Source organism: Sphingosinicella xenopeptidilytica (assembly GCF_042676985.1).
Taxonomy (GTDB): domain Bacteria; phylum Pseudomonadota; class Alphaproteobacteria; order Sphingomonadales; family Sphingomonadaceae; genus Sphingosinicella; species Sphingosinicella xenopeptidilytica.
The window spans coordinates 386,721-497,500 of record NZ_JBHTIK010000001.1 but is presented as its reverse complement, the minus strand read 5'-3'; the positions used below and the strand labels follow the sequence as shown (position 1 = coordinate 497,500).

Below are 110,780 nucleotides of genomic sequence, written 5' to 3'. Positions count from 1 at the left end.
GGGTGCCGGCCCAGAATCGGGAACATCGGCTGCGGAGAATCACGCGCTCAGGCGTGCGTGATGTAGTCCTTCAGTGATTCTGCCTCGCGGACGGCTTCATCGATGCGCGCCTTCACGAGATCGCCGATCGATACGACGCCGCGAACCTCGCCGCCGTCGAGCACGGGGAGATGACGGATACGGCGGCGGGTCATCCGCGACAGCGCGGCCGTGACACTCTCCGACGGGGCGACGGTGATCACTTCGGTCGTCATGATCTCCCGCGCGGTGCGTTGCAGGATCGCCGCGCCCTGCTCGTTGAGCCCGCGCACGACATCGCGCTCGGAAAGCACGCCGGCCACTTTGCCGTCCTCCATCACGATCACAGCGCCGATTCGGTGCGTGCATAGAAGTGCAACCACCTCCGCAACGGTTTGCGACGGTGACGCCGCGATGATCGCGCCGCCCTTGTCCTTCAGTATCGATGCAATGGCCATGGCCGCCCCTCCCCAGCAGAGGCCGGCCCGGCACGCCTGACGCGCGCGTCCGCCGGCGGGTTGAAGATTACGCGAACCGCGGCCAAATGAAAGCCATGCAAACAAGAGTCATGCAAACACCGGCCCGCCGTTTCCGCGTTCTACTGCTCTCTGCTTTGGGGACCGGGGTCGTGGCCGTGCCGCTCGCGCTCTGGTATCTATCGTCCGAAGGCGTTTCGCTGACGCTGCACCTCGTGCTCGCGATCACGCTGGCGATCGTGCTGTCGCTGCTGCTCGCCGCCGGGCTGATGGGCCTCGTGTTCTTCAGCGCCGAGTCGGGACACGACCAGCGCGTGGCCGACGAGAACGCCGCGCACGAACCCGAGGTGTGGCGCGATTCGCCGATCGACTAGAAGTCGATCTGGCTGCGGAGGCCGACGATGGTCGCGCCGTAATTCCTGTCGCCGCCCGTTCCCGCGATCGCGGCATCGTCGTAGATAAGCCGCCCGCCGTTCAGCGCGAACAGTACATAGTCGGTGGGCTTCCAGATCAACGAGGCGAGATAGCCCTGCTGGCGCCCACCGACGATGCCGGCATCGCTGAGATCGAGATGATCGTAGCGCACGCTGAGCGCAAAGGCGCCACTGCCGCCGTCCGAGACCGGATTCGCGACCTTGATGCGATCGAAGGCGCCGTCCTTGTAGCCGCGCGATTCGCCGGTGATCAGCCAGCCGCCTTCTATATAGCCGCCGAAGAACGTCGGATCGGCGGCACCCGCGAGCGACACATTCATCCAGTGCGTTTCGGCGGCAGCATAGAACGGCCCGGAGATCGCGGCGAGTTCGAGCCCGTAGTTCGTCTCCGCCGTTACCGGCAGCGCGGGCGTCGCGAGGAAGCGCACGTCGGTGGTGTGCACCTGCGGCCGCTGGCGATAGCGCGTGCCCGCGCCGATGGAGCCGCTATCGCGATAGTGTGCGGAGGCGCCGACGTGGAGCTGCGTGCCGCCCATCTTCGGCGCGAACACGATTCGCCCGTCGAAGCCGTAGCTGCTGTTCGCATCGTCGGAGAGATCGGCGATGTTGTCCGTGAACACGCCGCCCTGCAGCAGCAGCGCCTTGCCGCGATACTGCGCCGAAATTCCGAGCCGCCGCTCGAAGCCGAACGCATCGGTGAACGCCGCGCGCTCCATGAAGCTCGTGTTGACGTCGCTCGTGAGTTCCTCGAGTCCCTGGAAACCGTTGTGCTGCCCGACTGTGATCGTCGTCCGGTCGCGCGTGTAGTCGATATAGGCTTCCTGGAATTCGGGCGAACCGGGGGCGAAATCGATATCCACCCGGTAGCCGAAGCCACCCGGCACGGTGCCCTGCACACCGAGATAGGCGCGCCGCACTTCGTTCGTGAAGCCGAGGCCGCTGTCTGCAATGCCCGCCGGGTGCGACACGTTCGCGGCATCGAGCTGCAGCCGCCCGCGCGGCTTGAAGCTCCAGCCTTTCGAGGAGATCTCGGGCGCGCCCTTCCAGCTGACCTTGATCGGATCGGCAGGCGCGGGGGGAGGCGTTGCGGCCACCTGCTGCTGGGGCTGCTGTTCCTTCGCTGCCGCCTGCGCACGCAGTGCCGCGACTTCCGCCTGTACCGCTTCGAGCTGCGCCTGCAGCGCGGCGAGTTTCGCAACCGCCTGTTCGAGCGTGACCGATTCCGTCTGCGCCATCGCCGTTGTCGGCAGGCTTGCAGACAGACCCATCATAACGAATGCCGGAACCAATGCCGCTTGGCGCGAGGTCATGATCGTCCCCTTCAACACGACCGCTCGTGCGGTACGCGCAGGGGCGCTAGCATGAAGTTCCCGTGACGGAAACAGAACCTTGCGTTGCAGGCCGAAGACCCGGCCTAGCCCGCGGAACTCAGGCGTCGACAGTCTCGACAGGCTGAACCTTGCGCGGACGCCCGCGCGGACGGCGCGGCTTCTCATCTTCGGCTTCCACGGCAACGGGAGCCGCGACCGGTGCTTCGGCCGCTGCAGGGGCCGCCTGCTTGGCCTGCGCAGGGGGACGGCCGCGCCGCTTGGGCGCCTCCACGACCTCGGGCTCATCCGCATCGGCGCGGCGGGCGCTGCGGGCGAGCGTGCGAAGCGCGCCTTCATCCTCGCGCTCGTCATCGGCCGGCTGCGGCGCTGTGCGGGGCTGCGGCGCGCGGGGTTGTTCATACCGCTCCTGACGCTCGGACCGTTCGGGGCGGTCGCGCTCCTGACGCTCGCGATCCTGGCGCTCAGGGCGTTCCTGGCGTTCCGCTCGCTCTGGGCGTTCCTGACGGTCGCGGTCCTGACGTTCCGGGCGGTCCTGGCGATCCTGCCGCGGACGCGGCTCGAACCGCTGACGCTCCTGGCGATTGTTGTGGACGGGCGCGCGGTTATCCCCCTCGCCCTCTTCGTCCTCATCGCCCTCGTCGTCGCCGTCATCATCCTCGTCGCGGATATCGCGATCGTCATGCTCGCGGCCACGACGATCGGGACGATCGTTGTGCTGCTGGTACTGCGACTGACGCTCTTCCTGCCGGGCGCGCATCTCGGCGACGACGCGGTGGTAGTGGTCTGCGTACTGCAGATAATATTCGGCCTGGACGCGTTCGCCCTGCTGGTGCGCTTCGCGTGCGAGGTTGGTGTATTTCTCGAGCAGCTGAAGCGCATTGCCGCGCTGACGCGGCTCCATGTTGCGGTTGCCCATCTCACGACCGCCGCCCTGCTGGGGACGCGGATTGCCGCGCCCACGACGCCGACCGGACTGCTGCTGCCCATTTCTCATGAAATACTCTTTTCCCCGATACTGCCGGCCGAGCCGACTGTCGTTGTTCAGGACATGCGCGGCCATCCACGCAAGGGTCCGGAAGCGACCGCCAAACGATTCTGCCTATCGTAAGTGCCCGGCGAGGGGATCATCGTCCTCGCCCATGCACAGCCGCTCTAGCGGCATTGCCATCGCATTCCAAGTCAAAAAACAGAGGCGATGCGACGGAAAACGACCGCCCGATCTCGCCCGGCCAGGTCGCGTTCCACCGTGCCGCCGAGGCCCGCTTCGCGCCCCAGCGCCAGAACCGCTTCCGCCTGCCGCCAGCCGATCTCGAGGATCGCGGCGCCATCCGCCTCCAGCAATGCCGGGAGCGCGGGAACGATGCGCCGATAAGCCGAGAGGCCATCTCTGCCGGCGAACAGCGCGCCGTGCGGCTCGTATTCGCGCACGCCCGGGCCGGTCGCCTCGTCCTCACCAATATAGGGCGGATTGGAGAGGATTAAAGAGAAGCGCCCTTCGATACCTTCTGCCCAGTCTGCCTTCAGGAAGCCGCACCGGGCCGAAAAGCCGAGCCGGGCAGCGTTCCGCGCGGCAACGGCGAGTGCGGCATCGGACACATCTGTCGCGAGCGCGGTCGCCTGTGGCCATTCTGCGAGCGCGGCGAGCGCCAGCGCGCCCGAGCCTGTGCCGAGATCGAGCACGCGAAGCGCCGCATCCGCCGGAAACAGCCCCTGCGCCGCCGCGATCAGCGTTTCGGTGTCGCCGCGCGGCACGAGGATGCCGGGCCCCACTTCCAGATCGAGCGACCAGAATTCCTGCCGCCCGAGAATATAGGCGACGGGCTCGCCCGCCGCGCGCCGGGCGATGAACGGCTCAGCCGCCTCCGCCGTGGCCTCCGGATTGCCGAGCAGCACTGCCTCGCGGCTGACCCCGAGCGCGTGGGCGACGATCAGTTCCGCATCGAGGCGCGGCGTTTCTCCGCCGATGCGCGCCGCCGCGTCCCTTACGAGATCAAGCGCCTTCATTCAGGTTCGCGAGCCGTGCCGCCTGATCCTCGGCGATGAGCGCCGCGACGAGTTCGCCGAGGCCCCCGCCCTCCATGATCTCGGGCAGACGATGCAGCGTCAGGTTGATGCGGTGATCGGTCACGCGCCCCTGCGGATAATTGTACGTGCGGATACGTTCCGAACGGTCACCCGAGCCGACCATCGACTTGCGCGCGCCCGCGCGCTCGTTCGCCAGCTTCTCGCGCTCCAGCTCAAAGAGGCGCGCGCGCAGCACCTTCAATGCCTTCGCCTTGTTCTTGTGCTGGCTCTTTTCGTCCTGCTGGCTGACGACGAGGCCGGTGGGAAGGTGCGTGATGCGCACGGCGCTGTCGGTGGTGTTCACCGACTGGCCGCCGGGGCCGGACGAGCGGAACACGTCGATGCGGAGGTCTTTTTCCTCGATCTGGACATCGACATCCTCGGCTTCGGGCAGCACCGCCACCGTCGCGGCGGACGTGTGGATGCGCCCGGAGGCCTCGGTCGCGGGCACGCGCTGCACGCGGTGCACGCCGCTTTCAAACTTCAGCTGGGCGAACACGCCCTGGCCGGTGACGTTCGCAATGACTTCCTTGAAGCCGCCCGCGTCCGCCGAAGACATTTCCATCGTTTCGACACGCCAGCCCTGCGTTTCGGCATAGCGCTGGTACATGCGGTAGAGATCGGCGGCGAAGAGCGCCGCTTCCTCGCCGCCGGTCCCTGCGCGGATTTCGAGGATCGCCGAGCGTTCGTCCGCCATGTCCTTAGGCAGCAGCAGCACGGCGAGCGCCTTCTCGGCCTCGGGGAGCTGCTCCTTCAGAGACTGCAGCTCTTCCTCGGCAAGCGCCACCATCTCGCGGTCGGTCTCGCCGCCGTTCACCATTGCGGTGAGGCTCTCCGCCTCGTCGCGCATCGCACGCACGGTTCCTGCCGCCTCGGCGACGGGCTTCAGCTCGGCGTATTCCTTGGAAAGCGCGACGAACTTCTCGGCCGGAAGATCGCCCGCCGACATCTGCTCGGTCAGCTCCGCATAGCGCGCTTCGATCTGCCGGATGCGCGCGGTGGGAACGCCGCTCATCGCAACGCCTCCGGTAACGCATCGAGTGCGACGCGCCACTGCTCCCCAGTCGCGAGCCGCTTCACGGTCGCCTCACCGGCTGCCAGTTCGTCGTCACCGAGGATGACCGCGTAGCGCGCACCTGCCGCGTCGGCCTTCTGCATCCGCTTCTTCATATTGCCGCGCCATGCCTGCTCGGCGGCGATCCCCGCGCGGCGCAGCGCCTGCAACACCTCGAACGCCTTCGCTTCGGCGGCTTCGCCCATCGGCACCACCGCCGCGTCGATCGCCTCTGCCTCGGGCGCTTCAAGCAGCATCGCCAGCCGCTCGATCCCCGCCGCCCAGCCAACGCACGGCGTTGCCGGCCCGCCGAGCGCTTCCATCAGCCCGTCGTAGCGCCCGCCGCCGAGCACCGTACCCTGCGCGCCGAGGTGATCGGTGATGAACTCGAACGTGGTGTGGCGATAATAATCGAGACCGCGCACCAGCGCTTCGTTCCGCTGCCAGGCGACGCCCGCCGCATCGAGACCCTTGCGCACGGCATCGAACCACGCGCCCGCCTCGGCGGACATATAAGCGTCGATCCGCGGCGCATCGGCGACGAGCGCCTTGTCGGCGGCGTCCTTGCTGTCGAGGATGCGCAGCGGGTTCTTCTCCAGCCGGTCGCGGCTCTCGGTGGAAAGCGCGTCGCGGTGTGCCGAGAAGTGCGCGATCAGCGCCGCCTGCCACGCAGCGCGCGTTTCCGGGTCGCCGAGCGTGTTGAGGTTCAGCACCGTCTTGCCCTGAAGCCCGAGTTCATCGAGCAGGTGCTGCGCGAAGGCGATGATTTCCACGTCCGCCGCCGGTTCGCCTGACCCCAGGATTTCCGCGTCGAGCTGGTGGAACTGCCGAAACCGGCCTTTCTGCGGCCGTTCGTAGCGGAACGCGGGCCCCCAGGCCGAAAGCTTCATCGGCGCGTGCTGCTGCCAGCCGTTCGAAATGTAGGCGCGCGCGATACCCGCCGTGAACTCGGGGCGCAGTGTCAGCGATTCGCCGCCGCGGTCCTCGAACGTGTACATTTCCTTCGAAACCACATCGGTGGTCTCGCCGAGCGAGCGCGCGAACACGCCGGTGAATTCGAACACCGGCACCTGCACCGGGCGGAAGCCATAGAGCCTGCGCACGCGCGTGAACGTTTCCACCACCACGTCGAAGCGCGCGGCGTCTTCGCCCACCATGTCCTGCGTGCCGCGCACGGCCTGAATCTTGCTGCTCATAAGCGCCGCGCTTTAGACGGGTTCGGGGGCCGTGGGAACCGTTCATACGATTTCTGCTGCGACGCAACATTCGGCGGTTCCCTTCGGCGCGAAGAACCGCTAAACGCCGCGCGCCATGGATATATCGAAGATTCCCGTCGGACCGAACCCGCCCCACGAACTCAATGTGATCATCGAGGTGCCCATCGGCGGCGAACCGGTGAAATACGAGTTCGACAAGGACTCGGGCGCCATCTTCGTGGACCGCATCCTGCACACGCCGATGCGCTATCCGGCGAACTACGGCTTCATCCCGCACACGCTCGGCGAGGACGGCGATCCGCTCGACGCGCTCGTCATCACGCGCTCGCCGATCATCCCGGGCGCGGTGATCCGCGTGCGCCCGGTCGGCGTGCTGCTGATGGAAGACGACAAGGGCGGCGACGAGAAGCTGCTCACCGTGCCGGTCGATTCGACCTTCCCCTACTACGGCAACGTCACCAACCACAGCGACCTGCCGCCGATCGTGCTCCGCCAGATCGAGCACTTCTTCGAGCACTACAAGGACCTCGAACCCGGCAAGTGGGCGAAGCTGAACGGCTGGGGCGATGCCGAAAAGGCACGCCAGCTCATTCTGGACGGCGTCGAGCGCGCGAAGGCCAAGGGCTGATCTTTACCGGCTGAAACAATTCCGTCATTCCTCGGGGAAAGCCATTTCCTGGGGAGACTGTCTTGCGTGCGTTCTGTTCGTTCCTGATCCTTCTGGCGGCGCCCGCCGCCGCTGAAAACAGCCTTCCCCGAACACCGGCCTATGTTCACGCGGAACAGCCCGCGCAGGATCTCCGCTATCCCGGCGTGATGACGCTCGATGTCGACGCCACCGATACGGCGCGGCGCATTCTCGGCGTCCGCCAGCAGATCCCGGTCGCCGCGCCGGGGCCGCTGACGCTGCGCTACCCCGAATGGCTCCCCGGCAAGCACGCGCCGCGCGGGCCGATCGCCGCACTTGCGGGGCTCACGATCAGCGCGGGCGGGAAGCCCGTGCCGTGGAAGCGCGATCCGCGCGACGTCTACGCCTTCACCGTCGATGTGCCGAAGGGCGCGAAGGCGCTCGATATCCGCTTCCAGTATCTCTCGCCTACAGAGGGCAATCAGGGTCGCGTCAGCGTGACGGCGGAGATGCTGAACCTGCAGTGGGAGACGGTCGCGCTCTATCCGGCGGGTCACTACACGCGGCAGATCCGCGTGCGCCCCTCGGTGACGTTGCCCGAAGGCTGGCAGGGCGTCGCCGCACTCGACGGTGTCGTGCGCACCGGCAACACGCTCCGCTACGCCGAGACCGATTTCGAAACACTCGTCGACAGCCCGATGTTCGCCGGGAGCAACTACAAGGCGTGGGATCTTGGCCACGATGTCCGCCTCAACGTCTTCGCCGATCGCCCCGGCGATCTTGCGGCCACGAACGACCAGATCGAGGCGCATCGGCGCATGGTCGATCAGGCGGTGAAGCTGTTCGGATCGCGCCACTACGACCGCTACGAATTCCTGTTCGCGCTCTCCACGGAGCTTGGCGGCATCGGCCTTGAACATCATCGCAGCTCGGAGAACGCGCTGCCGCGCACCTATTTCACCGACTGGGCCAACACGGCGGCGATGCGTGGGCTGCTCCCGCATGAATTCACCCACAGCTGGAACGGCAAGTTCCGCCGCGGCGCCGACCTCTGGACGCCCGATTATCGCACGCCGATGCAGAACAGCCTGCTCTGGGTCTACGAAGGGCAGACGAGCTACTGGGATTCGGTGCTCGCCGCGCGTTCGGGCCTCATTCCCAAGGATGTCGTGCTCGGCGAGTTCGCGAGCCAGGCCGCCTTCTATCAGCAGCAACCGGGCCGTGCATGGAAGCCACTGATCGACACCACAAACGACCCCATCACCAACGCCCGCCGTCCGCAGGCCTTCCGCACGTGGCAGCGCTCGGAGGACTATTACAACGAAGGCGCGCTGATCTGGATGGAAGCGGACATGCTGATCCGCGAGACGACCGGCGGCAAGAAGTCGCTCGACGATTTCGCGCGCGGCTTCTTCGGCGTGCGGAACGGGGATTGGGGCACGGTCACCTACACGTTCGAGGACGTCGTCGCCGCGCTCGATGCCGTCGCGCCGCATGACTGGGCGACCTTCCTGAAAACCCGCGTCGACGAGATCGCGAAGCCTCCGCTCGGCGGCATCGAGAAGAGCGGTTACCGACTCGTCTTCAAGGAAACGCCGAGCGCCTACCAGGTCTCGAACGACGCGCGCAGCCGCGCCGCCGATCTCAGCCATTCGGTCGGCGTCACGGTCAGCGCCTCGGGCGTGATCTCCAACGTTGTGTGGGACGGGCCATTGTTCCGCGAGGGCGTGACGACCGCGACGCGAATCATGGCGGTGAACGGCCGCGAGTTCAACGAGGCCGATTTCAAATCGACGATCACCGCCGCGAAGGACGGCAAGAGCCCCATCGAACTGCTGCTGAAGGAAGGCCCGCGCTACCGCACCATCCGCCTCGGCTACACGGGCGGGCTCCGGTATCCGCACCTCGAACGCGTCGGCACCGGCCCGGCGCTGCTCGACCGCGTGCTCGATCCGCTACCCTGAGGCGGCGAGCGCCTTCAGCGCCTCGCCATCGACGCGGTTGACGGTCCATTCGTCCATGGGCCGCGCACCGAGCGAACGGTAGAAATCGATCGCGGGGGTGTTCCAGTTGAGCACCCACCATTCGAGGCGGGCGCAATCCCGCTCGATCGCAAGCGCCGCGAGCCGCACAAGCAGCGCCTTGCCGACGCCCTTGCCGCGCGCCTCAGGCACGACGAACAGGTCTTCGAGATAGACGCCCGGCCGTCCTTCGAAGGTCGAGAAGTTGTGGAAGAACAGCGCGAAGCCGACAGGCGTGCCGTCGTCCTCGGCGATCAGCACCTCGGCGTAGGGGCGCGGGCCGAACAGCCTCTCGCCGAGCTTCGCCTCGTCGAAGCGGACCTCGTGGGCGAGCTTCTCATACTCGGCGAGATCGCGGATGAACTGCGCGATCAGCGGCAGATCGGCGGGCACGGCGGCACGAATCGAAAGGCTCACGCGCGATCCTCGCCGATCCTGACGATCGTTCCGACCTCCAGTTCGTCGATCCGCAATTTGCGGATGCGCGCCTTGCCGACACGAAGCCGGCCGATCGCAAGCGCGCCGACGGCGACAGCCCCAAGCGCAAAGGCCCCAAGCGTCAGCGCCGCGACGGCGCCATAGCCAAGCGTCGTGGCCCCGGTCGCCGACGCACCTGTCGCGACGGCTTTGCGCGCGACCGGGGGTTCGAGCCTGATGTCGGACCCGGTCTTCATGCGGCCTTGCCGTGCAATGTGTCCATACTCACCGCGCTCCCCGCCTCGATCTCTGCGGCTTTGGCTTCAACCAGCCCCACGATATGGGCGATCATGCCGGCATCCGCGATCGTGTGGTCGGTGATACCCGACAGGTAGACCATGTGCTTGCCATTGCCGCCGCCGGTGATGCCGATGTCGGTCTCGCGCGCCTCGCCGGGGCCATTGACGACGCAGCCCAGAACCGAGAGCGACATCGGGGTCTTGATATGCTGGAGCGCGTCTTCGAGCGCCTGCACAGTGCGGATGACGTCGAAGCCCTGGCGCGCGCAGCTGGGGCAGGACACGACGCGGACACCGCGGGTGCGCAGACCCAGCGTCTTCAGGATTTCATAGCCGACGCGCACCTCTTCCTCGGGCTCGGCCGAAAGCGACACGCGGATCGTGTCGCCGACGCCGAACCAGAGCAGCGAACCGATGCCGATCGCCGACTTCACCGTGCCGCCGATGAGCCCGCCCGCCTCGGTGATGCCAAGGTGCAGCGGGCAGTCCACCGCCTCGGCAAGCTGCTGGTAGGCCGCGACGGCAAGGAACGCATCGGATGCCTTCACGGCCACCTTGTATTCGCGGAAGTCATGCTCCTCGAGCAGGCGGATATGATCGAGCGCGCTTTCGACGAGCGCCTCGGGGCAAGGCTCACCGTACTTTTCGAGCAGGTCCTTCTCGAGGCTGCCCGCGTTGACGCCAATGCGGATCGCGCAGCCGTTCGCCTTCGCCGCGCGCACCACTTCGGCGACGCGCTCCGATGAACCGATGTTGCCGGGGTTGATGCGCAGACACGCGGCGCCCGCGTCCGCCGCTTCGAGCGCACGCTTGTAGTGGAAGTGGATGTCGGCGACGAGCGGCACGCGCGCCGCCTTCGCGATCTGGCGAAACGCCGCGGTCGATTCGACGTCGGGGCACGACACGCGGATGATGTCCGCCCCCGCTTCCTCGCAGCGACGGATCTGATCGATCGTCGCTTTCGCGTCCGACGTGAGCGTGTTGGTCATCGTCTGCACGGTGATCGGCGCATCGCCGCCTACCGGGACGCTGCCGACCATGATCTGCCGCGATTTGCGCCGCGCGATATCGCGCCATGGACGAAGGGACATGCTCGGGACTCTCACCTTTCGCGGGCGATATACGCGAGCTTCGCGGCGAACCCAAGACCTGCCGGTATCGGGGGCTGGTGCGGGAGTGCGGATCGGCTAGCCTTCATGCATGGGGGAGGCGCGATCGTCAGGACTGCCCACGGGGCGCCACTATGGGATGGACTGGCTGCGCGTCGGCGCCTTCGCCCTGCTCATCTTCTATCACGTCGGCATGGTTTTCGTGCCGTGGGACTGGCACGTGAAGGCGGCGCATCCCGATCCGCACGTCGCGATCCTGATGCTGGCGACGAACAGCTGGCGGCTCGCGTTGCTCTTCGTCGTTTCGGGCTATGCGAGCGCCGCAGTCTTCGCGCGCCAGCCCAGCTCCGCCGGGTTCGCGCGCTCGCGCTCGGCGCGGCTGCTGATCCCGCTCGTGTTCGCCGTGATCGTCGTGATCCCGCCGCAACCGTGGATCGAACTGATGTTCAAGCACGGCTACACGGCCGGATTCGGTCATTTCTGGCTGCACGACTATTTCCGCTTCGGCGCGCTCGACGGCATCATCCTGCCGACGTGGCAGCACCTGTGGTTCGTCGTCTACCTGTGGGTCTACAGCATGATGCTTGCGCTGCTTCTGCTGCTGCCCGCAGGCGTCCGCAGCCGGAGTGCGCGCGCCTTCGAACGCGCGCTCGCCGGCCCCGCGATCCTCGCCGTACCGATCCTGCTGCTCGCGCTGAAAACGTTCTTGCTGTTCCCCGGCGCGGACGAAACGCACGCTCTTGTCGACGATTGGGCGGCGCACGCCGTGTACTTCCCAGCCTTCCTCTTCGGGGTGCTGCTGCGCGGGTCGCCCCCGCTCTGGGCCGCGATCCGTCGCTGGTGGTGCCTCGCCGCCGTGCTTGCCGTGGCCGCCTACGCCGTCGTCGCGATGATCGAATATCGCTATCCCGGCGAGGCCCCGCTTGATGACACGCTGACCGCACTTTTCCGCGGCGCACGCGCGGTTCAGGGTTGGGCGGCGATCATTGCGCTGATCGGCATCGCCGATCGCTGGCTGAACCGCGACGCGCCGATCCGCCCGATACTCACCGAAGCCGTATTCCCGCTCTACATCGCGCACCAGACAATCATCGTCGCCGTCGGCTGGTGGCTGCTTCCGTTCGACCTGCCGAACCTCGCCGCGTTCGCGATCCTCGTCGCGGCAACCGCGGCGGGCAGCTGGCTCTTTTATATCGTCGGCCGCAGCGTGCCGTGGCTCCGCCCGCTCATAGGCCTTGTGGCAAAGGAAAAGGGCCGCCCCGAAGGACGGCCCTTTCCAACTGCGCAATGAATGCGGGTCTTAGCTGGCGGCGGCGCCGACCAGCACCGTGACGGCGCGGCGGTTCTGCGCCCAGGCGCTCTCGTCCGAACCTTCAACGGCCGGACGTTCCTTGCCGTAGCTGATCACGCTGATGCGATCGGCGGCAACGCCCTGCCCGGCGAGGAAGTTCTTCACCGAGTTGGCGCGACGCTCGCCGAGTGCGAGGTTGTATTCACGCGTGCCGCGCTCGTCGGCGTGGCCTTCGATCGTGACCTTCACGTTCGAATACTGAGCAAGCCAGCCGGCCTGCTTCGTCAGCGTCGCCTGCGACGCGCTGTCGAGCTGGTACGAATCGAACTCGAAGAACACGCGGTCGCTGCCCGCCTGCTGGATGAAGTCCTCGACGCTGCCCGGCACGACAGTGCTGGTGACGGGCGCGGCCGGAGGCGTGTACGGCGTTTCGACCGGAGCCGCGGGCGGCGGCGGCGGGGGCAGCTCTTCCTTCTTCTTCGAGCACGCGGCGGTGGCAACCAGCGCCGCGACCATCGCAGCCTTCAAAGCAGTGTTCATCATCAGTCGTCTCCCTGTCTCAAACGAAAGCAATTCGGATGCGCGACAACGACATTGCCACGCGAACACTCAAGAATCATTACGCTTTCCTATCCGAAGTCTGAGGACAAGCCTTAATCTCGGATGAACGTGACATAAATTATGGCAGGAGCGGCGACCACGCCGGGTCCGATCCATCGAGCGGCGTGGGGATGCGGCGCTCATTGACACCGGTGAGATCCACCGACCACAGATCGGCGCGCCCGCCCCGCTGGCTGCGGAAAAACATCACAACGCGGCCGTTCGGCGACCACGTCGGGCCCTCGTCGCCCCAGCTGTCGGTGAGCAGTCGCTCGCCCGAACCATCGGTACGCATCACGCCGATGCGGAAACCACCGCCGCCCATGCGCGTGAAGGCGATGAGATCGCCGCGCGGCGACCAGACCGGCGTCGCATAGCGTCCGCCACCGAAACTGATTCGGCGCTGATCGGAGCCGTCTGCGTTCATCACGTAAAGCTGCTGCGTGCCGCCGCGATCCGATTCGAACACGATCTTGCTGCCGTCGGGCGAATAGCTGGGGCCCGTGTCGATGCCCGGCGCGCTCGTCAGCCGCTGCGGCGTGCCGCCGTTCACGCTCATGCGATAGATATCGGTGTTGCCGCCCTGCGCCATCGAGAAGACGAGGCTCTGCCCATCGGGCGAGAAGCGCGGTGCGAAGCTCATGTTCGGCAGGTTGCCGACCAGTGTCTGGCGACCGGTGCCGATATTGTAGATGTACACGCGCGGCCGGTTCTGCGCGAACGACATGTAGGCGATCGTCTGCTGGCTCGGCGAGAAGCGCGGCGTCAGCACGAGATTCTGGCCGTTCGTGAGGAAGCGGTGGTTGGCGCCGTCCTGATCCATGATCGCGAGCCGCTTGATGCGCTTCGTCTGGCTGCCGGTTTCGGAGACGTAGACGATGCGGCTGTCGAAGTAGCCGCTTTCGCCTGTCAGCCGCGAATAGACCGCATCCGCGCACTTGTGCGCGGCGCGGCGCCAGAATGCGGGCTGCGTCGAGAAGCCCTCGCGCGCGAGAATTTCTTCGGAGAAGACATCGTAGAGGTAGCAGCCGACCGTGATCGAGCCGTCGCCGTTCACCTGCACGAAACCGGTGACGAGCGCCTGCGCCGCCACTGTGCGCCAGTTCGGGAAGCGCGGTGCCAGCACGTCGGCATAGGCGACGGTGGTGGTGAACGCCGAGGGGTTGATCGGCTTGAACAGCCCCGAGCTCGCAAGATCGTTCGAGACGACCTCCGCGACCTGCCGCCCGAGCGCGGCGGTGTCGCCCGCAACCGTGCTCGCGAGCGCCGGCGTCGTGAACGCCGGCACGGCGATCGGCATCGGCTTCGAGATGCCCGCGTTGATGTCGACGCGAAGCTGGGCGGCGGCAGGTGTCGCGACGATTGCGATCAGCAGTGCCGACAGTGCGGAGATGAGGCGTTTCACAGGCATTTCCTTACAGCGTCTCGCTTGGGTCGAAATTGAGTTCGAAATCTTTCCACCCGTCATAAAGTTCCGGGGGCAGTCCTTCCAGTGAGCAGGCGGGGTTCATCACGGCGCGGATCGCGGCGTCGCGCGCCACACGGCCGTAAGCGGCGTTGCCTGCGCCGATCCCGCTCTGCGACAACACTTCCGGCCGGCCGATGATCGTACCGTCGCGCTGCACGCGCACGCGCAGCAGCGTCTTGATGTTGCGCGCGTCTGGCCCGCCCGCACCCGGGTCCCAGCAGCGGTAGATACGGTCGCGGATCGCCTGCGCCAGCGTCGCCATCGTGCGCGCGTCGAGCTTGGCGCCTTCGGGGATCGCCTGCTCGATCGACTTCGCGAAGTCGGTCGGCTTCGTCTTCCGCGGCGCATCCTTCAGCGACTTGTCAATCAGGTTCGAAAGATCGCGTTTCGGCTTCGGCTTTTCGACCGGCTTGGGCGTGGGCTTCTTCGGCTCCGCCTTGGGCTTCGGCGCTTCCTTGGGCGCGATCTCGACCGGCGGCGGGGTCGGTTCCGGCGTCGGCTCCGGCTCGACGACCTCGGGCTCGGCCTCCTCCACCGTCTCGCGCGGTGCCGCCTCGATCGAGGGCTTGGGCTTTTCCTGCACCGTCGGCACGTCGGAAATGTCCACGAACTCGACCGGGATCGGCTCCACGATCGGCGCGATGTCCTTGGACATCAGGCTCCAGCTCAGCGACAGCCCGGCGAACAGCGCAAGGTGCGCCACGCCCGCGATCAGGATCGCGCGGTTCTCGGTCACCGGTCGTCGGCGCCGGCCTCGCTCACGAGCGCGACCTTTTTGAAACCCGCAGCGTTCACCTCGCCCATCACGCGCATCACGTTTCCGAAGTCGAGCCGACGGTCGGCGCGCACATAGATGCGCGGTCCTTCCGCCTCGCCCGCGCGCGCCTCGCTGATCGCGGCGAGCTTCGCGGCGAGTTCGTCAGCGGGTACAAGCTGCTCGTCGATGTAGATCTCGCCCTCAGCGTTCAGCGAGACCTGGATCGGCGTGTTGTCCTGCTTGAGCGCGCCCGCCTTGCTGTCGGGAAGGTCGATCGGAACGCCCGAGACGAGCAGCGGCGCCGTGACCATGAAAATGATGAGCAGCACGAGCATGACGTCGACAAGCGGCGTCACGTTGATCTCGCTCATCGGCGGCGCCTTGCCGCCCCTGCGTCCGCCAGGTGCGATGCCCATCGCCATGCGTCAGGCCTTCGGTGCCATGGTTTCAAGCTCACGCGACAGCTCGCCCTGGAACTCCTCGGCGAAGTTGTGCAGGCGCCCCTCGACGCGGCCGATGCCATAGAGCAGCCGGTTGTAGCCGATCACCGCCGGAATCGCAGCAAAGAGCCCCATCGCGGTCGCGAACAGCGCCTCGGCGATGCCGGGCGCCACGACGGCGAGCGTCGTGTTCTGCGTCGCCGCGATCGAGGTGAAGCTGCGCATGATGCCCCACACGGTGCCGAACAGGCCGACGAACGGCGAGACGGAGCCGATGGTGGCAAGGATGTTGAGCCGGTCCGAAAGCGTGTCGATCTCGCGCGCGATGGCGACGCCCATTACACCGCCGAGGCGCGTGCGGAGGCCGACGCGATCGTATTTGCCGCCCGCGGTCGAACGCCGCCACTCGCTCATCGCGGCGGCAAACACCTTGGTTGCCGGATGCTCGGCCTTGCCCGGCGCCTCGCGGATATCCTCGAAGCTGTTCGCCTTCCAGAAGCGGTTCTCGAACGCCTCGGTCTGCTTGCCGATCACTTTCAGCCGCCGCGCGCGCTCGATGATGATCGCCCAAGACCAGATCGACGCGAACAGGAGCCCGATCATCACCGCCTTGACGACAATATCCGCCTGCATGAACAGCGCCCAAGGCGACATGTCCGCGGCCCCCGCCAATGCGACGTTTGCAACCTCAGTTTCCATCCGGCTCCCCGTTTCCCGCCTTTACGGCCAATTCCTCGAATACCCTGCGCCATTCCTGCGGCTGGCGCTTCGGCCTGCCGTCTCGCCCGACGAGTGCAGCTGTAACAAGCGCATCCGTGACGAGTTCCCCTGAACGTACGATGACTTGCGCGATCCGGCACGACGCCGCGCCGATGCTTTTTACGCGGCTTTCGACATGAAGAACGTCGTCAAGCCGCGCCGGGCGCACGTAGCGGATCTGGAGGTCCGTCACCGCATAGGCGCCCTCGCCCGCCTCGAAGAAGGCGCGCTGGTCGATACCCGCCGCGCGCAGCATGTCCGAGCGCGCGCGCTCCATGAAGCGCAGGTAGTTGGCGTGATAGACGACGCCCGAGAGGTCGGTATCCTCGAAATAGACGCGCACGGGAAAGCGGTGAACACCGTCCACAAAGGCGCCTGAGGGCGGGCCGCTTGTTGTTTCACCCGTCATTCCGTCCGGTGTCTAACCGGGCGCGACTCGGCGGGGAAGCCCGAAAATGCGCCGATTCGTGAGCGCGGCTCAGTCCTCGAAGGGCAGCACGTCACCCGCGCCCGCCGGCGGAGCAAGACCAAGATGCGTCCACGCCCTCCCGTTCAGCATCCGCCCGCGCGCGGTCCGCGCGACGAGGCCGAGCTGGATCAGATAGGGTTCGATCACCTCTTCGAGCGTGTCGCGTGGCTCCGAAAGCCCCGCCGCCAGCGTCTCGATACCCACCGGGCCGCCCTTGTAGATGTCCGCGATCATGCCGAGGTAGCGCCGGTCCATCGCATCGAGCCCGAGCGCGTCGACCTCCAGCCGCAGGAGGGCCGTATCCGCCATCGTGCGGTCGACAATGTCCGCGCCCGCCACATGCGCGAAGTCGCGCACGCGCCTCAGCAGCCGCCCCGCAATGCGCGGGGTGCCGCGTGCACGCCCGGCGATTTCGCGCGCACCTTCGGGTGACAGCGCCATGCCGAGCAGCCCGGCGGCGCGCGTCACCACGTGTTCGAGTTCGTCGACCGTGTAGAAATTCAGCCGCACCGGAATACCGAAGCGGTCGCGCAGCGGCGTCGTGATCAGCCCGGATCGCGTCGTCGCGCCAACGAGCGTGAACGGCGGCAGGTCGATGCGCACCGATCGGGCCGACGGCCCCTCGCCGATCATGATGTCGAGCGCGCGGTCCTCCATCGCCGGGTAGAGGATTTCCTCCACCGCCGGGTTCATCCGGTGAATCTCGTCGATGAACAGCACGTCGTTGGGTTCAAGGTTGGTGAGCAGCGCCGCGAGGTCGCCCGCCTTCGCGATCACCGGTCCCGAGGTGGACCGAAACCCCACGCCAAGCTCACGCGCGATGATCTGTGCGAGCGTCGTCTTGCCGAGACCCGGCGGCCCGAAGAACAGCACATGGTCCATTGCCTCGCCGCGCTGCTTCGCAGCCGCGATGAACACACGCAGATTCTCCCGCGCCGCCGCCTGCCCGACGAACTCCTCCAGCCGCTTCGGCCTGAGCGCGGCATCCACGTCCTCGGTCCGGCGTTCGCCGGTCACAAAGCGCTGATCATCGGGTTGCGTGGCCATGCGCGGACCCTACCGCGCCGCTTTCTTGAGCGCCAGCCGCACCACCGTACCGACATCCGCGCCCTCGCCGGCTTCCTCGATGGCGGCAGTCACCACCCGGTTCGCTTCGGCGGGCTTGTAGCCGAGGTTGGCGAGTGCGGAGAGTGCGTCCGCCGCGAGGCCGCCCTTGGGGACGGCGGGTGCGAAGCCGCCGACCGGGATCGCACCCCCGGCGATGCCGCCCGCCTTGTCCTTCAGTTCGTTGACGATGCGCTCGGCGAGCTTCGGCCCGACACCGCTCGCGCGGCCCACCATCGTCTTGTCGCGGTTGGCGATCGCGGCGTGGATTTCATCCGGCGTCAGCACCGACAGGATCGCCAGCGCCACCTTCGCACCGACCCCCTGCACCGTCTGCAACAGTCGGAACCAGTCGCGCTCGCGTTCCGTCACGAAACCGAAAAGCTGGATCGCGTCTTCACGTACGTGCGTCTCAATATGCAGCGTCACCGGTGTGCCCGCGCCGCCGAGCGACGCAAGTGTCTTGGTCGACGCCGAGACGAGATACCCGACTCCGTTCACATCAATGACCGCAGCGTCTGCGTTGACTGTGTCGAGCAGGCCCTTCAGCTTGGCGATCATCGGTATCCCCCCAACGCCTTTACGCTCGCCTGATGATGCGCATGGCAGATCGCCACCGCAAGCGCGTCCGCCGCGTCGGTGCTCTTGATCTTCACGCCGGGCATCAGCCGCTCGACCATCGCGCGCACCTGATCCTTTTCCGCCGCGCCCGTTCCGACCAGCGCCTTCTTCACGAGCCGCGTCGCATACTCCGCGACCTCCAGCCCCGATCCCGCGAGCGCCGCGAGCACCACGCCGCGCGCCTGCCCCAGCTTCAGTGTCGATTGCGGGTTCTTGTTGACGAACACCTCTTCGGCGGCCGCCGTCCCGGCGCCGCTTTCAGCGACGACGCCCGCAAGGCCCGTGTAAAGCGCCGAGAGCCGCGCGGCCATCGGCATGTCCGCCGGGATGCGCAGCGTGCCGTGCGCGATGTGCGAGATGCGGTTGCCCTCGGCCCGGATCACGCCCCAGCCGGTGGCGTTCAGCCCCGGATCGACGCCGAGAATGATCAGCCGAGCTTCTCCATGACCTCGTCGGAGACTTCGTAATTGCCCGACACGGTCTGGACATCGTCGTCATCGTCGAGCGAATCGATCAGCTTTAGGAGCGACCCCGCGTCGCCCTCGGCCACCGACACCATCGTCTGCGGCCGCCACGCGAGCTTTGCGCCCTCCGGCTCGCCGAGCACGGCTTCGAGCGCCTTCGCCACCTCGTGGAGCGTATCCTGCGCGGTCCACACCTCGTGGCCGTCCTCGTCGGACTGCACGTCCTCAGCGCCGGCTTCGAGCGCCGCCTCGAACACCTTTTCAGCATCGCCCGCCTTGGCCGCATATTCGATGAGGCCCATGCGGTCGAAGCCGTGGCTCACCGAACCCGACGCGCCGAGGTTGCCGCCGTTCTTGGAGAAGATCGTGCGGACGTTCGTCGCGGTGCGGTTGCGGTTGTCGGTGAGCGCCTCGACGATCAGCGACACGCCGCCGGGGCCGAAGCCTTCGTAGCGGATCTCTTCGTAGTTCTCGACGTCGCCGCCGCTCGCCTTGTCGATCGCGCGCTGGATATTGTCCTTGGGCATGGACTGCGCCTTCGCCGCGATCACGGCGGCGCGCAGGCGCGGGTTCATGTCGGGATCGGGCGTGCCCATCTTGGCCGCGACGGTGATTTCGCGGGAGAGCTTGGAAAACATCGCCGAGCGCTTTTTGTCCTGCGCGCCCTTGCGGTGCATGATGTTCTTGAATTTGGAATGGCCTGCCATGGGACTCGTTCGTGCCGGTTTCTGGAATTGTGGCCGGGTCTTTACGCGAGCGAGGCGCCTACTGGCAATGTTCAGGAAACGGTGACCGCCGTCCCCGAGGCCGAGACCATCAGCATCGATCCGCCCTGCCCCAGCACCTCGTAGTCCAGATCGATGCCGACGACGGCGTTCGCCCCCATCTTGCGTGCTTCTTCAGCGAGCTCCGAAAGCGCCTGCTGGCGCGCATCGCGCAGCACGGTTTCGTAGGAACCCGCGCGCCCACCGACGATATCGCGGATGCCCGCGAAGAGATCGCGAAAGATGTTCGCGCCAAGGATCGCCTCGCCGGTGACGACGCCGTGATACTTGGTCGCCGGGCGGCCTTCGATGGTGGGGGTGGTCGAGAGGATCATGCCATGTCTCCGAGCGCGCGGCGCAGCATCACGCCAGCGAGATGCGCGCGGTATTCGGCGCCAGCATGGATGTCGGTATTGAGATCGTCCGGCGCAAGCTCCGGAAGCGCGTCGCCCGCGTCGATCGCCGCTTCCGCATCGCTCCAGCGGAACACGCCCGGCCCCGCGCCGGTCACGGCAACGCGCGCGCCCTCCGCAAACCGGGCGACGAACACGCCGACGAGCGCATAGCGCGAGGCCGGGTGCGCAAACTTCGCATAGGCTGCCGCCTGCGGCACGCGGAAGCCGATACGCGTGATGATTTCGGCGTCTTCAAGCGCAGTCGCGAACATGCCGAGGAAGAAATCGTCCGCCGCATGGACGCCGCGGTTCGTTTCGATCACGGCATCGAGCCCCAGCACTGCAGCCGGATAGTCCGCCGCCGGATCGTTGTTGGCGACACTGCCGCCGAGCGTGCCGCGCTCCCGCACCTGCGGATCGCCGATGCCGCCCGCGAGACCTCCCAGCGCCGCGATCGGCGCGGTCTTAGCGACCTCGGCGTGGCGCGTCATCGCCCCGATCCATACACGATCGCCTTCACGCGATATGCCCGACAGGTCGGTCACGTGCGCGAGGTCGACGAGCGCATCGGGCGCCCGCAGCCGCGATTTCATCGCCGGAATGAGCGTGTGCCCGCCCGCGAGGCAGGCGACATCGCCGCCCGCGCCGAGGAGCGTGGCGGCTTCGGCAAGGTCCGCAGGCCGGTGGTACGCCGTCACAGCGCAGACGCTCCCGCGCGGATCGCTTTCACGATGTTGGTGTAGCCCGTGCAGCGGCAGAGATTGCCTTCAAGGTCATGGCGGATGGTTTCCTCGTCCACGTCCGGTCCGTGCCGCCCGGCGATCGCGATCCCGGCGATCACCATGCCCGGCGTGCAGAAGCCGCACTGCAAGCCGTGCGCCTCGCGGAACGCCACCTGCATCGGGTGCAGCGCGCCGTCAGCGCCGATCCCCTCGATCGTCGTCACGGCGGCGCCGTCCGCCTGCCCGGCGATCACCGTGCAGCTCTTCACCGCCCTGCCGTCCATCAGAACGTTGCAGGCGCCGCACTGGCTGGTGTCGCAGCCGATGTGCGTGCCGGTGAGGCGCAGGTGATCGCGAAGGATTTCAACGAGCAGTATCGTCGGTTCCACGTCGAGTGCGCGGCGGGAGCCGTTGACGGTCAGGCTGATTTGCATGGACGGGATAGTATCGGCGCGCGCGCCGGGCGCCAAGCCGCCCAGAACGAGAAAAGCGGCGATACCGGGGCCGTGGTATCGCCGCTCAACTCAGGGTTTTCGCCTGGAGGCGGTCGGGGTCATTGACCACCGCCAGGTTGGGTCGCCGCCTTTGCCGGGGCCGTGGCGCCGGCGGCTGTCCAGAGAACAGCAAGCGCCGTGCCAAAATCTCAAGTCATTGATTTTATTGAAGTCGATAACTTTTCGGCACCGGCATTCCGGCTCGAATCGGGACAGTCGGCGCTCCACGCGTCCCGCGATGGGACGCGCGGGCCACGCGCGGCGTCAGACCTCGAGGCCGAGCGCCGCCTTGTACGTATCGAGCAGCGCTTCCATTTCCTGGCGCGCGTTCTTGTCCATCTTGCGCAGGCGCACGATGGTTTTCATCGTCTTGGGATCGAAGCCCTGGCTCTTGGCTTCGAGGTAGACGTCCTTGATGTCGTCGGCGATGCCCTTCTTTTCCTCTTCAAGACGCTCGATGCGCTCGATGAAAAGACGGAGTTGTTCGACGGATACGTTGTCGGTCATGCCTGCCTCGAATCATGGATGAAGAAATCGGTCGGGGTTCGTAAGTCGCCCGCTCCAACTCCGCAAGGCAGGTCAGTGCGCGTTCTTCGCGACGCTTTCGTCCATGCGGCGCATCTGCTCCGCGCTCGCCTCCGTCTGGTGCTTCGCCTTCCACTCCGCCGGATCCATGCCGTAGACAAGTGCGCGCGCTTCGTCCTTGCCGAGCGTGACGCCGCGCGCTTCGCCCGCCTCGCGCAGCCAGTCGCCGAGGCAGTTGCGGCAGAAGCCGCCGACGCCCATCAGATCGATGTTCTGCACATCGGTGCGGTGCCGGAGGTGTTCGACCAACCGCCGGAACGCTGCCGCTTCCATTTCGGTCCGAACGCTGTCGTCGATGGCCATCTTCTTCTCCTGTCTTTGCACCCGAAACCGTAACGCTCTAGGGATATCCGCGCGCAAGCACTACGAAGGGGTCACATGAAGATAGAGCCGCGCCGCCGCAAGGTCCGCATCCTCGCAACACTCGGACCTGCATCGAGCAGCTACGAACAGATTCGGGCGCTTTATCTCGCCGGAGCGGATGCCTTCCGGCTCAACATGAGCCACGGTGGGCACGAGGGCCACACCGAGGTCGTCGGCCACATCCGCGCGCTCGAACGCGAAACGTCGCGCCCGATGACGATCCTTGCCGACCTGCAGGGACCGAAAATCCGCATCGGCCGCTTCGACGCGCCCGTGGAACTGAAGAATGGACAGCGTTTCACGCTCGACCGGCACGACACACCGGGCAGCACGACGCGCGCCTTCCTGCCGCACCCGGAAATCTTCGGCGTCACCGAGCCAGGCCAACGCCTGCTCATCGACGACGGCAAGGTGGCGCTGCGCGTTCTCGCGGTGACGCCCGACGCAATCGAGACGGAGGTTGCCGTGGGTGGGCGCCTCTCCTCAAACAAGGGCCTCAATGTCCCCGACGCCGTCGTGCCCCTCGCCGCGCTCACCGAGAAGGACCGCCGCGATCTCGATTTCGCGCTCGACGCGGGCGTGGACTGGGTGGCGCTGAGCTTCGTGCAGCGCCCGGAGGACGTTGCGGAAGCACGGCGGCTGATCGGTGGCCGGGCGCAGCTTCTCGCGAAGATTGAGAAGCCGCAGGCGCTCGACCGCCTGAGCGAGATTCTGGAAATCGCCGACGCGGTGATGGTCGCGCGCGGCGATCTTGGCGTCGAGATGCCGCCCGAGGCCGTGCCGATGGCGCAGAAGCGCATCGTGCAGGCCGCGCGCAAAGCGGGGCGTCCGGTCGTGGTCGCGACCCAGATGCTCGAATCGATGATCACCTCGCCGACGCCGACGCGTGCCGAAGTGAGCGACGTCGCCAACGCCGTTTACGACGGTGCCGACGCCGTGATGCTCTCCGCCGAATCGGCGGCAGGCGCATGGCCCGTGGAAGCCGTGCGGATGATGGATGCGATTGCGAGCGCGGTCGAAACCGATCCCGAGCACGCACGGCGCGTGCATTTCACCGAAACACTGCTCGAACCAACGACGGCCGACGCGCTTTCGGGCGCGGCGGGGCAGATCGCCGGGACCATATCGGCACGCGCGGTGTGCTGCTTCACCACCTCCGGCTCCACGGCGCGGCGCGCCAGCCGCGAACGCATCAACGTGCCGCTGCTGGTGCTGACACCGAAGCTCGCGACGGCGCGCCAGCTCGGCCTGCTGTGGGGCGTCCATGCCGTGCACACGCGCGATGTGAACGATTTCGAGGAAATGGTGAGCAAGGCGAAACGCATGGCACTGCGCGCGAGTGTGGCGGGCAGCGGCGACCGCATCATCATCATGGCCGGCGTGCCCTTCGGCACACCGGGGTCCACAAACGTACTCCACATCGCGAGACTTACAGGCGACGAACTCAAGAGCCGGAAATAGGCCGCGGAAAGTCAATCGCCGCGCGTGGAAACACACACGCAGGAAATTGTTTCGCCCCCGTCGTTTTCATTTTGACGCTTATATGACGGCCGCCCTGTAGCCGTGCACCATAAGGCACGATTTCGGGACGTTTCATCATGCGAAAACTTCACGGCGACCTGCTGTTGCTTGGTGTGGGATCAGCAGGACTTGCGCTGTTCGCGACACCGATTCTGATCGCAGCACCCGCGGTCGCGGGGCCGCCCTGCCAACCTCAGAGCGAGATCCCGAGCGCCGTCAGCGCGGCCCTCGCCCGGTCCGCACTGGTGAACACGTGACCGCGATAGCCTGCCGCTTCCGCGGCGGCGATATTGTCGTCGCGGTCGTCGATGAACAACGCGCGCGCCGGGTCCACCGGAAAGCGGCGCTTCGCCAGCGCGAAAATGGCGGCATCAGGCTTCACCAGCCGTTCCTCGCCCGACACGATGATGTCGCGGAAGCGTGCGAACGCCGGCTCGGTTGAGGCGAATCGGGGCCAGAACTCATGCGAGAAGTTGGTGATGCCGTAGAGCGGCACGCCCCGGTCGGCGAGCGCGTGCACCAGTTCGATCATGCCATCCACCGGCCCCGGCAGCGTTTCCAGCCAGCGCGGCACATAGGCTTCGATGAGCGCGCGTTCCTCGGGGAAGGCCGCGACGAGTTCAGCGGTGGTTTCGGCGGCGGGCCGCCCGGCGTCGTGCTGGAAATGCCATTCCGGGGTCACGACATTGGCGCAGAACCATTCGAGCCGCTCCCGGTCCGGGATCAGCTTTTCGTAGAGGTAGCGCGGATGCCAGTGATAAAGAACGCCGCCGACATCGAAGATGACGGCGTCGATCGAAGCTTCGGCTTTCAGCGGAAGATCAGCCGCGAAGACTAACCCTGGCGCGCCTTGAAGCGGCGATTCGTCTTGTTGATCACATAGGTGCGGCCGCGGCGGCGGATGACGCGGCAATCGCGATGACGTCCCTTCAGGGACTTGAGGCTGTTCCGGATCTTCATGTTTTCCGCCTGCGAAACTGATTCTGGTGCTGTTCAAGAGCGCGCGTCCCTACGGGGCAAACCTTTCGAAGTCAAGGCTTCCGGCTTGCGCCCCGGTCATCGCCGAACCCCAGACGCTCGGCGACCTTGTCGATGTCAGCGCCCTTCGGCACGATCAGCCACGTGCCCGGGTTTGCGGCGTTCATGGCGACCACGCCGTTCTTCGGGCAGATATCGAGACAGCCGACTTCGGCGATGCCGACGCCAGCCTTGCGGCCCTTGCCGCCGATTCCCTTGGCCCGAAGCGCTTTTGCCAGCGATTTCCGGCCGTTTTTCCCGAAGCCTCCGCCAAGCTTTCTGGAGCACTTCCTGCAGATCAGGATGGTGGCTTCCCACTGGGCCGAGACCGTTTTCATAGAAGTCTGATGTGTGGTGCCGCGGCCGGGCGGACAAGAGGCCGCACGCCGCACCGGCTTGCCCGCAGCGGCGCGTGCATTACATGGGCGCAATGCTGTCCCGCTTCCGATCCCGGCCGAAACGCACCGACCGCCTGCCAGAGGGCCTGCGCCTCTATGCGATCGGCGACATTCACGGCCGCCGCGACCTGATGGACACGCTGCTCGGCCAGATCGATGCCGATCTCGCGGGCTGGAGCGGCGATTCGGAGATCGTTTTCCTCGGCGACTACGTGGATCGCGGCAACGCGTCCGCCGCGGTGCTCGACCGGCTTGCGGAGGGTCCGCCCACTGGCCAGCGCTGGACGCTGCTCAAGGGCAATCACGAATCGATTCTCGCGCACCTCGTCAGTGGCCGTCCGCGCGAGGACGAATCGCTTTATCCCAGCTGGCTGAAGCATGGCGGGCGCGAGACGCTGGCGAGCTACGGCCTCCCTGCTGCACTCGCCTTCGGCGACGACGAGGCGGCCGCGCTCGGCGCGCTGCGCGAGATGATGCCGCGTACCCACATCGAGCTTCTTGAATCGTTCGAACTCATGCGCCGCGCTGGCGACTATCTGTTCGTCCATGCCGGCATCCGGCCCGGCGTGCCGGTGGAGGAGCAGCGCCAACGCGACCTCATCTGGATTCGCGAAGCCTTCCTCGAACACAAGGGTGACCACGGCTTCCACGTCGTCCACGGCCATTCGATCACGCGCGATGTCGACGCGCAGGCGAACCGCACCGGCATCGACACAGGCGCCTACGCTACCGGCCGCCTGACCGCGATGGTACTCGAAGGCGACTCGCGCCGTTTTCTTTCGACCTGACCGGTCAGCCGCGCGCGGCGAGCTTCTCCTCCCACGCGAGCGCATGGGTGACGATCGTATCGAGGTTGCCGTTGCGCGGCTGCCAGCGGAAAGTGTCCAGAATCTTCGCGTTCTCGGCCACAAGTGCGTCGGGATCACCCGCGCGGCGCGGTTCCATGTGTCGTTCGATCTTGCGGCCGGAGACACGCTCCACCGCGTCCAGCACTTCCAGCACCGAGAAGCCGCGATTGTAACCGCAGTTGAGCGTCACCGATTCCTCCGGCCGTTCTTCGAGCCAGCCGAGCGCCAGCACATGCGCGGCGGCGAGATCGCTGACATGAATATAGTCGCGCACGCCGGTGCCGTCGGGCGTCGCATAGTCCGTACCGAACACCGAGACGTGCGAGCGTTTGCCGGTCGCCGCTTCGACCGCGACCTTGATGAGATGCGTCGCACCCGCCGTCGACTGGCCGGTGCGACCCGCCGGGTCCGCGCCCGCGACGTTGAAGTAGCGCAATGCCGCGTAGTTGATCGGGTGCGCGGCCGCGACGTCCGCCAGCATGAACTCCGTCATCAGCTTGGAGGTGCCGTAAGGGTTGATCGGAACGCGCGGCGTTTCCTCGTCCACCGGCGTGTGGTCGGGAATGCCGTACACCGCCGCGGTCGACGAGAAGATGAAGTGCTTCACGCCGTTCCTGACCGCCGATTCGATCAATGTGCGGCTCGCGGCCGTGTTGTTGCGATAGTATTTGAGCGGATCGCTCACTGATTCGGGCACGACGACCGAGCCCGCGAAGTGCATGATCGCCGTGATGCCCTGCTCGGCGACGATCCGGTCCAGCAGCGCCTCGTCGGCGACATTGCCTTCGTAGAAAGGCACGTCCTCCGGCACCGCCCAGCGGAAACCCGTGACGAGATTGTCGATCACCGAGACCTGGTGGCCTGCGTCTTTCAGCGCCAGCACCGCATGGCTGCCGATATACCCCGCGCCGCCCGTCACCAGAACCGATACCATCCTTGCCACTCCTGTCTGCGCTCTTGCCCGATATGCGGACACAGGCGGCCCGGCAAGCCGTTCAGGCATAAGAAAGCTGTGAAGCTACAGGATGATGCGATAGGATTGCACAATCGTTTCAGGGGAACCGCAATGCAGAAACAGGCCCTTGCGCTCACCGCGCTCGCACTTCTCGCCGCCTGCACCACCAACCGTTTCGAGGCCGACGTCACGCGCTTCCACATGACGCAGCCCGGGCTGCGCGGCAGCATCTACCTCGAACCACTCGAGAAGACCGCAGCCGGGACGCTCGAATTCCAGAACTACGCATCCGCCGTCAACGCGGAGCTTGCCGAGCACGGCTTCTCGCTCGCATCGGGACGTGAAGGCGCGGAATATATCGGCGTGCTCGCCTATGGGCAGACGACGCGTGAAGGCGTCGGCGGCGGCTCTCCCGTCACCATCGGCATCGGCGGCGGCACGTTCGGCAAGAACGTCGGCGTCGGGCTCGGCACCAGCTTCGGCATCGGCGAGAAGAAGACGAAGGAAACCGCGATCAACATGCTCGCGCTCAAGATCGAGCGGACCTCCGACAAGAGCGTGCTCTGGGAAGGCCGTGCGGTTGCCGAGGCGGGCAGCACGACGCGCTACGGGCCGCTCGCGGCGGCCATGCCCGCGCTCGCCGATGCACTTTTGCGTGACTTTCCGGGCACGTCGGGCCAAACGGTGACATACAAATCCCAGTAAGCTCTGCTCTACAGGAGTTTCATGGCCGTCACCGTTTCCGCCGCCTTCGACGGCGGCAATATCGCCGTCACACGTGCCGAGCGCGCGGACGACATCGTGCTCACCATCCCGCGCGATCACATGTCGGAGTTCGCGCAGTGGTTCTATTTCCGCCTCTCGGGCGTGCGCGGCGCGGCCTGCATCATCCGCCTCGTGGGCCTCGAAGCCTCCGCCTATCCGGGCGGCTGGCCGGATTACCGCGCGGTCGTCTCCTACGACCGCAGCGACTGGTGCCGTGCTGACACCGCCTATGACAAAGCCGCGGACGGCGGCACGCTCACCATCCGGCTGACGCCGGAGGAAGACAGCGTCTGGATCGCCTATTTCGCGCCCTACAGCATGGAGCGGCACAACGACCTCGTCGCCCGTATCGGCAGCGCCCCGGGCGTGACGAGCGAGGTGATCGGCAAGACGCTCGACGGGCAGGACATGGACCTGCTGACAATCGGCGACGGTCCCGTGAACCTGTGGTTCATCGCCCGCCAGCACCCCGGCGAGACGATGGCCGAATGGTGGATGGAAGGCGCGCTCGAACGCCTGATCGACCCGGCGGACCCGGTGGCACGCGCACTCCGTGCGAAAGCGACACTCCGCATCGTTCCCAACATGAACCCGGACGGCTCCCGCAGAGGCCACCTGCGCACGAACGCCGTCGGCGTGAACCTCAACCGCGAATGGGCGACGCCCTCGCTCGAACGCAGCCCCGAGGTGTTTTCGGTGCTCGCACGCATGGACCGCGACAAGCCCGACTTCGTGCTCGACGTCCACGGCGATGAGGCGATCCCCAACAACTTCATCGCGGGGTTCGAGGGCATTCCCTCGATCACACCGGCGATGACCGACCGGCTGGCGGCGTTCATCGCCATTCTCGATCGCATCTCGCCGGACTTCCAGACCGTCGACGGCTACGAAATCCCGGCGCCCGGCAAGGCCAACCTCACTGTCGCCACCAACGCGCTCGCCGAGCGTTTCGGCTGCCTGTCGATGACGCTCGAAATGCCGTTCAAGGACGCGAACGTCGCGCCGGACGCCGTTTATGGCTGGTCGCCCGCGCGTTCGAAGGCGCTGGGGCGCGACTGCCTCGCCGCCGCGCTCGAAGTGCTTCCCCAACTCCGCTGACCCTCATCAGGATTTGAACAATGCCCCGTCTCGTACTGCTGCGCCACGGCCAGTCGGCCTGGAACCTTGAAAACCGCTTCACCGGCTGGTGGGATGTCGACGTCACCGAACAGGGCGCCGCCGAAGCCCGCGCCGCCGGACAGCTTCTCGCCGGCGCCGGTTTCGATTTCGACACCTGTTTCACGAGCCTGCAGACCCGCGCGATCAAGACGCTCAATCTCGTGCTGGAGGAGATGGGCCGTCTCTGGCTGCCCGTCACCAAGGACTGGCGGCTCAACGAGCGCCACTACGGCGGCCTCACCGGGCTCAACAAGCAGGAGATGATCGACAAGGTGGGCGCCGAGCAGGTGCACATCTGGCGCCGCAGCTTCGACATTCCGCCGCCGGAGCTTGAAGCGGACAGTCCGTTCGACGTTTCGAAAGACCGTCGCTACGCAGGCATCGCCGTGCCACGCACCGAGAGCCTGAAAGACACGATCGCCCGCGTGCTGCCCTATTGGGAAGCCGCTATCGCCCCGCGCCTGAAGGCGGGCGAGCGCGTGGTGATCTCCGCGCACGGCAACAGCCTGCGTGCGCTCGTAAAGCACCTCTCGGGCATCTCGGACGATGAAATCCCCACGCTCGAAATCCCGACCGGCCAGCCGCTCGTCTACGAACTCGACGCCGACCTCAAGGAGATCGAGCGCTACTACCTGAAAGATCGCGCCTAGCGCTTGCCGAGCACCGTCCGCGCCGCCGTCACCATCGCCTCGACGCCGGTGCGGATCGTCGGCTCGGGATCGGGCGCGAATTTAGACGAGTGGAGCGACGGCAGCTTCGTCGGATCGCCGCCCGCCGCATCATAGGTCGACTGCTTGACCGCACCGACGCGGAACAGCGTGCTCTCGATACTTTTGTCCTCGCGGTAATAGCGGCTGAAATCCTCACCGCCCATTTCGGGTTTATAGGGCTTCACTTTGTCCGCGCCGAAGCGCGCGATAAAGGCGGTCTTGAGCGCCTCCGTCTGCGTCGGCGTGTTGTAAGTGGCGGGTGTGAACTCGTCGGCAACGATGACGACAGGCATCAGTTCGTCCGGCATTCCGGCCGCGATCGCGTCGCCCCGCACGATACGCTTGATGCCATCGATCAGGTACTGCCGCGTCTCGTCCGAATAGCTGCGCACCGTGAGTTGCAGGTGTGCGCCATCCGAAATGATGTTGTGCTTGGTGCCCGCGTTGAACGCGCCGACCGTCACCACGGCGGGCGTCTGCGGATCGAGCTCGCGGCTGACGAGCGTCTGCAATGCACCGACGATCCGGCTTGCGAGCACGATCGGGTCTTTCGTCGTGTGCGGATAGGCGCCGTGTCCGCCCTTGCCCTTCACCTCGATATCCACCGAATCGACGTTCGCCATCACGTAGCCGTCCGAAATGCCGAGCGTGCCTGCGGGCAGTGTGGCGCTATCATGAAGACCGATGACGTGCGCCGGCTTCGGAAAGCGCGCGTAGAGTCCGTCCGCCAGCATGTCGCGTGCGCCACCGCCGCGCTCCTCGGCGGGCTGCATGATGACGACGAGCGTGCCCGACCATTCGGCCTTCGTCGCCGCGAGCCGCCGCGCCGTACCGATCATGCTCGTCATGTGGATATCGTGGCCGCAGGCGTGCATCACGCCGGAGGTGCCGACACCTGGAACCTGAATGGTCTTCTTGCTGGCATAGGGCAGGCCGGTTTCCTCGGTGACGGGAAGCCCGTCCATGTCCGCGCGAAGCATCACCACCGGCCCGTCGCCGTTCTTCAGCACCGCGACCACGCCGGTCTTGCCGACTCCGGTCGTGACCGTGAATCCAGCCTTCTTCAGCTCCGCCGCCATGCGCGCCGAGGTTTCCACCTCCTGGAACGACACTTCGGGATTGGCGTGCAGATGCGTGTAGAGCGCCACCAGATACGGGGTATCGGCCGCGACAGCATCGGTGAGCGTATCGGCGGCGGCAGGCCCGGCGAGGCCCATGAAAACGGCGGCGGCAACGAAACGGCGCATCGGCTTCTCCCTGTTCGAAGGGGAACCCTAGCGACCGCTTCGGCAAAAGTCCTTTTGAAAGGCCCGCGCCTTATATGGAAAGGGCCGCGCCGGCATGAAGCCGACGCGGCCCACTCCTTCGGGCAGGGTGACCCGCGTGCGTTGGGGGCAGAAATCACGCGAGTCAGATGACACAACACCGCAGGCGACAAGCGGTTCCCGTCGCGCTAGGATTTCCAGCGTGAAAATTGCATTCGAGCCTGCGAGATGACGGTAACCGCCGAGAGTTTGAGCCCCGTTTCGATGGCGGGCCGCCCGGCTGATTTTTCGCAGCGGTTGATGCACGATTTCAGGACGTACGGTTTCGGCGTCGTGACCGATCACGGCATTCCGGCTGAAACCATACGCGCGGCCGACGCCGCGGCGCGGCGCCTGTTCGCACTGCCCGACGCCGTGAAGCGGCAATGGCATATTCCCGGCACGGGCGGCGCGCGCGGCTATACGCCGTTCGGCATCGAGGCTGCCAAGGACGCCGCGGAGGTCGATCAGAAGGAGTTCTGGCACGTCGGCCGTGAGCTTCCCGCCGGTCACCCTTATGCCACCGACATGCCGCCGAACGTGTGGCCCGAGGTTGCGGGCTTCCGCGAGGCAGCGATGGGCATCTTCGCGGCGTTCGAGGCGGCCGGTGCGCGGCTGCTCGAAGCCATCGCCATCGGGCTCAACCTGCCGGACGCCTTTTTTGCGGACCCGACGCGCGATGGCAACAGCGTGCTGCGCTTCTTGCACTACCCGCCGCAACCCGCCGCACCGAGCGGCATCCGTGCCGCCGCGCACGAAGACATCAACGTCATCACGCTGCTGCTCGGCGCCGAGGAAGCCGGGCTCGAACTGCTGAACCGCGACGGTTCCTGGCTGCCGGTGAGCCCGCCCGAAGGGGCGCTCGTCGTGAACATCGGCGACATGCTCCAGCGGCTGACCAATCATGTGTTGCCCTCGACCACGCACCGCGTGGCGAACCCCGTGGGGCCCGCCGCGGGGCGCGCGCGCTATTCGATGCCCTTCTTCCTCCACTTCGCGCCCGACTACCGGATCGAGACGCTGCCGGGTTGTGTCACCGCGGCCAATCCGGATCGTTACCCCGAAGGCATCACCGCCAACGCCTACTTGCTGCAGCGGCTTCGGGAGATACGGCTTCTCTGAATTCGCCGGATTTTACTTGCGGGGGCGGAACAATACGTGCTCGTAATCAGTTGCCCTGAGTATAAGAATTGAGCCGGAAGAGCCATTCATGCTGCAGTCGCGCAACTATGCTCCCTCGTCGCACCTCGCGCCCTATATCGCGCGCCACTATGTATTCCGGGCACCGCTCCCTGACGATTTCGTCATGGTGGACCGGCTGCTCGCCGAAACCGCGTTCGTCCGCATCCTCATCACCGGCGACTGGGCGGCGGAGATCGCGCCGGGACGCTGGGAGCGGCCGGGCGACGTGCTGTTCTTCGGCGCCAACGCGCGGCCGTTCAAGGTGCGCGTACGCGGGCCGTTCTTCATCGTCGGCATCGCGCTCCGCCCCTCGGCCTGGCGCGCGCTTTCGGAGCATCCTGCTTCCAACTTCGCGGACCGCATGGTCCGGCTCGCCGACGTGTGGGGCGAGGAGGCCGAGATGCGGCTCGCGGCGGTTGCGAAGCTGACCGACGACGACAGCATCATCGCGATCTGCGAGGATGCGATCACCGCGCAACTGAAAGCGCCCGAGCGCGTCAACAGCGCCATGCAGCACCTCGAAAGCGTCGCCCGCCTCGACAGCGCGACGCGTGTGGAAGACCTTGCCGACCAGCTCGGCATCTCGTCGCGCCAGCTCGAACGCCTCTCCACGACGCATTTCGGTCACACGCCCAAAACCGTGATGCGCCGCAGCCGCTTTCTCGACATGGCCGCCGCCATGCGCGGCCTTGGCGATCCCGATGACGAGTATCTCGCTGCGCTGCGCTACTTCGACCAGTCGCACCGCACGCGCGAGTTCAAACACTTCATCGGCATGACGCCCGCCGAGTTCGAACGTACGCCGACACCGCTGCTCGACGCCGGCATCCAGCTTCGACAGGAGCGCAAGCACCACCGCTTCTGACAAGCGATAAGTGGGCGAAGTGGAGGCCAATGCGCCGCCAGCAGCTTGGCTGGCAGCATAAATCCTATTTTACAAGGACTTATTCGCTGAAAACGCGCCGGAAGACCGTGTCGACGTGCTTGAAGTGGTAGCCAAGATCGAACAGACCTTCGAGCTCCGCATTCGAAAGCCGCGCGGTCACGTCCGGGTCAGCCTTGAGCAGGTCGAGGAGCTGGAGCTGCCCGTCCGAATCCCACACTTTCATCGCGTTGCGCTGCACGAGCCGGTAGGAATCCTCGCGGCTCACGCCTGCCTGCGTCAGCGCCAGCAGCACGCGCTGCGAGTGGATGAGCCCGCCCATCTTGTCGAGGTTCTTCTGCATCCGCTCGGGGTAGATGAGCAGCTTGTCGACGACGCCGGTGAGCCGGACGAGCGCGAAATCGAGCGTGACCGTTGCGTCCGGCCCGATCATGCGCTCGACGGACGAGTGCGAGATGTCGCGTTCGTGCCAGAGTGCGACGTTTTCCATCGCCGGGATCGAATAGCCGCGCACAAGGCGGGCAAGGCCGGTGAGGTTCTCGGTGAGCACGGGGTTGCGCTTGTGCGGCATCGCCGACGAGCCCTTCTGGCCGGGCGAGAAATATTCCTCCGCCTCCAGCACCTCAGTGCGCTGCAGGTGGCGGATCTCCACCGCCAGCCGCTCGACCGACGAAGCGACGACGCCGAGCGTCGCGAAATACATGGCGTGACGATCGCGCGGGATCACCTGCGTCGAGACCGGTTCCGCCGTCAGCCCCATCGCCTTCGCGACATGCTCCTCGACGCGCGGATCGATGTTCGCGAACGTGCCGACCGCGCCCGAGATGGCGCAGGTGGCGACTTCCTCGCGCGCCGCGACCATGCGCGCGCGGCAGCGTTCGAACTCGGCATAGGCCTGCGCGAGCTTGAGGCCGAAGGTGGTCGGCTCGGCATGGATGCCGTGGCTGCGGCCCATCGTGGGGGTCATCTTGTGTTCGAGCGCGCGGCGCTTGATCGCGGCGAGCAGCGCATCGAGATCGGCGATGATGAGGTCTGCGGCGCGCACGAGCTGAACGTTGAGGCAGGTATCGAGCACGTCCGAACTCGTCATGCCCTGGTGGACGAAGCGCGCCTCCTCGCCGACATGCTCGGCAAGGCTGGTAAGGAAGGCGATCACATCGTGCTTCACCTCGCGCTCGATCTCGTCGATGCGCGCCACATCGAAGCCGCCGCGTTCCCACACCGCCTTCGCCGCATCCTTCGGCACCACGCCAAGCTCGGCGAGCGCGTCCATGGCGTGCGCCTCGATCTCGAACCAGATCTGGAAACGGGTTTCCGGTTCCCAGATCGTCGTCATCTCGGGGCGGCTGTAGCGTGGAATCATGCGTGGGCTCCTGTCAGGGCCGCGCGGGTAGCAGACGGGGCGCGCGGTTTCCAGCCTTAGAGAAGGCCGAGCGCTTTGAAGCTGGCGTGGCCTTCACGCCCGATGACGATATGATCGTGGAGCTGGATGCCGAGCACGCGTGCCGCGTCGCGGACGTGGTTGGTGAGCTGGATGTCATCCCGGCTCGGTTTCGGGTCGCCCGAGGGGTGATTGTGGACAAGGATCAGCGCAGTGGCGCCCAGATCGAGCGCGCGATGGATCACTTCGCGCACGTAAACCGAGGTCTGATTCACGGTGCCGTCCGACATCGCTTCGTCTGCGATGAGCACGTTTCGCGAATCGAGGAACAGCACGCGGAAGCGTTCACGCCCCAGGTGCGCCATGTCGGCATGGAGATAATCGAGCAGCGCCTGCCAGCCGGCAAGCACAGGCTTTCCGTAGACGTTCGCGCGCTGCAGCCGAAGCGCGGCGGCGCGCACGAAACCGAGCGTCGCGATCACGGCATCGCCGACACCCGCCACGCGCTTCAGATCGCGCGGCTCTGCCGAAATCACCGCGGCGAACGACTGGAAGCGCGCGATCAGGGCTTTCGCAAGCGGCTTGGTGTCGCGCCGCGGGATCGCAAGACCGAGAAGATATTCGAGCAGCTCGTAATCATGGAAGGCGTCACCCCCGCCCTGCAGGATGCGTGCGCGCATCCGGGCGCGGTGACCGGTATCAGCGCCCGAATCGGAGTCCGTATCGGCCATGAAACGAGGCTAGCCGCAAGCCGGGCGCGAAGGCCAGTCCCTTGCGGGCGCCAAGGCGTTCTGGCTTAAAAGAAACATGAGCCTGATCCCCTGCCAGCGCGACCGTTTCGATATTCCGCGCGAGGTCGCCTATCTGAACTGCGCCTACATGTCGCCGCTTGCGCGCGAGGTCAGCGCCGCCGCCGGCAAGGGCATGGCGCTGAAGGCCGCGCCGTGGACGTACCGCCCCGCCGATTTCTTCACGCACACCGAGGCGGCGCGCAGCCGGTTCGCCGCGCTCGCTGGCGGTAGTCCCGACGATTTCGCCGTCGTTCCCTCGGTCAGCTACGGGCTTGCGGTCGCGGCGCGGAACCTTCCGCTCCGGCGCGGGCAGGAGATCGTGGTGCTCGCCGACCAGTTCCCCTCCAACCTCTACATATGGCGCGAACACGCCATCGCGTGCGGCGCGCGCATCGTGACCGTGAAGCGCGAAGCCGGAGAGGCGTGGACACCCGCAGTGCTCGCCGCGATTGGCCCGGACACGGGGCTCGTCGCCGTGCCGAACTGCCACTGGGCGGACGGCGGCCTTGTCGATCTTGATGCCGTGGGCGCGGCGTGCCGCAAGGCGGGGGCCGCGCTCGTGCTCGATCTCACGCAGTCGCTCGGAGCGCTGCCGTTCGATGCGGACAGCGTGCAGCCCGATTTCATGGTCGCCGCGTGCTACAAGTGGGCGATGGGGCCCTATGGCATCGGTATGCTGTATGTCGCGCCGAAGCATCAGGGCGGCACGCCGATCGAGCACAACTGGATGAACCGCGGCGGTAGCGAGGATTTTTCGCGGCTTGTCGACTATCGCAACGATTTCCAGCCCGGCGCGCGCCGCTTCGACGTGGGCGAGAAGGCGAACCCGCCGCTTTTGATGGGTGCCGCCGCCGCCATCGACATGCTGCTCGGCTGGGGCATCGCGAACATCGCCGAAACGCTCGGGAGCCGGAACCTCGCGCTTGGCAAGGCGGCGCGCGGCATCGGCCTTCTCGCGCCCGATCCGGAAACGCGCGCGCCGCATTTCCTATCGCTCGGCTTTCCGGGAGACGTGCCCATCGGGCTGCCGGAGCGGTTGGCCGCCGAGAACGTGTTCGTCTCGCTGCGCGGCCGTTCGCTGCGTGTAACATCGCACCTCTACAACGACGATGCGGACTGCGACCGATTGATCGCGGTGCTGAGGGAGGCGCTTGGGTGATGGAGATTCGCCGCGACGATCTGCAAGGCCCGGAAATCGCCGCGCTGCTGCAGGCGCATCTCGACGAGATGCACCGCCATTCGCCGCCCGAGAGCGTGCACGCTCTCGATCTCGACGCACTGCGCGCGCCCGATATCACCTTCTGGACGGTGTGGGACGAAGGCGTGCTTCTGGGCTGCGGCGCGCTGCGCGAACTCGATCCGCAGCACGGCGAGATCAAATCGATGCGGACCGACGAGCGCTATCGCCGACGCGGGGTCGCGACAGTCATGCTCGACCACATCATCGAAGAGGCACGGCGGCGCGGTTACACGCGGCTCAGCCTCGAAACGGGCACGCCCGCCGCGTTCGATGCGGCACGGCTGCTCTATGCGAGCCGCGGCTTCACGCTGTGCCCGCCGTTCGGTGACTACCGCGAAGACCCCTACAGCGTCTGCATGACGCTGGAGCTGTAAAACCTCCCGCTGAAGAGGAGGGGCGTTTCGCTCAGGCCGCGTAGGGCGGGTGATCGAGACCGGCGGGAGATTTCGTGAAAAGCTCGCAGCCGGTTTCGGTGATGCCGATCGAATGCTCGAACTGCGCGGAGAGCGAGCGGTCGCGCGTCACCGCCGTCCAGCCGTCGTCGAGCACCTTCACGTCGGCGCGGCCGAGGTTGATCATCGGCTCGATCGTGAAGAACATGCCCGGCTTAAGCAGCACGCCGCGCCCGGGCTTGCCGACATGGACGACGCTCGGCTCATCGTGGAACATGCGGCCGAGACCGTGCCCGCAGAAATCGCGGACGATGCCGCAGCGCTGCTCCTCGGCATAAGACTGGATGGCGTGGCCGATATCGCCGAGGCGGTTGCCCGGCTTCGCCGCCGCGATGCCACGCATCAGGCATTCATAGGTGATGTCGACGAGACGGCGCGCCTTCAGCGGAACGTCGCCGACGAGGAACATGCGACTCGTGTCGCCGTGCCAGCCGTCGACGATCACGGTGATGTCGATGTTGGCGATGTCGCCCTTCACCAGCCGCTTCGCGCTCGGGATGCCGTGGCAGACGACATGGTTGATGCTGATGCAGCTCGAATGGCTGTAGCCCTTGTAGAACACGGTGGCGGGGACGCCGCCACGCTCGCGCACGAACTCGTACACCATCGTATCGAGATCGATCGTGCGGGCGCCGGGCACGACGTGCGGCACCAGCATATCGAGCGCCGCCGCGGCGAGCTGGCCCGCGCGGCGCATCCCTTCGAACGCATCGGGTCCGTGCAGCTTGATGCCGGACGCATCGAGAATGACGTCTGAAACTTCCATATCCATGAACCTATCCTAACGCGCGGTCCGGCTGGCGCCAGCCGGACGATCTTTCATGGCGACGACGCACTTGCCATAGGGCGACGCCCCGACCCAATCCTTGTCCGGATGCCAGGCGAAAACGAAATTGCCGCCCTTGATGAGATCGATGACACCCTGCGCGACCGCGCTGCGCAGTGCCGGGCAACCCCAGCTGCGCCCAAGCCGGCCCTGCTTCGCGCCTGCTTCGGGATTCACATACGGTGCGCCGTGCATGACGATGGCGCGATCGCGCGCCGCATCGTTGATGCCCGGCACCAGCCCGTCCATGCGCAGCGAATAGCCATTCGAGCCCGTATAGGTCTCGGCGGTGACGAACAGGCCGAGGCTCGACTGGTGCGAGTTCATCGCGTTCGAAAAACTCGTCGTGCGATTCTCACCCGAGTTGCGGCCGTGCGCGACATATTCCTGCACGAGCGCGGCACCCGTCTTCAAATCGATGACCCAGAGGCGCGGCTCCAGCGAGGCGCGGCCGTAATCGATGATGGTGACGCTGCGCGCCGCCTTGCCGATGCCCGACGCCTGCGCACAGGAGACGACATCGAGCGCGGCGCGGCGCACGTTTGCGTCCAGCGTCACGGCCTTCGGCGCAGGGGCCGCCAGCAGGGCAAAGGTGAGAATCCCGATCATGTCGTCGCTCCGAATACCCTAAACCGGCCCGATCCGGCAACGGCGACGCGGCACCGTGCCATCACGCTTTACCCTGTTTGCCGCTGCGGCTACGGATAGCGGCATGGCTGAAACCCGCATCTGGACCGCCGCACTCATCGTCATCGGCGACGAGATTCTCTCCGGCCGAACCCAGGACGCCAACCTCGCCTATCTCGCGAAATGGCTTAACATTCAGGGAATCCAGCTCGTCGAAGCGCGTGTCGTTCCCGATCAGATGGGTGCCATCGTCGCTGCCGTCAATGCCTGCCGCGCCCAATGCGACTATGTGTTCACCACCGGCGGCATCGGGCCGACGCACGACGACATCAGCGTCGATGCCGTCGCGGAGGCTCTCGGCGTACCGGTCGTGCTGCACCCGGAGGCCGAGGCCATGCTGCGCCGATACTACGGCGAGCGCATCACCGAGGCGCGGCTGCGCATGGCCCGCGTCCCGGAAGGCGCCGACCTCATCGAAAACCCGGTTTCGGGCGCGCCGGGCATCCGCATCGGCAACGTCTTCATGCTCGCGGGGGTACCCAAGATCACGCAGGGGATGCTCGCGGGACTCGACGGCAAGCTCGAAGGCGGGCTTCCCGTGCTCGACCGGACGGTGGGCGCCTGGGTGCCGGAGAGCAGCGTTTCCGAGATTCTGATCGCTGTGGAGCGGGAAAAACCCGGCATCCAGATCGGCAGCTATCCCTTCTGGCGCGAAGGCAAGATCGGCGCAAACTTCGTCATCCGCAGCCGCGAGCAGGCCGCGCTCGACGACGCCGCTGCCCGCCTGATGGACGCACTGTCCGCCGCCGGGCACCAGCCCCTCGACGGCGCCATCTAGAGGCGCTAGGCACGCCGAAGACCGCAGCGGCCCACGTGGCGGAATTGGTAGACGCAAGGGACTTAAAATCCCTCGCCTGTTTCAGGCGTGCCGGTTCGATCCCGGCCGTGGGCACCAGCGACGGTTTTCACTCCGCCCGTTAAGGATATTTACAGTCGTGTGACGGCATGATTCCCTGTGCCTGGGTTCCACAGGGAAGGAACTTGCGATGCACGATGACGTACCGCACGGAGTTGATGGCGATTTCGTCCGGCAGATGCAGGACTGGCGCCCGCTGACCGCCGATATCCTCTACCATATGCCGGATCACCCGCACGTGCTGCAGAGCTTCACGTGGCAGACGCTGGACATGGCGCCGCGCTTTCCGCGGCTGATCCGGTTCCTCGATTTCTGGTCGCACAGTATCGACGGAATGCTGCATTCGGTGCGGATCATGCACGGCGCATCGCTCCGCCCGGCCGAATACCGCTTTGTCGACCACGAACTCAGGCTGAACTGACGCCTATTTGAGCGCGGTGATATCGAGCGGGGTCAGCGCGGCAGCCGCGGCGGCGCTCGCCTTGCGCTCGGCATCCGGCTCGGCGATGAGGCCGCGCGATTTGAGATAGCCCTCCGGCCCGAACGCCGCCTCGCTCGTATATTCCTGCAGGAACACCGCGAGCGCGGGCTTCGCACGAGCGTGCTCGCCCTTCACGTAGATGTAGAGCGGACGTGAGGCCGGATAAGCGCCGCTCGCGATCGCTTCGTATTCCGGCGCGATGCCGTTCATCTTCACGCCTTCGATCTTGTCGAGGTTCTCTTCAAGATAGGAGTAGCCGAAGATGCCGACCGCGGTGGGGTTGGCGACGAGCTTCTGGACGATGAGATTGTCGTTCTCGCCGGCTTCCACATAGATGCCGTCCTCGCGGAGCTTGGTGCAGCGCGTCTTGTATTCGTCCTCGTTCGAGTCCTTCAGCGCCTTGAGGTTCGGGAAGGTGGAGCAGCCCGCCTCCATCACGAGCTCGTTGAAGGCATCGCGCGTGCCCGAGGTCGGCGGCGGGCCGAGCACTTCGATCTTGCGGTTGGGGAGCTTTGGATCGATCTGGTTCCAGGTGGTGACGGTGTTCTTCGAACCGTCCGGCTTCGTGGCGGCAAGCGCGAGGAAGATCTGCGCGGGCGTCACGTCGAGATGCGCATCGGACTTCGACTGCGCGATCGCGATGCCGTCGAGACCGACCTGAACCTCGACGATCTGCTTGACGCCGTTCGCGTTGCAAAGCTCGACCTCGCTCTTCTTGATGCGCCGCGAGGCATTGGCGACATCCGGGTGCTGCGTACCGACACCGCCGCAGAACAGCTTGATGCCGCCGCCGGTGCCGGTCGACTCGACGATCGGCGCGGCCGCCGCCGGATACTTGCGGCGGAAGTTCTCGGCGACCGCCGTGGTGAACGGGTAGACGGTGGACGAACCGACGATGCGGAGCGCGGGACCGGAGACATTGATGCCGCCAGTCGCCGCCGTGTCACCGCCCTGCGGCGGCGTGGGCGCGGGGGACGAATCGCAGGCGGCGAGCGCCAGAAGACCGATACCGGCAAGAGCAAGGCTGGTGATGCGCATGGGATTCCGTCTCCGCTTCAAGGACGACCTGTTTCTGACGCCGCCCCTAGGCGCGTTCGATGACGCTTTGGTGACAGTGAAATGGCGGAACCGTTACAGTGCCAATCAGTGGGCGGCGTTCCAGTTTTGGCCGGTGCCGACCTCGACGACGAGCGGGACGGTCATTTCAACGACGGGTGCGCAGGCTTCCTCCATCACGCGCTTGATGATGGCGCCGGCCGCGGCCGCCTTGTCCACGGGAACCTCGAAGACGAGTTCGTCGTGCACCTGCAGCAGCATCCGTGCGTCGGCGAGGCTTTCCGCCTCCAGCGCGTCTTCGATGCGGATCATCGCGCGGCGGATGATGTCCGCCGCCGTGCCCTGTAGCGGCGCGTTGATCGCAGCGCGCTCGCCGAAGGCACGCTCGGCCTGGTTCGAGGACTTGATGAGCGGGGTGTGGATGCGGCGGCCGAACAATGTTTCGACATAGCCGATGTCGCGCGCGCCCATCTTGGTGCGCTCCATGTAATCGCGGATGCCCGGGAAGCGCTCGAAGTAGCGCTTGATGTAATCGCCCGCCTCGCCGCGATCGATGCCGAGGTTGCGCGCGAGGCCGAACGCCGAGATGCCGTAGATGATGCCGAAGTTGATCGCCTTCGCCTGGCGGCGGACGAGCGGCGTCATCTGCGCCATCGGCACGCCGAACATCTCGGACGCAGTCATGGCGTGAATGTCGAGTCCGTCCGCGAACGCCTGCCGGAGCTGCGGAATCTCGGCGATCTCGGCGAGCAGACGCAGCTCGATCTGGCTGTAGTCCGCCGAGAGCAGGACATTGCCCGCTTCCGGCACGAAGGCGTCGCGAATCTTGCGGCCTTCTTCCGTGCGGACGGGGATGTTTTGGAGGTTGGGATCAGTGGAGGAGAGACGCCCCGTGGTGGTCGAGGCGAGCGCGTAGCTGGTGTGGACGCGGCCCGTTTCGGGGTTGATCTGTTCCTGCAGTGTATCGGTGTAGGTGGACTTGAGCTTGGCGAGCTGGCGCCAATCCAGAACCTTCTGCGCGATCGGGACACCTTCGCCGGCGAGGCGATCGAGCACGTCGACGTCCGTGGAGTAAGCACCCGTCTTGGCGGACTTCTTGCCGCCCTGCAGGCCCATCTGTTCGAACAGGATCTCACCGAGCTGGCGCGGAGAGGCGACGTTGAACGGCCCGCCCGCAAGCGTATGGATTTCCGCCTCGAGCCGTTCAAGGCCCTGCGCATAATCCGCTGAAAGGCGTGCGAGCGCCGCGCGATCCACCTTGATGCCGCGCCGCTCCATGCGCATCAGCACCGGGGCGAGCGGGCGTTCGAGTGTTTCGTAGACACCGGTCACATGCTCCCGCCACAGGCGCGGCTTCAGGTGCTGCCAGAGGCGAAGCGTGCAATCGGCATCCTCGGCGGCGTATTTCGTGGCAGCGTCGAGCGGCACCTTGTCGAAAGTAACCTGCGCCTTGCCCGTGCCCGCGACCTGCTTGAACGGGATCGGCTTGTGGCCGAGCAACCGCTCAGACAGCCCGTCCATGCCATGGCCCATCGGGCCGCCGTTTTCGAGCGCCTTGCCCGAATCGAGCGCGTAGGAAATCAGCATCGTATCGTCGAACGGCGCGATTCCGATGCCCTGTCGCGCGAGCACGAGCATGTCGTACTTGAGGTTCTGGCCGACCTTCAGCGTCGCGGGATCTTCGAGCAGCGGCTTCAGCCGGACGAGCGCTTCCGCCCGGTCCACCTGCACCGGTGTTTCGCCGAGCAGCCCCTCGCTCGCGACATGGCCGAGCGGGATGTAGCAGGCGCGGTTCGGCGCGGTCGCGAGGCTGACGCCGACGAGATTAGCGCGCATCGCATCGAGATTGTCCGTCTCGGTATCGACGGCGACGGTCCCTGCCGCGAACGCCTCGGCGATCCAGCGGTCGAGCACCTCAAGCGTCGCGACGGTCTCGTACTTGTCGTGCTCGAAGGGCAACAGCGCCGGCGAGAAGGCGTCGGGCGGGGGCAGCGCCGCACCCGGCGCGCCGCCTGCCGCTTCCACGGCCGCGTGCTTGCCGAGCTTGGAGAGCAACGTGCGGAAGCCGTGCTTCTTGAAAAACGCCGAAAGCGGCTCGTGCGGCGGATCCTTGAGCGCGAAGGTCTCGATCGGTTCGGGAAGCGGCCAATCGATCTTGAGCGTGACCAGCACGCGCGACATGCGGATATCGTCGACGCTCGACTGAATCATCTCGCGCAGCTTGTCGCGCTTGATCTCGCCGGCGCGGGCGATCAACGTCTCGACGTCGCCGTATTCCTGGATGAGCTGCGTTGCCGTTTTGGGGCCGACGCCGCGCACGCCCGGAATGTTGTCGACCGCGTCGCCCATCAGCGCCAGAACGTCGCCGACCTTCTCCGGCGGCACACCGAACTTCTCCTCGACATGCGCCACGTCGATGCGGAGGTCGCGCATGGTATCGAGCATGTCGATGCCGCCGCCGACGAGCTGCATCAGGTCCTTGTCCGAAGAGACGATGGTGACCTTCATACCGGCGTCTCGCGCCTTCACGGCATAGGCGGCGATGATGTCGTCCGCCTCGATGCCGATCTCCTCGATGCAGGGCACCGAAAAGGCGCGCACGGCATCGCGGATCAGCGGGAACTGCGGGATCAGATCCTCGGGCGGCTCCGGCCGGTTCGCCTTGTATTCAGGGTACAACTCCATGCGGAAGCTGTGCTTCGAGGCATCGAGGATGACGGCGAGATGCGTCGGCCCCTCGCCGCGGTTCAGCTCCTCGATCAGCTTCCACAGCATCGCCGTGAAGCCGAACACGGCATTGACCGGCGTGCCTTCGGGATCGGTGAGCGGCGGCAGGCGGTGATAGGCGCGGAAGATGAAGCTCGACCCGTCGACGAGGTAGAGATGCTGGGGGGCGTCGGTCATGAGGTGCGTGTAGCAAGCGGGCGCCGCGTTGGCGAGCGGCGGGGTAACGGCCACGCCAATCACGCGATCAGATCAGCGGCAGACGATCACCCGCCCAGATCGGCTGCTGTCATCGCGGCCGTTACAGGCATGTCCGGCAACGCCGCGATCGCGGGCTTCCCGTTCCCGCGCCAGATCGCACAAACGACGCCGATGATGTCGGCACCGGCCGCGCTCACCAGACGCGCGGCGTCGGCGACCGCTCCGCCCGTCGTTATCACATCCTCGATAAGGACGACCCGTTTGCCGCGCACGTCGGCGCCCTCCACAGCCAGACAGGTTCCATATTCTTTCGCTTCCTTCCTCACAAAGGCAGCCGGGAGGCCGGTTACCAGCGAGACGGCCGTCGCAATCGGAACGCCTCCGAGTTCCAGACCTGCGAGGACTTCCGTATCGGCCGGAAGCAGCGGAAGCATTTCGTTCGCCACTCTTCTGAGCAGGGCGGGGTCGGCCTCGAAACGATACTTGTCGAAGTATGTCCGAGAGATTTGTCCGGAGCGGAGACGGAACGTTCCCTGAAGTGATGCGATTTCGCGAATGTCGGCGGCGAGCGTCGGATCGATCATGAGCGCCCTGATACAGGAACGCCGTACAATGAGAAGCTACGGGATCAGCACCGTGTCCTCTGCCGAGGATGACGGCTGCGGATAATCGAGCGTGTAGTGCAGCCCGCGGCTTTCGTGGCGGCGGAGCGCGGAGCGGACGATGAGGTCGGCGGCCGTGAGAAGATTGCGCAGCTCGATGAGGTCGGGCGTCACGCGGAAGTGGCCGTAGAAATCCTCGACCTCGCCGGTGAGCAGCTTGATGCGGTGCTGCGCGCGCTCCAGCCGCTTGGTGGTGCGGACGATGCCGACATAGTTCCACATGAACCGGCGGATTTCCGTCCAGTTCTGCTTGATGACAACCTCTTCGTCCGAATCGGTGACGCGGCTCTCGTCCCACGCGCGGATCGGCGGCGGCGATGCGAGCCCGTCCCAACTCGCCGTGATGTGCTTCGCCGCAGCCTCGCCGAACACGAAGCATTCGAGGAGCGAGTTGGAGGCGAGGCGGTTCGCGCCATGGAGGCCGGAGTGGCTGACCTCACCCGCCGCATAGAGGCCGGGGAGGTCGGTGCGGCCGTCGCGGTCGATGACGACGCCACCGCAGGTGTAATGCTGCGCGGGGACGACCGGGATCGGCGCTTTCGTCATGTCGATACCGAGACCGAGCAGCTTTTCGTAGATGTTCGGGAAGTGATGCTTCACGAATTCCGGTTCGCGGTGGCTGATATCGAGATGCACGTAATCGAGGCCGAGGCGCTTGATCTCGTGGTCGATCGCGCGGGCAACGATGTCGCGCGGGGCAAGCTCGGCACGGGGATCGAAGCGCGGCATGAAGCGCTCACCACCGCCGGGGACGCCGGGGGGCAGCTTCAGGTGGCCGCCCTCGCCGCGCACCGCCTCGGTGATGAGGAAATTCTTGACCTCAAGGTTGTAGAGGCAGGTCGGGTGGAACTGCATGAATTCCATGTTGGCGACGCGGCAGCCCGCGCGCCACGCCATGGCGATGCCGTCCCCGGTGGCGCCGCGCGGGGCGGTGGAGAACAGATAGGTGCGGCCCGCGCCGCCGGTGGCGAGCACGGTGGCGCGCGCGGTCAGCGTCTCGACGCGGCCGGTGGCGCGGTCGAGCGCGTAGACGCCCCAGACGTGCCCGTCGCCCGAATAGCGCTCGCCGTGGCGGCTGGTGACGAGATCGATGCCGACCCTGTCGGGCAGCAGCGTGATGTTGGGGCTGGCGGCGGCAGCTTTTTCGAGCGCCTGCTGCACGGCCCAGCCGGTCGCGTCGTCGACGTGGACGATGCGGCGATGGCTGTGGCCGCCCTCGCGCGTCAGGTGCCAGCGTTCGGTGCCGCCTTCGTTGAAGGGCACGCCGATCTCGGCGAGCCGCTCGATCGCGGCGGGGGCGTTCTCGACGACAAACTCGACGATGTCGCGGTGGTTGAGCCCCGCGCCCGCCACCATCGTATCCTCGATATGGCTTTCGAACGTGTCGCCCGGCTCCAGCACGGCGGCGATGCCGCCCTGCGCCCATGCCGTAGACCCGGCCGACAGGTCAGCCTTCGAGAGCACGCCGACATGGAAATGCTGCGCGAGGTTGAGCGCGCAGGTAAGCCCGGCCGCGCCGGAGCCGATGACGAGAACGTCGAACTCTGTCGTCATGCTGCCTGCTGCTGCGTGAGGTGGAGGAACACGTCTTCGAGGTCCGCCTCGCGGGTCGAGACGTCGACGACGCCAAGGCCGGTGGCGCTGATCGCCTGCAGAAGCTCGCCGGCAGTGAGCACGCTGCGATTGTAGGTGAGGATGAGCTGGCGGCTGCCCTTCACCTCCACCTTCTCGGCGGGAAGCCCGGCGGGCGGGCTATCGAGATCGCGATCCACCGTGACGATCAGGCACTTTTCCTGCGCGCTCGCAAGGAGCGCGTGCGTCTCGTCGTTCGCCACGACCTCGCCGTTGTTGATGATCGCGATGCGGTCGCAAAGCTCTTCGGCCTCTTCGAGATAGTGCGTGGTGAGCACGACCGTGGTGCCCGCCGCGTGGAGCTGGCGGACGTATGACCAGAGCTGCTGACGCAGCTCGATATCGACGCCCGCCGTGGGCTCGTCGAGGATCAGGATCGGCGGATTGTGGACGAGCGCCTTGCCGATGAGGAGCCGCCGCTTCATGCCGCCCGAGAGCGTGCGCGCATAGGCGTGCGCCTTGTCTTCGAGGCGCAGTGCGCGGAGGATTTCCATCGAGCGACGCTCGGCCTTCGGCACAGCGTAGAGCCCGGCCTGAATCTCCAGCGCCTCGAAGGGCGTGAAGAAGGCGTCGAACAGAATCTCCTGCGGCACGATGCCGATCGCGCGCTTGGCGTTCCTGCGATCCGCATCGATGTCGAAGCCCCAGATGCGCGCGGTGCCGCCGGTTTTGTTCACAAGACCAGCGAGGATGTTGATCAGCGTCGACTTGCCCGCGCCATTGGGGCCGAGCAGGCCGAAGATTTGACCGCGCGGCACATCGAAGCTGACGCCCTTCAAGGCGCGCTTTCCGTCTGAATAGGTTTTTTCGAGGTCGCGGATTTCGATGGCGGGCTGCATGGACGCCTCGCATAGCGCGGACGCCCATGCCCGCCAAGCGGACTTACGCGGCCTCCACCATCGCGGCGATGGCATCGGGCGGCAGATTGGTCGCCTCCTTGGCGATCTCGGCGACGATGCGGTCCACGACTTCCTTGTGGTAATGCTTGCGCATCTCGCCAAGCGTGGCGGGCGGCGCGATCACGACAAGGCGGTCTGTTTTCCCCGCCAGTGCACGCTTTTTCAGGATATCGGCGACGTCCGCTGCGAAACGATCCTCGGCGAGCTGCTTGAAATCGGTTTCCTCATAGCCGTGGCGCCGCGTGCCGACGCTCTGGAAGCTGCGGCCCGGCCTGTCGCTTGAAAGTTCTCGGTCGGGGCGCAGCTCCTGCTCTTCCTCGCGGATCACCTGCAGATCGGGGAACTTCGTGTCGCCCTCGTTGACGAGCAGCAGCAGCTTGCGCCCGTCGGCGACGCAAATCTCGGTCTTGTGCTGGAGGATCATGGCGTCTCCCTTTTCGGCCTGTGTGTGAAGCTTCAACGCAGCATGGCGAAACCGGTTGCGACCCAAAGGCGGCCGTTCCATAGAGCCTTCGCCATGCATGACATCCGTTATATCCGGGAAAACCCCGCCGAATTTGATCTGGGTCTAGCGCGCAAAGGCCTCACGCCCTTGTCAGCGGAAATCCTTGGCGAAGACACCGCACTGCGTGAAACCGTAACGACGCTGCAGGCCGCGCTCACCCGCCGCAACGAAGCCTCGAAGGCGATCGGTGCCGCGAAGGCGCAGAAGGATGAGGCCGCCGCTGCCGCGCTGATGGCCGAGGTGAGCGAGCTCAAGACGCGCATCCCCGACCTCGAAGCGAAGGAACGCGAACTTTCCGAGGCGCTGAACGCGCGGCTCTCGGCCATTCCGAACCTGCCCGCCGCCGATGTGCCGGAGGGACCGGACGAGACCGCGAACGTGGTGCTGAAGACGTGGGGGGAGCCGCGTACCTTCGATTTCGAAGCGAAGGAGCACGATGCCGTCGCCGCGCCGCTCGGCCTCGATTTCGAGCGGGCCGCGAAGCTTTCCGGCGCGCGCTTCGCGGTGATGAGCGGCGGCGTCGCCCGCCTGCACCGCGCGCTCGCGCAGTTCATGCTCGACCGGCAGATCGCGAACGGCTTCACCGAAACCGCCGTGCCGCTGCTCGTGCGCGACGAAGCGGTGTACGGCACCGGCCAGCTTCCGAAGTTCGCCGAAGACCTGTTCCAGACGACGGATGGCCGCTGGCTGATCCCGACCGCCGAGGTGAGCCTCACGAACCTCGTGGCGGGTGAGATCCTCGACACCGCGAGCCTGCCGCTGCGCCTGACCGCGCTCTCCCCCTGCTTCCGTGCCGAGGCAGGCTCGGCGGGGCGGGACACCAAGGGCATGATCCGCCAGCACCAGTTCGAGAAGGTCGAAATGGTGGTGATCGCGGCGCCCGACCGATCCGAGGCAGAACATGCGTGGATGACGCAGTGCGCCGAGGGAATCCTACAGGCGCTTGGGCTTCCCTATCGCGTGATGCTGCTGTGTTCCGGCGACATGGGCTTCGCGTCGCGCAAGACCTATGATCTGGAGGTCTGGCTGCCTGGGCAGGGCTGCTACCGTGAGATTTCCAGCGTTTCCAACTGCGGCGACTTCCAGGCGCGGCGCATGAACGCGCGCCACCGCGCGGCGGGCGAGAAAGGCACGGCGTTCGTCCACACGCTGAACGGCTCCGGGCTCGCCGTGGGCCGCACGCTCGTCGCGGTGCTGGAGAACTATCAGCAGGCGGATGGATCGGTGACGATCCCCGAAGCGCTGCGCCCCTACATGGGCGGGCTGGAGGCACTGCGGCCGTGAGGATCCTGCTCACCAACGACGACGGCTATCATGCCCCCGGCATGGCAGTGCTTGAGGCGATCGCGCGCGAACTCAGCGACGACATCTGGGTGGTCGCGCCCGCCGAAGAGCAATCAGGCGCGGGGCACTCGCTGACGCTCTCGCAACCGATCCGCCTGCAGAAGCACGGCGAGCGCCGCTTCGCGGTGCGCGGCACGCCGACCGACAGCGTGATGATGGCGCTCGGCCTCCTGATGAAGGACAATCTGCCCGACCTCGTGCTCTCGGGCGTGAACCGCGGCGCGAATCTTGCCGAGGACGTCACCTATTCGGGTACCGTTTCAGCGGCGATGGAGGCAACGCTCTACGGCATTCCCGCCATCGCACTCAGCCAGTGCCTTGGCTCCATGCGCGCGGCGCAGGCGTTCGAGACGGCGGCGAAGTGGGGCGCCACGGTGGTGCGTGCGCTCGCCGCGAAGACATGGCCCAAGGGCGTGCTGATGAACGTGAACTTCCCCGCCGTTGCACCGGATGCGGTGAAGGGCGTGCGCGTGACCGAACAGGGTTTCCGCGACTACGGCGCCACCGCCATCGAGGAGCGCGTCGACCCGCGCGGCTTCACCTATTACTGGTTCGGGCTGGGACGCGAGGCTTCGGAGGCCGGACACCTCACCGATCTGCAGGCGACGCACGAAGGCCTGATCGCCGTGACGCCGCTGCACCTCGACCTCACCCACTACGAGACGCTGGACGCACTGCGCGATGCGGTGAAACACCTCGGCTAGGCGCTTTCGACGATTCAAATCCGCGTCTCGCCGGGTTAGAGACATCTCCATGTTCCGCTTCACCGTTCCTTTCGTCCTGCTTCTCGCCGCCGCCTGCTCGGCCCCGTCGCGCCCGCAATTTCCCGTGCCGACGCCGAAGAAGCCGATCGAAAGCGCCGCCACCCCCGCACCGGTGACACAGGCCGCCCCCAAGCGCGCGCCTTGGAAGCCGGTGAAGGTGGTCGCGGACGCTGTCGACGTGCCGCAGCAGACGGTCACCGTCGCGCGCGGCGATACGCTCTCCCGCATCGGCGAGCGCACGGGCTCCTCCGTACAGGCGATCGCGCAGGCGAACAGGATCGCGCCGCCCTACACGATCGAGGTGGGGCAGGCGCTGAACATTCCCGGCGGGCGCTATCACACGGTGAAGGCGGGCGAGACGGGCATCACCATCGCGCGCGCCTATGGCGCGGACTGGGAAGGCATCGTCACGACCAACGAACTGAAGGCGCCCTACACGCTGCGCGTCGGCCAGCGGCTGCGGCTGCCGACGAAGGCGCAGGTCCGCGAGATGACGCTCGCCGAACGCGCCGCCGCCTTCACCATCGACATCGACGACCTCATCACCGGCAGCGAACCCGCCGCGACCGAAGCCGCCGCCGCGGCGCACCCGGCGGGCGAAACCGCGCCGCCGCAGGCGGTGGCCGCGCTGCCGCCGACCCCGGCTTTCAACGGGCGTTTCGCCGCACCGGTAGAGGGCAAGCTCATCAGCCGCTTCGGCGCGAAATCCGGCGGACTCTACAACGACGGCATCAATCTCCGTGCCCCCGCCGGGGCGCCGATCCGCGCGGCGGCGAACGGCGTCGTGGCCTATGCCGGAAACGCCGTGGAGGGCTTCGGCAATCTCGTGCTGCTGAAGCATGACGGCGGCTGGGTGACGGCCTATGCGCACGCCGAAGACCTGCTCGTGATCCGCGGCGACACGGTGCGCCAGGGCGACCCCATCGCCCGTGTCGGCAAGACCGGCTCCGTGGACGAGCCGCAGCTTCACTTCGAGATCCGGCAAGGCAAGAAGCCGGTCGACCCGCTGCCGCTTTTGCCGGGGGTTGGGTAAAGCCATGCACATAGCCGCGTTCGTTGCGATCGGCGTGGCAGCAGCTATCGGCTTCACACTCTACGATTTTCGGGATGAGTTCCCCACACTCCCCCAAATCTGCGCTCATCTACCCTCTCCATTGACACCAGCGCGCTACGCGGATCGCATCGCGCCGGGGCAATGCCCATGGGAAGCAAGTTTCGGCTTCAAGAAGTCGTTCAACGGCACATTCGTGTCAGGATTAGAAGTGTCGAGGTTCTGCCCCGACGAAGCCTCTATGGATTTGACGAAATGCAAGTGGCTGAGCATTGATTCGCAGGCATCCCTAGATTTCCCCGCCCTTTCGGAACACCTCGACAACCGCGCAGGCGGATATGCGAAGTTCCGCGTCCGTTTTAGCGGCTGGGAAAGCCTGTGGCCGGGACATCATGGTTACAGGGGCGCATACGCTGGCCATGTGCTTGTCGATCGGTTCGGAGCGGTCGAACCGATCACGCTGCCATCAGCGCAGTAAATCACTCCCTTCCCGTCCTCCCGGCGCAGGCCGGGATCCATGCGACGCTGGTTATGGACCCCGGCCTGCGCCGGGGTGACGGGAAGTTAGAGGGCACGCCCCCTTGCGTCCGGGCGCGTTTTCCGTCACTGGCGCGCGTCTCATGACCGTGAAAACGCTCCCCGCGCCGCCGAAGGTCGGCATGGTGTCGCTCGGCTGCCCGAAGGCGCTGGTCGACAGCGAGCGGATTCTGACCAAGCTGCGCTCGGACGGCTATGCGATGAGCCCGGACTATGCGGGCGCCGACGTCGTGCTGGTGAACACCTGCGGCTTCCTCGATTCGGCGAAGGAAGAGAGCCTTGCCGCGATCGGTGAGGCGATCGCCGAAAACGGCCGCGTGATCGTGACCGGGTGCATGGGGAACGAGGCGGACGTGATCCGCGCGCGCTTCCCCGATGTGCTCGCGGTGACGGGGGCGCATCAATATGAGGCCGTCGTCGAGGCCGTGCATGAGGCCGCGCCGCCGGTGCCATCGCCGTTCGTCGACCTGGTGCCGGAGGCGGGGCTGAAGCTAACGCCGCGCCACTATTCGTATCTGAAGATTTCGGAGGGCTGCAATCACCGCTGCAAGTTCTGCATCATCCCCTCCCTGCGCGGCGATCTCGTCAGCCGGCCGGCAGCGGCGGTGGTACGGGAAGCCGCGAAACTGGTGGAAGCGGGCACGAAGGAACTGCTCGTCATCAGCCAGGACACATCGGCCTATGGCGTCGATATCCGGCACGCGACTTCGAAGTGGGAAGGGCACGAATACCGCGCACACATCACCGATCTGGCGCGTGATCTCGGCAAGCTCGGCGCGTGGGTGCGGATGCACTACATCTACCCCTACCCGCACGTCGATCAGCTGATGCCGTTGATGGCCGAGGGGCTGGTGCTGCCCTATCTTGATATTCCCTTCCAGCACGCGAGCCCGGCGGTGCTGAAGCGCATGGCGCGGCCCGCGAACGAGGCGAAGGCGCTGGAGCGCATCCGCTCGTGGCGGGCTATCGTCCCCGACCTCGCCATCCGCTCCACCTTCATCGTCGGCTTCCCTGGTGAGACGGAGACGGATTTCCAGTATCTCCTCGATTGGCTGGAGGACGCCGGGATCGATCGCGCCGGCTGCTTCAAGTACGAAGCCGTCGAGGGCGCTGCCGCCAATGCGCTGGACGGCGCGGTACCGGAAGAGATCAAGGATGAGCGCTGGCACCGCTTCATGGAAGCGCAGGCCCGGATTTCAGCCGCGCGCCTGCAAAGCCGCGTGGGCCGCGAGATCGATGTGATCATCGACGAGGCGGACGATGAGGGCGGCGCGACCGGGCGCTCGCAGTGGGACGCGCCCGAGATCGACGGCCAGGTGCTGCTGCGCGACGCCGATGTGGCGCCGGGCGATATCGTGCGCGTGCGCATCGAGGACGCCGACGAAACGGACCTGTTCGGCGTCCCCGCTTAAGACTTCAGACGAAAATCTTGCCCGGGTTCATGATGCCGTTTGGATCGAGCGCGGCCTTCACCGCGCGCATCGCGGCGATCTTTGCCGGGTTGCCGAGGCGCGCGAAGGTCTTCGCCTTCGACGTGCCGATGCCGTGTTCGGCGCTGATCGAGCCGCCGTACCGCACGACGATGTCGTAGATCTGGTCGCTGACCTCGTAGCGGCGCGCCATCAGTTCGGTGCGCGGACCCGGCTCGGATGTCTTCACGTTGAAGTGCACGTTGCCGTCGCCGAGATGGCCAAACGCCATCACCTGCGTACCCGGCCAGTCCGCCTCGATGATCCGCGTCGCCTCCTCCATGAAGCGCGGCATATCGGAAACGGGCACCGAGACGTCGTGCTTCACCGAAGGCCCGTCGAGACGTTCGGCCTCGGGCAGCTCTTCGCGAAGGCGCCAGAAATCGAGGCCCTGCGCACGGTTTTCGGCGAGCGCGGCATCGCGCACCAGCCCATCTTCGAACGCGGCGGCAAGACCCGTTTCCAGCGCCTGACGCTGCGTCTCGCCAGCCATCGCCGAGGTCGCCTCGACAAGCACGTACCACGGATAGACGTCCGACAGCGGATCGCGCGCGCCGGGGATGTGCTGCAGCACGAGATCGATGCCGTGGCGCGGGATCAGCTCGAAGGAATCGAGATTGTCGCCGGTCGCCGCCTTGAGACGGGCGAGCAGCGAGAGCGCAGCGTGCGGATCGTCGAGCGCGACGAACGCCGTCGCCATTTCGCGCGGCGCGGGCATCAGCCTGAGCGACGCTGCGGTGACGAAGCCGAGCGTGCCTTCGGCGCCGATCAGCAGCTGCTTGATATCGTAGCCGGTATTGTCTTTCCGCAGCGGCGTGAGCTGATCGAGGATGCTGCCATCGGGCAGCACGGCTTCGAGTCCGATCACCTGCGCGCGCATGTTGCCGTAGCGGAGCACCTGAACGCCGCCCGCGTTCGTCGAGATGAGGCCGCCGACCGTTGCCGAGCCCTTGGCGCCGAGCGAGAGCGGGAACATGCAGTCCGCGTCCTCGGCGGCCTTGTGCAGCGTCTCCAGGATCACGCCCGCCTCGGCGACGACGGTGAAGCCCGTCGCATCGAGCGCGCGGATGCGGTTCATGCGGTCCATCGAGACGAGCACGGCGCGGCCGTCCTCCTCCGGCACGCCGGCGCCGACAAGACCCGTGTTGCCACCCTGCGGCACCAGCGGTGTGCCGGTCTCGTTCGCGATTCTGACGATGCGCGCCAGCGTCTCGGTATCGCGCGGCAGGAGGAGCAGCGGCGAGGTGCCCGTCTTCTGGCCGCGCCAATCGGTGAGCTTGGGCGCGAGACGATCGGGATCGTCGGACCAGCCGCCGGGTCCGGCAGCATCGCGAAAGAGGTCGAGGACGGTGGTTTCGGGTTGTGTCGCCATAGCGGCGCCCGCTTTAGGGGAAACCGCCGCCCCACGGAAGCTGCAACGTTTTCCGAAATGCACCCTGCAAAAACCGATAGTCCGCAAGGCCACAAGCGTTGCAATCCGGCAACGGTTTGCTGTCAGCGATGTCAGTATACCTGTTCAAAACCGGGGGATCGCGCGGCATCGCTGGACAAGCCCTTGAATCCGGGTTTCTATGCCCTTCGAGCGGTATAGGGGAGGCTATCGCTGTGATGGGCTGGGCCTCCTCCCGCCGTCCGACGCGCCACACCAGAACAGGCGCGCGGATGCAACGGTAACCTTGGGAGGGTACTCGTCATGCAGTCACGTTTCCGCGCCCGTAGTGTCTTCGTTTCCAGCGCCTCAGCACTCGCCGTCCTCGCCGCCTCGCCCGCGTTCGCGCAGGTGACCGAGCAGAACGACTCCGGCATCGAAACCATCATCGTCACCGCCCAGCGCCAGGCTGAATCGCTGCAGGACGTGCCGATCGCCGTGAGCGCCTTCTCCTCGCAGGCGATGGAGCGCCAGCAGATCGAGAATTCGAGCGACCTTCAGCTCACGCTGCCGAACGTGTCGTTCAGCAAGGGCAACTTCACCTCATCCAGCTTCACGATCCGCGGTATCGGCGATCTTTGCGTGGGCGTGACCTGCGATTCCGCGACCGCCATCCACGTGAACGACACGCCGCTGCTGCAGACCCGCCTCTTTGAAACCGAGTTCTTCGACTTGGAGCGCATCGAAGTGCTGCGCGGGCCCCAAGGCACGCTGTTCGGCCGCAATGCGACCTCCGGCGTGGTCAATCTCGTTACCGCGAAGCCTGAACTTGGCAGCTTCGGCGCTGCAGGCGATGCCGAATACGGCAACTTCAACGCCATAAAGCTGAAGGGAATGCTCAACCTGCCGGTCGGCGACACGATCGGCATCCGCCTCGCCGGCTTCTACCAGAAGCGCGACGGCTATACCGAGAACGTCTATGACGGCAACGACATCGACGACCGCGACATGTACGCGATCCGCGGCTCGCTGCGCTGGGAACCGACCGACTCAACGACCATCGACCTGATGGGGTATTACTTCCGCGAAAAAGACAACCGCGCCCGTATCCAGAAACAGAAGTGCCAGCGCGATCCGACCGGCATTCTCGGCTGCCTTCCGGGCGACCTGAAGTTCGAAACGCTGAACGGCAATGCGACGGTCGCCTCGATCCTGACGTCCCGCGAATTCTTCGCGACGCAGGGGCTGCCCACCGCGTTCGCGCTCGGCAGCCTCTACGGCCCCGACGTCTATGCCGGCTTCACCAACCCCGACGACGTGCGAAAGGTGAACACCGACTTCACGCCGACCTACTTCACCGATGAAGAGCAATATCAGGCGCGCATCACGCAGGACATCGGCGCCTTCACCGCGCAGGTGACCGGCCTCTATCACGCGAGCCGGGTCGATTCGCGGCAGGACTACAACCTCTCTGTGCAGAACCGCGCAGGTTACACTGCGGGTCTGACCGCGCTCTACGCCGGGGCGAACGGTCTTATTCCGCTTCCCCCGGGCCTTGCGGGCTATCTCGCCCCGGTCGCATCGGCGCTTATTCCGAGCGGCCCGGGCGGCGCGCTTTGCACGTCCGACGCCGAACCGACCGGCACCGGCAGCTACGGCGGCCATGTCGTGTGTGCGGCGACACCGCAGGACTTCGACAGGTCGGTCCAGAAGAGCACGGACTGGTCGATCGAAGGCATTCTCACCAGCAACTTCGATGGCCCGATCAACTTCCTGATCGGCGGCATCTATGCGGACCTGAAGCTGACCGAGAACAGCTACTACGTGAACGCCTTCGGCCTCGATTATGCCAGCGGCGTCCTTGGCGCCTTCAATTCCTTCTCCAATGGCATACCGGTGCCGAGCTATCTCGCCACGCCCTCTTACCGGAACAATACGGATTACTTCCGTCTGAAATCATACGGCATCTTCGGCGAGGTCTATTACGAGTTCAGCGACCGCGCCAAGCTGACGCTCGGCCTGCGTTACAACAGCGACAAGAAAAACGTGCGCGCCCGCACCACGCTCGCCAACTTCCTTACCCCGCACACGCTGGACAACGCCTTCGACTCGCCCTTTGCGGCGCGTTTCGACGCCGACCCCGGAACGCCCTGCCCGGCGGGCTCGCCCGTCGGCGCTGCGGGCTCGGTCGCCGGATGCGAAGCCTTCCAGAACCGTCAGGTTTCGTTCAAGGAGTGGACCGGCCGCGCCGTGTTCGACTTCAAGATCACCGACGACAACCTGCTCTACGCATCCTACTCGCGCGGCTACAAATCGGGCGGTATCAACCCGCCGCTGTCGCCGATCTTCGCGGTGTCGGACAGCTTCGAACCCGAGTTCATCGACTCGTTCGAAATCGGCTCCAAGAACAGCTTCCTCGACGGCACGCTGCAGCTGAACCTCACGGCCTTCTACTACAAGTACAAGGGCCTGCAGCTCAGCCGCATCGTCGCGCGCACATCGGTGAACGACAATGTCGACGCCGACATCTACGGCGTTGAAGGCGACGCGATCCTCAGCCCGACGCCGGGCCTGCTGTTCAACGTGGGCTTCAGCTACCTGCACACCAAGGTGGCGAGCGACAAGTTCCTCTCGAACCCCCGCGACCCCTCCGGCGGCCGTTCGGACGTTGTGATCATCAAGGATATCACCAACGCTTCGAACTGCGCCGTGGTCCCGACCACCGCCGGAAACGCCGCGGGTGCCAACGCCTTCGTGAACTACGTGAACGCGAACGTCATCAACCCCAGCATCGTCACGTCCAGCGGACTTGTGCCGAGGACGCCATCGCAGCCGAACGACTCGCCGCTCGCCGGAACGACGCCGTTCCCCTCCGACAGCGGCATCGGCGCGACGGGCGCATTCAGCATCTGCAGCGTGCTCACGGCCGCGGCCGCATCGGCCGGATCGCTGTTCGGCGGAATCTCGGTCGCGCCGTCGGGTGTCGAGGTCAACCTGAAGGGCAACAAGCTGCCGCAGGCGCCGAACTACAAGTTCTCGGTGGGCGCCCAGTACACGGCGGACTTCGACAACGGCATGTCGCTCGTCCCGCGCGTCGACCTCACCTACACGGGTGAAAGCTACGGCAGCATCTTCAACGGGACGGTCAACAAGATCCCGGGCTACGCCCAGATCAACGCCCAGCTGCAGCTGAATGGCGCGAACGATCGCTGGTACATCCGGGGCTTCGTCCAGAACCTTCTGGACAACAACGCCACCACCGGCCTCTACGTGACCGATGCCTCATCGGGCCTCTTCACCAACATCTTCACCCTGGAGCCGCGCCGCTACGGCGTGGGTGCCGGCTTCAAGTTCTAGAACGAGGTTTAGACAAGGATGCGGGCGGGACTTCGGTTCCGCCTGCATTTTTTGTAAAGGTTTAATTCAGGATCCGCGCTATATCGCGCCCTGAAACGGGCGGGGACTCATGCTGAATCAAGGCTTCTACATGATCGAGAAGCGCGCGGTGCGGGCGAAGGGCCCGTTCACCACGGGCCCGCTCGTCATCGGCCTTGCGCATTTCATCGTCGCGCTCATCAATATCCGCCTGACGGGCTGGTCCGTCGGCATGGCGACAGTGTGGGCCGCGAACGCGCTGGTACTCGCCGCGCTGCTGGTCGTGCCCACGCGACGCTGGCTGCCTTATGTCGTTTCGGTCTGGATCGCCGGGTTCGCGGCGAACCTGCTCGGCGGATACCCCGCCTTTGCCGCCGCGCCCTTCGCCGCGGTCAACATCGCTGAGGCGGCCTTCGCCGCCCTTCTCACCCGGCGCCTGGTAGGTGGGCCGCTGCAACTCGAGCATCCCGACCACCTGCTGAAGTTCATCGCATCGTCGATCGCCGCTGCTGCCTGCTCGGCATCGCTGAGCGCTCCATTCATGTCCGCAGCCGTGGACGAGGCAATGGGGCGCAGTTGGCTGTCGTGGTTCGCCTCCGATACGCTCGGGCTCTTGCTGGTAACGCCCATCCTGCTGATCGTTTTCGCGATCTGGTCCGGGAAACGCTCGTTCCTGCAAGGCCGCAGCGCAATCGAGGCCGTAGCGCTGTTCGCGCTCGTGACCGGCCTCAGCCTCCTCGTCTTCGGTCAGACGCGCTGGCCGATGCTGTTCCTGCTGCTGCCGCCAATGCTGCTGACGACCTTCCGTCTGCGTTCGGTGGGCGCGACGGTTGCCGTCGTCATCGTCGCGTGCATCGGCTCCTACTTCACGACCATCGGCTCCGGGCCGATCGCCCTGATGCCCGGCGACGTTGCCGACCGGATCTACTTCTTCCAGTTCTTCCTCGCGGTCGCGTTCCTGCCCGCGCTTCCCGTCGCTTCGGTGCTCGATGAGCGCGATGCGCTCGCTGCGATCGCCGAACGACAAGCCTCCACCGACGAGCTGACCGGAACCGCTTCGCGCCGCATGTTCCTCGCCCGGCTCGAAGCCGCGGGCGAGGCCGCCAACGCCAACGGCACCGCCTTTTCGGTCGCGCTGTTTGATGTCGATCACTTCAAGTCCGTGAACGACCGCTTCGGCCACGACGTTGGCGACGCCGTGCTGCGCCATGTCGGCGCGCTTGCGATGGCCATCGTCGGGCGCCACGGCCTCGTCGGGCGGCTCGGCGGCGAAGAGTTCGCCGTGCTGATGCCGGGCCGCAGCCTCGATCAGGCAGCGGGTCTGTGCGAGGCGCTGCGCAAGGCCTGCTCCGACACGGACGACATGCCGGACGGCGTCGTGCCGGTAACGATCAGCGTCGGCGTGGCGGCACTGGCGCGCGGCCGAGTGCCCGCAGACGTGCTGAAAGCCGCCGACGCGGCGATGTATCTTGCCAAGTCGAGCGGCCGCGACCGGGTGCAGATCGTCCGCTGAGAACGCGGCCTCTTGACGCTGCGTCGCGCAGTTTCCTTGACATTTGGCAGGGAAGCGCCAAAAGCGCGGCGCAAGGCACCCTGTTAACGCCTGCACAAGGTCATTGAATTTGAGCTTTCACGCCCTCGGCCTTTCGGACGAGCTTCTCGCGGCTGTTGAAGACAGCGGCTACACTGAGCCTACCCCCATTCAGCGGCAGGCGATTCCGCTTGTTCTGATGGGCCGCGACATCATCGGCGTTGCGCAGACAGGAACCGGGAAGACCGCCTCTTTCGTGCTGCCAATGATCGACATCCTTGCCCACGGCCGCGGCCGTGCCCGGATGCCGCGCTCGCTGATCATCGCACCGACGCGCGAGCTTGCCGACCAGGTCGCACAGAACTTCCTGAAATACGGCAAGAACCACAATCTCTCGATGGCGCTGCTGATCGGCGGCGTCAGCTTCGGCGATCAGGACAAAGCGCTGGAAAAGGGCGTCGACGTGCTGATCGCGACGCCCGGCCGCCTGCTCGACCAGTTCGAGCGCGGCAAGATCCTGCTGTCGGGCGTCGACATCCTCGTCATCGACGAGGCCGACCGTATGCTCGACATGGGCTTCATTCCCGATGTGGAGCGCATCTGCTCGCTGCTCGGCCCGAATCGTCAGAGCCTGCTCTTCTCCGCCACCATGGCGCCGCCCATCAAGAAGCTCGCCGACCGCTTCCTGAAAGAACCGCGCATGATCGAGGTGGCGCGGCAATCGAGCACCAACGCCAACATCGCGCAGTCGCTGCTGATGACAGGGCCGCGCGAGAAGAAGCAGGCGCTGCGCGAATTGCTGCGCGCCGAAGAGGTGACCAGCGCGATCGTTTTCTGCAATCGCAAGCGCGACGTGAAGGAACTCGCCGAATCGCTGAAGCGCGATGGTTTCCGCGCCGGGCAGATTCACGGCGACATGGAGCAGCGCGACCGGCTGTCGACGCTGGAAGACTTCAAGGCCGACCGCATCTCGATCCTCGTCGCCTCCGATGTCGCGGCCCGGGGCCTCGACATCAAGGGCGTCAGCCACGTCTTCAACTTCGACGTGCCGTTCAACGCCGAAGACTATGTGCACCGCATCGGCCGCACCGGACGCGCCGGCAAGACCGGCATTGCGGTGACGCTGGTGACCTCCGCCGACGCGGAACTCGTAGCCGACATCGAGAAGCTGATCGGCGCCCGCGTCGAACGCCGTGGCACGGTGCCGCAGCAGGACGGCGGCGGCGCCAAAAGTGCCGATAAAGGTGCTGAAAGAGACGCGGACGCAGGCAGGGATGCGGGCAGGGACGCCGACAAGGACGCCCGCCCGGCAGGCAGCCGCGCGCGGGGCGGAAAACGTGCGCGGGGCGGCGACCGCAAGCCGGAGGCGCCGCGTGCAGACCCTGCGCCCAAGGCGGCTCCGCGCTCGGCCCGTGAGGAAGAGTTCGATGACGGCGGCTGGAACGGCCCCCTCCCCGACTTCCTTTCCGTCTCCGCACGCGGCTGATTTCTTCTTACTTTTCGGAAATTTTAACCAGAGCCTGCCATAGGTTCCCAGGAATGGGCCGGTCAGTGGGGTTTCCGTGTGCCGAAACGGGCACGGAACGCCGCAGGCAAGGTCTCAGGGGACATTCGGCGGGCTATAAATGACAGATTCGGGCCAGATTTTCGAGGAAATCCGACAGCACATGGAGGCTGGAGGAATCTCGCCCACGCCCGCGAATTACGAATTCTGGTATCGCTACGTCACCGGGTCCGACCCCGAACTGCGCGTTGCCGTGGATGCGGTGATGCAGACCGTCGGCCGGGTTTCGACGCGCGCGATGCACAACATCCGCCGCGAGCTCTACGGCGCCTCGATGCCGTCGGACCTCAGCACGCTCATCGACCAGACGCAGGCGCAGTTGAAGCGCATGGCACACTTCGTCGAGGAAACCGGCGGCGACGCCAAGGACTACAGCCGCACGCTGCGTGAAAGCTCCGACAGCATCAACGCCGCCGCCGACATCGACACGCAGCGCGCACTGCTCGCCGAGCTCGTCTCCGCCACCGGCGCGATGATCGACAAGACCGAGCGGCTGGAAGCGCAGCTCGCGATCTCGGGCCAGGAAATCAACATCCTGAAACAGGATCTGGAAACGGCGCGCACCGAAAGCCGCACCGATCCGCTGACCGGCCTTTCGAACCGCAAGGCGTTCACCTCGTATCTGGAAGCGCAGGCGGGCCGCGCGCTCGCCGATCGCAAGCCGCTATGCGTCGCGTTCTGCGACATCGACCACTTCAAGCAGTTCAACGACACGTGGGGCCACCGCATGGGCGACGAGGTGCTGCGCCTTGTGGGCCAGAGCCTCGAGCAGCTTTCGCACGGCGTCGGCTACCCCGCGCGCTTCGGCGGCGAGGAGTTCGTGATCGTGCTGCCCGGCAAGACGCTGCAGGCGGCACATGACATCTGCGAACAGATCCGCGACTACATCTCGTCGCGCAGTGTCCGCGCCAAGAACAGCAACAAGGAAGTGGGGCGCATCACGCTGTCGCTCGGCATCTCGCAGCTGCGCTGGAACGACACGGTCGACACGCTCGTCGAGCGCGCCGACATGGCGCTCTACCGGGCGAAGGCGACCGGCCGCAACCGCGTGGTGGGCGAGGACGAACTCGAAGGCGCGGCCGCACCCAAGGCCGCCGCGCACGCCGCCTGACCGGCGCCGACCTGCGTCTCAGCCATTTCTGAAACGATCCGTCTCTTCGATCAGCCGGTGAAGGATTCCCGGCTCCGAATAGGCATGGCCGGCACCCTCCACGAGATGGAACGCCGCATCGGGCCACGCCTTGTGGAGCGCCCAGGCGTAGCGCGCGGGGCACGGCATGTCGTAGCGGCCGTGCACGATCGCGCCGGGAATACCGCGAAGCCGCCCGGCGTTGTTCAGCAGCTGGCCGTCTTCGAGCCATGCGCCATGGTGGAAATAGTGATTCTCGATACGCGCGAAGGCCAGCGCGTAGTGGCCGTCGTGGAACGGTGCCGAAAAGGACGGGTCCGGGAGCAGCGTGATCGTCTCGCCCTCCCAGATGCTCCATGCCTTTGCCGCGGCGAGCTTTGACGCCTCGTCGTCTCCGGTGAGCAGGCGACGGTAGGCGCCGATCATGTCGCCACGCTCTGCCTCCGGCACCGGGGCGATGAAACGCTCCCACTTGTCCGGAAACATCTCCGAGACGCCGAACTGGTAATACCACGAGAGTTCCTGCCGCGTGCATGTGTAGATGCCGCGCAGGATGAGCGCGCTGACGCGCTCGGGGTGGGTTTCCGCATAGGCGAGCCCGAGGGTGGAGCCCCACGAGCCGCCGAACACCAGCCACTTTTGAGCGCCTACGAGCGCGCGCAGCCGCTCGATATCGGCAACGAGGTGCCACGTCGTGTTCGCCTCCAGCGACGCATAGGGCAGCGACCGGCCGCAGCCGCGCTGATCGAACAGCATCACATCGTAGACATCGGGATCAAACAGGCGCCGATGCGCTGGCGAGATGCCGCCGCCGGGGCCACCGTGCAGGAACACCGCAGGCTTGCCGCCGGGTTTGCCCGAACGCTCGTAATAGATCTGATGCCCGTCGCCCACGTCGAGCATTCCCGTCTCATACGGCTCGATCTCGGGATACAATGTCCTCAACGCACCCATCGCCCGCTTCCTTTCGTCTGGCGGGAAGCGATGCCGCATCGGCGATGGGAGGGCAAACAGCTTTAGCGCCAGGGGCGCAGCGGCACCGTGATTGCGCTCGCCGCATCGGCACCCAGCGATACACGGAACCGCTCCGGCCCCTGCTCCGGATAGCGGCGGAACACGTCCGCATCGGCGCCCGCAATGGCGATGCGCAGGCGGTGACCCTTGCGGATAAGCGCCGCAGTGGGATTGAGCGCGAACTCGATGCGCATCGTCTCGCCGGGCACGACGGCGAGCGCGTCCGCGCGCCGGAAGCTGTGCGGTGCCGGTCCCTGATCGTAGGGCAGGGTGGCGGGATCGGCGGGCGCGCGGTGGATCGCGCGGAGCTGGCCTTCGGTGATGTACGTCACGCGGCCATCGGGCGCGACGTCCTCCAGATAGGCGTAGAACACCGGATCGTTCGATTGCGCGGCGGCGAAGAGTTCGATCACCGGCGTGCCCGCCAGCTCCATGTCCGCATCGAACGCGACGCTGTCGAACACGAGCAGCTTCGCATCCGCTTCGCGGCGATCAGGATAGATGGGCGGCGCGCCGAACTGGGTGGACCAGCGCGTGTTCTTGCCGGTGCCTGCAGTGAAATCGACCGTGTAGTCGACGTGTTCGGCCTTCGCCGGACGCTGCGCCTGCAACGTTCCTTCGGGCGCGAGGTAGAGGCGCGTGTCGGCGACGCCGACGGGCGGCCAGACCTTCGTGTCGCGGAAGGTATCGGCGCCGAGCACGTAGTAGTGAATGTTGCGCGTGACGGACTTGCCCGCGCGGACGCGGTCCATGAAATCGAAGACGGTAGCGAACTGCGCGTCGCGCGTCGGCACCGGTACGACGCGGTCGGGGAAGAACGGATCGGCGCTGCGATCGTGGCCGTGGTTGTTGGCGGTGATCACGATCTCGACGGGCGCATCCGGCGTCGAATGAAACCGCGTGATCGCCGCCTGCGCGCTCGGGCCATCCATCCACGAGCCCCAGATCATCACCGGCTTGTTCTCGCGGATGAGCCCGGCGAGTTCGGCCGCCGGCGAGAAATCCATCATGGAAAAGCCGTTGTCGCCCTTGTCGTCGCGGAACGGCGCGTTGACATAGTCCTCCGGCTTCCAGTGCCGACGCCCGCCGAAGGCCTCCCGCAGCAGCGAGAAATCATGGTCCTCGTCGACAGGCTGGACCTCTGGAAACAGGCCCGGACAATCTTCGACCCGCAGCCGGCAATCGAGTGCCGGGTTCTTGGAAGATCGACCCGAATCGACCGTCAGCGTGTGGTTGCCCCACGTGTAGAGGAGAAAATTATTCTGCACGCCACCGGGCAGAAACCCTTGCAGATAGGCGTCGAAATCCAGCTGACGCGGAACAGACGCGATAAGCGCAGGCGCCGGACGGCTCAAGGCGAACTCAGCGGTATCGGCCATGTAGGAAATTCCGTACCCGATCACGCGCCCGTCAGACCATTCGCGGGCGGCCAGATGGGCGATGATCTCATCCATGTCCTCGCGCTCGTCGGGGCCCATTTCCACGTCGCGGGGGCCGAACGAAGCCGTGGAACCGCGCGTATCGACGACAGCGACGACGTAGCCGCGCGCAAGAAACATCTCGATATCCGTGGGCGATCCGCCACGCCGGGCCTCCACGCCGCGGCCATAGCGCGTCTGGATCAGGATCGTGGTGGCCTTGGTAAGCGGCGGCTGGCCACCCGGGAAATGGTAGCTCACCGCCAAACGCACGCCGTCGCGCATCGGCAGATAATAGGACTGGTCGCTCCAGCCCGCGGGGCGCTCCACCGGCGCTTGCACCGCGCAGGCGCCGAGCAGGCACAAACCGACCAACGTGGCGACGCGACGGAGCATCAGGACCCCCTTCTCTTTCGTATGTTGGTGAACATCCACATCGCCGCGCCGAGCCCTGCCCAGAGCGCGAGCGCCGCGGCCTCGGGCAGCCTCTCCCCCGTATCCGCGAGGATCGTCCACGCCGAATAGGCGACAACGCCCGCGAGCGTCAGCGCGCCCACCCATGCCGCGAACACGGGAAAGCGGCTGCCGGCCGTGCCGCGCCGAAGCGCGAGGCTCGACAGGCACGCACCGATGAAGGCGACCGCGAACCCCATCGAACCGATCTGCACCAACGGCTCGATAAACGCCCGGCCCATGAGGCCGCCGAGGAGCGCGATCACCCCCACGAACACCACGGCGATCGACGGCGTGCCGTTCTTCGGATGCACGCGCGCGAGCGCGGCGGGCAAAGCCCCATCCTGCGCGAGCGCGTAGAGCAGCCGCGAGGCCGCGAACATCGCCGCGTTCCACGCGCTGAGCAGCGCGACGACACCCGCGACGAGCACGATGCGCCCGCCCCACGGTCCCGCCACCGCCTCCATCGCCGCAACGACCGGAAGCTCGGCGCCATCGAGCACGCCGCGCGGCGCCGCAAAGGCGGTCGCGGTGATGACGGAGACATAGAAGAGCGTGGTGAGCAGGATCACCATCCCGAGCAAACGGGCGAGCGCACGCGCGGCCGGGCGTTCGCGCGCTTCGCCGAGCGCCTGCGGTAGCGCGTTGAAACCGCAGAACCACGCCGGCACCATGACGAGCACGGCGAGCACACCGTGCCACGGTGTTTCTGTGGGCAGGAACGCGGGCTCAAGATTGGCAGGTGCGCCGCCCCCGAAACCGATCGCGACGAAGCCGAGGCTGAGCAGCACCTTGCCGACCGTGACCGCCACCTGCACACGCGCCGATTCGCGCGCGCCGAAATAATTGATCGCGGTGAAGAACAGCGCGCCGCCGATGATGACGGCAAGATCGAGCAGGCGCACCGGCACGCCGACCGCCGTGTAGAGTGTCGGTCCGGTGAAATCCGGCGCCAGAACGCCGAGCAGCCACGCCAGCGCCAGCCCTTCGAAGCCGCAGATGCCGACGTAGCCGAGCAGCGCGCTCCAGCCGACGACGAAGCCCCAGCCGCGCCCGAACGCCATCGAGACGTAGCCGTACTCTCCGTTCGCCTCCGGCGCGCGCGTCGCGGCCTCGGCATAGCAAAGCGCGACAAGCCCCATCACCGCGCCGCCGATAAGGAATGCGAGTGCTGCACCAAGCGGCCCCGCGCTCGCGATCCAGCCGCCGGTGACGACGATCCAGCCGACGCCGATCGTGGTGCCCATGCCGATCGCTGCCAGTTGCAGCGGCGTGAGCGTGCGGCGAAGGCCGGCGCTCATCCGCGTGTTTCCGCGAACAGGCGTTTCAGTGCGGGCTTGTCGATCTTTTCGGTCGGCGTCTTCGGCAGTGCATCCATGAACAGCACATGCTCCGGCACCATGTAGCGCGCCATGCGGCCTTCGCAGTAAGCGCGCAGGTCGTCATCCGTGAGCGCGGCGCCGGGGCGAAGCACGACCGCCACGGCGACATCCTCCTCGGTCGCCGGACTCGGCACGCCGAACGCCGCCGCCTCGAACACCGCCGGATGCGTTTCGATACCGCGTTCGATCTCGAGCGCCGACATGTTCTCGCCGCGGCGACGGATGATGTCCTTCTTCCGGCCCGCGAAATAGAGATTGCCCGCCGCATCCAGTTTCCCGAGATCGCCGGTGTGATACCAGCCATCGCGGATCAGTTCCGCGTTCACTTCAGGCATCCCGAGATAGCCGCTGAACATCAGCGTGGGATCGTGCGGCCGTGTAACGATCTCGCCGACCTCGCCGGTGGGCACCGACTTCCGCTCGTCGTCCAGCAATTGCAGCTCGAATTCCGGCGCGACCTGACCGCAGCTCCCTTTCGGATACGCCTCGCCGGGGTTCTGGAAAACGCAGACACCCCCTTCGGTGCTGCCATAGCCTTCGTAGAGCGGAAAGCCGAAACGGGCTTCGAAGTCCGCGCGGAATTCCGGCATCGGCAGCCCCCACGCGAGGCGCACGCGATGTTCGCGGTCGCGCGGATCGCGCGCGCGCTGATAGAGGAAGGTGAGCGTCGAGCCCATGAAATCGAACATGGTGGCGTCGAAGGCCCGGATATCGTCCCAGAAGCGCGAGACGCTGAAGCGTTCGCCGAGCGCCGCGGTCGCACCCGTGACAAGCGATCCCATCACCGTGCCGATCGTCGCGTCCCAGTGATAGAGCGGGAACGGGCAGTAAACGACGTCGCTCTCCTGCAAATCGAAATAGCGCGAGGTGAGCCGCGCCTGCCCGACGAGATAGCCGTGGCTGAGCTGCACGGGTTTCGACACACCCGTAGAGCCCGACGTGAACTGGATCATGGCGATCGCCGTGCGCTCCACGTCGGCACGGGGCGAGGATGTCGGCGGAATATCTTCGAGCGTCTGGAAGCGCACCGCACCGACGTCGTGTGTTGGAGCGCCGGAAACGATCACATCCCGGACAGCGGGAAGCTCGGGAAGAACGCCCGTGATGAGGTCGACGTAGCGCGGATCGACGAGGATCAGCCGTGCGCCCGTCGCGTTCAGCGCGGCGACGAGCTGCGTGCCGCGGAACTCGGTGTTGATCGGCGCCCACACCGCACCCAGCCGCATGAGCGCGAACCATGTTGCAGCCGCGGCGATGCCGTTCGGCAGGAAGGTCGGCACGATGTCGCCGGGGCGAACGCCTGCGGTGTGGAGCCGCCCCGCCGTGGTTTCGGCAAGCGCGCGAAACGCGGCATAGCTGACGCGGCCGCTATGGAAGCGCAGGAAGTCCTTGTCGCCAAGCGCTGCCGCCTGTGCCTCGAGCAGATCCCACGCCAAAAGATCATTGGTCTTCATCACAGCAGCCCGTCAGCGCGGCAATCGTCGAGCGCCTCGATGAACGCGCCGGTCGCGCGGTCGATCATCGCGTCGTCGTGCGCGGCGGAAAGGAAGTAGACGTGGAAGCTCGGCAGGAGAATGCCGCGATCGAGCACGAGCGCATAGAACGCCTCCTCGGCGGCACGGTTCGCCGGGTAGGTCTCGCGGAACGAATGGATCGGGCCTTTGCGGAAATGAAAGCACTGGATCGACGCGGCGTGCATCAGCGTCACGTCCATTTCATGCTTTTCGCAGTGCGCGATAACCGCTTCGGCCATGCGGGCGGCCTTCGCTGCGAGTGCTGGGTAGAGCGTGTCCTTACGCGCCTTCAGCGCACGCAGTGTCGCCGCGCCTGCGCTCATCGTCAGCGGATTGCCGTTGAAGGTTCCGCCCGCGAACACGCCCGCCGTGCCGCCCTTGGCGAACAACCCAAGGATATCGGCGCGGCCGCAGACCGCGCCCACGGCGGTGCCGCCGCCGATGATCTTGCCGAACGCCGCAAGATCGGGCGTGACGCCGTAATAGACCTGCCCGCCCCCGTAGGCGAGGCGGAAGCCCGTCACCACCTCGTCGAACATCAGGAGCACGCCCGCCTCATCGCACACGGCTCTCAGTTCGCGTAAGTAAGCGCCGTTGTCGAGATGCGGCACGGTGTTCTGAACGGGCTGGATCACGACGAGCGCCAGCTCGTCCCGGTGCTTGCGGATGAGATCGAACGCGGCAGCGTTTCGATAGGGGAGCGCGAGCATGGTCTGGTCTCGCACCGCGCCGGGAATACCGCCGCCGACCGTCTTGGTGGCCGGCGCCGCCTCGGGCGTCGTCGGGTCTTCCTGTACCAGCGCATAATCGTGCGTGCCGTGATAACCGCCGCCGAACACGGCAACGCGGTCCTTGCCCGTGAATGCGCGCGCGAGCCGCATCGCGAACATCGTGGCTTCGGTGCCTGAATTCTGGAAGGCGACTTTCTCCGCGCACGGCACGGCCTCCGCGAGCAGTTCGGCAAGCTCGATCTGGGCCAGGCCCGGCAGGATCGTATGCCAGCCCTTGTCGAGTTGCTCACGCATCGCGGCCACAACCTCGGGCGGACGGTGGCCGAGGATGAGCGATCCGAAACCCATGGCGAGATCGAGATAGGCGTTGCCGTCCACGTCGGTCATATACGCTCCGTCGCCGCTTTCGATGTAGAGCGGCACCGGCATCGCAAAGGTGGGGACGGCCTCGAGCGCGAGGCGTCGCTCGGCGCGCGGACGCATCGCCGCGGACCCCGGCGTGCGGGCGCGCAGCCTCTCGAGCGCCGCAGCTTTGCGAGGCGTTGCATCAGACATCATGCTCTCCGAAGGTGATGGCGCGCCCGCGAGCAATGCGGGCGCACCCTTGCACTGAAACCTGCGCTAGAAATTGCGGCGCCACTCGATACCGATCGTCCGCGGCTGGTTGACGACGATGCGCGGCCGGCCGGGCGTCTGCACGCCGAGCGGGGGAATATCCGCATAGTTTGCCGCTTCATCGAAGACGTTGTCGACGAACAGGGAAATCCTGCCCAGCCCGAATTCCGCGCCAAGCCGCGCGTTCGCGACCTTGAATGCAGGCCGGCGCAGCGGTGTCGTCGGGTTGTTGTTCCCGCTCCAGCTGCCGCCGGTGTAGGAATAATCGGCGTGCAGGAACGCCGGGATCGAGCCGACCTTGAAATCCTGATCGAGCGCGACGCTCCACGTCCACTTGGGCACGTTCTGGATCGCCTGCCCGCGCGTGACCGTGCTGAGCCCGCCCGTGTCTGTGATTTCCGTATCGACGTATCCGACGTTGAACAGAATGCGCGTGTCGTCGAACGGCAGCAGATCGAATTCCAGCTCCGCGCCCTGTAGCCGCGCCTCGCCCGCATTGACGCTCAGCGCGAACCCGCAGCCGAGGCCCTGCCGCTGCTGCAGATCCTTCCAATCGATGCGGAAGGCGGCGACGTTCACCTTCATGCGGCGATCGAGCCACGACGACTTCAATCCCGCCTCGTAGGAACGCAGCGAATCCGAATCGAACGTTGTCGTATCGCCGAGGCCGAGGCCGTCGATTTCCGCCTGGCAGAGCGAGGCCGCATAAAAGTTCACGCCGCCCACGCGGAAGCCTTCGGACATGGTGAAATACAGCATCCGATCGTCATCGACGTCGTACTGGATGCCGACCTTGGGGGTGACACCCTTCTCGCTCTGCTTGCCCGCGTAGAACTCGTCCGGGCCGATGAAGTCGCCGCCCTGCCGGAGATGGAAATCGACGTCGTTCTTGAAGGCGCGTGCGCCCACGATGAACCGAAGCGCGTCAGTCGCGTGCCACGTCGCCTCGGCGAACACGGCCTTCTCGGTAACCTTGGTGGGATTGTCGAGATTGAACGCGTCGTCGGAGAAGCCCTCGACGATCGTGGTCGGGAAGCGCCAGTCGGACTTCGAGCGCTGGTAGAAGAGACCGGCGGTAAGATCGATGGGACCTTCCCAGCCCGATACGAAGCGCAGCTCCTGGCTGAAGATTTTCTGATCGGTTTCGGAATAGGTGGTCGATGCGCCCTGGAAGCCGAGCACTGCCGTCGTCCATTCCGAGAAATCCTCGGAATCGCTGTAGCTGCGATCGAACCACGATGTGGCGGCGAGGAACGTGCCGAACGATGCGTTGTACGTCGCCGTGAGCGTTGCGAGGGTCCATTCGTTCTCGCTCGGTTCGTCGATATCGTACTGGCGCAGGTTGACCCGGTTGCCCGCCCTGAAATCCGCCTGCGTGCGGCCGTCGCGCTCGGTGCGCTCGTACATGATGCGCGGCGCGATCGTAAGATCGCCACCCGCAAGCGACAGCAGACCGGAAAGCTGCAGGCCCCGCACCGACTCGCTGTCGATGTCCTTGCGCCTGGCGAACGGCGTCGGCGCGTCGTCACGCGGCGCGCGATCGATGAAGCCGCCGTTCTCCTGAATGTAGCCGACCGCCCGCACGGCAAATACGCCGGGCACGACGGGCACGTTCACCGCGCCGTCGACGCCGTAGTTCATGCCGCCCTCGTGGATGGTCGAGACGAGCGCATGCGCCCGGCCGGACGTCTCGTCGAGATCGGGCTGGGTCGTGATGAGCCGCACCGTGCCGCCCATCGAGCGCGCGCCGTAGAGCGTGCCCTGCGGGCCGCGCAGCACCTCGATGCGTTCGAGATCGACGACGCGCGGATTGAGCGTCGCCAGCAGCGGCGAATCGTCGATGTAGAAGCCAGTGGTGTTGTTGCCGAACACGCCGCGGATCGCGATCGAGAGTGCGCCGTCGGTCGAGCTGGAGCCCGAGGCGGAAAAGCTGAGGTTCGGGATGCGCGTCGCATAATCGTCGAACTCGGAGAAGCCCGCGCGCTCGATGTCTTCGGCGCTGAGGGCCGAAATCGATATCGGCACATCCTGAATCGATTGCGCCCGCCGCTGCGCGGTGACCACGATTTCCTCGCGCTCCACGCCGCCTTCCTCCTGCGCCAGCGCCGACGTTGCCGCCACCGCCAGACCCGCAACGCCGACAAGCAAGCCTGCCGCGCGCCTCTTCTCCACCCTAACCATGAGCCCCTCCCTCCTGCCCGCTGGAAATCCAGATCGGGATCGTGTCTAATTTCCCCTCACGTATACGATCGTATATATCGAATGTATACGTCTGTATAGTCCTGTTTTGAAGGAACACGATTGTGAGTCAGGTCGAGGCGCAGGGCCGCCGCCAGCTTCTGAAAGCCGGCATGAAGCTGTTCGCCGAACGGGGCTTCGCCGCCGTCGGCCTGCGCGAGATCGGCGCGGAGGCGGGCGTTTCACTCGGGCTGGTGCGCACGCATTTCGGATCGAAGGACGGTCTGCGCGAGGCCATCGACGCGCATGTGCGCGAGGAGATTCGCGCGCTTTACGCCCAGGTGCTCGAGCACTCGTCGGTCGAAGCGCTCGAAAAGGCGATCGAGGACGCGCTCGACTGGATCCCGCGCGACCACGACGCGCTGATGTACGCGCGCATGTCGCTGATGGAGCGCACCCCCGGCAGCCAGGCGCTGTTCGACGAGATGCTGGCGGTGATGCGCCAGTTCATCGACAACAATGCAAGGCTAGGTTTCCTGCAGCCGGATGTCGACCGCGAGTGGGCGGCGATTTACATGGTGTTCGACTTCATCGGTCCCGCCGTCATCGAACCCTTCGCCGAGCACGCGCTCGGCCAATCCATGTACGCGAAGCCGATGATCGCAAGGCGCAACGCGTTCATGATCCGCCTGTTCACACGCGGCTTCCTGAAGCGCGAAGGATAAGTGAATTATCCGGCGCGATAATCGATGTTGTCGAGGCCCGGAACGACGACCGCTTCGGGAACATTGCCGTTGCCGCAGAGCTGATCGACAATGAACTGCGCACCCGCATTTGCAAGCTGCTGCGCGGGATCTTCCATGACGAAACGGAGCCGCGTGATGATCGCCCTGCGATCGTCGACGGAGCGGACGCGGGGAAGCTCAGCGGCCTCCCGCGTCCCGGCGTCGACGACGGGCGCCGCCTCGACCGGGCGATGAAACGCGGGATAGCCGTCGAACATCAGGCGGCCCATTTTCACCGTCGCGTTGGTGCTGAACCAGATTTCCCGGAACCGCGCCTCGATTCTACTGGCGGCGGCTTCATCCTCCAGCTGGGTCAGATCGAGATCGGGCCCATGCGGCGCGATGTACAGACGATCGGGTGATAACTGCTGACCGGACGCCTGCCACAGCAGGTGGCACATGCTGTTCGTCTGCCAGGTCACGCCCGCCGTCGGCCGGCCCGCCTTTCCGCTGATGAGGACCATTGCGCGGTCCCACGCGATGTCGTGCTCACCGAGCCATGTGATCGTCCGGTATGCGGCATCGAGGAAGACCAGCGCAAAGGTCGCCGCCATCACGTCGTTCATCGCGATAGGGAAATCGCCGCCTTCGCGGACGTCCAGCCATTCGGTTCGAAGATATTCGAAGTCGATGCGCGTGGGATCGCGAAGCAGGTTGTCCAGAACCCGGAGCGTCGCCGCGCAGGCGTAAGCGGTCATTCCGGCGATCGCCTCTTCGCGGCCCCTGAACGCGACGGCGGCGACATCGTCCCGCCAGAACGCGGGTGAATTCACGCGCTGCGCGGCCTCGACAGCAGCCTTGAGCCGGATCGCGTCATCCCGCCACTGGGCGCAGTCGAGCTCGTACATGCGCCGCAGGTAGGGAACCGCGACACCGAGGTGCGAGATCGCCGTCAGTTCCTTGAACCCCCGCGTGCCGAGACGGAAGTTCAGGATGCGCGGCTTCGCGCCGCTGCCCGGAAACAGCACGAGATCGGTTCCGGTCGCCACCAGAAGCGGGGCGCCTGCCGACAACCTGCCCATGTGCGCGTTGAGGTGCGGGCCGATCGCGTCGGGCTGGCCGGTATAAGCCTCGAAGAGATCCAGAAATGCTGCGTGCGGTTCTTGCATCGGATTGCCCTGCTCAAACGCCGAGACGGTAGACGATCGTGTCGGTACGGAAGCGGATATCGGTCGTCAGGCTGTTCGAGACGACGAGATACCTGCTGCCGTTCGCCTCGAAAACATGGGCATCGGTTCCGCCGAAGGTCGGAAACGTCTCAGCGAGAACGAAGCGATCGTCCTGCCAGCGATGAAGCTCCGACCGAAGATCGGTCTTCGGATCCGCCGGTGTTCCTTCGATGAAGCAGATGCGGACGAGATAGAGATCGCCCCCCACCTCGAAAATACAGAACTCACGCCCAGCCGGGCCGCCGAGCGCCTGATAAGGCACGAATTCGCCGCCGTTCCACCGGTAAAGCACGGATTCGCCGTCGATCCGAGCGAAGGCGAGATAGTCGGTCCCGTTCCTGCGGAAATGGCTGAACGCGCGTCCGCCTTTGTCGACTACCGACTGGAAGCGAACGAAGGTCTTGCCGTCCCAGCGATAGATCAGACTCTCGCTCGTATGATCGGCGTAGGCGAGATAGTGCGCGCCATCGACCGTGAAGTGCGTGAAATTATACCCCCACAACCCGTCCAGCACCTGAAACGGCACGAAGCGCGCACCGTCCCATTCAAGGATGCAGGATTGCGCAGGGTTCACGGCGGTGAGATGCGGCAGGGTGAGCCCCTGCGCGAGCGCCAGGAAATGGCGTCCGTCGAACGTGAAGTGGCGCCACTGCTTTGCGGCGAAGGTATCGATCGTCTGAAAGACCTCCCATCCGCCATCACCCCATCGGTAAATGACGGATGCCACGTTCGGCTCGTAAGGCCCCGAACCGCTTCTGAGGTTGGCGAGGGCCAGAAACACGGCATCGCCGATCCGGAAGACCTCGATGTCCTCCCCGCCGTGTGCGGGAATGCGGGCTTGCGGTTCGAAACCTTCGCCCACCCATTTGAAGAGAAGCGCGTCGATGTCGTTGTTGCCGCCGTTCATGTGCGGCGGCGTGCCTTCGATGTCTTCGGCGAGCTGCGCCACCCCAAGCCAGATGTCGTTTCCGAGTCTGAACGGCAGCGCCGTTCTTGCACCCGAGGTTTCAAGGCGCTGGTGGATCGAAAGGATGGACATCACCTGCCTCGCCCGGATTGCGCTTATACTGTCGTGGCATAGGTATTGCGGCCGAATGGTTCGCACAATTTCATTTTTACCCGGCAATTGATCTAGAACACCAATCAATCGTCAGGGAGGATTGAATTGGATCGGCACGCGCCTTTGGGAGAGGCTTCAGTCGGTTGATCCGGGGGAGTGAACGGAAATGACGCGCGCACCAGAGTCTACGGGCACGACATCGAAGAGCGTTGCGACGAAGGCGTTCTTCATCGCCATGGTGGACGGTTACGACACGCTGATGATCGCATTCATCGCGCCGCTCCTTGCGCAGCACTGGGGCCTGACGCATCCCCAGATCGGCGGCGTGTTCGCCGCGGGGTACAGCGGGGCGGTGATCGGTGGGCTCGCGATGGGGCCGCTCGGCGATCGCCTCGGCCGCAAGCCGATGCTCGTTCTATCGTTGCTGCTCGCCGGCATCGCAACGCTGCTGTGCGCGCTTGCCGAAACGTTCCAGAGCCTTCTGGTCCTGCGCTTTATCGCCGGGCTCGGCCTCGGGGGCGCGATCCCCGCCATCATCGCGCTGACCGCCGATTTCGCAGCACCCGGAAAGCGCAGCGGCACCGTGACGCTCATGTACATCGGCTATCCGCTCGGCGCCGTCGTCGGCGGCGCGCTCACCTCCGCTTTGCTTCATCACGGCATCAGCGCGATCTTTCTGGGCACCGGAATCGTCTGCCTGATCGCGGCGGCTGTCGGCATGACGATGCCCACCTACCGCGTCGCCCCGCATTCCCATCTCGGCTCCGGGATGGTGAAACTGTTCACCGCGCAGTTCGCTGAAGGACGCCTGCTCCCCGCCATTGCGCTGTGGACCGGGCTGTTCTCGACACTGATGCTCACCTATTTCCTGGTGAGCTGGACGCCCAGCATCCTGCTTGCCGAAGGCGCGAGTCCGCAGGTCGCGGCGCTGGGGCCTGTCGTTCTCAATCTCGGCGGGATCGTGGGTGCGCTCATTACCGCGAAAGCCATCAACCGGTTCGGCCCCTATTTCCTCAATGCCGGCTTCGCGCTGCTGGGCGCATTCGCCGTACTCGTCGTCGGCCAGATGGCGACCGGGACGGCACCAGCCATGATCGGGTTTCTGATCATCGGGATGCTCCTGCTCGGTGCACAGCTGAACTTCCCGGCGATGACCGCGGACCTGTTCCCGCCCGAGGTTCGCAGCGCCGGCGGGGGCTGGACCGCCGGTGTCGGACGGCTCGGATCGATCGTGGGGCCGCTTGTCGGCGGTTTCCTGATGGCGACCGAAATGAGTCCCCGTACCCTGCTGAGCTTCGCGGCCATACCCGGCGCCGTTGCCGCACTGGCGGTGTTCGCCGCCGCAATCCTGCGGCGCAAGGCCCGCACGGCCGCGGACTGAGATCTCAGTCGGGATTGTCGGCGGTTTCGACGACCCACCCAGCGCCGATGTGATCCGCCTGCTCCTCCGCCATCACAGCCTCGGTGAAGCTTGCGTCGATTTGCGGAAGCATGGTGTGATTCCATGCCTTCCACGACCGTGTCATGTCCTCGAACACATCGGGCATCCTGCTGTGCAGATTGGCCCGCTCCAGCGGATCCTCGTCGACATTGAAGAGATATTCGTTGTCGAGAATCCTGAGATATTTGTAGGCGCCGCGCAACATCGCGCGCTGGTGATTGCCCTTGTAACGCCAGTAGAGCGTCCGCTCGGCGGTGTTGCCGCTGCGGAGCAATGGAAAGAGATCGATGCCGTCGGTCGGATAGGCCGGATCGGGCGTGCGTTTCGCGGCACCGAGCAGCGTCGGCAGCCAATCCATCGTGATCGCCGTCTGCGTGCTTGTCTTCCCGCGCGGCAGCATGGCGGGCCACGACACGATCGTGGGAACGCGGATGCCACCTTCCAGCAATTCCGACTTCTGGCCGCTGAACGGCCACGTCTTCGCAAAGCGTTCGCCGCCGTTATCGCTCGTGAAGACGACGATGGTGTTTTCCTTGAGACCGAACCGCTTCAGCGTTTCGAGCACGCGCCCGACCTCGGCATCCATCGCCTCGATCATGCGGTGATAGGTCCGCATCGTTCCGCCATCGAGGTGCTTCAGCTTGGTGCCCGCGATGCGTTCCGATTCCGGCCGGTCGTCGGGCGCTTCCCATGGCCAGTGGGGCGCATTGAAGTGCAGGCTGAGGAAGAACGGCTGTTTTCCGCGCGCGCTTCGCTCGATGAACCCAGTCGCCTCTCGTCCGAGGATTTCTGTCAGATAGCCTTCTGCCTCAAGAGGCAAATCCCCTCTCCAGAGATCGGGCTCGTCGACCACACTGCGGTGCGAGAAATAGTCCGTCGCGCCTGAGCGCATTCCAACGAATTCGTCATAGCCGCTGAGGAGCGGGCTGTAGTTCGGCGCCTTTCCGAGATGCCATTTGCCGACGAGCGCGGTTCGATAGCCAGCCGCGCGAAGCAGCGACGGCAGCGTCGGGTGGTCCCTCGGGATACCGACGTCGGGACTGATGTGCGCGAGCGGTTCCTCAAGCCCGATCGGAAGCCGGTATTGATAGCGGCCAGTGATGAGCGCGGTTCGCGTCGCGGAACAGACCGGCGAATTCGCATAACCGTTCAGGAGACGAATTCCATCGGTTGCCAGCGAGTCGATGGCGGGCGTTCGAAGCGACGTATTTCCGTAGCACGACACGTCCGCGTAGCCGAGATCGTCCGCGAGAATGAACACGATGTTGGGCAGGTGGGACGCGGCGGGCTTTGCAAGCGCGGGGCCTGCGGCGATCGATGCTGCTGCACCCGCGCCGAGCGCGACGAACGAACGCCTGTCAATCGCTATCGGCAACGCTCCGCTCTCCTCCGATCTCGGATGGTTCTAACATCGATGCCGCGCGGCGGCGTGCTGTTTTCGGGCAGGCGTCAGAAGGAACGCCGGACGCTCACGCCGAAGGTTCGGGGATCGCTGATCAGGCCCAGCCGGATCTTGTCCGTATCATACTTCGCCACCGGTCCGCCGCCGCGATAGTACATCTCGTTCGTCACGTTCTTGACCCATCCGGAGACGATCCAGCCGCCGTCCAGCGACTCCCAGCTCAGGCGGACGTCGCCCTTGGCGTATTCGTTCGCCCACAGGGTGTTGAACTCGGTGACCACCTTGTCGACCGCGACGGCGCTTGCCGAGAAAACCAGATCGCCAGCATCGCCAAGAGAGTGGCGATAATCGGCACGCAGCGAAAGATTGTACCGGGGTACGCCGCCGATGCGCTCGCCTGAGCGATCGAAGGTGTGCGCGGGATCGCTGAAGCCCGGCTGCTGCGCGATGTAATCCTTGTATTCGGGATCGATGAACGAGGCTCCGGCATTGACCGTGAAGCCCTTTGCAAGAAGCGCCGTGATCTCGAATTCGATGCCCTTGCTGCGCGCGCTGGCGCTTGCCGTCGTCGGAGCGCCGTTTATGTCGAACGTCTGAAGCTGCAGGTTCTTGTAGTCGCTGTAGAACACCGCGGCGCTGAACTGCAGGCGGCGGTCGAGGAGGTCGCCCTTGAAGCCGAGCTCGTAGTTCATCACGTCTTCGGGGCTGAAATCCCGGAGCGGCGGGGCCGGGGGCTGGCCCTGGAAGCCGCCGCTTTTGAACCCCTTCGAAACGCTGGCGTACATCATCGCGCCTTCGCCGAGTGAGACGTCCAAGACGGCGCGTGGCGTGAGCCGGTTCCAGCGCTTGGATGCGCTTGCCGTGTAGTCGGCATTGACGAAGGGCGACACCGGTCCGCCTGCGGGTATGCCCGTGATCCGCCGCGCGATACCGGTGACGTCGAGCGCCTTTTCTTCCGTCGTGTAGCGGACGCCGGCGGTGAGGCTGACGTTGTCGAGAATCCGGTACTTGGCCTCCGCGAACGCGGCGAGCGCATCGGTGTTGATCCGCTGCGTGAACGTCGCGATGCCGCTGAACGGGGCGACGTTGCGGTAGATGTCCGTCGTGCGGCTGCCTTCCTCGTGGAACGCGTAGACGCCGAGCGTCCACGAGAAGCGGTTCGCGCTGCCCGGCTCGTTCGGTTCGCTCGACACCAGCCGGAGTTCCTGGCTTGCCGACCACGTATCCTGCGCGGTTTCGTTGTAGGAAGTCACTTCCTGCGCCCGGCCGTTGTCCTCGAGGCCGTAGCTCTTCTCGGCGCGCACGCCGGTGATCGCGACGACATCGAAGCCCGATGCTTCGTAGGTCACGTTGAACGCGCCGCCGTAGGTCTCGACCCCCTGCCGACCGTTGATCGCCGAGCGCGCGGTCCGCAGCTTCTCTTCCTGCATCGGCGGCGTGACGCCGGGACGCGGCGCGCCTGTCACCGGATTGTTGGTGAAGAAGACATAACGCAGCCCCGGAACGTCCGAGATGATGCTCTTCAGCACGCCGTCCTGCTTGCTCTTCGCCCAGTCGCCGATCAGGCTCAGCGTCAGCCGATCCGTCGGCGTGATCTTCAGCGTGCCGCGCACGGCGCGCGTGTTGATGTCGTTCGCACTCTCGCCGGTCGTGAGATTGCGGTACATCCCGTCGCGGTCATCGGTGAGGAACGCCAACCGGGCATACGCCTTGCCATCCACAATGGGCCCGCTGATCGCGCCCTTCGTGGTGATACGATCGAAGCTGCCGTAGGCGACCTCGCCGTAGCCCGAAAGCTGCTCGGTCGGCTGCCGCGTGATGATGTTGATGGCGCCCGCGGTCGCGTTCTTGCCGTAGAGCGAGCCTTGCGGGCCGCGCAGCACCTCGACGCGCTCCGTATCGAAAAAGGCGAGGTTCGCCGCCGCCTGCCGCGGGATGTAGACCTCGTTCAGGAAGATCGCGACGCCGGGGTCGGCGCTCAGATCCTCGCTCGTCCGCCCGATGCCGCGGATCGTGTATTTTTCCGAACCGACCGCCTCGGCGTAGATGTGGAGGCTCGGCGTGTATTGCGAGAGGCCCTCGGTCGTCTCGATATTGAGCTTCTCGATCGTGCCGCCGGTAAGCGCCGTGATGGAGACGGGGATTTTTTCGAGGTTCTCCGCGCGCCGCATCGCCGTGACGACGATCGTGTCCAGCACCTCGCTGTCCGCCGCGGCGACTGCATCGCCCCCGGTCTGGGCAGCGGCCGCCTGTCCGTAAAGCGGCAGCGCGGCGCTCGCCAGAAGGATCGCGGCATGACGCGGCATCGATATCATGTTCATTGTTGTGCCTCCCCGAACAGCAGCCGGCACCTTGCGGAGGTTCATTGAGAATTGGGATCGCAGGGTTGGGGAAGAAAGCCGACGCGCCGTTCCCGTCCCTGACAGACCTTCTCCGCGGTGCAACGTGACTGACCGTAGAGGTAGGTGAGAACGGGTGATTTATTCCAATTCAATCTTGCACGTCGATTGATGGGAAAACACAATCAACAGGTGCAGTCGATCGCGCGATCGACGCCTGGACCATGCGCCTGAGGTTCGCGACGAGCGTGCTGGCTTCCCCGGCGCGCGACGCCATCACCAGATAGGTCATGGCGCCCTCATCCGCGAGCGGCTTGAAGCGGATATTGGGGACATTGATGCATTGCAGCTCGGACGGCACGACGGCAACGCCGAGGCCAGACGCGGCGAGGCTGATGATCGTGGCGGATTCCCGAACCTCCTGAACGATGTTGGGCACGAAGCCGGCCTCTCCGCACAGGCGCAGGAACTGCTCGTGAATGCCGACGCCGGAGTTTCGCGGATAGAAGATCATCGGCTCGCCGCGCAGGTCCGCGATATGCAGTTTCTCGCGTGCCAGCAACGGACTGTCGGCGTGCATCGCGACGATGAGCGGGTCCTGCAGGATCTGGACGAAGTGGATATCCGAGCGCACGGGAATCTGCGGGCTGCGGAGAAGACCGACATCGATGTCCCTGTTCTCTAGCGCCGCGATCTGCTGCTGCGATGACAGATCATGCAGCCGGATATCGACCTTCGGATAGCGCGTGCGGAATGCGCGGATGATCTGGGGAAAGAAAACGAGCAGCGACGAGGCCGTCGTGAAGCCGATGCGAAGCTGCCCGGCCTCGCCGGAGACCATCTCGCGAATTTCCTCGATGCTGCGATCGAGCTGATCCAGCACGGCCGACGCCTGCTGCCGAAACGCGGCGCCGACCTGCGTCAGCGAAACGCGGCGCTGCGTCCGATGAAAGAGCTGCGCCCCTAATTCCGTTTCGAGCGACTTGATCGCGACCGAGAGCGGCGCCTGCGTGATGTTCAGCTTTTCCGCGGCGCGGCGGAAATGCAGCTCCTCGCAAAGCGTGACGAAATACCGAAGCTGGCGGAGGTCCATTGATATGTCAGAGCAATCAATCGTTGAGCCTGATTGAATTAGCATAAATCGATGCAGCCCGGCAAATCAACGCAGTGCCGTGAGTTCGCGCTGGTTGGCAGCGCCGCTCCACCGGCGGGGAGCTTCGGACGAGGGACATGCGCTACGATACTCGCAGGCCATCGGCGACGGGTTCGGATCTCATGGTGCGGCTTGCCGGCGGCACCCCCGTCTACGCGCTCGGCATCCGCTTCGCACGCTCCCCGGATATCGCCCGCATGGCGTCCATGGCCGGCTGCGACCTGTTGTGGGTGGATCTCGAACACTGCAGCATGTCGATCGACGTGGCGGGTCAGATTCTCGGCTGCGCACACGATTTGGGGCTCGGCGCCTGGGTGCGCGTGCCTGAAAACGACTTCGGCGTGATCGGGCGTCTTCTCGACAGCGGCGCGACAGGCATCATCCTCCCCCGCGTGGAAACAGAGGCACAGGCACAGCGCCTTGCGGCCTGCTGCCGCTTTCCGCCCGCAGGCGAGCGGTCGATGATCGCCCGATTGCCGCAAAGCGGATTCGGCCGATTGCCCAGCGCCGAACTCACCGAGACCGCCAACCGGCAGACGGTCTGTCAGGCGCTCATCGAATCCCGGCTCGGCGTACGCAGCGCCGACGCCATCGCCGCCACCGACGGAATCGACATTCTCGCCATCGGCGCCAACGACCTGACCGCGGAAATGGGCTTCCCCGGCGATGTCCGCCGCCCCGAGTTCGTGGACGCCTGCCAGACCGTGGCCGATGCCGCACGGCGGCACGGCAAGGTCGCGGTCATCGGCGGCATCGTCGTCCAGGAGGACTTCATCGCCTTCCTGAAATCAGGCTTCTCGCCCTTCGTCTTCACCGGGATCGACACCGACATCATCGCGGACGGAATCGCCGCGCGCTGCAACGGCTGGCGGGAGCGGCTGGCCGGACACGACTTCAATCGGAACTAGAGAGACGCGCGCCATGATCCCCATCGAACCCCTTGTCTCGCAGCCGATGCGCGCGGCGGACTCGCTGGAACGCCCCGGCTTCGCGATGCCGGCGGGCGCGTGCGACACGCACATGCACGTGTTCGGTCCGCTCGAAACCTATCCCAGCGTCCGCTACCCACAGTACACGCTGCCCGATGCGAAGCTCGCCCATTACCGGACGGTGATGGAGGTGCTGGGCCTGCGTTCTTTCGTGATCGTGCAGCCGAGCTTTTACGATACCGACAATCGCTGCCTGATCGACGCGCTCAAGGTTTCGGGGGACGCCGCGCGCGGCGTGGTCATGATCGAGCCCGACGTCGCCATGGATACGCTTCGCGAATGGCACGACGTGGGCGTGCGCGGGATCCGGCTCGATCTCTTCAAGCGGCGCGAGCTTCCGCTTGCGGAGATTCAGCGCTTCATCCTCGATTCGGCAGCGAAGGTAGCGCCGCTCGGCTGGCATCTGCAGTTCTACGCGCCCGGCTACATCGTTCGCGATCTCATCGATTTCCTGGCGACGCTCGAGATCGATTTCGTCATCGATCACATGGGCTACATGCTGGAGGAGGACGGCCTCACCGAGGCAGATTTCGAACGCCTGCTCGCGCTTCTCAAACGTGGACGGTGCTGGCTGAAGGCGAGCGCACCTTACCGGCTGGCGAAGAAGCGCGGCATGGACGCCGTGGACGACATCGCGAAGGCGATCGTTCACGCGGCCCCGGAAAGAACGATCTGGGGATCGGACTGGCCGCATATTCCGGACGGTGGTCGCGATACCGGCGTGCTTCTGAACCAGCTCGCACTGTGGGCGCCCGATCCCGCCGACAGAAAGCTGATCCTGGTGGACAATCCGAAGGCACTGTTCGGCTTCGGCACCGATTGAGGGGCAGGCCCGATGGCGCGAACAGAGGTCTGCATCATCGGCGCGGGTCCGGCCGGATTGCTGCTCGGCCATAGCCTGCGTAGCGCAGGCATAGACTGCATCGTTCTCGAACGCCGCGATCCGGCGCATGTGCTTTCCCGCATACGCGCCGGCGTGCTGGAACGGATTACGGTCGATCTGATGGAGCGGCTGGGTCTCGACGCCCGGCTCAAGGCCGAAGGGTTGAGGCATGACGGCTTCAATCTGGCGGACGGCGAGCGGCTGATCCGTATCGACCTCGAAGCCCTCGTGGGCGGACACGTAGTCGTCTACGGCCAGACCGAACTGACCCGCGATCTCATGGAGGCAAGCGCGGCGCGCGGCCTTGAGGTTCGCTACGATTGCGCGGATGTCGCCCTGTTCGACATCGAGGGCACGACGCCTTACGTCACCTACCGGAAGGACGGGCGCGCGCACCGCGTGGACGCGCGCTTCATCGTGGGCTGCGACGGGTTCCACGGGCCGAGCCGGCAGGCGATACCGGCGGCGGACGGACAGGTGTTCGCGCGCAGTTATCCGTTTGGGTGGCTCGGGATTCTCGCCGACGTGCCGCCGTGCAACGAAGAGCTCATCTACGCCGCGCACGAACGCGGCTTCGCTCTCGCCTCGATGCGCAGCGCCGCGCGCAGCCGCTACTACATCGATGTGCCGATCACCGAAACGCTGGAGGGCTGGCCCGACGAACGGCTGTGGGACGAGCTTTCGCTCCGTCTCGGACCTTTAGCGGGTTCACGGATGACGCGCGGGGCGGCGATCGAGAAATCGATCGCGCCGCTGCGCTCATTCGTGTTCGAACCGATGCGCTACGGGAGCCTGCTGCTCTGCGGCGACGCCGCGCATATCGTTCCGCCCACCGGCGCGAAGGGTCTTAATCTCGCAGCGAGCGACGTCCACTACGCGGCAGACGCGCTCACCCGATTCTTCAGGCAAGCCGACAACGATGCCGTCGCCGATTACTCGGCAAAGGCGCTGCGCCGCGTCTGGAAATCCGAACGCTTCAGCTGGGCCCTGACACGCCTGATGCACAAGTTCCCGGAAGACGGCCCCTTCGAACGCGCCATGCAGGCCGCCGAACTCGACTACATCGCATCAAGCCGCGCCGCGCAGATCAGCATCGCAGAAAACTACGTGGGGCTGCCCGTCTAGAGCCGATGCGCGCCAACACGCCGCGCACTTGCTGGATGTCTGCAGAGAAGAAAAATGGTGCCGGGGACGGAATCAAACAGCGAAAATTTTCTCTTATTTTTTAGTTCATTAATTATGTGCCGCTGGCGCTTTGTACCGACAAATGTACCGTCAGATGCTTCGCATTCAATGTGATTCCCAAACCAGTACTTTTTTTGCATTCTTTGTTTTGAGCCCAACGGCGCTTTGTTCGTGTTACGTACCTCCAGCGTAAAACGCGGGGCATCCGTCTGAACGGTCGTAATGGTGTCAGTACCGTCCGGGAACCCTCCTCAGCTTCATGCGCCTTTTGATCGGCGAACACCCCAAGCCATGGTTGTCCAAGGCGCGTAGCCCTGCCATAGCCGCCAGCCGCTCGCGGCTGGAAAGGAAATGCAGTGCCCGCCCACAAAGCCAGCGCCATCGGCATCGACTTCGGCACCACGAATTCGGTGGTCGCACGCGCCAATGGCGATGGAACGGCCGATCTTGTCAGCTTCGCGGCGCCTGATGGGCCATCGAACGTATTCCGCTCGGCACTGTGCTTCTGGCAGGACGAGGATGCACGCGGCGGGCTCGCGCACGAGGCGGGGCCGTGGGCCATTGCCGAGTTCCTCGAATTTCCGCAAGGTTCGCGCTTTCTGCAATCATTCAAGTCGGTCGCCGCAAACCCCAATTTCGAACATGCAAGCGTATTCGAGGCGCGGATGCGCTTCGAGGAGCTTGGGCAGATTTTCCTATCTCACCTGCGCGCTCACGGCGGCAATGCGCTCGACGACCTGCCGGAGCGCATCGTCGTCGGTCGCCCGGTGCGCTATGTTGGCGCACGGCCTGATCCGGCACTGGCACGGATGCGCTACGATGCGATGTTCGAAGCCCTCGGCCGCCCGGTCCACTACGTCTACGAGCCGCTCGGCGCCGCCTACAGCTTCGCCTCTCGGCTGAACCGACCCGCGACACTGCTGGTGGCGGACTTCGGCGGCGGCACCAGCGACTTCTCGATCGTCCGCATCGCGCCCGATGCTGCGCAGCGGTGCGTGCCGCTCGGCGCAGCGGGTATCGGCATTGCCGGTGACCGCTTCGACTACCGGATCATGGACCATCTCGTCCTGCCGCTGCTCGGCAAGGGCGGTCGGTATCGCTCCTTCGACAAGGTGCTGGAGATTCCGGCCGGCCATTTCGCGGATTTTGGGGACTGGTCGCGGCTCGCGCTCATGCGGAACCGCAGGACGCTCGACGAACTTGCGCGGCTGAAGCGCGCGGCTCTTGACCCGGCAGCAATCGGCCGCATGATCGCCGTGGTCGAGCACGAACTCGGCCACGGGCTTTACGAAGCGGTCGGCAAGCTGAAACGGGCGCTATCGACTGAGAGCCATGCGGCTTTCCACTTCGAGAGTGCCGACTTCTCGATCAACGTCGAGGTCGCCCGCACCGACTTCGAACGCTGGATCGCAGCGGACCTCGCGCGTATCGCCGAGACGGTGGACGGTGCACTTATTGCCGCGCGTCTGATGCCCGGCGACATCGACCATGTCTTCCTGACCGGCGGGTCCTCGCTGATCCCGGCGATGCGGCATTTGTTCGCCGAACGCTTCGGAGAGAGCCGCCTTGCCGGCGGCGAGGAACTCACCTCGATCGCGCATGGGCTTGCACTTATCGGGCAGGCACCCGACATCGCGGACTGGACCGCGCCAGAGGAGAGCGGAGCATGAGTGTCGCCTTTCGCCGCGAAAGCGATGACGAACATCTCGAGCCGAAGTTCGAGCTTCCGATCCCACCCGGGCCGAACCTCGTGACCCCGCGCGGACAGGCGCAGATACGCGCGCGGGTGGCAGAGCTGGAAGCCGTGCTGCAGGGCCTCAGCGACGAAGACGCGATCAAGGCGACACGGCGAGACCTGCGATACTGGCGCAACCGACAGGCAACCATACAACTAATGAAAAAGCCCGATAACGCGCGCGTTGCCTTTGGCTCCACGGTGACCTTCCTGCTGAACGGCACCGAGCGTACCGTCACCATTGTCGGGCATGATGAGGCTGACCCGGCCACCGGGCTCCTCTCGTTCTCCGCGCCGCTCAGCCGCGCGCTATTGGGTGCCGAGCCCGGAGACACGCTGGACTTCGCAAACGCGAGCGACGCCATCGAAGTGCTCTCTGTTCGCGTCCTGGAGATTTAAGACGGTAGTAGCTTTCCGCCCCGATTGGGAACACTCACTATCGTTGCACGGCCGGAATCGAAGAAACAGAATTTCTTAAATATTCTCAATGCAATGAGGACAGTATGTCAGTTCCTTGTAGCGTCAAATGTACCGTCAAATTTCGAGTTTTCAGTCGATTCCCAAACCATGTACTTCTCCCTAGCCTCAAATGTTCTGTCTATGTGGCGTCAGGCAGGTCTTGACGGCGGCCTCCGCTGACCTTTCGGACTCCGCCCGATAGGATACAAGCGAGCGCTATTCCTCACCATCATCCACCATTCGGATACTTTTTCGATTGCGCAACCCGAATGTTCCTGTTACGTTCCTCTGTCGCGAGCGAGCTTTCGAGCTAGGAACATTCCTTGAAACCGCCAACAGCTTCTCCACAGTTAGTTTGCATGGTCTGTGGATATCTTGGCGTTTCGGGGCCGACAGCGCGCAAACTAGCGTTGCACCGGCCCCCACCCTACGCCAAAGCTGGGGCCTGAGATTCGGCTTGGCGTGCGATCGATTCGACTCAGCCTGTTTCCAGGCTCGGCCGAGCGACAAAGCAGACCGCTTTAGCTATTTTTATGAATCGCTTAGCAGCGATCCACACTGGGGGTGAGTTGTTGGCGCATGGCGCGTAGCGATCTTCTTGTTTCTTTGGTTCGCGCGGGAGCATCGGGCGACAAGCAATTGTTGCGCGACGCTGCCGAAGCCATGATCGCCGATGAGCGCGCAAAGAAGCATTTCGCAGTTGCTGACCGATTACAGCGCGCACTATCGACCGTGAGCGTGACACCGCCGGCGCTGACCAGTTCCGCCCAGCTTGGTGCCCATTCCAATGGGCGTGACGCGATCCTAGAGCTGGAGCCCAAGGTCAGGCTCGACCACCTGTTGCTCCCGCTGCCAGCGCGTGAAAGTGGCCGCCAGCTCGTTGAGGAGCATAGCCGCGCCGATGTCCTGCGTGCGAATGGCTATGAGCCTCGCCACCGTGTATTGCTTTCTGGCCCGCCGGGCAATGGCAAGACATCCTTCGCGGAAGGAATCGCCGAAGCACTGGGCCTGCCCCTGTTCGTGGTCCGCTACGACGCACTCATCGGAAGCTTCCTTGGCGAGACCAATGCTCGGCTGCGGCGCCTGTTCGATTATGTACGCACTCAGCCAGCTGTACTGTTCTTCGACGAGTTCGACGCAATCGGCAAGGAACGCGGCGACACGCACGAAACCGGCGAGATCAAGCGTGTCGTTTCGTTCCTGCTCATGCAGCTTGATCAGCTTCCTAGCTATGTGATCGTCTGCGCAGCGACCAACCATGGCGAGTTGCTCGACCGTGCCGTGTGGCGGCGATTCCAGATGCGGCTTGCGTTTCCCTCTCCTAATCGCAAGTCTATTACTGCCTTTTTGGAACGAATCGTCGATAACTGGCCGGAACGCCCAAGGTTGCAGACGAGCAAAATCGCGGGCAAGCTTGGCAGTATCAGCTATGCCGAGGCGCTCGACTTTTGTCAGAATGTCCGCCGGCGACAGATATTGGGGTTGGGGGATGTCAGTATCGATGCAGCACTTGGCGCCGAACTTGAGCTTTGGGTATCGCGGGTAACGCCCGAGGGTCTCAATGCCAAGCGATCCGACCAAACCACTGCTGAGGCTGACGCCTCAGAATAACCGCCCCCGCCCCGTCGGGGCTCCGCGGTATGTCCCACCTCCTGAGGCCTATGATCTTGCGCGGCAACGGGCGCAAATCGGCCCGAAGTTCAATCGGCTACGCGAAGCCCTTACCCGTGGCGACGCGCTCGAATTGCGCACCGACCCGTCCGCGCTCGCGCCCGAGCGACTGCTGGTCTTCGAGGTGCGCGGCACCGTCAACGAATTCGCCAATGCGATCCAGCGCGTACCCGGGTTGGAGCTGGTCGATGAAGAGGAGCTGGTAGCCGAAGACGGCGACAAGGATCCGGTCGCGTATCTACTGATGCCGGATATCGAGGCGCTGAAGCAGCTAGAGTCCCTTTGGACGCGCTGGCAGCGGGACCGGCTCATCGTCGGCGAGACGCCTTGGCGCGCAGTCTTCTCGCTGCTCCGCGACCTGCGCCCATGGGGGCCGCAGGACCGTGTGCAGCCGCTCGACGCGGTCGAGCTGGCCGAAGAGATCGAGGACCTCGAGCCGGACGTACTGGTGCGCCTGGAAGTCGAGCTAATCTATCGCCCCAGCGCGGCGAATGGTACGGAGGCGGAGGACGAAGTGCGTGCCGCAGTCGCCGCGCGCGGTGGCCAGGTAGTGTCGCGCGCGCGTATCGACGACATCGCCTATCATGCCTTGCTTGTCGACTTGCCTGCCTGGGCTGTCCGACAGATCGTGGACCGGGAAATCGATGGGATGGCCGGCCTCGACCCCGTGTTGCACATCCGTCCGCAAAGCCTTGCCACCTCGATCCCATTGGCCGATCCGGAGCCTGCGGACGAAATTCGCGCCGGCGTGCCACCCGTCGCCTCGCCGATCCTCGCGCTGCTCGACGGCGTGCCCGTGGCGGCGCACCCTCTGCTCTCAGATCACGTGATCGTCGATGACCTCTTTGAGCTCGAGCCCGAGGCGCTCGTGGCCAACCGCAGGCACGGCACTGCCATGGCTTCGTTGATCGTCCATGGCGATCGCAACCGCGGCGAAGCAGCCTTGCCACGTCGAATTCATGTCGTGCCGGTGCTGGGAAACCATGATGCGTTCCCCGCCAATCGCCTGATCGTGGACGTCATCTATTTGGCACTCTCGCGAATGCGGCAGGGCGACGAGCCGACCGCGCCGGATGTGCTGATCGTCAATCTCTCGCTCGGAAACCGCCGCCGGCCGTTCCATGGTCAGCTTTCCGCCTGGGCGCGCCTGCTCGACCGGCTCGCCTATCATTTCGGCTGCCTTTTCTTGGTGAGCGCGGGCAACAATGAATCACCATTTGGCGTCCCAGCATTCCTGACAGGTGCCGCCTTCGAGGACGCCGATGCCGAGACGCGCGCCACCGCGATGATCGAAGCGCTTGGCGCCATCGTTGCCGACCGTCGCCTGTTCGCGCCAGCCGAGACCATCAATGGCGTGACGATCGGTGCCTGCAACGAGGACGCGATCGAGCCGGCCGCGCGAGGCGGCGCCAGTATTCATGTCGATCCGTTCCCCGCGCTGCGCACCGCCAATCCTTCGAGTGCTCTTGGCCCCGGCTTCGCCCGCTCGGTCAAGCCAGACATTCTCATGCCGGGCAGCCGCGAGCACGTGCATGTCGTGCGCACGCATGATCATGTCGATGTGCGGCCTTCGGGTGCATCACGTGTCGCAGGCCTTAAGGTCGCCGCGCCACCTTCGGGCGGAATCGAGAACCAACAGGGTTATACCAGCGGAACCAGCGCTGCGACCGCGCTCGCTTCGCGGACTTGTCACCGCATCCATGACGCGCTCGAAGCCGCCTATGGCGAGAATTTCACCAATCTCACCCATATGCAGCGCTCCGTGCTGCTGAAGGCGCTGCTGGTCCATCCGGCCCATTGGCCGCAGGATACAGCAGCTGCGCTGCGGTCCGTGCTGGGCCCGACCGACAACCGTCGGCATGTCCAGCAAAAGGACAATATTCGCAGATTCCTGGGCTATGGCTGGGTCGATGCCGACGAAGCAACCGCATGCGCAGAGGACCGCGCGACGTTCTGGGCGGTTGGCACGCTCGAGCGCGACAGGGTCGCGACGGTCCATGTGCCCGTGCCGCAATGCATGAGCGGCCAAGCCAGGCTACATTCGCTATCGGCAACGCTCGCCTGGTTCACGCCGGTTTCGCCTGGGCGTAAGCGATATCGTAATTGCCGGCTGAAAATCCTCGAACCGGACGGCCTCGATGCGCTTGCGGTCAACGCGCATGGCGATCAGCCCGACATGAATCAGACCAATCGCGGCACATTGTATACGCGCGTCTGGCGGGGCGATCGCGCCCCGGTCGTAGGGCCGAACATGCTCGTCCCGCTTCATGTACAGCGCGATCCCGACCAGAGCAGCGCGATCGACGATCCCATTCCTTTCGGGCTGGCCGTTACCGTCGCCATGCCCGGAATGATCGGCCTCTATGAGGAAATTCGCCAGCGTCTCCAGCCTCGTATTCCGGCGGGCGGCGGCCCGGGCCCCGGCTGAAGTGGGATAGCGACCACATCGTTCCACAGTATCGCTATCCGACCCGACGCTGATAGGCCTCCGTGAACACATGAACGAATGGCAGCGTCTGGAATCAACGATTATGTCCTCCGCCGACATAGTTGCCGCTCCGGCTGCTGATTGAAGGCATTGAAACCTGCCTTCCGTTCCGTTCCCTGCTTGCTGGAAGTGTGACAGAAAACCCCTTAATGCCCCCGTAATATGGTTGGAAATTCGCTCTGGATTGCACAACGTCACGGTCAGGACTGGAACGACATAGACTCGATTGCCGCGATCGAATGGATGGTTGCGCAGGTCCCATCCGCAGAGTGGCAAGTTCGCTCAGACCGAGCTCGCGATACCTTCTCTTCGGCGCGCGATCACTGGGCCGCGGGCGATCGCGTCGCCTTATTCGATCCCGTCGATTTGATCGCCTGGTATATTTTCCAGGCGACCGCCTACGCCACGGCGAATGAACGCCGGAATTGGGTCGAGCACGAGGCGTTCCGCATTGCGCCCGTGTTCCGTCGCATAGGACAACTCCTTCCCGATCTGCGCCGCGTTGCCGGTGTCGAAGATCGTGTCGCCAAGCTGATGACCGGCAGCCGGACGACCCCGGACAACGGCATCTATGAGCTGCTTGTCGCCGGTGCCTACGCCCGGCGTGGCTGGCGCCATCTCACTTTCATTCCCGAGCGACCCGGTGTCGCTCGCACACCGGACCTAGCCGTCAGGCGTGGGCGCTCGCACTGGGCCGTCGAATGTAAGCGGGTTGGCCAGTCTGAGTATTCTGCGCTAGAACGCGATCGGGCGAATGCCATGTCGGCCTTGGCCCACGCCGAATGCGAGCGAGCGTCAGCCTCGCTCGACATCAAGATCGCCTATCTCACCGAACTGTCGACGGTCGACGAGCGCTACCTCGCCGATCATGTCGCGGCATTTCTTGACGGCGGGTCAGCCCACTGGAAAGACGCGTTCGGCGAAGGCTCTCTAGAGCATATCGATCGCCAGCCGATTGATGCGGTGCTCAAGCACGACGACATCTATTTCGGGTCCAGCCGGATGGTCGAGCTGCTAATCCGCGACTATCATATGGCCGTCGACTACGATGTCCGCGGGGACTGGGTGCCCGGTAGCGAACGACCCTTTCACGCCACTGCTTTGGGCCGCGTGAGTGTCGTGAGTTGGCTCAGTGTGTCGGAAGAGGCGGCGCGGCAGAAAGCCCGACATTTCCGGTCGATGGTGGCCGGCGCGGCCTCGCAGCTTCCCGGCGATTGTCCCGGCGTCGTCCATGTTGGCTATGAAACGACTGGAGGGAACGGCGTCGATGGCCGCCGCCACCAGCTCAACCTCGAACAGATCGCGAGCTTCGATCCCGGCACCTCACGGCTCCAATGGGTCTACGGCAACTATATGAGTCCCGAGCGCAGCGTGGACCGCAACGAATCCGCCGCGCTGTCCGAGACAACAGCGATCTATCCAGTCCGAGGGCGTCGGAATGCCGAACCGCTGCCAAACCACATGTTGTTCATGGATGAGGACGGCGATCCGGGCTATCACTGGCATCGCTAGCGCGCCGTGATATCGCTTGTGCCTGCGTCATCCATTGCGGCGTAGTGGATCGCGTGCCCCTCGTGAGGAACTATGCACCTTGTCGCCCGCATCGACCTTGCTTCTCTGGCCCAGCATCTCAGGAGCGCGGACCGGCATCCAGCCCTTTCAGGAGCGATCGAGCTCGCAGCAGCAGCAGGCTCAATCCGCGGAGACCTCCGAAGTGCGCGCGAAGCGCTTGATCAGATGGTTCGGATCCAGGATGTGTCCGATGTGGAGGCAGCCAACACGCCTGACTGGTTCAATGAAACCACCGTCACCGGTGCGCTCTTCGTCCAGGCCATTGTCTTCTATGCCCGCGCGACCGCGACAAAGGGTGATCGCAAACCACTACTTGGCGAAGCCAAGCTGACCGAGGAGCAACGGGCGACCCACGACGAGGTGATGAACTATCGCAACAAGGCGATCGCCCACTTCGGTCACGGGGAAGACTTTGCCGACGGGCCGCTGGTTAAGGAAGCCGTCGTGCTCAGCCTATACAATGACAAGGGGCGACCCAAGAAGCAGGTCAGTGCCTATACGACGCGCGCCCAACACAAGGTTGCCTTCTCGGCGCGGCTTGCGCATCTTATTGAGGTGCGCCTAGCCGCGGTCGATGCGCGTTACCAGGCGCTGTTCGATGCCGCCGACGCGGAACTGGAAAGAGCGGTCAAGGCCGATCCGGAGCTCGGTCGCGCTTTGCCCGGCTTTGACTTCGATATCGACAGATTTTGCGCTTGTCCGGAAGCAGCCGCGCGAATGCGGGCGCAGCTCGATGCGGGATCCGTCGCCGACATGGACTACGCTGTGCGAGTGCCAAAGCCATGACAGGCGAAGGAGCGCCATGTTCGCCTAGAGCCGCCGACATGGCGGCCATTACTGGGCCCGAACTCGTTCACCGATAGCCGCCCTTCGCTCAGCAGCTTTCTGACGCCGGAACCTGGGCCGTTTGCGACCAGCCAGCATCCCAACGGATTGTGGGCCGCTAGGCTAACTGTAAAGTCCGTTAGAGGCAAAAGCCGAAAGTCTGCATTGCTTGAGTTGCGCACAGGCGTTGCTCAATTCATTACAGCAATTAGGATCAGAACTCTCGCGCAGCCTCAGCGGCGTCGATTAGGTTACGCGCATGCTGTGCTAAGTCCGGTCGGTCAGTGTCGCCGGCAAGCCCACGCAGACGCTCCAGAGCCAAATCGACATCGAGAAACGGCTTCAGGTTCTCCAGTTTCAGCGTCTTGTACTGTCCATCGCTGGTGGTAACGGTAGACCGTAGCACGTCCAGAACACGCAAGAACTGACAATCGCCGACGGTCTCAGCGGCGAGGAACGCCGCGACATGTTCGGTCTCGTACGTATCCCCGCCCTGTACCCATGCAAACAGGATATCGATCGGCGAGACGGTTCCCAAAATCGCATCTAGCGATAGCGCACGATAGCGCGCGCGCATGGTCGCAGCGATCCGGTCGAGTTCCGTCTCGCCGAAATAGCGCTCGCTTATCGGCTTGGGGCGATCGCCGAAGCGGCCATGCGCGAAGGTCTCGCGACGGAACAAACTGGTGAGCCAAGACAGCGCCGCACCCTTGAACATCGCGTCGACCGTGGCGGTGCGGAGGCCATCTTCGAGTCGAGCGAGCAAGGGCACGACTAGCCGCTCGGCACGATCCCAAGGGCCCGTCACCCAGAAGCGCTCGAACGGCCGCGCCCGGTAAACCGCGTCGAGGCCATCGGCGAAGCCGAGCAGGATGTTGGCGGCGTGCGACGGATCGATCGCGGTCAGTTCGCCACCACGAATCCGCTCAAGCAACATGTCGGCCTGGCTCAGCACCCGCCCCGACGGCCGGACTTGCATCGCCACAAGCAGTTGCGACACGACCTCCGGCCCTTCGCGCGCTGCCGCCCAGAAGGCATCGAAATCGGCCTGCTGCAGCGCGTGGGTCGGAGCGGCCAGCGCGAAATAGAGGCGGTAATGATCGGGGCTGGCCAGCCGCCTGCCGGCGATTGCACGGTCGCGTTCGCGCTCGGCGACTCTACCGTGCACATTGAAGCGCGGTCCCTCCTGAGCATAGTTGAGATCGAGTCCGGGTAATTGCTCGGCAAAATAATAGGCGTAATTGAGCGAGGCGAACCATTCCTTGCCGGCGCGCGCTACCAACGCGTCGAGCGTGATAGCGCGTTCTTCCTTCTCGACCCGGGCGGTACCGAGCGAAAGCTCGGCGGCGGTGGCGCAATATTCCTCGATCCAGCGATAGAGTGCTGGATTGCCCTCCTTGATGAGCTGCAGCCATACTAGGTCCGCGAGGTCAGCGCCGGCCTTGTCGAGCGTCGGCCACAGGAACCGCAATGCATCGAGCACCCGGATTACCGAGCGCGGCGTGGTTAAGCGGCGCCCGCCTTCAAAATCGATCACCGACCTGAGGCGGCTGGCACCATCTTCGTCCCGTGGTACTGCGAAGCCAGCGAGAGCGACCTCGAACCAGTGGCGTAGTTGGAAGGTTTCTGGCAGCGGCACCGGGACGGTCAGCTGGACGATCTTCTCGAGATAGGCTTGGCCATTCTCGACCTGCGCCGCCTGGCGCACGCCATGCGCGAGGATCTCACTATCATAGCAGAGCAGATAGAGAATGTTGGGCAAGTCGCCGACCGAGCGGACAAGGCGCAGCACTTCAAGCATTTCCGTGGGTTCGAGTCGGTCGATATCGTCGATCGTGACGATAATGCGGTGATCGAGCGCCTTGAGTGCGGTCTCCAGCCGGGCACGCAATACGTCAAGTGATTTGACAGCAGGCTCACGCCCGAGCCACTCGCCGACCCAGGCAACTCCCTTGCCCGCCCATTTCACTGGCGCGAACGCAGCGGCATCACCGGCGAGTTCAACCGCGCTGCCGGCGCGCTTCACACCGGCGGCGAAGCTGCGCAACGCTTTGCCCGCCCGCCGCGCCTGCACCAGCGTCTGCCGCGTGGTGTCTCCGTGCGCTGCCTCGATCCCGGCGATCGCGCGCTCGAGATCGTCGAACAGCTGCTCGAGTAGCGCGTCGCGGTTGCCGACCAGCCAAGGCCGGAAATGCACCAGGCTGTGCGGGTGCGCAGCCGGCACCGCGACAAGCGCGCGTTCGACTTCGACAAGTAGGCTCGACTTGCCCGATCCCCATCGACCCTCGATGCCGATCACCAGGCTGGCGTCCGTGCGTAGGGCGGCCAACGCCGCGGCGACGCTGGCGGCGACCTCGCGAAGGCCGACCGCATCGAACGCGTCCGCCTGAAGCGGCGCATCGCCAAGCAGCTGGCCGGGGTCCACCGAATCGGTCATACACCCCCTCTAGCGTGGCCCGCGCCAAACCACCTCAAAATCGTTACCGTTGCGGACCGATCGCGCACGGTCATACCGCCGCTCGCAAGAACCGGTCTTTGATCTCGTCGGTAAAGACCGCCACGGAGCCCGCCTCGAGCCTCGCGGCCTTTTCGCGCAGCCGCGGCAGATAGGCTTTGGGGCAGAGGAGATAGAGGCTGGTGCCAAAGCCATAAATGCTGCCCCAGGCGACCGGAAGCGTCGCCCAGCCCCATTTGTCGTTCCAAGCCAGCTGCTCGGGCACGGTCGCGGCATCGTCGCGGTAGGGCTCGGTCGAGAGGACATGGACACCCGCTTCGGCATCGTACCAGCCATGGTCATGGTCGGCGATCGGTGGACGGTTGTGCCAGCTGCTCTTGGGATAGATGCGCTTGGCGCGCGAAGGGCGTAGTGCTGTCGCATCGATGAACTGGAGCGTGCGCGCGATTTTCCCGATATCGATGCGTGTCTCGTCGAGATCTCGCATGATGCCGTTGCTTACCAGCGTTGCCGGGCCAGCAATCTCGCAGCCACCAAGATATTCGACAAGCTGATGCGGGCGCAGGAGGTCGTCGAGCGGTGACGCGAGCGCGATGCTGAACGACGCATCTCCCCAGCGCCGCGGCTCGCGTTCGCGCCAGCGCTGACGAATTTCCACCGCGACCCGCTTGGGCACGTTGCCATCCGGCAAAAGCCGCAGGGCATGGGCATAGTTCTGATAGCCGCCGCGTTGTGCAGCGAGATCATGCGCCTGCTGGCGAGGCACGCCGTCCTCGCGGGCAATGCGGCGCGCGCGGTTCTTCAGATCAGCAAGTTTCAAATAGATGTAGGACATCGCAGGTCTCCGTCGGGCCTGGACTAACGTCGCCTGCTACCGTCACTCCGACCCACGAAAACGTGCGGGAAGCTGTTCGTACGAGCAGTGCCGCGAAGGCTTCGCTGATGCAGGCGGCAGGCCACTGCGACTGACCTCGTACCAGACATCCGGCCAACTGCCGCGTTTGTCAATGGCACCGCGAGTAATCTTCCAAATCACCGGCTCCTCGCAACGGCTAGGTAGATAAACAACGATAGATTTCAGGGCTGTATGATCTAGGATTGAAAGGCAATGACTGGGGCGGAAATCGACGCGCCGGCTCACCATCCCGAACGTCGGCTATTCTAATTTGTGCCTCTTAAAACGGCCTGATCAGAGCGTCCGAAACCCTGACATGAGCCGCGCTGTTCTCAGCTGTCCCGCGCCCTGCATTTGTCGAGGAACGCTTCGAGCCCCGCCATAGTCACGAGCGTGCTGCTGCCGACCTTGATGGTTTCGATCTCTCCGGCCTTGATAAGTTCGTAGAGCTTGGAGCGTCCGATGCCGGTCATCCGGCAAGCCTCAGGGATGCGGACGGTGAGCGGGGCGCATGGGGGCAGCGTAAGCATGGGCAATCCTTCGGGTCGGGATCTAGTGTTTGGCATCGGGCCATGCTGCGCTGCCAGCCTCGCCTCAAACAGGGCCTCTCCGGTGCACCGAAGGGAATCTCGGGCCTTGATGCGCGCCCCGCTGATGCAAGGGCATCACTTGGCATGACAGAGGCGTGAGGAATGTCTAGAATGCCGGTCGGCGCGATGCGTCGCGAGTATAACCCGCGCAGACAGGCGGATGCTCCATGCCGATCTCGCGAAAAGACGGCGAATAGCGCGAATTTCCGCCCCTTCCGGCAAGCGCGGCTCGTGCCATGAGTAGCTTGCCTCTAGCTCCAGGGCGGGTGTCTCCATAAATTCCGATGTGCAGACAATGGCTTGTGAGAAAAGCGAGCAACTGCCTTTATCTTGCTTTCGCTTCCCTCCCGCTTCCCCCCCTTCCTGCACCCTCGCAACCCTCGGACAGACCGATCCTGTCCCGGACGCGCATGGACGTGCACGGCAACCCTCTGATCAGGGGGTGGCGCTTTTCGCTTTGCTGGACGGCGGTGGACGACTTTTCGGATGGAATTGACGCGAAGACGGGCCAAAAACAAGCCATGTCGCGCAGCATTCTTGCACCATGGTGGCAGCCCAAAGCGATGCTTTCGGCATACTTTCCGAGCACTTTCTCCCGTTAACGACGTGTTCGTTTGACAGCGATTCCGCGTGTCGCCAGAGGGGCATTTCCACAACAAAAGGACGCTCAGACATGAACAATGCCGACCTCGCCGAAGCCCTTGCCGAGACGCTGGGGACCACCAAGACCGATGCGCGCAAGGCGGTCGATGCGGTGTTCGCCGCGATCGCCGATGCCGCCGCGAAGGGTGAGGAAGTGTCGCTGAACGGCTTCGGCAAGTTCAAGGTAAAGGCCTCCCCGGCGCGCGAAGGTCGTAACCCGGCAACCGGCGCGACGATCAAGATCGCGGCGTCGAACAAGCTCACGTTCAGCCCCGCCAAGGCGGTCAAGGACCGGCTGAACGGCTAAGGCCGCGACAAACGGGCATGAAATTGGCCGCCAGCGACAGGGGGCAAAAGCGCTGGCGGCCGCACCATGACGGTGGAGATGATGGAACGCCGGGCGATCCGGCCGGTTCCGTCATCGCCACTTCCGGGCACCATCCCCGATAAAGGAGCGCCGGCCCGAAAGGCCGGCGTTCAGTTTTATGAAGGGGGGAAGAATGGCACCAGCCTATGCGGCCAGATACCGCGCGCCAACCTGCCGGGATCGGCAGGTTCAGGACGGGGAGGTGCCAGATTTTGTCGCCGCTTCGAGCTCAGCGATGCGCTCGCTGCAGACGGCATGGACGACGCGGCCGAGCTCCTCGACCTGGCTGCCCAGCCACGTGAGCTCTTCTTCGCTGATGCGGTAGTGCTTCGAGTAGCGGGCCTTCACATAGGCCTCCTTGAGCTTCTCGAAGAGCGCGCGTTCCTTCTTCGTATCGCGCGGCCAGACATGGAAAAGGCGACGGTCCAACCGCTCAGCCTGTGTGCGCAGAAAGCCCAGATTGTGGACGTGAGGCGTGTAGAAAGTGCACACCAGAAGGACGCAATGGTACAGGCGCTCCGTGGCTTGATGCAGGTTGAAAGCCGCATAGTTTCGCTGCCCATCGGCAAGGCTGTAGCCTGCTAATTTGCGCGCGTAGACCGCGCTCGGATACCATTCCTCGAAGTACTCCTTCGCCATGGCGAGCGCCTGTTTGGGCGTCTTTGGCTTGGGCGTATGGAACGGCGTATCGTCGCTCTGGTAGAGCGCGATGCCATCCTTCGCGACGTCCATGAAGAAGTACCGACCATGGGCAAGGCCGTCGTTCACCTCCTGAAGCGTGTGCACGATGAAGTTGACCGGGGTCTTCAAGGTCTTGGTGATGCCGTACTCGCGCATCAGCTGGTCCTCGGCCTTCTCCCAGTACGGGATGCGGTCGGTAAGGCGCTTGTCATTGACGACGACGAGCAGGTCGAAGTCGGACTTGTAGCCCTTGGCGGTGTGCGGCTCATCGACCCAGCCGCCACGCGCATAGCTGCCGTAGAGCACGACCTTGAGGATGCGGCCCTTCTTCTTCCAGGCCTGCGTGGCAAGTGCGGTGGCTTCCTCGAAACCTGCGAACAGCACCTCCAGCACGCGCTCGAGCTCGCGCTGCTTTGTGGGCGGAAGATGATCGAGGTCGGTGCGCATAGGAGGCCTTCCTAGCAACTGGGGCATGACTTTGCACTGCAAGAACAGGGGGCTACGATCACAACCCCCTGATCAGAGGGTTGTGGCCTCATCGAGTGCCACCAGCGCATCGGCCATGCGGGTCTCGACCTCGTCCAAGGCAAGTCCCAGCCGCACGCCAATCCGGTCATGCGAAAGCCCGTCCCAGGCCAGCTCCAGCACCTGCCGGGATACAGAATCGAGCGCCAGAAGCGCCGCCCGGTAGCGTGCGCCGACGTCCGCGATCCGACCTATCGCGCGCACCATATGGCGCTCGACGCGCCATTCGCTGATGCCCATTTCTCGCGCGATCTCGGCATAGCACTTGCCTTCGACCCGGTGTGCCATGAACACGATGAGCGTCGTTTCAGGCAGCCCCTCAAGCACCCGCCGCATGACCGCAATCCGGTCCATGTCCTGCGGTACGGCGGCTTCATTGATACGCTGCTGTATCCCTCTTCTCCCTCTCCATCAGCCGCACCCGGCGGAAGAGCGGGGTGGGCGGCGGAGCGCCGAGAGGTCCGGCCCCAAGGGCCGGGCCTGCACCCGAAGGGCTGGAACGAAGAGGAAGACCCGCCACGCGGGTTGCAGGACCGGCACGGCCAGACCAAAGGCATAGCGACCCGCACACACCGCGCGCGAGCCGGATCAGACAGACTTCATCCGGCCGAAGGCGGGATGGCCCAACAAAATCATGCACAGAGGCAATGCGGAGGGCTGCCCCGAATGGACGCCTCATCATCAAGATTTCCGATGAAGCATGTCCATTCTTATCATGTCTTTCGGCGCTTCAACGCCTGTTAGGAGAGGAGCTTAGGGTCGTCAGGCCGTGAGAATCTTCGGGGAGTGAAATGCTCAAAAGAACGATCGCCCAGCGCAGCTTTCACGGCGCGGTCCGGCTGGTAAACAGCAGGTAAGCCCGCGCCTTTCTTACCGATGCCGTTCCATTTTCCGAGCGACACCAACCCGATCCTCAGCGTTCAAGTCACTGCTTAAAAGGCGCGCAGAACATGAAGTTGTACACTTTCTCGAAGGGAAACGGCGAACGTCTCGGCGTTCAGATCGGGGAGGACATGCTCCTCGATCTGGATGAAGATCACTGCCTTCGTAACGGTGTCGGCCTGGCGGCGTTTTCAAGCATGCAGGCGCTGATCACCGCAGGCCCGGAAGCCCTGAAGGCCGTGCGCCGGGCCATGGACGATCCGCATGCGTCTGCCTGCGCGCGCCTCGCGGATGTTCGCGTGCTCCCGCCACTGCCGAGACCGAACAAGATTCGCGACTTCTCATGCTATGAGCGGCATCTGACACAGGCGACCGACGGCGCTGCACGAATGCTCGCGAAGCGAAGCGACGACCCCGATTCGGCCTATCTGGAAATGCGCAAGCGCTTCAATCTCGACAGCCTGCCGGGTCCGGGCTGGTACGAAATCCCCGCTTATTACTACTCGGACAATACGACGGTTTCCGGCCATGATGACGCGGTTACCTGGCCGGCCTATTCGAGCTGGCCGGACTATGAGCTGGAACTGGCCGCGATCATCGGGACGCCGGGAAAGGACATCAAACCCGAAAACGCCTTCGACCATATTTTCGGCTACACGATTTTCAACGACCTCAGCGCGCGCGATGCCCAGTTCGAAGCGATGTCCACGGGCCTCGGCGTCGCCAAGGGCAAGGATTTCGACGGCTCGAACGTCCTTGGACCATGCATTGTGACAAAGGATGAGATTCCCGACCCTTATGCTCTCACCATGCATGCCCGGGTAAACGGAGAAGAGTGGTCACGATGCTATAGCCGGGAAGCACGCTGGCGGTTTCCGGATTGCATTGCCTATGCGAGCCAGTCCCAGATGCTCTATCCCGGCGAGATCTTCTGCACCGGTGCGGCAGCGGATGGCTGCGCACTGGAGAAGGAACGTATGCTCGCCAAGGGGGATGTGGTGGAACTCGAAATCCAGCCCATCGGGGTTTTGCGGACGTTCATCGTATAGAAAGTACGCGAAAGCAGGACCCGATAAGAGGAAGGTGGATGTTATGCTGAGCCCAGGTGCGGATTTCTTCCAATCATGCTGGGTCGTCCAGGATCTGCATCTCGCTATGCGGAAATGGCACGAGACAACCGGCATCGGACCGTTCTTCTTCCTGGAAAACCAGCGGCCCGACGATTACCGCTATTGCGGTGTTGCCGCCGCTGCACCGCTCTTCGGCGTCGCCTTTGCCTATACGGGCAAGACCCAGATCGAGCTCATCGTCCAGCACGACGACGCGCCTTCGGCATACACGAAGACGTTCGGAAGGCACGGTGCGGGACACCACCATCTGGGCGCCGATGTCACTGACTACGACCGGAGATTGGAAGCCTATCGGGCTCTCGGGCTGGAGGTCACGCAGGAAGCAACGTTCGGAGGACAGCGATACTGCTACGTGGATACGCGCGAAGCGCTCGGCTTCATGACCGAGCTCTTCGAATGGAACAGCGACAGCAAGGCGTTCATGGCGGATGTTGCGAGAATTGCCGCGAGCTGGGACGGGCAAGACCCCTACCGCTCCATGAACTGAGGGTGTGCCAGACATGATCGGGGACGAGTCCGCTCCAGACACCACCATTAACGTCAACCTCGTCGATCGCTCCGACAATGCCGAGGTTGCCGCGCTTTTCGCGAACATGAGGGGAGGATTGGGTCCCGCCAACATCCACCGCGTCCTTGCCAACACCCCCGATATTTTTCCGGCCTTTATCGCATACGCGCACGCGCTTCGCGCCCGGTGCGCTATCGAGCCCACGGAGCGGGAACTGATGATCCTGCGCGTGCTGGAGCGCGGCGGCGGCCATTATGAGCTTCACCACCATCGCGGCATGGCAAGGCAGGAAGGCTTGGCGAATGCCGCTATCGAGGCGGTGGCGAACTGGGAAACGGCAAGCGTTTTCAGCGACCGCCAGCGGCTTCTGCTGCGTTTTGCCGACCGCTTTTACGACAATGAGGGCCTTGATGCGCAAACAGCGCAGGATATGCGCGCGCTTTTTGACGACCGAACGCTTGTGGAGATTGCGTTGACGCTCGCACTTTACATCGGGCTGACGCGCCTGACGAACACCCTCCACGTGCCGATCGATTGATGCCGGGCATGGCCGTGACACCGGTGCCGCAACGGAATATGGTCTCCCAAAAGGCAATTGCGGTGACCGAAGCCGCCAGGTCGACGGGGACGCGGAAAGTGGCCTTTCGAGGCTCATTGCAGGACATCCGGCTGTTCGTCGCAGCCTATGAGGAAGAATCGTTCACCGCAGCGGCCGTCCGGGAAGGAAGCACGCAATCTGGCGTCTCCCATCATATCCGCCATCTCGAGACGATCCTGAAGGTAAAACTTTTCGTTCGCGAAAAAGCTCGCATCACGGCGACGCCTGCTGGAGACGACTATTATCGGCACTGTGTCGAACTGCTGCGCTCGCTCGACAAGGCGACCGACTCCATTTCCCGTTTTGCGGGCAGCTACGAAAGCGCCCTTGAAATCGGCGTCATGCCGGCGCTCACGCATCGCATTGTCGCCCCGACGTTGCTGCGTTTCTCCGAGCGGCATCCCAACGTGAAGGTTCGCATCGTCGAGAGCTACAGCACCGGCCTTCCCGCCATGGTCGCCGCAGGTGATCTCGACTTCGCGATCGGTACGGTGCACGGCCCGGAAGCAGGTGTGCGGTCGCGGGCTCTCCTCACGTCGCCCGAATGCCTGATCGCAAGACGGGAAGCGAATGATGCCGGTCTCGACGATGGGCCGGGTCAGCACAAGATCGTTTGGGCAACAGGCATGCAGTCACGCCGGAATGCGATCGATGCATGGTTCACCGCCCATGGTATCGCGATCGACGCATCGCTCGAGATCGATTCTTCGCTCGCCACGCTCGACATGGTAAGCCGCAGCGCATGGAAAACGGTCACGCCCGCGTTGATGCTCGATCCGCTCACGGATGCCGACCGTTTCACCGCGACACCATTCCACGATCCCCAAATTTCGCTGAGCGTCATGCTGATCGAGCGCATGCGATCCGAAATGAGCCCGGAGGGCGCGGAGTTTGTCGAACTGCTCGTCGAAGAAGCGAACAGAGTGAGCAGCGCATGGGACGATCATTTCAGGGAACGCGGTTTTCATCTCGATACGCGACTTTCCGAAACTGGTACGGCCTGAATTCTCGATAATTGCATCAATCCTGCGCATGGTCTGACCTTGGAGTAATCATGCGCCAGGGCAGCTCGCCATTGATAGGGTGCATGGGCGCACTGAAATGGCGGGCACGAGAACCCAGGCGCATGTGCTGGTCTTGGGAGAGAAGAGCGTGGCAAAAGAGATTCGGTTGAACGCACTCGAACAGTGCAACCCCAGTTTTCAGGCTTTCGGGCTTTGGGCCCACCCGCGAGACAAAGCCGTGGGTTACACGACGCCCGAATACTGGATCGATTATGCGCGCCTCCTGGAACGCGGCCTTTTCGACAATTTCTTCCTCGCCGACGTCTACGGCTTCCCGGACGTTTACGAAGGCCGGGCCGATGCCGCCATCCGTAACGGATCGCAGGCGCCCAGCCTGGACCCCGCTGTCATTGTTCCGATCATGGCGGCAGCGACGTCGAATCTCTGTTTCACGATGACGGGCAGCTGCTCATACGAGCACCCCTATAGCTTTGCGCGGCGCATCTCGACGCTCGACCACATGACCAGGGGACGTCTCGGCTGGAACATCGTGACCAGCTATCTGAAGAGCGGCGCGATCGCGATGGGCCGCGACGCACTGATGGAACATGATACCCGTTACGAAATGGCGGAGGAGTTCCTCGAAGGTGTCTACCGCCTATGGCAGGAATCCTGGGCGCATGGGGCGCTCGTCAAGGACAAAGCAAGCCGGATTTACGCGGACCCCAGCCAGATTGCGGCGGTCGAGGTCAAAGGTGAATATCACAGCTTTCGTGCAATCGGCGCGACAGAACCCTCGCCTCAGCGCGTGCCTGTCCTGTTTCAGGCCGGTGGTTCAGAGCGTGGTCGGCGCTTTGCCGCTACGCACACTGAAGGCGTATATTTGAACGGCACGAAGCCAGAAATGGTCGCAGCCCAGGTCGCGAAGACACGCGCGCTTGCGGAAGAAGCCGGCCGTGATCCGAGCGGCATCAAGTTCTTTACGGGTGTCTCGATCTTTGTCGACGAAACCGAAGCGCTCGCTCAGGCACGGTATGCGGAGTACAAGCAGTATACGAGCCTGGAAGGCCTCATCTCGATGATGTCGGGTGCGATGGGAATCGACCTGTCTCAGTATCCACTCGACGAACCGATCACCTACCAAGAGAATGATGCCAACCGCTCGGCTCTTTCCGCGTTTACGCGCAACAACAGCTGGACGCTGCGCCAGGTGCTTGACGAGAAAGCTCTGTGCGGCAGCAATGTCGCGATCATCGGGAACGCCGAACAGGTGGCCGATGAAATGATCCGCTGGATGGATACGGCGGATATCGACGGCTTCAATGTCGCACGCATCGTAGCGCACGAAACCTTCGAGAACTTCATCGATCTCGTCGTACCGGAGCTGCAGAAGCGGGGCCGCTACAAGACCGCATACGCCGGCGGCACATTTCGTGAAAAGCTCTCGGGCAGCGGTGCCTTCATTGCCGACGACCATCCGGCTGCGAAGTACCGACGATAATGAGGCATGCGCTCGGCCTACTTGCCGAGCGCCACCTCCACCGCTTCGTATTCTACCGAAGGCGACAGATATCTGTAATCGGCATCACCGGGAATGATGGCGATATCGAGCGCTTTCAAGATGGCAGGTCGGTTGCCGTTCACTTCGACCGTCACTTTTCCCTGGGTGACGAACAGCATGCGATAGCGATCGGCGTGCTGCTGCCAGACGCCATGCGATGCCTCAGCCCTCCGGCGGACATAACGACGGATGGCATACTGGCTGCCCAACGCCTCGGCGAGCGCGTAGCGATAAATCGCAAGACCATCATACTCGCCGATCAGCCGTGCATCACGAATCGCCAGCGTGGCTCCCCGGCTTTTGAGGTCCGGTTCAGGCGGATCGGCCTCAATCGTTCCGAAGGAGCCCGGAAAGGTGATTTCCGCTACCTGATAATCGCTGGATGCCCCGCCGACGTCATGCAGGACGTGGCCTGGGATAAACAATATATCGCCCTGCGATGCGCGTGAGAACGTCTCGTGTTCATACGCGATGTCGAGCGAGCCCTTGAGGATCAAAGCGATCTGCAGATCGCATTCATGGTAATGCCACGGGCTGCCCCACTTCGGGATCGCTTCGAAATGACCGGGCAGCGTTGCGATTGCGCGTACCATGTCGTTTGTTGTCTCTTGAAGGCGATAGTCGATGATCCGCCCCATTGAAGCGCGGTGCACCTGGCCGGGCTGAGGGGGCAGCTCGACCTCGTGCTCGGCTGCGCGCCTGAAAACCGCTTCTTTCTGAGTGGCTGAGGTGTTTTTCATGGTTTCACTTGCTCGCTGCAACACATCCAAAACGTCCCGCAACTATTGGAGAAGGCCTTCAGGCTGCTCGATTGCGGATTTGAAACTGGCAAGGAACTTGGCAGCCATCGCACCGTCGATTGCGCGATGGTCAACGGCGAGCGTGCAGGTCATCAGCGTTGCGATCTCGACATTTCCATTGCGAGCCACCGGCCGGGGCTCGGCGGCACCCACGGCGAGGATTGCGGCTTGGGGTGAATTGATGATCGCGGTGAATTCGGATGTTCCGTACATGCCGAGATTGGACACGGTGAACTGTCCGCCTTCATAGTCTGCCGGCTTTAACTGGCTTGCCCGGGCGCGCTCGGACAGAGACCGGAGATCGCCAGAAATATCTTCGAGACTCTTTGCCTCCACCTCTCTGACGACAGGCGTTACAAGCCCGCCAGTCGTCGCTATGGCGACTGCGATGTTCGCATGTTTGAAACGACGCACCGCTGCCTCTGTCCAAGCGACGTTCACATCGGGCACTGCGATCAATGCCTTTGCGACCGCCTTGATAATGAAGTCGGTAAGCGTGACACCGCTCCCCATCCTGCCACGTAGCGCGATAAGCGCATCCACTTCCGGATGTACGGTCAAATAGAAGTGCGGAATGGTTTTCTTGGCTTCTGTAACCCGTGCAGCGATCGCACGCCGCATTGCGCTGTGCGGGACGTCCTCAAATGTTGCGCCCGCGTTTTCGGAACCGGCAGACACGTCTCCGCGCTGCGCCGCCTTTTCGACATCCGCTTCGGTAACACGCCCGCCGGGTCCGCTGCCGATCACGGTTTCGAGATCGAGGCCGAGTTTCTCGGCCAGCCTTTTCGCACGCGGTTCGACCTGCCGTGCAGCACCGTCCGCCGCGCGCCGTACGATCTGCGTCGGCGCAGGCGCGCTGATATCCTCTGCCGCGGGTTTCGCGGCCTCGGCCGGCGCGCCGCCCTCTTGCTCGATAAGCGCGAGGACATCCTGCACCTCGGCAAACCCATCCTTCTCCACGAGGATTTTGCTCAGAATCCCTGAAACGGGCGCTTCGATTTCTATGGTTGCCTTGGCGCTTTCGACTTCGCAGATCGGTTCGCCCTCGACAACGGCATCCCCTTCGGACTTGAGCCAGGCCGTTACCGTCCCGTCCTGCATACCCATGCCCACCTGCGGCAGGCGAAATTCGTAAACCATTCTGCGTTCCTCAGGCAAAGGTCTGTCGCGCCGCGGCGATAATCTTGTCGGCGTCGGGATAGAGACCGTGTTCCATCACCGGGCTGTAGGGAATGTGCGTGTCGGGCGTCGTCAGCCGGATAATCGGCGCTTTCAAATCCCAGAACGCTTCCTCTGCCACGATCGCAGCGATCTCACTCGCCGCGCTGCACGTCCGGTTGGCAGGGTCAACGATCACGAGACGCCCGGTCTTACGCACCGAATCCAGCAGCAATTCCCGATCAAACGGAACGAGCGTGCGCGGGTCCATCACCTCTGCGGAAACGTTTTCCTGTTCAAGCACCTTCGCCGCCTTCAGTGCCTGAGGCACCATGCCGGCAATGGCTACGATGGTTACGTCATCGCCGGGACGCTTGATGTCTCCTTTCCCGATCGGAATGAGATACTCATCGTCCGGAATATCGCTTCGGCTCGTCCAGAGATTGCAATCTTCGAAACAGAGAACCGGATCATCATCACGGATTGCCGACTTCAGCAGCCCCTTCATGTCGTAGGGATTGGAGGGGATGATGATCTTCAGCCCCGGAACGTTCATCAGCATGGGATAGGGTCGATCCGAATGCTGAGCAGCAACCCCGAGCCCGTAATACATCACCAGTCGCAGCACGAGAGGCAGCTTGGCCTGTCCGCCGTAGAGGTATCGGGATTTCGCGATAATGCTGACAACCTGATCCATCGCCGGATAGATGAAGCTTGAAATCGAAATGTCGACGATGGGGCGCGAACCCGCGATTGCGGCACCCGCGGCGGCTCCGACAAAGCCGGCTTCTGAAATCGGTGTATTTCGCACACGCTCCGCGCCGAATTCTTCGGCGAGCCCATTGGCTGTTCCCCAGATCGAGAGATCCTCGCCCATCACGAAGGCCCGGGGATCTCGTGCCATCTCCTCGCCGATCGCAGCGCGAATGGCCTGGAGGTATGTTTGACTTGCCATCAGTTCCTCACTTGGTCGGCTGCTGCCTGCGCAAGGGCCGGTACAGCAGCGCATCCTGATTGATCGTGGGTCTCAGCCTTTTGCGGATACGAAAACGTCTTCAAAGGCTTCCGCAGGCTCGGGAAATGCACTCTCCTGCGCGAACCGCAGAGACTCGGCGGCATCTTCGCGCGCCTCACTTTCGATCGTGTCGAGCGTAGCGCTGCTTACGCCGAAATCGTCGACCAGGACCTTTCGGAACAGCGGAATCGGGTCGCGAAGCTGCCAGTGCTCAACCTCCTCAACCGAGCGGGATCCGATGTCGATATCGCTCATCTTGCCCATGTTCACGGCATGATCGCGATATCGATAGGTCTTGGCTTCGATCAGCGTTGGTCCCTGCCCGGAACGCGCACGATAGACCGCCGCACTCACGGCATCGTGAACCGCGAGGACATCCTGTCCGTCAACCACCACACCGGGGATGGCGTAGCCGGCCGCCCTATCCGCGATGTTCGTAACGGCAGTCGAGGCTTCGACTGAGGTGGAACAGGCGTACAGGTTGTTCTCGCATATGAAAATCACGGGCAGCTTCCACACCGCCGCCAGATTCAGGCTCTCATGGAACGTGCCTTCGTTCGATGCACCGTCACCGAAGAAACAGAGAGAGACCCGGTCTATACCCTGAAGCTTGCAGGCGAGCGCCGCGCCCGTCGCGACGGGCAGTCCGGACCCCACGATGCTTGTTTCACCAATGCTGCCGACGCTGAAATCGGCCAGATGCATCGACCCGCCCTTACCTTGGCAGATACCTGTCTTGCGACCGAAGAGTTCGGCCATCAGCGGGTTGAGCTTCGCGCCCTTGGCAATCGGGTGTCCGTGCGAACGATGATTGCCCATCATGTAATCGTCGGTGCGCAGTGCCATGCAGGCGCCGACGATTTCGCCTTCTTGACCGATGGACGAATGCAAAGAACCAACGATCAGCCCTTTGGCATGCATCTCTTCGGCGAGCTCCTCAAAAGCCCGAATACGGACCATGCGACGATACATTTCCTCGCCGACACTGTTTTCGATCGTCATGCCCTTGGCATCCTCATCCCTTACTCCTTGCGGCCTGCACGCGTGCCGCAGCTACACCCATCCCGCTTCCGCAAGGACATCCATCGTTTTCCTGAACGTCACATTTGCCGCGTCGTTCAGGGATCGCGCTCTTTGCGCATCGGAGAGAATCTCGACGCCGACGAGCCCTCGATAACCCGTCGCAGCAATCGCGCGCAGAAACGCGGACACGTCGAGATCGCCTTCGCCCGGTAAAGCCCGACGGCGAATGGTGTCTTCGATCATCGTGCCGACCTGAACAGCGGCCGCGTCGCAAAGCTCGATGTGTTTTATGAGGTGCGCCGGGATTGCCGCCACAGCTCCGTAATCGATTCCCGCACGCGCCACGTGCCAGATATCGAGCAGAAGGCCGCCGTTGGCCGCCCCAGCGCCTTCCACAACGGCGATTCCGGTCTCGAGATCGCATATGCCGGATTCATGAATGAGCTCGATGCTGACAGCGGTCCCTGCATCTCCCGCCTGACGGGCCAACTCCTGAAACTCGGCGATCAGCCTGTCCGTGGGCCACGCCGCTCCCGAAAAGTCACCCGCGACTTTGATCTGGTATGCGCCCAGCGCTTCGGCGGCGCGAAGCAGGTTTGCGCGTACGGCATCCGAGGTTTTTCGGCGCTCACCTTTCGCGAACCAGTCGAACAAGGCTTCCAGTTCGACGTGCACGATCCCGTTGTCGTCAAGGATCTGCCGAAGCTCGCCATAGCTGTGCTTTTGCAAGCCCTTTGCGACATCATCGACATGCAGGCCCAGCCCCCTCCAACCGGCAGCATTCGCTGCGCGCGCCCTATCGGCGAGCGAGAGAGTGCTCGAGACATCGCCCGCCAGTGGCAGGACAGGTCCTGCCAACGTCCAATAGCTCGCGACCAGCTTCGGCGACTGCACCATCCCCACCTTCGAATTTCAACGGATCACCAGAATCCGAGGTTTTTCTTCATGTGCGTAGCGGTAACACCGCACGACAGATGGTTTGTAGGGCAGTCCAGGCGCAACCGGTTATGAAAATACTCGATGAACCACCAGAATATAGATCATGGTCGGGATGTCTGCCGTCATGCGAGCCTAGCGAACGCCGTTTATTGAACAGCAGCGGTTTCAGTTGATCCAGATCGAGGCCCATATGCACGAGCTCTACGGAATCCCCATGGCGACGTGCGCGCGGAAAGCGCTGCACGTCATGTTCGAAAAGGGCGCAGATATCGCCTATCGGGAGGTCGAGAGAGAGTATCTCAGAACCACAGGCTTCCGCCTCCTCAATCCGGAAGGCCTCGTACCGGTCCTTGTCACCAATGACGGTCATGCAATTTCCGAATCGTCCATCGTGATGCGTTACATCGACGACACCTTTCCCGGACCGCCGTTGCAGCCGAGCAGGCCGCTTGCCCGCGCGAATATGAACATGTGGCTGAAGCTCGTGGATGAACGCTATTTCGGCGCAATCGGCGCAATCACCGTTGCTACCTTCATTCGCGCGATCCTCGGGGATCCGCTCGACGAAGCGAAGCTCAGGGCCATGCTCGATGCCATCGAGGACGACACCGCTCGATCGGCGCGGGAGCTGCCCATCCGGTTGGGCGTAGACGCTCCAACCGTCCGGATAGCGATCCGGCAGCTCCCGGCAATGCTGCGGCGAATGGAGCAGGCGCTTGAACACACGCGTTGGTTGGCTGACGACGAGCTCTCGCTGGCAGACAGTGCCGTTATGCCGTTGATGCTGCGCCTTGAAGAGTTCGGCCTTGAGGCACTTTGGATGGATGGCGGACTGCCGAACGTCGATCGCTGGTGGCAGGCCCTACGGGCAAGAGAGGCTTCAAAGCGCCTTCTGGACCTTGTGCACGCGGATATGCGCGCGCAGATAACGGCATCGGCTGATGCGCTGAGGACGAGCCTGCTTTCGCAAATGCACCAGCACCTCGGGTAGGGTTCACGCGAAAAAGAAGGGGGGGCGCCGTGCGCCCCCCCCTATCAAGTGGTTCGTTGGCTTAAAGCCGATATCAGAAGCTGTACGACATTCGAACTCCGTAGAGCCTTCCGGGGGCATCGGCATTCGTCGTGCCGTAATTGCTCGCCACACCAAACGTCAGATAATGTTCGTTGGTAAGGTTCTGACCCCAGATGGAAACTCTGAGAGCGTCCGTCGGCAACCATGAAACCGAGGCATTCACGAGGCTGTATGACTTCTGCAGCACGAGATGCTGCGGATCGAAAGAGAAGCCATCGTTATAGTAGTACGCGCCGTTAAATTCGATTCGCCCACTCCCTACGTCGAAACCGTAGGTCGCGCCGGCGGATAAGCTCCATTTCGGCGCCCGGATCACCGAATTCCCCGAAACGTCGACAGTCACAGGCGCATTGCCGCCATTGACGTCATCGCGTGCGAAGCCGGCGTAATTCGGAAAGTCGAGATACTTGGATTTCAGATAACTGACACTCGCATCCAGCTGGAGCCCGGCGACGGGCAAGGCAACAACGCTGAGCTCCGCGCCCTTCACCCGTGCAGCGCCGGCATTCTGGAACGACGCAGCGGCGCCGCCCACGCTGTCGTTGACCTGCACCTGCAAGTCCTGAAAATCATAATAGAAGGCTGCTGCATTGATCTGCAGACGTCGATCGAGAAACTCAGACTTGAGGCCGACCTCATACGCATCGAGGATTTCAGGATCGACCGGCGGCGCGCCTGAATCGGTCGCGTTGAACGCGCCCGACTGGAAACCGCGACTGTAAGACGCGTAGGCCATAACGTCCGGCGTGAACTGGTAATTTGCGGCCGCCTTCCAGGTCACCTTGTTGAACGTCGTCGACTGGGCGGGAAGCGGAATATCCGGATCGCCGCCCAGCGCCGAAG

104 protein-coding genes and 1 tRNA gene (1 of these 105 only partly in view) are annotated in these 110,780 nt (G+C 64.6%); 43 read left to right on the top strand and 62 right to left on the bottom strand.

What is annotated here, in order from left to right:
* Positions 1-47: 47 nt before the first annotated feature.
* Positions 48-476, bottom strand: a complete 429-nt coding sequence (locus tag ACFQ00_RS02520; RefSeq protein ID WP_381485692.1) for a CBS domain-containing protein — start codon at positions 474-476, stop codon at positions 48-50.
* Positions 477-646: 170 nt separating this feature from the next.
* Here ACFQ00_RS02520 and ACFQ00_RS02515 point away from each other — a divergent pair, with 170 nt between their 5' ends.
* Complete coding sequence (locus ACFQ00_RS02515) at positions 647-868, top strand: hypothetical protein (protein ID WP_381485690.1); 222 nt, start codon at positions 647-649, stop codon at positions 866-868.
* Here ACFQ00_RS02515 and ACFQ00_RS02510 read toward each other — a convergent pair.
* The 5 genes from ACFQ00_RS02510 to hisS form a co-directional block, all read right to left on the bottom strand.
* Positions 865-2,238 (bottom strand): OprO/OprP family phosphate-selective porin, encoded by a 1,374-nt coding sequence (locus tag ACFQ00_RS02510; RefSeq protein ID WP_381485687.1) that lies wholly within the window; start codon positions 2,236-2,238, stop codon positions 865-867. The genes ACFQ00_RS02515 and ACFQ00_RS02510 overlap by 4 nt on opposite strands.
* A gap of 118 nt (positions 2,239-2,356) precedes the next feature.
* Entirely contained in the window at positions 2,357-3,175 is an 819-nt protein-coding gene (locus ACFQ00_RS02505) for a DUF4167 domain-containing protein (protein WP_381485913.1), read from the bottom strand.
* A gap of 263 nt (positions 3,176-3,438) precedes the next feature.
* Positions 3,439-4,263, bottom strand: a complete 825-nt coding sequence (gene prmC, locus ACFQ00_RS02500) for a peptide chain release factor N(5)-glutamine methyltransferase (protein ID WP_381485684.1) — start codon at positions 4,261-4,263, stop codon at positions 3,439-3,441.
* Complete coding sequence (gene prfA, locus ACFQ00_RS02495) at positions 4,250-5,338, bottom strand: peptide chain release factor 1 (RefSeq protein ID WP_374596317.1); 1,089 nt, start codon at positions 5,336-5,338, stop codon at positions 4,250-4,252. Before prfA ends, prmC begins: the two co-directional genes overlap by 14 nt.
* Positions 5,335-6,573, bottom strand: a complete 1,239-nt coding sequence (gene hisS / locus ACFQ00_RS02490; protein ID WP_381485681.1) for a histidine--tRNA ligase — start codon at positions 6,571-6,573, stop codon at positions 5,335-5,337. The genes prfA and hisS overlap by 4 nt, the downstream gene beginning before the upstream one ends.
* A gap of 115 nt (positions 6,574-6,688) precedes the next feature.
* Between hisS and ppa the strand changes: the two genes are divergently transcribed.
* Together ppa and ACFQ00_RS02480 are read left to right on the top strand one after the other, a co-directional pair.
* A complete protein-coding gene (ppa, locus tag ACFQ00_RS02485) occupies positions 6,689-7,222 on the top strand; it encodes an inorganic diphosphatase (RefSeq protein WP_381485678.1) in 534 nt (177 codons plus the stop codon).
* 62 nt (positions 7,223-7,284) lie between these two features.
* Positions 7,285-9,186, top strand: a complete 1,902-nt coding sequence (locus tag ACFQ00_RS02480) for a M61 family metallopeptidase (protein WP_381485675.1) — start codon at positions 7,285-7,287, stop codon at positions 9,184-9,186.
* On the opposite strand, the gene ACFQ00_RS02475 is transcribed toward ACFQ00_RS02480, so the two are convergent.
* Genes ACFQ00_RS02475 through ispG form a run of 3 tightly spaced genes read right to left on the bottom strand, consistent with a single transcriptional unit; the run spans position 9,178 to position 11,050 of the window.
* Positions 9,178-9,660 carry a GNAT family N-acetyltransferase gene (locus ACFQ00_RS02475; RefSeq protein WP_381485672.1) on the bottom strand — a complete coding sequence of 161 codons (483 nt, stop codon included), beginning with the start codon at positions 9,658-9,660 and terminating at the stop codon, positions 9,178-9,180. The two genes, ACFQ00_RS02480 and ACFQ00_RS02475, sit on opposite strands and share 9 nt — an antisense overlap.
* Positions 9,657-9,917: a hypothetical protein gene (locus tag ACFQ00_RS02470; RefSeq protein WP_381485669.1), complete on the bottom strand. Its 261-nt coding sequence runs from the start codon at positions 9,915-9,917 to the stop codon at positions 9,657-9,659. Before ACFQ00_RS02470 ends, ACFQ00_RS02475 begins: the two co-directional genes overlap by 4 nt.
* Complete coding sequence (gene ispG / locus ACFQ00_RS02465; protein ID WP_381485666.1) at positions 9,914-11,050, bottom strand: flavodoxin-dependent (E)-4-hydroxy-3-methylbut-2-enyl-diphosphate synthase; 1,137 nt, start codon at positions 11,048-11,050, stop codon at positions 9,914-9,916. The genes ACFQ00_RS02470 and ispG overlap by 4 nt, the downstream gene beginning before the upstream one ends.
* A 157-nt stretch (positions 11,051-11,207) precedes the next feature.
* Between ispG and ACFQ00_RS02460 the strand changes: the two genes are divergently transcribed.
* A complete protein-coding gene (locus ACFQ00_RS02460) occupies positions 11,208-12,359 on the top strand; it encodes an acyltransferase family protein (RefSeq protein ID WP_381485663.1) in 1,152 nt (383 codons plus the stop codon).
* Positions 12,360-12,368: 9 nt separating this feature from the next.
* On the opposite strand, the gene pal is transcribed toward ACFQ00_RS02460, so the two are convergent.
* From pal to ACFQ00_RS02385, 15 genes are all read right to left on the bottom strand, one after another.
* Positions 12,369-12,902, bottom strand: a complete 534-nt coding sequence (gene pal, locus ACFQ00_RS02455) for a peptidoglycan-associated lipoprotein Pal (protein ID WP_381485660.1) — start codon at positions 12,900-12,902, stop codon at positions 12,369-12,371.
* Between the two features lie 136 nt (positions 12,903-13,038).
* Positions 13,039-14,370, bottom strand: a complete 1,332-nt coding sequence (gene tolB, locus ACFQ00_RS02450; RefSeq protein ID WP_381485657.1) for a Tol-Pal system beta propeller repeat protein TolB — start codon at positions 14,368-14,370, stop codon at positions 13,039-13,041.
* A 4-nt stretch (positions 14,371-14,374) separates the two neighbouring features.
* Positions 14,375-15,163 (bottom strand): cell envelope integrity protein TolA, encoded by a 789-nt coding sequence (locus tag ACFQ00_RS02445; protein WP_381485654.1) that lies wholly within the window; start codon positions 15,161-15,163, stop codon positions 14,375-14,377.
* Complete coding sequence (gene tolR, locus ACFQ00_RS02440; RefSeq protein ID WP_381485651.1) at positions 15,160-15,606, bottom strand: protein TolR; 447 nt, start codon at positions 15,604-15,606, stop codon at positions 15,160-15,162. Before tolR ends, ACFQ00_RS02445 begins: the two co-directional genes overlap by 4 nt.
* 3 nt (positions 15,607-15,609) lie before the next feature.
* Positions 15,610-16,323, bottom strand: a complete 714-nt coding sequence (gene tolQ, locus ACFQ00_RS02435; protein ID WP_374596295.1) for a protein TolQ — start codon at positions 16,321-16,323, stop codon at positions 15,610-15,612.
* Positions 16,313-16,792 (bottom strand): tol-pal system-associated acyl-CoA thioesterase, encoded by a 480-nt coding sequence (gene ybgC, locus ACFQ00_RS02430; protein WP_381485647.1) that lies wholly within the window; start codon positions 16,790-16,792, stop codon positions 16,313-16,315. Before ybgC ends, tolQ begins: the two co-directional genes overlap by 11 nt.
* 69 nt (positions 16,793-16,861) lie before the next feature.
* Positions 16,862-17,899, bottom strand: coding sequence for a Holliday junction branch migration DNA helicase RuvB (ruvB, locus tag ACFQ00_RS02425; protein ID WP_381485644.1), 1,038 nt, complete (start codon positions 17,897-17,899; stop codon positions 16,862-16,864).
* 9 nt (positions 17,900-17,908) lie between these two features.
* Positions 17,909-18,517: a Holliday junction branch migration protein RuvA gene (gene ruvA / locus ACFQ00_RS02420; protein WP_381485641.1), complete on the bottom strand. Its 609-nt coding sequence runs from the start codon at positions 18,515-18,517 to the stop codon at positions 17,909-17,911.
* The gene (ruvC, locus tag ACFQ00_RS02415) at positions 18,514-19,008 is read right to left on the bottom strand and encodes a crossover junction endodeoxyribonuclease RuvC (protein WP_381485910.1); all 495 of its coding nucleotides are present in this window, start codon (positions 19,006-19,008) and stop codon (positions 18,514-18,516) included. The genes ruvA and ruvC overlap by 4 nt, the downstream gene beginning before the upstream one ends.
* A complete protein-coding gene (locus tag ACFQ00_RS02410) occupies positions 19,005-19,748 on the bottom strand; it encodes a YebC/PmpR family DNA-binding transcriptional regulator (RefSeq protein WP_381485639.1) in 744 nt (247 codons plus the stop codon). Before ACFQ00_RS02410 ends, ruvC begins: the two co-directional genes overlap by 4 nt.
* A gap of 71 nt (positions 19,749-19,819) precedes the next feature.
* A complete protein-coding gene (locus tag ACFQ00_RS02405; protein WP_381485634.1) occupies positions 19,820-20,140 on the bottom strand; it encodes a heavy metal-binding domain-containing protein in 321 nt (106 codons plus the stop codon).
* A complete protein-coding gene (locus ACFQ00_RS02400) occupies positions 20,137-20,898 on the bottom strand; it encodes an FAD binding domain-containing protein (protein ID WP_381485628.1) in 762 nt (253 codons plus the stop codon). Before ACFQ00_RS02400 ends, ACFQ00_RS02405 begins: the two co-directional genes overlap by 4 nt.
* Positions 20,895-21,356, bottom strand: coding sequence for a (2Fe-2S)-binding protein (locus ACFQ00_RS02395; RefSeq protein ID WP_381485626.1), 462 nt, complete (start codon positions 21,354-21,356; stop codon positions 20,895-20,897). The genes ACFQ00_RS02400 and ACFQ00_RS02395 overlap by 4 nt, the downstream gene beginning before the upstream one ends.
* A gap of 324 nt (positions 21,357-21,680) precedes the next feature.
* Positions 21,681-21,923, bottom strand: a complete 243-nt coding sequence (locus tag ACFQ00_RS02390) for a DUF2312 domain-containing protein (RefSeq protein ID WP_374596279.1) — start codon at positions 21,921-21,923, stop codon at positions 21,681-21,683.
* A gap of 72 nt (positions 21,924-21,995) precedes the next feature.
* Positions 21,996-22,304 (bottom strand): DUF1244 domain-containing protein, encoded by a 309-nt coding sequence (locus tag ACFQ00_RS02385; RefSeq protein ID WP_381485622.1) that lies wholly within the window; start codon positions 22,302-22,304, stop codon positions 21,996-21,998.
* Positions 22,305-22,379: 75 nt separating this feature from the next.
* Between ACFQ00_RS02385 and pyk the strand changes: the two genes are divergently transcribed.
* A complete protein-coding gene (gene pyk / locus ACFQ00_RS02380; protein ID WP_381485619.1) occupies positions 22,380-23,825 on the top strand; it encodes a pyruvate kinase in 1,446 nt (481 codons plus the stop codon).
* Between the two features lie 253 nt (positions 23,826-24,078).
* On the opposite strand, the gene ACFQ00_RS02375 is transcribed toward pyk, so the two are convergent.
* The 3 genes from ACFQ00_RS02375 to ACFQ00_RS02365 all read right to left on the bottom strand — a co-directional run bounded on the left by ACFQ00_RS02375 (position 24,079) and on the right by ACFQ00_RS02365 (position 25,240).
* Entirely contained in the window at positions 24,079-24,669 is a 591-nt protein-coding gene (locus ACFQ00_RS02375; protein ID WP_381485907.1) for an HAD-IA family hydrolase, read from the bottom strand.
* 50 nt (positions 24,670-24,719) lie between these two features.
* Complete coding sequence (gene ykgO / locus ACFQ00_RS02370) at positions 24,720-24,845, bottom strand: type B 50S ribosomal protein L36 (protein WP_050599643.1); 126 nt, start codon at positions 24,843-24,845, stop codon at positions 24,720-24,722.
* A 71-nt stretch (positions 24,846-24,916) separates the two neighbouring features.
* On the bottom strand, positions 24,917-25,240 hold the full coding sequence (locus tag ACFQ00_RS02365) for a hypothetical protein (RefSeq protein WP_381485616.1): 324 nt from the start codon (positions 25,238-25,240) through the stop codon (positions 24,917-24,919).
* 92 nt (positions 25,241-25,332) lie between these two features.
* On the opposite strand from ACFQ00_RS02365, the gene ACFQ00_RS02360 reads away from it, so the two are divergent.
* A complete protein-coding gene (locus ACFQ00_RS02360) occupies positions 25,333-26,088 on the top strand; it encodes a metallophosphoesterase (RefSeq protein ID WP_381485613.1) in 756 nt (251 codons plus the stop codon).
* Between the two features lie 4 nt (positions 26,089-26,092).
* Here the strand turns inward: ACFQ00_RS02360 and galE are convergent, their stop codons facing one another.
* Positions 26,093-27,082, bottom strand: a complete 990-nt coding sequence (gene galE, locus ACFQ00_RS02355) for a UDP-glucose 4-epimerase GalE (protein WP_381485610.1) — start codon at positions 27,080-27,082, stop codon at positions 26,093-26,095.
* 132 nt (positions 27,083-27,214) lie between these two features.
* Here galE and ACFQ00_RS02350 point away from each other — a divergent pair, with 132 nt between their 5' ends.
* From ACFQ00_RS02350 to gpmA, 3 genes are read left to right on the top strand one after another with little or no spacing between them, the layout of a single operon-like run.
* The gene (locus tag ACFQ00_RS02350; protein WP_374596268.1) at positions 27,215-27,808 is read left to right on the top strand and encodes a DUF4136 domain-containing protein; all 594 of its coding nucleotides are present in this window, start codon (positions 27,215-27,217) and stop codon (positions 27,806-27,808) included.
* Between the two features lie 21 nt (positions 27,809-27,829).
* Entirely contained in the window at positions 27,830-28,966 is a 1,137-nt protein-coding gene (locus ACFQ00_RS02345) for a M14 family metallopeptidase (protein WP_381485605.1), read from the top strand.
* Between the two features lie 20 nt (positions 28,967-28,986).
* Positions 28,987-29,676, top strand: a complete 690-nt coding sequence (gene gpmA, locus ACFQ00_RS02340; protein WP_381485603.1) for a 2,3-diphosphoglycerate-dependent phosphoglycerate mutase — start codon at positions 28,987-28,989, stop codon at positions 29,674-29,676.
* Here the strand turns inward: gpmA and ACFQ00_RS02335 are convergent.
* Entirely contained in the window at positions 29,673-30,983 is a 1,311-nt protein-coding gene (locus ACFQ00_RS02335; RefSeq protein ID WP_381485600.1) for a M20 metallopeptidase family protein, read from the bottom strand. The two genes, gpmA and ACFQ00_RS02335, sit on opposite strands and share 4 nt — an antisense overlap.
* A 246-nt stretch (positions 30,984-31,229) precedes the next feature.
* On the opposite strand from ACFQ00_RS02335, the gene ACFQ00_RS02330 reads away from it, so the two are divergent.
* Both ACFQ00_RS02330 and ACFQ00_RS02325 read left to right on the top strand, forming a co-directional pair.
* Positions 31,230-32,162: an isopenicillin N synthase family dioxygenase gene (locus ACFQ00_RS02330; protein ID WP_381485597.1), complete on the top strand. Its 933-nt coding sequence runs from the start codon at positions 31,230-31,232 to the stop codon at positions 32,160-32,162.
* 88 nt (positions 32,163-32,250) lie between these two features.
* Positions 32,251-33,087: a helix-turn-helix transcriptional regulator gene (locus ACFQ00_RS02325; protein ID WP_381485595.1), complete on the top strand. Its 837-nt coding sequence runs from the start codon at positions 32,251-32,253 to the stop codon at positions 33,085-33,087.
* Positions 33,088-33,166: 79 nt separating this feature from the next.
* On the opposite strand, the gene purB is transcribed toward ACFQ00_RS02325, so the two are convergent.
* Positions 33,167-34,468: an adenylosuccinate lyase gene (purB, locus tag ACFQ00_RS02320; protein WP_381485592.1), complete on the bottom strand. Its 1,302-nt coding sequence runs from the start codon at positions 34,466-34,468 to the stop codon at positions 33,167-33,169.
* A 56-nt stretch (positions 34,469-34,524) separates the two neighbouring features.
* Complete coding sequence (radC, locus tag ACFQ00_RS02315) at positions 34,525-35,217, bottom strand: RadC family protein (RefSeq protein ID WP_381485589.1); 693 nt, start codon at positions 35,215-35,217, stop codon at positions 34,525-34,527.
* Positions 35,218-35,293: 76 nt separating this feature from the next.
* On the opposite strand from radC, the gene ACFQ00_RS02310 reads away from it, so the two are divergent.
* Both ACFQ00_RS02310 and ACFQ00_RS02305 read left to right on the top strand, forming a co-directional pair.
* Positions 35,294-36,436, top strand: a complete 1,143-nt coding sequence (locus tag ACFQ00_RS02310; RefSeq protein WP_381485587.1) for an aminotransferase class V-fold PLP-dependent enzyme — start codon at positions 35,294-35,296, stop codon at positions 36,434-36,436.
* The gene (locus ACFQ00_RS02305; RefSeq protein ID WP_381485904.1) at positions 36,436-36,891 is read left to right on the top strand and encodes a GNAT family N-acetyltransferase; all 456 of its coding nucleotides are present in this window, start codon (positions 36,436-36,438) and stop codon (positions 36,889-36,891) included. The genes ACFQ00_RS02310 and ACFQ00_RS02305 overlap by 1 nt, the downstream gene beginning before the upstream one ends.
* A gap of 31 nt (positions 36,892-36,922) precedes the next feature.
* Here the strand turns inward: ACFQ00_RS02305 and map are convergent, their stop codons facing one another.
* Both map and ACFQ00_RS02295 read right to left on the bottom strand, forming a co-directional pair.
* Positions 36,923-37,741, bottom strand: a complete 819-nt coding sequence (gene map, locus ACFQ00_RS02300) for a type I methionyl aminopeptidase (protein ID WP_381485584.1) — start codon at positions 37,739-37,741, stop codon at positions 36,923-36,925.
* 9 nt (positions 37,742-37,750) lie between these two features.
* A complete protein-coding gene (locus tag ACFQ00_RS02295; protein ID WP_381485581.1) occupies positions 37,751-38,404 on the bottom strand; it encodes a murein L,D-transpeptidase catalytic domain family protein in 654 nt (217 codons plus the stop codon).
* A 103-nt stretch (positions 38,405-38,507) separates the two neighbouring features.
* On the opposite strand from ACFQ00_RS02295, the gene ACFQ00_RS02290 reads away from it, so the two are divergent.
* The 3 genes from ACFQ00_RS02290 (at position 38,508) to ACFQ00_RS02280 (ending at position 39,759) form a co-directional block, all read left to right on the top strand.
* On the top strand, positions 38,508-39,260 hold the full coding sequence (locus ACFQ00_RS02290) for a competence/damage-inducible protein A (RefSeq protein ID WP_381485577.1): 753 nt from the start codon (positions 38,508-38,510) through the stop codon (positions 39,258-39,260).
* A gap of 29 nt (positions 39,261-39,289) precedes the next feature.
* Positions 39,290-39,377, top strand: a tRNA-Leu gene (locus ACFQ00_RS02285).
* A 91-nt stretch (positions 39,378-39,468) separates the two neighbouring features.
* A complete protein-coding gene (locus ACFQ00_RS02280) occupies positions 39,469-39,759 on the top strand; it encodes an usg protein (RefSeq protein WP_381485574.1) in 291 nt (96 codons plus the stop codon).
* A 3-nt stretch (positions 39,760-39,762) separates the two neighbouring features.
* Here ACFQ00_RS02280 and ACFQ00_RS02275 read toward each other — a convergent pair whose 3' ends face one another.
* From ACFQ00_RS02275 to ACFQ00_RS02250, 6 genes are all read right to left on the bottom strand, one after another.
* Complete coding sequence (locus ACFQ00_RS02275) at positions 39,763-40,857, bottom strand: PstS family phosphate ABC transporter substrate-binding protein (RefSeq protein WP_381485571.1); 1,095 nt, start codon at positions 40,855-40,857, stop codon at positions 39,763-39,765.
* 105 nt (positions 40,858-40,962) lie between these two features.
* Complete coding sequence (gene polA / locus ACFQ00_RS02270) at positions 40,963-43,779, bottom strand: DNA polymerase I (RefSeq protein WP_381485901.1); 2,817 nt, start codon at positions 43,777-43,779, stop codon at positions 40,963-40,965.
* An 86-nt stretch (positions 43,780-43,865) separates the two neighbouring features.
* Positions 43,866-44,384, bottom strand: coding sequence for an orotate phosphoribosyltransferase (gene pyrE, locus ACFQ00_RS02265; RefSeq protein WP_381485568.1), 519 nt, complete (start codon positions 44,382-44,384; stop codon positions 43,866-43,868).
* Between the two features lie 36 nt (positions 44,385-44,420).
* The gene (nadB, locus tag ACFQ00_RS02260) at positions 44,421-46,016 is read right to left on the bottom strand and encodes an L-aspartate oxidase (RefSeq protein WP_381485566.1); all 1,596 of its coding nucleotides are present in this window, start codon (positions 46,014-46,016) and stop codon (positions 44,421-44,423) included.
* Positions 46,013-46,933, bottom strand: a complete 921-nt coding sequence (locus tag ACFQ00_RS02255) for an ABC transporter ATP-binding protein (protein WP_381485563.1) — start codon at positions 46,931-46,933, stop codon at positions 46,013-46,015. The genes nadB and ACFQ00_RS02255 overlap by 4 nt, the downstream gene beginning before the upstream one ends.
* Positions 46,934-46,976: 43 nt before the next feature.
* Positions 46,977-47,417 carry a host attachment family protein gene (locus tag ACFQ00_RS02250; protein ID WP_381485561.1) on the bottom strand — a complete coding sequence of 147 codons (441 nt, stop codon included), beginning with the start codon at positions 47,415-47,417 and terminating at the stop codon, positions 46,977-46,979.
* A gap of 93 nt (positions 47,418-47,510) precedes the next feature.
* On the opposite strand from ACFQ00_RS02250, the gene serS reads away from it, so the two are divergent.
* The 5 genes from serS (at position 47,511) to rimO (ending at position 52,606) form a co-directional block, all read left to right on the top strand.
* Complete coding sequence (gene serS / locus ACFQ00_RS02245) at positions 47,511-48,782, top strand: serine--tRNA ligase (protein ID WP_381485558.1); 1,272 nt, start codon at positions 47,511-47,513, stop codon at positions 48,780-48,782.
* A complete protein-coding gene (gene surE, locus ACFQ00_RS02240; RefSeq protein ID WP_381485554.1) occupies positions 48,779-49,546 on the top strand; it encodes a 5'/3'-nucleotidase SurE in 768 nt (255 codons plus the stop codon). Before serS ends, surE begins: the two co-directional genes overlap by 4 nt.
* A 49-nt stretch (positions 49,547-49,595) precedes the next feature.
* Entirely contained in the window at positions 49,596-50,639 is a 1,044-nt protein-coding gene (locus tag ACFQ00_RS02235; protein ID WP_381485552.1) for a peptidoglycan DD-metalloendopeptidase family protein, read from the top strand.
* A gap of 4 nt (positions 50,640-50,643) precedes the next feature.
* Positions 50,644-51,135: a hypothetical protein gene (locus ACFQ00_RS02230; protein ID WP_381485549.1), complete on the top strand. Its 492-nt coding sequence runs from the start codon at positions 50,644-50,646 to the stop codon at positions 51,133-51,135.
* 142 nt (positions 51,136-51,277) lie between these two features.
* Positions 51,278-52,606: a 30S ribosomal protein S12 methylthiotransferase RimO gene (gene rimO, locus ACFQ00_RS02225; protein ID WP_381485547.1), complete on the top strand. Its 1,329-nt coding sequence runs from the start codon at positions 51,278-51,280 to the stop codon at positions 52,604-52,606.
* A 4-nt stretch (positions 52,607-52,610) separates the two neighbouring features.
* On the opposite strand, the gene ACFQ00_RS02220 is transcribed toward rimO, so the two are convergent.
* Entirely contained in the window at positions 52,611-54,035 is a 1,425-nt protein-coding gene (locus ACFQ00_RS02220) for an FAD-binding oxidoreductase (RefSeq protein WP_381485544.1), read from the bottom strand.
* A 321-nt stretch (positions 54,036-54,356) separates the two neighbouring features.
* Between ACFQ00_RS02220 and ACFQ00_RS02215 the strand changes: the two genes are divergently transcribed.
* From ACFQ00_RS02215 to ACFQ00_RS02200, 4 genes are all read left to right on the top strand, one after another.
* Complete coding sequence (locus ACFQ00_RS02215; protein WP_381485542.1) at positions 54,357-57,389, top strand: TonB-dependent receptor; 3,033 nt, start codon at positions 54,357-54,359, stop codon at positions 57,387-57,389.
* A gap of 109 nt (positions 57,390-57,498) precedes the next feature.
* Positions 57,499-58,920 carry a GGDEF domain-containing protein gene (locus tag ACFQ00_RS02210; protein WP_381485539.1) on the top strand — a complete coding sequence of 474 codons (1,422 nt, stop codon included), beginning with the start codon at positions 57,499-57,501 and terminating at the stop codon, positions 58,918-58,920.
* A gap of 109 nt (positions 58,921-59,029) precedes the next feature.
* Positions 59,030-60,424 carry a DEAD/DEAH box helicase gene (locus tag ACFQ00_RS02205; protein ID WP_381485536.1) on the top strand — a complete coding sequence of 465 codons (1,395 nt, stop codon included), beginning with the start codon at positions 59,030-59,032 and terminating at the stop codon, positions 60,422-60,424.
* Positions 60,425-60,563: 139 nt separating this feature from the next.
* A complete protein-coding gene (locus tag ACFQ00_RS02200; protein WP_381485533.1) occupies positions 60,564-61,613 on the top strand; it encodes a GGDEF domain-containing protein in 1,050 nt (349 codons plus the stop codon).
* Between the two features lie 18 nt (positions 61,614-61,631).
* Here the strand turns inward: ACFQ00_RS02200 and pip are convergent, their stop codons facing one another.
* The 6 genes from pip to ACFQ00_RS02170 form a co-directional block, all read right to left on the bottom strand.
* A complete protein-coding gene (pip, locus tag ACFQ00_RS02195) occupies positions 61,632-62,585 on the bottom strand; it encodes a prolyl aminopeptidase (RefSeq protein WP_381485530.1) in 954 nt (317 codons plus the stop codon).
* Positions 62,586-62,647: 62 nt separating this feature from the next.
* The gene (locus ACFQ00_RS02190) at positions 62,648-64,459 is read right to left on the bottom strand and encodes a CocE/NonD family hydrolase (RefSeq protein WP_381485527.1); all 1,812 of its coding nucleotides are present in this window, start codon (positions 64,457-64,459) and stop codon (positions 62,648-62,650) included.
* A complete protein-coding gene (locus ACFQ00_RS02185; RefSeq protein ID WP_381485523.1) occupies positions 64,459-65,817 on the bottom strand; it encodes an APC family permease in 1,359 nt (452 codons plus the stop codon). Before ACFQ00_RS02185 ends, ACFQ00_RS02190 begins: the two co-directional genes overlap by 1 nt.
* A complete protein-coding gene (locus ACFQ00_RS02180) occupies positions 65,814-67,352 on the bottom strand; it encodes an AMP-binding protein (RefSeq protein ID WP_381485519.1) in 1,539 nt (512 codons plus the stop codon). The genes ACFQ00_RS02185 and ACFQ00_RS02180 overlap by 4 nt, the downstream gene beginning before the upstream one ends.
* Entirely contained in the window at positions 67,352-68,701 is a 1,350-nt protein-coding gene (locus ACFQ00_RS02175) for an aspartate aminotransferase family protein (protein WP_381485516.1), read from the bottom strand. Before ACFQ00_RS02175 ends, ACFQ00_RS02180 begins: the two co-directional genes overlap by 1 nt.
* Before the next feature lie 63 nt (positions 68,702-68,764).
* The gene (locus ACFQ00_RS02170) at positions 68,765-70,939 is read right to left on the bottom strand and encodes a TonB-dependent receptor (RefSeq protein WP_381485513.1); all 2,175 of its coding nucleotides are present in this window, start codon (positions 70,937-70,939) and stop codon (positions 68,765-68,767) included.
* A 122-nt stretch (positions 70,940-71,061) separates the two neighbouring features.
* On the opposite strand from ACFQ00_RS02170, the gene ACFQ00_RS02165 reads away from it, so the two are divergent.
* Positions 71,062-71,661 carry a TetR/AcrR family transcriptional regulator gene (locus ACFQ00_RS02165; protein ID WP_381485510.1) on the top strand — a complete coding sequence of 200 codons (600 nt, stop codon included), beginning with the start codon at positions 71,062-71,064 and terminating at the stop codon, positions 71,659-71,661.
* A gap of 5 nt (positions 71,662-71,666) precedes the next feature.
* On the opposite strand, the gene ACFQ00_RS02160 is transcribed toward ACFQ00_RS02165, so the two are convergent.
* Together ACFQ00_RS02160 and ACFQ00_RS02155 are read right to left on the bottom strand one after the other, a co-directional pair.
* On the bottom strand, positions 71,667-72,830 hold the full coding sequence (locus ACFQ00_RS02160) for a DUF5624 domain-containing protein (protein ID WP_381485507.1): 1,164 nt from the start codon (positions 72,828-72,830) through the stop codon (positions 71,667-71,669).
* 13 nt (positions 72,831-72,843) lie between these two features.
* A complete protein-coding gene (locus ACFQ00_RS02155; protein ID WP_381485504.1) occupies positions 72,844-73,929 on the bottom strand; it encodes a hypothetical protein in 1,086 nt (361 codons plus the stop codon).
* 187 nt (positions 73,930-74,116) lie between these two features.
* Here ACFQ00_RS02155 and ACFQ00_RS02150 point away from each other — a divergent pair, with 187 nt between their 5' ends.
* The gene (locus tag ACFQ00_RS02150) at positions 74,117-75,331 is read left to right on the top strand and encodes an MFS transporter (protein WP_381485502.1); all 1,215 of its coding nucleotides are present in this window, start codon (positions 74,117-74,119) and stop codon (positions 75,329-75,331) included.
* Positions 75,332-75,335: 4 nt separating this feature from the next.
* On the opposite strand, the gene ACFQ00_RS02145 is transcribed toward ACFQ00_RS02150, so the two are convergent.
* From ACFQ00_RS02145 to ACFQ00_RS02135, 3 genes are all read right to left on the bottom strand, one after another.
* Complete coding sequence (locus ACFQ00_RS02145; protein WP_381485499.1) at positions 75,336-76,766, bottom strand: sulfatase family protein; 1,431 nt, start codon at positions 76,764-76,766, stop codon at positions 75,336-75,338.
* Positions 76,767-76,840: 74 nt separating this feature from the next.
* Positions 76,841-79,114, bottom strand: a complete 2,274-nt coding sequence (locus tag ACFQ00_RS02140; RefSeq protein ID WP_381485497.1) for a TonB-dependent receptor — start codon at positions 79,112-79,114, stop codon at positions 76,841-76,843.
* Between the two features lie 169 nt (positions 79,115-79,283).
* Positions 79,284-80,225, bottom strand: a complete 942-nt coding sequence (locus tag ACFQ00_RS02135; protein ID WP_381485494.1) for a LysR substrate-binding domain-containing protein — start codon at positions 80,223-80,225, stop codon at positions 79,284-79,286.
* A 137-nt stretch (positions 80,226-80,362) separates the two neighbouring features.
* Between ACFQ00_RS02135 and ACFQ00_RS02130 the strand changes: the two genes are divergently transcribed.
* The 9 genes from ACFQ00_RS02130 (at position 80,363) to ACFQ00_RS02090 (ending at position 92,053) form a co-directional block, all read left to right on the top strand.
* On the top strand, positions 80,363-81,193 hold the full coding sequence (locus ACFQ00_RS02130) for an HpcH/HpaI aldolase family protein (protein ID WP_381485491.1): 831 nt from the start codon (positions 80,363-80,365) through the stop codon (positions 81,191-81,193).
* 13 nt (positions 81,194-81,206) lie between these two features.
* Positions 81,207-82,097, top strand: a complete 891-nt coding sequence (locus tag ACFQ00_RS02125) for an amidohydrolase family protein (protein ID WP_381485488.1) — start codon at positions 81,207-81,209, stop codon at positions 82,095-82,097.
* A gap of 12 nt (positions 82,098-82,109) precedes the next feature.
* Complete coding sequence (gene pobA / locus ACFQ00_RS02120) at positions 82,110-83,282, top strand: 4-hydroxybenzoate 3-monooxygenase (protein ID WP_381485485.1); 1,173 nt, start codon at positions 82,110-82,112, stop codon at positions 83,280-83,282.
* Positions 83,283-83,698: 416 nt separating this feature from the next.
* Positions 83,699-85,012 (top strand): Hsp70 family protein, encoded by a 1,314-nt coding sequence (locus ACFQ00_RS02115; protein WP_381485482.1) that lies wholly within the window; start codon positions 83,699-83,701, stop codon positions 85,010-85,012.
* A complete protein-coding gene (locus ACFQ00_RS02110; protein ID WP_381485479.1) occupies positions 85,009-85,476 on the top strand; it encodes a GreA/GreB family elongation factor in 468 nt (155 codons plus the stop codon). Before ACFQ00_RS02115 ends, ACFQ00_RS02110 begins: the two co-directional genes overlap by 4 nt.
* Positions 85,477-86,115: 639 nt before the next feature.
* On the top strand, positions 86,116-87,147 hold the full coding sequence (locus ACFQ00_RS02105) for an AAA family ATPase (protein ID WP_381485476.1): 1,032 nt from the start codon (positions 86,116-86,118) through the stop codon (positions 87,145-87,147).
* Positions 87,098-89,635, top strand: a complete 2,538-nt coding sequence (locus tag ACFQ00_RS02100) for a S8 family peptidase (protein WP_381485473.1) — start codon at positions 87,098-87,100, stop codon at positions 89,633-89,635. The genes ACFQ00_RS02105 and ACFQ00_RS02100 overlap by 50 nt, the downstream gene beginning before the upstream one ends.
* A 222-nt stretch (positions 89,636-89,857) precedes the next feature.
* Positions 89,858-91,207 (top strand): hypothetical protein, encoded by a 1,350-nt coding sequence (locus tag ACFQ00_RS02095; protein WP_381485470.1) that lies wholly within the window; start codon positions 89,858-89,860, stop codon positions 91,205-91,207.
* A 72-nt stretch (positions 91,208-91,279) separates the two neighbouring features.
* On the top strand, positions 91,280-92,053 hold the full coding sequence (locus ACFQ00_RS02090; protein WP_381485467.1) for a hypothetical protein: 774 nt from the start codon (positions 91,280-91,282) through the stop codon (positions 92,051-92,053).
* Positions 92,054-92,306: 253 nt separating this feature from the next.
* Here ACFQ00_RS02090 and ACFQ00_RS02085 read toward each other — a convergent pair whose 3' ends face one another.
* The 3 genes from ACFQ00_RS02085 to ACFQ00_RS02075 all read right to left on the bottom strand — a co-directional run bounded on the left by ACFQ00_RS02085 (position 92,307) and on the right by ACFQ00_RS02075 (position 95,972).
* A complete protein-coding gene (locus tag ACFQ00_RS02085; protein ID WP_381485464.1) occupies positions 92,307-94,529 on the bottom strand; it encodes a KAP family P-loop NTPase fold protein in 2,223 nt (740 codons plus the stop codon).
* 70 nt (positions 94,530-94,599) lie between these two features.
* The gene (locus tag ACFQ00_RS02080) at positions 94,600-95,382 is read right to left on the bottom strand and encodes a hypothetical protein (RefSeq protein ID WP_381485461.1); all 783 of its coding nucleotides are present in this window, start codon (positions 95,380-95,382) and stop codon (positions 94,600-94,602) included.
* Positions 95,383-95,774: 392 nt separating this feature from the next.
* Entirely contained in the window at positions 95,775-95,972 is a 198-nt protein-coding gene (locus ACFQ00_RS02075; RefSeq protein ID WP_381485458.1) for a helix-turn-helix domain-containing protein, read from the bottom strand.
* Positions 95,973-96,705: 733 nt separating this feature from the next.
* Here ACFQ00_RS02075 and ACFQ00_RS02070 point away from each other — a divergent pair.
* Positions 96,706-96,981, top strand: a complete 276-nt coding sequence (locus tag ACFQ00_RS02070; protein ID WP_381485456.1) for an HU family DNA-binding protein — start codon at positions 96,706-96,708, stop codon at positions 96,979-96,981.
* Between the two features lie 249 nt (positions 96,982-97,230).
* On the opposite strand, the gene ACFQ00_RS02065 is transcribed toward ACFQ00_RS02070, so the two are convergent.
* Positions 97,231-98,169 (bottom strand): HEPN domain-containing protein, encoded by a 939-nt coding sequence (locus ACFQ00_RS02065; RefSeq protein ID WP_381485453.1) that lies wholly within the window; start codon positions 98,167-98,169, stop codon positions 97,231-97,233.
* 72 nt (positions 98,170-98,241) lie between these two features.
* A complete protein-coding gene (locus tag ACFQ00_RS02060; protein WP_381485448.1) occupies positions 98,242-98,601 on the bottom strand; it encodes a sigma factor-like helix-turn-helix DNA-binding protein in 360 nt (119 codons plus the stop codon).
* A gap of 596 nt (positions 98,602-99,197) precedes the next feature.
* Here ACFQ00_RS02060 and ACFQ00_RS02055 point away from each other — a divergent pair.
* The 5 genes from ACFQ00_RS02055 (at position 99,198) to ACFQ00_RS02035 (ending at position 103,870) form a co-directional block, all read left to right on the top strand.
* Positions 99,198-100,178 (top strand): fumarylacetoacetate hydrolase family protein, encoded by a 981-nt coding sequence (locus tag ACFQ00_RS02055; protein ID WP_381485446.1) that lies wholly within the window; start codon positions 99,198-99,200, stop codon positions 100,176-100,178.
* The gene (locus tag ACFQ00_RS02050; protein WP_381485443.1) at positions 100,081-100,746 is read left to right on the top strand and encodes a VOC family protein; all 666 of its coding nucleotides are present in this window, start codon (positions 100,081-100,083) and stop codon (positions 100,744-100,746) included. The genes ACFQ00_RS02055 and ACFQ00_RS02050 overlap by 98 nt, the downstream gene beginning before the upstream one ends.
* Before the next feature lie 13 nt (positions 100,747-100,759).
* Positions 100,760-101,305: a carboxymuconolactone decarboxylase family protein gene (locus tag ACFQ00_RS02045; RefSeq protein WP_381485440.1), complete on the top strand. Its 546-nt coding sequence runs from the start codon at positions 100,760-100,762 to the stop codon at positions 101,303-101,305.
* A gap of 8 nt (positions 101,306-101,313) precedes the next feature.
* Positions 101,314-102,369, top strand: coding sequence for a LysR family transcriptional regulator (locus ACFQ00_RS02040; protein ID WP_381485437.1), 1,056 nt, complete (start codon positions 101,314-101,316; stop codon positions 102,367-102,369).
* Positions 102,370-102,466: 97 nt separating this feature from the next.
* Complete coding sequence (locus ACFQ00_RS02035) at positions 102,467-103,870, top strand: LLM class flavin-dependent oxidoreductase (RefSeq protein WP_381485434.1); 1,404 nt, start codon at positions 102,467-102,469, stop codon at positions 103,868-103,870.
* Positions 103,871-103,887: 17 nt separating this feature from the next.
* On the opposite strand, the gene ACFQ00_RS02030 is transcribed toward ACFQ00_RS02035, so the two are convergent.
* The 5 genes from ACFQ00_RS02030 to ACFQ00_RS02010 form a co-directional block, all read right to left on the bottom strand.
* Complete coding sequence (locus ACFQ00_RS02030; RefSeq protein WP_381485899.1) at positions 103,888-104,694, bottom strand: AraC family ligand binding domain-containing protein; 807 nt, start codon at positions 104,692-104,694, stop codon at positions 103,888-103,890.
* Positions 104,695-104,712: 18 nt separating this feature from the next.
* Positions 104,713-105,870 carry a dihydrolipoamide acetyltransferase family protein gene (locus ACFQ00_RS02025; RefSeq protein WP_381485432.1) on the bottom strand — a complete coding sequence of 386 codons (1,158 nt, stop codon included), beginning with the start codon at positions 105,868-105,870 and terminating at the stop codon, positions 104,713-104,715.
* 10 nt (positions 105,871-105,880) lie between these two features.
* The gene (locus ACFQ00_RS02020) at positions 105,881-106,843 is read right to left on the bottom strand and encodes an alpha-ketoacid dehydrogenase subunit beta (RefSeq protein ID WP_381485896.1); all 963 of its coding nucleotides are present in this window, start codon (positions 106,841-106,843) and stop codon (positions 105,881-105,883) included.
* Positions 106,844-106,915: 72 nt separating this feature from the next.
* Positions 106,916-107,905 carry a thiamine pyrophosphate-dependent dehydrogenase E1 component subunit alpha gene (locus tag ACFQ00_RS02015; protein ID WP_381485429.1) on the bottom strand — a complete coding sequence of 330 codons (990 nt, stop codon included), beginning with the start codon at positions 107,903-107,905 and terminating at the stop codon, positions 106,916-106,918.
* A 51-nt stretch (positions 107,906-107,956) separates the two neighbouring features.
* The gene (locus ACFQ00_RS02010) at positions 107,957-108,823 is read right to left on the bottom strand and encodes a sugar phosphate isomerase/epimerase family protein (RefSeq protein WP_381485426.1); all 867 of its coding nucleotides are present in this window, start codon (positions 108,821-108,823) and stop codon (positions 107,957-107,959) included.
* 211 nt (positions 108,824-109,034) lie between these two features.
* Here ACFQ00_RS02010 and ACFQ00_RS02005 point away from each other — a divergent pair, with 211 nt between their 5' ends.
* Positions 109,035-109,856: a glutathione S-transferase family protein gene (locus ACFQ00_RS02005; RefSeq protein WP_381485423.1), complete on the top strand. Its 822-nt coding sequence runs from the start codon at positions 109,035-109,037 to the stop codon at positions 109,854-109,856.
* Positions 109,857-109,929: 73 nt separating this feature from the next.
* Here the strand turns inward: ACFQ00_RS02005 and ACFQ00_RS02000 are convergent, their stop codons facing one another.
* Positions 109,930-110,780, bottom strand: the end of a protein-coding gene (locus tag ACFQ00_RS02000; protein ID WP_381485420.1) for a TonB-dependent receptor. It continues 1,288 nt past the right edge of the window; the window shows 851 of its 2,139 coding nt (coding positions 1,289-2,139); the start codon falls outside the window, past its right edge; it ends in the stop codon at positions 109,930-109,932.

Bases quoted from the DNA above. Each gene is read 5' to 3' on its own strand.
- tolR (WP_381485651.1), bottom strand. From the start codon at position 15,606: ATGGCGATGGGCATCGCACCTGGCGGACGCAGGGGCGGCAAGGCGCCG.
- ACFQ00_RS02040 (WP_381485437.1), top strand. From the start codon at position 101,314: ATGGCCGTGACACCGGTGCCGCAACGGAATATGGTCTCCCAAAAGGCA.
- ACFQ00_RS02175 (WP_381485516.1), bottom strand. From the start codon at position 68,701: ATGATGTCTGATGCAACGCCTCGCAAAGCTGCGGCGCTCGAGAGGCTG.
- ACFQ00_RS02060 (WP_381485448.1), bottom strand. From the start codon at position 98,601: ATGGACCGGATTGCGGTCATGCGGCGGGTGCTTGAGGGGCTGCCTGAA.
- ACFQ00_RS02255 (WP_381485563.1), bottom strand. From the start codon at position 46,933: ATGCAGCCCGCCATCGAAATCCGCGACCTCGAAAAAACCTATTCAGAC.
- ACFQ00_RS02325 (WP_381485595.1), top strand. From the start codon at position 32,251: ATGCTGCAGTCGCGCAACTATGCTCCCTCGTCGCACCTCGCGCCCTAT.
- ACFQ00_RS02045 (WP_381485440.1), top strand. From the start codon at position 100,760: ATGATCGGGGACGAGTCCGCTCCAGACACCACCATTAACGTCAACCTC.
- ispG (WP_381485666.1), bottom strand. From the start codon at position 11,050: ATGTCCCTTCGTCCATGGCGCGATATCGCGCGGCGCAAATCGCGGCAG.
- serS (WP_381485558.1), top strand. From the start codon at position 47,511: ATGCATGACATCCGTTATATCCGGGAAAACCCCGCCGAATTTGATCTG.
- ACFQ00_RS02405 (WP_381485634.1), bottom strand. From the start codon at position 20,140: ATGATCCTCTCGACCACCCCCACCATCGAAGGCCGCCCGGCGACCAAG.
- radC (WP_381485589.1), bottom strand. From the start codon at position 35,217: ATGGCCGATACGGACTCCGATTCGGGCGCTGATACCGGTCACCGCGCC.
- ACFQ00_RS02075 (WP_381485458.1), bottom strand. From the start codon at position 95,972: ATGCTTACGCTGCCCCCATGCGCCCCGCTCACCGTCCGCATCCCTGAG.
- ACFQ00_RS02085 (WP_381485464.1), bottom strand. From the start codon at position 94,529: ATGACCGATTCGGTGGACCCCGGCCAGCTGCTTGGCGATGCGCCGCTT.
- tolB (WP_381485657.1), bottom strand. From the start codon at position 14,370: ATGCCTGTGAAACGCCTCATCTCCGCACTGTCGGCACTGCTGATCGCA.
- ACFQ00_RS02105 (WP_381485476.1), top strand. From the start codon at position 86,116: ATGGCGCGTAGCGATCTTCTTGTTTCTTTGGTTCGCGCGGGAGCATCG.
- ACFQ00_RS02080 (WP_381485461.1), bottom strand. From the start codon at position 95,382: ATGTCCTACATCTATTTGAAACTTGCTGATCTGAAGAACCGCGCGCGC.
- ACFQ00_RS02305 (WP_381485904.1), top strand. From the start codon at position 36,436: ATGGAGATTCGCCGCGACGATCTGCAAGGCCCGGAAATCGCCGCGCTG.
- ACFQ00_RS02185 (WP_381485523.1), bottom strand. From the start codon at position 65,817: ATGAGCGCCGGCCTTCGCCGCACGCTCACGCCGCTGCAACTGGCAGCG.
- ACFQ00_RS02505 (WP_381485913.1), bottom strand. From the start codon at position 3,175: ATGGGCAACCGCAACATGGAGCCGCGTCAGCGCGGCAATGCGCTTCAG.
- ACFQ00_RS02020 (WP_381485896.1), bottom strand. From the start codon at position 106,843: ATGGCAAGTCAAACATACCTCCAGGCCATTCGCGCTGCGATCGGCGAG.
- ruvA (WP_381485641.1), bottom strand. From the start codon at position 18,517: ATGATCGCCAAGCTGAAGGGCCTGCTCGACACAGTCAACGCAGACGCT.
- ACFQ00_RS02170 (WP_381485513.1), bottom strand. From the start codon at position 70,939: ATGGTTAGGGTGGAGAAGAGGCGCGCGGCAGGCTTGCTTGTCGGCGTT.
- ACFQ00_RS02090 (WP_381485467.1), top strand. From the start codon at position 91,280: ATGCACCTTGTCGCCCGCATCGACCTTGCTTCTCTGGCCCAGCATCTC.
- ACFQ00_RS02140 (WP_381485497.1), bottom strand. From the start codon at position 79,114: ATGAACATGATATCGATGCCGCGTCATGCCGCGATCCTTCTGGCGAGC.
- ACFQ00_RS02335 (WP_381485600.1), bottom strand. From the start codon at position 30,983: ATGCGCCGTTTCGTTGCCGCCGCCGTTTTCATGGGCCTCGCCGGGCCT.
- ACFQ00_RS02110 (WP_381485479.1), top strand. From the start codon at position 85,009: ATGAGTGTCGCCTTTCGCCGCGAAAGCGATGACGAACATCTCGAGCCG.
- ybgC (WP_381485647.1), bottom strand. From the start codon at position 16,792: ATGACGGGTGAAACAACAAGCGGCCCGCCCTCAGGCGCCTTTGTGGAC.
- ACFQ00_RS02330 (WP_381485597.1), top strand. From the start codon at position 31,230: ATGACGGTAACCGCCGAGAGTTTGAGCCCCGTTTCGATGGCGGGCCGC.
- ACFQ00_RS02510 (WP_381485687.1), bottom strand. From the start codon at position 2,238: ATGACCTCGCGCCAAGCGGCATTGGTTCCGGCATTCGTTATGATGGGT.
- ACFQ00_RS02460 (WP_381485663.1), top strand. From the start codon at position 11,208: ATGGACTGGCTGCGCGTCGGCGCCTTCGCCCTGCTCATCTTCTATCAC.
- ACFQ00_RS02050 (WP_381485443.1), top strand. From the start codon at position 100,081: ATGGCTGCGCACTGGAGAAGGAACGTATGCTCGCCAAGGGGGATGTGG.
- ykgO (WP_050599643.1), bottom strand. From the start codon at position 24,845: ATGAAGATCCGGAACAGCCTCAAGTCCCTGAAGGGACGTCATCGCGAT.
- nadB (WP_381485566.1), bottom strand. From the start codon at position 46,016: ATGACGACAGAGTTCGACGTTCTCGTCATCGGCTCCGGCGCGGCCGGG.
- ACFQ00_RS02280 (WP_381485574.1), top strand. From the start codon at position 39,469: ATGCACGATGACGTACCGCACGGAGTTGATGGCGATTTCGTCCGGCAG.
- ACFQ00_RS02395 (WP_381485626.1), bottom strand. From the start codon at position 21,356: ATGCAAATCAGCCTGACCGTCAACGGCTCCCGCCGCGCACTCGACGTG.
- gpmA (WP_381485603.1), top strand. From the start codon at position 28,987: ATGCCCCGTCTCGTACTGCTGCGCCACGGCCAGTCGGCCTGGAACCTT.
- ACFQ00_RS02410 (WP_381485639.1), bottom strand. From the start codon at position 19,748: ATGGCAGGCCATTCCAAATTCAAGAACATCATGCACCGCAAGGGCGCG.
- ACFQ00_RS02135 (WP_381485494.1), bottom strand. From the start codon at position 80,225: ATGGACCTCCGCCAGCTTCGGTATTTCGTCACGCTTTGCGAGGAGCTG.
- ACFQ00_RS02065 (WP_381485453.1), bottom strand. From the start codon at position 98,169: ATGCGCACCGACCTCGATCATCTTCCGCCCACAAAGCAGCGCGAGCTC.
- ACFQ00_RS02070 (WP_381485456.1), top strand. From the start codon at position 96,706: ATGAACAATGCCGACCTCGCCGAAGCCCTTGCCGAGACGCTGGGGACC.
- pip (WP_381485530.1), bottom strand. From the start codon at position 62,585: ATGGGTGCGTTGAGGACATTGTATCCCGAGATCGAGCCGTATGAGACG.
- ACFQ00_RS02250 (WP_381485561.1), bottom strand. From the start codon at position 47,417: ATGATCCTCCAGCACAAGACCGAGATTTGCGTCGCCGACGGGCGCAAG.
- ACFQ00_RS02350 (WP_374596268.1), top strand. From the start codon at position 27,215: ATGCAGAAACAGGCCCTTGCGCTCACCGCGCTCGCACTTCTCGCCGCC.
- ACFQ00_RS02390 (WP_374596279.1), bottom strand. From the start codon at position 21,923: ATGACCGACAACGTATCCGTCGAACAACTCCGTCTTTTCATCGAGCGC.
- ACFQ00_RS02210 (WP_381485539.1), top strand. From the start codon at position 57,499: ATGCTGAATCAAGGCTTCTACATGATCGAGAAGCGCGCGGTGCGGGCG.
- ACFQ00_RS02230 (WP_381485549.1), top strand. From the start codon at position 50,644: ATGCACATAGCCGCGTTCGTTGCGATCGGCGTGGCAGCAGCTATCGGC.
- pyk (WP_381485619.1), top strand. From the start codon at position 22,380: ATGAAGATAGAGCCGCGCCGCCGCAAGGTCCGCATCCTCGCAACACTC.
- ACFQ00_RS02130 (WP_381485491.1), top strand. From the start codon at position 80,363: ATGCGCTACGATACTCGCAGGCCATCGGCGACGGGTTCGGATCTCATG.
- ACFQ00_RS02200 (WP_381485533.1), top strand. From the start codon at position 60,564: ATGACAGATTCGGGCCAGATTTTCGAGGAAATCCGACAGCACATGGAG.
- ACFQ00_RS02290 (WP_381485577.1), top strand. From the start codon at position 38,508: ATGGCTGAAACCCGCATCTGGACCGCCGCACTCATCGTCATCGGCGAC.
- ACFQ00_RS02295 (WP_381485581.1), bottom strand. From the start codon at position 38,404: ATGATCGGGATTCTCACCTTTGCCCTGCTGGCGGCCCCTGCGCCGAAG.
- map (WP_381485584.1), bottom strand. From the start codon at position 37,741: ATGGATATGGAAGTTTCAGACGTCATTCTCGATGCGTCCGGCATCAAG.
- ppa (WP_381485678.1), top strand. From the start codon at position 6,689: ATGGATATATCGAAGATTCCCGTCGGACCGAACCCGCCCCACGAACTC.
- pobA (WP_381485485.1), top strand. From the start codon at position 82,110: ATGGCGCGAACAGAGGTCTGCATCATCGGCGCGGGTCCGGCCGGATTG.
- ACFQ00_RS02055 (WP_381485446.1), top strand. From the start codon at position 99,198: ATGAAGTTGTACACTTTCTCGAAGGGAAACGGCGAACGTCTCGGCGTT.
- ACFQ00_RS02095 (WP_381485470.1), top strand. From the start codon at position 89,858: ATGGTTGGAAATTCGCTCTGGATTGCACAACGTCACGGTCAGGACTGG.
- pal (WP_381485660.1), bottom strand. From the start codon at position 12,902: ATGATGAACACTGCTTTGAAGGCTGCGATGGTCGCGGCGCTGGTTGCC.
- ACFQ00_RS02385 (WP_381485622.1), bottom strand. From the start codon at position 22,304: ATGGCCATCGACGACAGCGTTCGGACCGAAATGGAAGCGGCAGCGTTC.
- ACFQ00_RS02025 (WP_381485432.1), bottom strand. From the start codon at position 105,870: ATGGTTTACGAATTTCGCCTGCCGCAGGTGGGCATGGGTATGCAGGAC.
- ACFQ00_RS02365 (WP_381485616.1), bottom strand. From the start codon at position 25,240: ATGAAAACGGTCTCGGCCCAGTGGGAAGCCACCATCCTGATCTGCAGG.
- ACFQ00_RS02235 (WP_381485552.1), top strand. From the start codon at position 49,596: ATGTTCCGCTTCACCGTTCCTTTCGTCCTGCTTCTCGCCGCCGCCTGC.
- ACFQ00_RS02155 (WP_381485504.1), bottom strand. From the start codon at position 73,929: ATGTCCATCCTTTCGATCCACCAGCGCCTTGAAACCTCGGGTGCAAGA.
- rimO (WP_381485547.1), top strand. From the start codon at position 51,278: ATGACCGTGAAAACGCTCCCCGCGCCGCCGAAGGTCGGCATGGTGTCG.
- ACFQ00_RS02470 (WP_381485669.1), bottom strand. From the start codon at position 9,917: ATGAAGACCGGGTCCGACATCAGGCTCGAACCCCCGGTCGCGCGCAAA.
- pyrE (WP_381485568.1), bottom strand. From the start codon at position 44,384: ATGATCGATCCGACGCTCGCCGCCGACATTCGCGAAATCGCATCACTT.
- ACFQ00_RS02520 (WP_381485692.1), bottom strand. From the start codon at position 476: ATGGCCATTGCATCGATACTGAAGGACAAGGGCGGCGCGATCATCGCG.
- ACFQ00_RS02125 (WP_381485488.1), top strand. From the start codon at position 81,207: ATGATCCCCATCGAACCCCTTGTCTCGCAGCCGATGCGCGCGGCGGAC.
- ACFQ00_RS02310 (WP_381485587.1), top strand. From the start codon at position 35,294: ATGAGCCTGATCCCCTGCCAGCGCGACCGTTTCGATATTCCGCGCGAG.
- tolQ (WP_374596295.1), bottom strand. From the start codon at position 16,323: ATGGAAACTGAGGTTGCAAACGTCGCATTGGCGGGGGCCGCGGACATG.
- ACFQ00_RS02150 (WP_381485502.1), top strand. From the start codon at position 74,117: ATGACGCGCGCACCAGAGTCTACGGGCACGACATCGAAGAGCGTTGCG.
- hisS (WP_381485681.1), bottom strand. From the start codon at position 6,573: ATGAGCAGCAAGATTCAGGCCGTGCGCGGCACGCAGGACATGGTGGGC.
- ACFQ00_RS02160 (WP_381485507.1), bottom strand. From the start codon at position 72,830: ATGCAAGAACCGCACGCAGCATTTCTGGATCTCTTCGAGGCTTATACC.
- prmC (WP_381485684.1), bottom strand. From the start codon at position 4,263: ATGAAGGCGCTTGATCTCGTAAGGGACGCGGCGGCGCGCATCGGCGGA.
- polA (WP_381485901.1), bottom strand. From the start codon at position 43,779: ATGACCGACGCCCCCCAGCATCTCTACCTCGTCGACGGGTCGAGCTTC.
- ACFQ00_RS02180 (WP_381485519.1), bottom strand. From the start codon at position 67,352: ATGAAGACCAATGATCTTTTGGCGTGGGATCTGCTCGAGGCACAGGCG.
- prfA (WP_374596317.1), bottom strand. From the start codon at position 5,338: ATGAGCGGCGTTCCCACCGCGCGCATCCGGCAGATCGAAGCGCGCTAT.
- ACFQ00_RS02275 (WP_381485571.1), bottom strand. From the start codon at position 40,857: ATGCGCATCACCAGCCTTGCTCTTGCCGGTATCGGTCTTCTGGCGCTC.
- purB (WP_381485592.1), bottom strand. From the start codon at position 34,468: ATGATTCCACGCTACAGCCGCCCCGAGATGACGACGATCTGGGAACCG.
- ACFQ00_RS02015 (WP_381485429.1), bottom strand. From the start codon at position 107,905: ATGACGATCGAAAACAGTGTCGGCGAGGAAATGTATCGTCGCATGGTC.
- ACFQ00_RS02035 (WP_381485434.1), top strand. From the start codon at position 102,467: ATGGCGGGCACGAGAACCCAGGCGCATGTGCTGGTCTTGGGAGAGAAG.
- ACFQ00_RS02215 (WP_381485542.1), top strand. From the start codon at position 54,357: ATGCAGTCACGTTTCCGCGCCCGTAGTGTCTTCGTTTCCAGCGCCTCA.
- galE (WP_381485610.1), bottom strand. From the start codon at position 27,082: ATGGTATCGGTTCTGGTGACGGGCGGCGCGGGGTATATCGGCAGCCAT.
- ACFQ00_RS02010 (WP_381485426.1), bottom strand. From the start codon at position 108,823: ATGGTGCAGTCGCCGAAGCTGGTCGCGAGCTATTGGACGTTGGCAGGA.
- ACFQ00_RS02100 (WP_381485473.1), top strand. From the start codon at position 87,098: ATGCCAAGCGATCCGACCAAACCACTGCTGAGGCTGACGCCTCAGAAT.
- ACFQ00_RS02190 (WP_381485527.1), bottom strand. From the start codon at position 64,459: ATGCTCCGTCGCGTCGCCACGTTGGTCGGTTTGTGCCTGCTCGGCGCC.
- ACFQ00_RS02345 (WP_381485605.1), top strand. From the start codon at position 27,830: ATGGCCGTCACCGTTTCCGCCGCCTTCGACGGCGGCAATATCGCCGTC.
- ACFQ00_RS02220 (WP_381485544.1), bottom strand. From the start codon at position 54,035: ATGGCGACACAACCCGAAACCACCGTCCTCGACCTCTTTCGCGATGCT.
- ruvB (WP_381485644.1), bottom strand. From the start codon at position 17,899: ATGGCCACGCAACCCGATGATCAGCGCTTTGTGACCGGCGAACGCCGG.
- ACFQ00_RS02360 (WP_381485613.1), top strand. From the start codon at position 25,333: ATGCTGTCCCGCTTCCGATCCCGGCCGAAACGCACCGACCGCCTGCCA.